The following is a 115,343-nucleotide window of genomic DNA, read 5'->3' as shown; positions in this document are numbered from 1 at the left end:
CCGGACGTACAACCGTTTGAGGGGTCGATTTGCAGTACGCCGCTTAATTTATATAAAATCCAATCGTTTAACATCGTAAAAGAATGAATATTGCTATAGACGTCTGGTTCATGTTTTTTAATCCAAAGTAGGCGAGGTAAAGCACCTAATGAAAAAGTTTGCCCAGATCTTGTATATAAATCTTCTTCCAGATGTGACCGAATTTCTTTTAGTTCACTAACTTCAGCAGATGCGCGCCCATCAACATTTGCACAAGCCCATATTTCTTGCCCACCTTTATCATATAAAACAAAACCTTCTCGCATACTAGTAGCGCTAATAGCTTGAATAGAAGAGGGAGAGACATTACTTCTTTGTAAAACTTCTTTCGTACATTGTTGTACAAGGTGCCAGTTTTCTTTTACATCAAAATTCATAGAGCCTGGATAACGAGGATCCGTTTTATGAACCCATTCTTTTTGACTGACCGCAATTTGATTACCTAGTAAATCAAAAAGAACAGCTCGAATGCTTCCTGTACCAGCATCGAAAGCTAATAAATGAGACATTAACACTCACCATCCTTTCGTAATAAGGAGAGGGCAGTTTCCTCATCGGTAATTAATGTATGAATAAATCTCCCCTTTAAAGCTCCGTAAATGGCGTCTATTTTTTCTGTACCACCAGCAACACCAACGACATGCTTCATTTTGCGAAGGATAGAGAGTGGCGTACCAATTAGGCGGTTGTGATGCGGAAGATGTAATAAATCACCATTCGTATTATAAAACTGTCCTAAAATATCACCAGCGCCGTGTTGGCTACGAATATATGTCATTTCACGTAGCGTTAATTTTTCTTCTTTTACAATCGTAGCGTCTTGAGATAATCCTCCAATACCAACAATAGCTGTATGAGCAAGTGAAGCGACATGAAGCATATCTTTGACACTCGGTTCTGATAGAATACTTTGTGCCATTTCGGTTGTAGATGCTAGAAACGGTGTAGGGATAATATGAAGATCGCCTTGCATGTAGTGTAAATAGTTTTGTTTTCTCGGGAGATAGTGATTTACTCCGCCTGTTAGCGTTACGATTGAAAGATTAATGGAAGTTTCAAAATGAATGTTTTCTAGCATTTTGCTAATTGTTTCACCCCATCCAATGCCGAGTAAATCGCCTTGTTGGAGCTGAGTTTCTAAATACTGTGCAGCAGCTTTTCCGAGAGAAGCGTGATAATTGTCTATTGGAGTAGGGATAATGAAAGCATCTTTTAAATGGAATTTTTTCATTAAGTCACGTTCAATACTTAAACAGTGAAAACCAGTCCCTTTTACGTGAAATGTAACGATACCTTCACTGCGCGCCTTATCTAATAACCGGACGACTTTATTTCTTGAAATATGAAGAAGTGAAGCGATCTCCTGTTGTGTTAATTGATCTTTATAATAGTACCAAGCTACTTTCGTTAATAAATTCTCTTCAAAGTTCAGCTGTGTCATACTCTTCATCCCTTTCAACAATTGACCACTGCTTAAACATATGTGCCGTATATTTTGTTTATTCCAGTTGAAACGATGAATAGTCTGGTGAAAAAAGTGTTCTAGATATGAAAAAAGGAATATACAATGCTACAAAACAAGTAGAACAAATAATCATTTTCTCAAAAATGTTCTGTATAAAGGCAGGTGACATCATGTGGAGAAAGTGCCCTTATTACAAGTAAAAAAAATGAGTAAGTCGTTTTCAAATCAACTTGTACTAAAAGAAGTGAATTTACAAGTAGAGTGTGGAGATATATACGCTTTAGTTGGGGGAAATGGTGCTGGAAAATCAACATTAATGAAAATATTAACGGGTTTATATTCGTATGATAGTGGAGAAATGTATGTAAAAGGAATGAGGAAACAGTTTTCAAATCCATCAGAAGCACACCGAAATAGTATGTATTTAATACCACAAGAACCGCTCATTTTCCCGCATATGACCATTGAAGAAAATATATGTATCGGACTAAAAGGAAAGAAAAAGGAATTAAAAGTAAAAATCAAGCAATTGATTAACAGTTTAGGATGGGGGATTGATCTTAAAGAACTAGGGGGATCACTATCCGTTGCGCAGCAACAATTAGTAGAAATCGTTAGGGGATTAATAAGAGAAGCCGAGATTCTGATTTTAGATGAGCCAACATCGACATTAACAACTCACGAAATGAAGAATCTTTTTGTGCTGATGAAAAGTTTGCAAGAAAAAGGAATTGGGATGATATATATTACGCATCGCTTTCCAGAAATCTTTGAAATTGCTAATAAAGTGGCGATATTACGAGATGGAATGATTGTAAGCCAAGGGGATGTATGTGACTATACATATGACATGTTGATGGAGGGATTATTGCCAAAAGGGTATAAACAAGAAGAGAAAAGAGAAATAGTGCGAAAGTCAAAAGAAACGAAAAAAATATTAGAAGTAACTGATGTAACGAGTCATGCATTCGAAAACATTTCATTCACTGTACATACTGGTGAGATTGTAGGTATTGCTGGCATTGTTGGATCAGGTAGAACTGAATTAGCAGAAGCGATTTTTGGATTGAAATCTATAAAATCAGGTTCTATTTTATTAGAAGGAAAATCAATTGATTCATACTCTTTGCATAAAAGACTAAGCGAAGGACTAGTTTATGTGCCAGAGGATAGAGCAAGAAATGGTATTTTTTCAATTGCATCGGTTAAAGAAAATATGACTGCAGCAAGTTTACATCAAAATAGTCGTTTTTTCATTAACCAAGAAAAAGAAAGCGCTTTAGTGAAGTCGTATATAGAACAGTTTCGAATTGTTGCACGAAGTATGGATGAAGTACTAGCATCTTTATCAGGAGGTAATCAGCAAAAAATCGTGCTTGCAAAATATCTTGCGTGTAATCCGAAAATTATTATTCTTGATGAACCGACTCGCGGAATTGATGCGAAAGCAAGGCTTGAAGTATATGAAACGATAGAAAAAATGAAAAGGGAAGGACTCGCAATATTATTAATCTCTTCAGATATTGAAGAAATTGTTCAATTAGTAAACCGTGTATATGTAATGCGAAATGGACAATTTGTTTCTCATCTGGAGAAAGAACAAATAAATGTAGAAGAAGTTACACGTCTAGCATATGGAGGTGTAACGGAATGAAACGTATGTATAAAATGCACGAAACCTCTATCATACTGTTATTACTAATTTACATTGCCATTGTCGGAATGATAAATCCAAGTTTCGTTCAGCTTAACTCGTTATCTTTAATGATGAAATCAAGCGTTATTTTAGTCGTGCTAGCAATTGGCCAATCGTTCGTCTTATTTACGAAAAATATAGACGTATCAGTTGGTTCAATTATGGGATTAAGCGCAGCGGTTTGCGGGATGTTGTTATCGGATGGATATAATGCATTCTTGTCTATTACAGCTGTTATTTTACTTGGAGCTATTATCGGGTTCGCAAACGGGATTGGCGTTGCAAAGTTTCGGGTACCAGCTATTATCATGACATTAGGTATGTTAGGGGTCATTAGAGGTGCGATGTTAATTTTCACAGGCGGAAAGTGGATTGAAGATATACCAAACGATTTTAAGCAACTGTCATCTATCGTCATACTTGGTTTGCCGATAATTGTATGGGTTGTTCTTATTATTTTACTACTACTATACTTTTTTTTAAGGAAAGTGCCATTCGGAAGATACTTTTATGCGGTAGGTGATAATGAAGATGGCGCGAGACTCATTGGTATACCTGTTAATAAAGTAAAAATATATGCGTTTATTATATCGGGTATAAGCGCTGCACTCGCTGGTTGCATATTTGTTATGAATATCGGGTTCGTTCCAAATCAAACAGGAACAGGGATAGAATTACAGGTTATCGCAGCAGCGGTACTTGGAGGAATTCATTTAAAAGGAGGAACGGGTTCTATAGTTGGAGCTGCATTAGGAGCTTTATTTTTAGAGGTGATAAGTAGTTCACTCGTCTTTTTAAAAATACCAGCATTTTGGAATAATGCTATTTCAGGTTTTTTATTATTACTAATCGTCATATTAGATAGTGTTATGAAAAAGTGGAAGGCAGAAAGGAGGATGAATCTATGAAGTATTTATACAGATGGGAAGGTGTTCTAATTGTATTACTTCTTATAGAATTCATTCTCTTTAGTTTTGTAAGTAGTGATTTCTTAAATATTAGTAATCTCCTTTTTAGTACAAATGATTTCCTATTTATAGCGATCGCGGCGATACCAATGACTTTCGTTATTGTAACAGGAGGAATTGACGTATCGGTTGGCTCAATAATGGGGCTTACTTCAATCTTGATCGGTGTGCTTTGGATGAACGGAATACCTATTTTGTTTGCTGTCATAATAGCCCTAATAATTAGTTGCTTAGCAGGAGCTTTAAACGGAATCATTATAAAAAGGACAGATGTAGAGCCACTTGTCGTTACACTCGGAACGATGTTTTTATACGGCGGAATTGCACTCGTTATTTCAGGAGGGGCAGGTACTTCTGGATATGAAGGGATAAGTGGTATACCTGAAGCATTTGTACAACTGGCAAATGGTAGTTTTATAGGGATACCGAATTTATTATGGATACTAATCGTATTAACAGTTTTATGTACTTTATTATTTCACCGAACTGTATATGGGCGCCACGTAAAATTAACAGGAGCGAACGAAAACGCAGCAAAATACACCGGGATCAAAACGAAAAAAGTAGTTATCATCGCTTACATACTTTCCGGATTAGGAGGTGGATTAGGTGGCACCTTCTTAACTGCATATTTCGGTTCCGCACGTGCAGATATGGGGAGTGAAACGATTTTACCAATTATTACAGCAGTCTTATTAGGCGGGACACTTATTACAGGGGGAAAAGGAAGCATTATCGGTACCGTACTGGCGAGTATTTTTATAGGGGTAATGCAGTATGGCTTGCAAATGACGGGTTTAACAAATGAACAATCCAACGTAGTAATTGGTATTATTCTTATTCTTTCAGTAATTATGAGACATTTCAAATTACATCAATTCACACCGTGGAAAAGAAAGAACTTGCATAAGGGGGAAATGTCATGAAGAGAAAACTAGGGATTGTATTCATTGTATGCATTTGTTTAATCGGTTTAATAGCTTGTTCTAGCCAAACGGCAGATAAGAAAAAAGCAGATGATGTGAAATTTGCATTCATTCCGAAACTAACTGGAGTTGGCTTCTTTACATCGGGCGGTGAAGGAGCAAAAGAGATGGGAGATAAGCTAGGCGTACAAGTGAAATATGATGGGCCGTCTGAAGCAAGCGTATCAGGCCAAGTGAAATATATAAACAATTTTATTAACCAAAACTATGATGCACTTATGGTCTCTTCTACTTCAGTAGATGGACTATCACAATCACTGCAACGTGCTAAGGAAAAAGGGATGACGGTGTTAACATGGGACTCAGATGTGAATCCGAAAGACCGTTCATTTTATATAAGCCAAGGTACACCAGACCAACTTGCTAATTTATTAATTGAAATGACTTCCAAACAAATTGGTGATAAAGGAAAAGTAGCATTCTTTTATTCTAGCCCGACTGTAACGGATCAAAACCAATGGGTAACGAAAGCGAAAGAAATTATTAAAAAGAAATATCCAAACTGGGAAATTGTAACGACGCAGTACGGTGAAAATAATGCGCAAAAATCTTTATCAGTAGGGGAAAACATATTAAAAACGTATCCTGATATTAATGCGGTTATTTGCCCAGATGCAACAGCACTTCCGGCAATGGCACAAGCAGCTGAAAACTTAAAAATGGATAAAAAAGTAGCCGTAACTGGCTTCTCTACACCAAACGTTATGCGTGATTACGTAAAACGAGGAACGGTACAACAATTTGGATTATAGGATGTAAAACAGCAAGGCGCACTCGCTACGTATGTTGCAAATGAAATCGTTGTAAAAGGGAAGAAGTTAAAAGTAGGGGATAGCTTTGAAGTAAAAGGAATCGGAACAGTGAAAGTAGAGCCAAATTCAATCCAAGGTTATGATTATGAAGCAGAAGGAAATGGAATTATTGTATTGCCAGAACGAGTTGTATTTACGAAAGAGAATATTGATAAATATAATTTTTAGTAACAAAAAAACGTCCGAATATATCGGACGTTTTTTAATTTCTTCTTTAATTATGAACCGTTTCTTTTTCATTTAATCCAAGCGTACGACCAGTAGAAGTGTGAAGGTCTTGGAACAATCTTGGATTTTCAGTTAGTGAAATGCCGTAAGAAGGGATCATTTCTTTTATTTTTCCTTCCCATTCTACCATACGGCTTGGGAAACATTTTTCTAATACTTCAAGCATGACGTGAACAGCAGTAGAAGCACCTGGTGAAGCGCCTAGTAATGCAGCGATTGAACCGTCAGCTGCACTTACAACTTCTGTACCGAATTGAAGTGTGCCTTTACCGCCAGCATCAGTGTCTTTAATTACTTGCACACGTTGCCCAGCAACTACAATATCCCAGTCATCACTTTTCGCGTTCGGAATGAATTCGCGTAATTCTTCCATACGTTTTTCGTGCGATAACATAACTTGCTGAATTAAGTATTTTGTTAGTCCCATTTCTTTTACACCAGCTGCTAACATCGTTAAGACGTTATTTGGTTTTACAGAGCCAATTAAGTCAAGGTTTGAGCCAGTTTTTAAGAACTTAGGAGAGAACCCTGCGAACGGTCCAAATAGTAAAGCTTTTTTATTGTCTATATATCTCGTATCAAGGTGAGGAACAGACATTGGCGGAGCGCCAACCTTAGCTTTACCGTATACTTTTGCATGATGTTGCTCTACAACTTTTTGGTTTTTACATACCATAAATAGTCCGCTTACTGGGAATCCACCGATATGTTTTGATTCAGGAATGCCAGTCTTTTGAAGTAGAGGTAGACTACCACCACCGCCGCCGATAAAGACGAATTTTGCAGTATGATGCTCAATTTTACCACTATTCATATCGTGTACTTTCACTTCCCACAAACCATTCTTCGTACGTTTAATATTTTCGACACTATGTTTGTAGTTTAGCTCGACATTTTTCGTTTGTAAGTAATCAAACAACATACGAGTTAATGCACCGAAGTTAACGTCTGTTCCAGAGTCAATCTTCGTTGCAGCCATTGGTTCGTTAGGTGTACGTCCTTCCATAATGAGTGGAAGCCATTTTTTTAATGTTTCAGGAGCATCGGAAAATTCCATTCCTTGAAACAGTGGATTTTTTGAAAGCGCTTCAAAACGGTTTTTTAGAAACTCAACATTTTTTTCGCCTTGTACTAAACTCATATGAGGTAGAGGCATAATAAAATCTTGTGGATTACGAATTAATTTGCTTTTTACAAGATATGCCCAAAATTGTCTTGAAAGCTGGAATTGCTCATTCACTTTTACAGCCTTACTAATATCTATAGATCCGTCAGATTTTTCGGAAGTATAGTTCAGTTCGCATAGCGCAGAATGCCCTGTACCTGCATTATTCCATTCATTAGAGCTTTCTTCCCCGGCACTTGCGAGTTTTTCAAAAACTTTAATTTCCCATTCAGGTGCTAATTCTTTTAGTAATGAGCCTAACGTTGCACTCATAATTCCTGCACCAATTAAGATAACGTCTGTTTTTTGCTGCATGTTGCTCATGATAATCTCTCCATCCCCTATATTGGCAAAAAAGAGTAGGTGTTTTTTTATCTAAGCCGTAAATTGAAAACACCGCCTAGGCCCCACCTAGGTGTATACCTTTTTTGTCTCAATTATATAACCATCTCATACTCTATTATAATAATTAATAGACTAAAATATCTAGTGTTATCTGATAATTTTAAACTATTTAACGTTTTATTCGCCAAAAATCTTATTTAACAAGCTCTTTTAAGGTGATAAATAGAAAAAAATCACAGTTCGAAATTATCTCGAAAAAGCTTACGTATCGTATAATGGGTAGAAAGGATACCTTATTATGGAATTTTATCCCCTAATAATAGTATGATTATTCTGTGAAATAAAAAGGAGTGATACCAATGCGTACACAAGAACAAATCGCAAACTTATTTTGAAATTTTTCAATAAAGGAATGTAAAGGGTCAAGTGACTTATATGAATACTTATCAATAAAAATTGCTGAAGATGAGGAAGTACTAACACTATCTTCCTATGCTCAAGCAGGTCAACCAGTCCCAAACTTACTATTAGGAGCCGTACATTATTTATTACTAACAGGGAAAGAACATCATGTAAAAACGTATTATAGTAGCTTAGTTGAAAATGCTAATACGGATTTAGATCAAGCTTTTGATCATTTTAAAGATTTCTGTAAAACGTACCGAGAAGAAATCATTACTTTGTTACAAACAAAACTTGTTCAAACGAATGAAGTAAGGCGATGTGCGTACTTATACCCAAGTTTCTGTTACATATTTAATAAAGTGAAAAAGCCATTAGCGTTAATTGAAATTGGGACAAGTTCTGGATTACAACTGTTCTGGGACCAATATAGCTATTCGTACGGAACAGATGAAACATACGGAAATATAAATTCAAATGTACATGTAACTTCTGAAATAAGAGGGGAAAATGCGCCTCATTTTCTAAAAGACAGTCCAACTGTCGTTGAAAGAATCGGACTAGACTTACATGTAAATGATTTACATAGTGATGAAGATTATTTATGGCCACGTGCACTCATTTGGCCAGAACATAAAGAAAGACTTGAAATGTTTGACCAAGCAGCATCTTTAGTGAAAAATGAATCTGTCCAATTGATAGAAGGAGACGGTGTGGAGCTATTGCCATCTATTATTGAACAAATAAGTGATGATGCTGTAATCTGTATTTTCCATACACACGTCGCAAATCAAATACCTGAACAAGTAAAACATAAATTAGAAAAACAAGTGCAAGAAATCGGCGCAAAACGTGATGTATTCCACCTTTATAACAACATGTGGGATCGTGACCTTCATATTGATTATTATATTAACGGTAACGAATATCGTGAAACGGTTGGGGAAACAGAAGGGCATGGGAGATGGTTTAGTTGGAAGCTTGGGAAGGAAACGTTTTGTTAAAGTGATTTTTTTTGTCTTCTTATCTCAAATATTCTCTTATATTCTTCTTCCTCAGAATAATCCTCAAATTCATCTTCATTTAATGGGTATCTTTTTTGAGGTTTATTAAATAAACACCATTTTGATTCGATATTAATATATAATTGTCCGTCATACTCAACAGGGTCGTGAAAGTTTGTGAAATGAATCTTTATAGCGCCTGGAGAAATTCCAAATTGTAATCCATCAACTTGTGATCCGATGAAGAGATTTTTTAACGCTTTTTCAGCGTGACATTTATCCTCTTTATTCATTTTTGAAATTCACCTCTTTTTTTAATATATATTATATTCTTATTGTAATAAATAAATTTTTATGTAAAATGAACTTTTTGCAGAAAACGGGCGAATATAGTGTGAAAGATTATGAGAGGAGAATGTAATTTTGGATGAAGTACAATTAAGAGAATGGCTGTATAAATGGTAGTATGTTCTCTAAAAAAGAGCTTGAGAAAGTTTTACTTTCGATGATTGAATAGGACGTAATATGTAAAGAGATGCTACTTTTAGTTTAAGAGTAGCATTTCTTATTTTGTTAAATATATGTACTAAAAATCTCCCCAGGCAATCCATCAATCTCACAAACTTTCTCAGATGTAAAACCGACATTTAGTAAAATTTTTCGAGAGGGGATGTTATTTGGATCGATAATTGCTTTTAGAACGATTACATCTGTCTGTTTCGCAATATGCATTAATTCTTTTGCGATTGGACTACCATATCTTTTTCCCCAGTGCTCTGGCAAAATCATATATCCAATTTCAGCTTCTTTAACATTATCCTGGTTTACCGTAACATGTCCAAGACCAATATATTCATTTGTAATAGAATCATATACTTTATAAGAGCCGAATAGTTGATGGGTTTCATTGCACTTTAACAGCTTTGTAAAGTCATTTTTTGCTTCATCTAACGGAATAGCGCGTTCGGTAATTTGCGCCATTACTTCTTCATTTGAAACGAGCTGGAAATATAAATTGAAATCTGTTGGTTCAAATTTATTAAAATATAGTTTCTTCATAATAACTCCTCCAAACTAATTTTTAATGTTCTTCAGAAAAGTTTAATGACACGTAAATCATAATTTCAATTATAAAAGATTATTAAAGGTAATTATTAATTTTTGGTTAGTAACGTACATACAATGTGTAATTAAGTGCGTGCACTATGGAGTGAATGCAGAAAAGGGTGAATGAAGCATATGAATCCATTTGAGCAAATGATGTACGTTGGTGTCATTATGTCTATTGTACTATCCGTAATGATTTTAGGATCTTTATATTATAATCCCCGTCTTTCTTTAACTGAATATCCGAAAGATATTCAAAAGGTAGTTTTTCCAAAATCGATTTATGAAAAGAAGCAAACAATCTACTTTAATATTGCATATAATGCTATTCTTTTCGGTACGCCTGTCGTTTCTACATATATACTACATAAACATGAAAAATTATTATATGTTGATGCCTATTTACATACTTTTGGTATTTTAATGATTTTCAATTTAGTAGATTTGTTTATAATTGATTGGCTAATCTTTTGCTGGATTACCCCGAGATTTGTTGTTATTCCTAGTACAGAAGGGATGAAGGGTTATAAAGATTATAAGTTTCATTTAAGAGGGGCTATAGTCGGAACAAAATTTTTAGCAATTGTAAGTTTATTTTTGGCGGGAATTGCGACAACTATTTAGTATGAAGAAGGGTATGAAGAGTTTATAAAAGATGAGGAGATTGATAATGTATAGAATTAGAATTGAGAATTTGATACTATTGAAGTAGGAAGTTTTAAAAACAGTATATTAAGCGGTATTAATATACTGTTGCAAATGTTTTGATACACTGTGGAATTTCCTGATTTTATGGAAATATTTCATAGAATACAAAAAACGTAATGGAGGCTAATATGAAAAAAGTAATTGGCGCAGCAACAGCAACTGTTTTGGGATTGGGGGCTTTTACCACAACGGCTATCGCAGAAACGATCGTAACAGCAGATGTACTCAACGTACGTGAAAAACCGACTACGGAATCAAAAGTTGTCGAAAAAGTAAAGGAGGGACAAGAGTTAAAAGTAATAAATACCGAAGATGGCTGGTCAAAAATTGATTTAAACGGTAAAGAGGTGTTTGTAAGTTCAGAGTTTACAAAAGATGTGTATCATGTAACAGCGAATTTGTTAAATGTCCGTTCTGATTCAAATACAGAATCAGAAATCCTTGGCAGATTGAAAAAAGATGATGTCATTGAATCAACGCATCAAGTGAAAGACGGATGGCTGCAATTTGAGTATAAAGGAAAAACAGCCTATATAAATGTTTCTTTCCTATCAAGTACAGCACCAGTTGAAAAAAAAGCTGAAGAGAAAATGAAGCAAGTAGCGAAAGTACAAAAAACGGTTAAAGCTAAAGAAGAAGTTAAAACACAAAAGATAGTAAAGCCTAAGGAAGAAGAGAAAGTACAAGAAGTAGTAAAGCCTAAGGAAGAAGAGAAAGTACAAGAAGTAGTAAAGCCTAAGGAAGAAGAGAAAGTACAAGAAGTAGTAAAGCCTAAGGAAGAAGTGAAAGTACAAGAAGTAGTAAAGCCTAAGGAAGAAGAGAAAGCCCAAGAAATAGCGAAGGCTAAAGAAGAAGAGAAAGCCCAAGAAATAGCGAAGGCTAAGGAAGAAGAGAAAGCCCAAGAAATAGCGAAGGCTAAGGAAGAAGAGAAAGCCCAAGAAATAGCGAAGGCTAAGGAAGAAGAGAAAGCCCAAGAAATAGCGAAGGCTAAAGAAGAAGAGAAAGCCCAAGAAATAGCGAAGGCTAAGGAAGAAGCAAAAGCCCAAGAAATAGCGAAGGCTAAGGAAGAAGAGAAAGCCCAAGAAATAGCGAAGGCTAAAGAAGAAGAGAAAGCCCAAGAAATAGCGAAGGCTAAGGAAGAAGAGAAAGCCCAAGAAATAGCGAAGGCTAAAGAAGAAGAGAAAGCCCAAGAGATAGCAAGGGCTAAGGAAGAGGCAAAAGCAAGAGAAATAGCCAAGGCTAAGGAAGAAGCGAAAGCAAGAGAAGTAGCAAAAGCAAAAGAAGAGTCTAAAAATAACACGCAGGCTGCTAAGCGTGAATTAACGGTAGTAGCGACTGCATATACTGCGGATCCAAGTGAAAATGGTACATATGGTGGACGCGTTTTAACTGCGATGGGGCATGATTTAACGGCTAATCCGAATATGAGAATTATCGCAGTAGATCCGAAAGTAATCCCATTAGGATCTAAAGTATGGGTAGAAGGTTATGGCGAAGCAATTGCTGGTGATACTGGAAGTGCTATTAAAGGAAATCGTATTGATGTTTTAATGGGTTCAAAAAGTAAAGCTATGAATTGGGGAAGACAAACTGTTAAAGTTAAAATTCTTTAATCGATATAGTTATCTAGATAGAAGTCAGTTCTCTTAATTGAGACTGGCTTTTATTTTTGTGAAAGTAAAATACAAAGTGCATAAAGAAAATAAGACTAACAGATTATGTTAGTCTTGTTTTTTGATTGCAACATCAGTAAGAATCGCATCAAATATATCTTTTTGCGTGAAGTTATCTGTAAAAATAGTTTCTCTAGTAACTTCAATTGTATCGTGCGGATTATACCATTTTTGTAGGGAATCCTCACCAAATTCATGCCGTTTGTCCCTTGTAGTATGTCGTCGAATCGTTTCTTTTAACGATAAATCAAAGTAATATGTATAGACGTTTCCTTCAAAAAAATGTATTAATTCTTTCAACATTTCACCGTATCTACGACTGTTTAAAATGCCTTCTAAAATAACAAATTCACATTTTCCTTTTCCGTATTTTGTAATTTCAAATAGTAAATCATGTGATAAATTACCCATCGTATCATGTAACCTAAGCATATCTCTACGTACAACATCTTGTGATACTAAAAGTGTACCTTTTCCGAAATGTTCTTGTAGTTGCTTTGCGATTGTTGTTTTACCACTTGCGGAGTTTCCTCTAAGAATGATTAATGTTGATTTAAGGATAGGATTAGACATAATGTATTCCCCCAGCACGAATGATTATATAGAAAATTTTAACAAATAAACCGTGAAAAGTGTATAATTAATAGGATGGAAGTAAAAAGGTGGGAGCTAGATGGAACATAAATTAAATAAGGCGCAGCCGATTTTGAAACGGACATGGTTTCGCTATCTAGGGGCATTTATTATTGTTCAATTGTTGTTTATTATTTGTGAGGTTACTGGATGGGCACCAAATTTTAAACCAAGTGGGGAATTTTTAAGTAGAATTTTACATTCCAAATTTTTTACGGAATGGTTCACTCCATATGAAATCCCTCATTTTAATTTGTTTACTGCTCTTTTTATGATTACATTGTTACCATACGTACTAATAGGTGCAATGAAAGATTTTAAAAAAAGAAAAAATATAAATAATTAAAAAGAGGTACTATATGCTATTTCAAAAAGATAATATATCGATTAGATACGTAATAGAAGAGGATGCACCAATCATTTCAAAATGGTTAACAGACCCAAAAGTTCTACAGTATTACGAAGGGCGAGATAATCCGCAATCTGTAGAAATGGTACTGGATCATTTTATACATAATCCAAATAGTCATGAAAAAAGATGCTTAATAGAGTTTGATGATATGCCAATCGGTTATATTCAAATGTATCCAGTTGATTCTGAGTGGAAAACATTATATGGCTATGAAGAATCACAAAATGTATGGGGAATGGATCAATTTATCGGAGAACCGAATTATTGGGGAAAAGGAATTGGAACGAAACTCGTTCAGGCAGCAATTACTTATATTATGGAGAACACGGGAGCAGAAGCAATCGCGATGGATCCGAAAGTAAATAATGGACGTGCGATAAAATGTTATGAAAAATGCGGCTTTAAAAAAGTGAAGATATTAAAGGAACATGAGCTGCATGAGGGGAAATTAGAAGATTGTTGGATGATAGAATACAAACAAAGGGAGCTGCGCGAAATGAAAAAAGCTTTAATAGTAATTGATGTGCAAGCAGGTATGTATACAGCAGGAATGCCAGTACATAATGGGGAAAAGTTTTTAGAAATATTGCAAGAGCTTATTGGGGAATGTCGTTCAAATGATATTCCAGTTATTTTTGTACAGCATAACGGGCCAAAAGATCATCCGTTAGAAAAAGGTACAGCTGGTTGGAAAGTGCATGAGGTAATTGCCCCGCAAGAAGGGGACAGTATCATTGAAAAGACGACGCCAGATTCATTCTATAAGACGAACTTAAATGAAGTATTACAAGAAAAAGGCATTGAACACGTTATTATTTCAGGAATGCAAACAGAGTACTGTGTGGATACGACAACGCGAAGAGCGTTTAGTGAAGGGTATAAAGTAACGTTAGTGAGTGATGCACATAGTACGTTTCATACAGACGTGTTACGTGCGGAAGACATTGTAAAGCATCATAATGTAGTGTTTGGAGCGTTTGCTAATGTTGTTGCGTTAAAAGATTTGAAAGTGACTGCCTCTAAATAAGAGGCAGTTTTTTATTATAAGAACGATATCTTGAAAACATCGTTCTTATAATTTCACGTACCATAATGAATACATAAAAAAGGAGCACCACATAATTAAAAAGGGCGCTCCTGCATCAAAATGTCATTTCTTCTTCTTATTCTTATCTTTATCCAATATATTCTGCTCTTCAGCAAATTCCGTACCATATGCAAAGCGGCGATTAATATGAATGTTATCATTTTGGTGCCTTGTGTGTGAGTTAGAAAAGCGATGAACGATTACTTCAGATAATGTAAAGACAGTAGCGGAAAGGAAACTACCCCATGCAATTTGCATGTAATTGTCTAATAAAATATTACCGAAAATCCATACGCTTAAATACGTTAGTAAGAAATCCGACATAATGGCACCGGTATTGCCTATTCGGTTTAATATGATTTTATCGACGAACATATAGGATACGATTGTAACAAAGAGACTAAATGAAATAATTTGGACGAACGTTGCAGGGAAAAATAAAGCGAGTCCGATACTAAATGCGATAATGCACGATATAAACTTAATAAGAACTACAGTAAAACCATTCAATATTTACACCTCCGATTTATACATAGTTTTACAATAAATTTAGGAGTTCATACATTGTAACAAATATATTTACATAAAACTTTTTCACGTTCGATTTTTGTCTAAATATTAAAAAAACAAAGAAAAAATGTTATAGTAAAATGAGAGTATATGACATTTTTAGGTAAGGGGGAATCCATGATGTGGATTACTTCAGAAGTAGAAATTCCAGAGGAGTTAATTGATCATCTTGAACAAGGAAAGTTAGTACTATTTGTTGGAGCGGGAGTTTCTATGAAAGGGAAATCAAACTTACCGAATTTTGATGATCTAGTTGATGAGATTGCGAAAACGTTATATGTAGAAACGCGTGAAATAACAGAACCTCATGATTATTATCTTGGTAAAATTGCGAAAACAAAAGATATACATCAAGTTGCAAGAGATTTAGTTCATATTGAAAAATCAAAGCCGAATCCGCTTCATTATGCGATTCCGAGATTGTTTCCTTTAGATACGGAAGTCCGCATTGTAACGACAAATTTTGATCGGCATTTTACAACTGCGATGAAAGAAATGAATAGAGAATTTAACGTATATTACGCACCTGCGTTACCTACAGGTAGAGCGTTTAAAGGACTCGCTTACATACATGGCAATATAGAACAAGAGAAAGAAGCATTAATATTAACAGATGGTGATTTTGGAAGGGCTTACTTGACGGAAGGATGGGCAAGAAGATTTTTAGTTGATTTATTCTCGAATTATACCGTTTTATTCGTTGGATATAGCCATAATGACCCAGTAATGAAATATTTAGCAACTGGTTTACCACCAAGTACAAGGCGTTATGCATTTGTTGCGCAAGGGGAAAATACGTACCATTGGGAGCATTTAGGAATACGGCCGATTGTATACCCGAATAAAGGTAATAATCATCAATCTCTTGTTAAAGCAGTGAAGCGATGGGCGGAATTAATGGGAGATAATTATATTACAAAACGAATGCGGATTCGTGACATAGTAACAGTTCCACCGTCAGTAGAGCAGGAACAATTATCATACATAAAACAATCCATAAAAAAAATTGAAACAGTCCGCTACTTTGTTGAATTTGCTCATGATTATGAATGGGTGGAATGGCTTGAAGCAGAAGGGAAATTACAAAATTTATTTTTAGTTACATCAAACGATAATGAGGTAGATGAATTACTTGCAGAATGGTTGGTGGAACAATTTCTTTTTAGTCATCAAAAAGAATTATTTCAATTAATTTTTAAAAATCATTCTAAACTATCACCGTTATTATGGAGAACAATTTGTAGCTACTTAAACGAAACGAAAATTAAAATGGACCCGTTGTTGTTTGCAAGATGGACACTTCTTTTACTAGAAACAGCTGAAAAAGATAGTAAATCAATTGAAAAAATTTCTTACTTACTCCAAAAATGTTCTTTTCCTGAGCATAAAGAGATTGCTTTATTATTACTAACGTTTATTTTGGATGGAAAGCTTAAGTTAAAGCGGGAGAGAAAATGGGGAAATGATACACAAGAATCAATAGAACTTGAGGAATCGAGTCGTTTACCAGTGTCTACATTTTCTTATGTGGAGCAAATTTGGAATGAGAAGATGAAACCTCATATTTCCTATTACGCCGTACCAATTATGACGATGGGAATAGAGAAGATGCGAATGTTATCACTACGACAAACGGCACTGAAAAAAAAGGATAAGGAAAATGTTGAAAAAGAGTTTCAGCAAAATGATCTTGCATTTTTAATTCAAATTGTAAAAGAGTGTTTAGCCTATTTGTGTGAAAATAATGAAAAAAAAGCAAATTATTATATTACAGAAATGATAGAAGCAAACAGCATGCTTCAGAACCGAATTGCAATTGATGCGATGAATAAAAATATATTCGTTAGTGCCGATGCCAAAATGAAATGGTTGTTACAGGAAGGACTTCTTTTAGATGTCACGTATAAACACGAAGTTTTTCAACTTATAAAAAATTATTTCGCACTCTCTTTAGAAAAAACAAAGGAAGAGGTTATTCAAATTGTATTGAAGGACCTTGCAGAGGAGAGAGCATTTGATGCTTGTTTAGTTTTAGATTTATTATTCACTTGTGATTCGAATAGTCCATCTACAGCAAAAGGTTATGAGTTAATGCAGCAAAAACATCCTCACTTTCATTCTGATCGATATAGTGTACAAAAGAAAGAGACGGTAGATCAAAGTATTACTTGTAATGTAACTGCTGATGGATTATTGCAGTTGAAAGACGATGAAATTATGAAGCAAGTTCGTCAATTTTCTCAAGATGGTGTTTTTGAACAACGCCATTTTTTAGAGATGTTATCGAAAGCATGTAAGTTGAATACAGAATGGAGTATTTCATTTGCCTATCAATTAGTTGGTATGCACGAAATAAGTAATGAAGTATGGTTTGTTTGTATTAGAGAGTGGCGAAATAACCGAGGATTGACAAATGAACAAATCCAAAAAGTAATTCCGCTATTACAGAAATTTGTTAGAAATACTGCTTTTCATTGGTTAATTAGTAGCTTTCTATATGAAATTAGTAATCGATTAGAAGAGTTAGAGGAAACTAGTATACGCAGTGTGAAACGTTTTGCTTTTTCGGTATTCCCTCAAGTAATGAAAAGTGATACAGATTTTAAGCTTGGAAAACAAGACTTTTACAATGAATCCATCCAGCATCCTGTTGGGAAAATGACAGCTGTATTATTAAAATTGTTATCATATGATCATTTATACGATCGTAATGTATATGAATATTTATTTTTATTTGAAGAACAAGTAAGAGTTAGTAAAGAACGGACAAATTTTATGTTAGCTCGTTTAGTAGCAGATATTACATTTCTTTATCATATTGAGAAGCAATGGTGCCGAAAATATTTGTTACCGTGCTTAGATTTAAAGAAAGAAAATGAGATTACGAAATATGCATGGGCAGGCTTATGTTACACGCAAATCAATTTACCTTTATTTACAGAAATGAAACGATTTATTAAGTATGCAGTAGAACATTTGGAAGTATTACATCCGCATACGAGGGAATCTTTCTTGAAATGGCTCAGTTTTGTATTTATTAAATGTGTACTGTATTGGGAGCAAAAAACAGATTGGTTATACCCGTTACTTATACAAGAAAATGAAGAAAATAAAATTAAATTTATGCAGTTTTTATGCTATTACGTAAAAACGCTAAGTGCAAAAGAACAACAAAAATTTTGGGCATCTTGGCTCAGTGTATTTTTGCGGGAGCGACCGAAAATGGGTGAAATCACAGCTAGAGAATATGTAATGCTTTTGCGTATTATTTTATTTATGGATGAAATAGTAGAAAGAGGATTATCTATAATAAAAACATTTTCAGATGTGCTTGGAAAAGGGAATCAAACGGAGTTAAAACAGTTGTTTAATGAAATACTTGAAAAGACAGAGAGTATAAAAATGTATAAAGAATTGTATGCAAATGTATTTTTCACTTTACTACAAACGCTTCAGGAAGCTGATTTACTTGAAACTGAAATTATTCAAATAAAAGAAATATTAATCCAGTATGGAGTAGAAAAATATGTATTAAATGCAATAGATAATGAGATAATTCGCATCGGAATTGTTATGGAGAATTTACAAGAAGAAATGTAGGACGGAAGTGGAATTTTAAAAAAAATATAAAAAGTTGTTGACAGTGTTTTGAAAAGCGTTCTATAATACGAATCATACTTATTCAATTTCAAAAACATTTGAATAAACAAAGTGCAATGAAGAGATCACAGTAGTGGTTAGTCTTACTGTAACAGAGAGCTGGTGGTTGGTGTGAACCAGTACAGGGATAATCATGAATTACAGTCTTGGAGCATCTTTTTCGTAGTAAAGATAGTATTGTCTTTATGAAGAAAAAGCGGTCAATTGATCGTTAACAGTGAAGAGAGGTAGACGGAAAGTTAGTCTACAACTAGGGTGGTACCGCGATAAATATCGTCCCTACTGATTTATTCAGTAGGGACTTTTTGTATATTAGTGGTCCAACTTGAAAATTAAATATATATGCGTTGAAAGGAAAAGCAGTAGTTGTTGTTTCCCTGTAACAGAGAGCTGGTGGTTGGTGTGAACCAGTACAAAAACAAGAGCGAATTACAGTCCTAGAGCATCTTTTTCGTAATAAAGATAGTATTGTCTTTATGAAGGGAAAGACGGTCAGATGATCGTTAACAATGAAGAGAGGTAGACGAAAGAAGTCTACAACTAGGGTGGTACCGCGATAAATATCGTCCCTACTGATTGGATCAGTAGGGATTTTTTGTACAAAAAAGTGGGTTTTTATCTAGTCGATAGTGTCCTTATAGTAAATATTCGTTTAAAATAAGAAGAGGTATCGATTCCACTTAAAATTTGTATAATTTATCAGTTCAGAAAATAGAGAATTTTTCATTCTCTTACTATACTTTTAAAACATTAGAGGAGGATTTCCAAATGGCAAATCATGAATTAGATCAATTACGTAAACAGGTAGATGAAATTAACTTACAACTATTACACCTTTTAAACAAACGTGGTGAAATCGTTCAAAAAATTGGGGAACAGAAGAAAGTACAAGGTACGAAACGTTTTGATCCAGTACGTGAGCGTGAAGTACTTGACATGATCGCAGAGCATAACGAAGGACCATTCGAAACGTCAACAGTTCAACACATTTTCAAAACAATCTTCAAAGCTAGCTTAGAATTACAAGAAGATGATAACCGTAAAGCATTACTAGTATCACGTAAAAAGAAACAAGAAAACACAATCGTTAATGTAAAAGGTGAATTGATTGGAAATGGAACACAAACGTTCATCATGGGACCTTGTGCGGTAGAAAGCTTAGAGCAAGTTCGCCAAGTAGGGCAAGCGATGAAAGACCAAGGTCTAAAATTAATGCGCGGTGGTGCTTTCAAACCGAGAACATCTCCATACGATTTCCAAGGTTTAGGAGTAGAAGGATTACAAATTTTACGCCAAGTAGCAGATGAGTTCGACTTAGCGATCATTAGTGAAATCTTAAATCCGAACGATGTTGAAATGGCGCTAGACTACGTTGATGTCATTCAAGTTGGCGCACGTAACATGCAAAACTTCGATTTATTACGAGCTGTAGGTAAAGTTAACAAACCAGTATTACTAAAACGTGGATTAGCAGCAACAATTGATGAGTTCATTAACGCAGCTGAGTACATCATTGCACAAGGTAACGACCAAATTATTCTATGTGAGCGTGGTATCCGCACATACGAAAGAGCGACACGTAACACATTAGACATTTCAGCAGTACCGATTTTAAAGAAAGAAACACATTTACCAGTAATCGTTGACGTAACGCATTCAACTGGACGCAGAGATTTATTATTACCAACAGCGAAAGCAGCACTTGCAATTGGCGCAGATGCGGTAATGGCTGAAGTACACCCAGACCCAGCGGTTGCATTATCAGATTCTGCACAACAAATGGATATTCCAGAATTCCATAGATTCATGGATGAGTTAAAAGGTTTCAAAAATAAATTATCTTAATTCCATATCATATATGCGCTGAAGAGGAAACAGTAGTGCTTATCTCACTGTTAAAGAGAGCTGATGGTCGGTGTGAATCAGTACAAAGATAAGCATGAATTACAGCCTTGGAGCATCTTTTCCGCCAACTTTTGGAGGGAAAGACGGTCAAACGATCGTTACAGAAGAAGAGAGGTAGACGATAGTTGTCTACAACTAGGGTGGTACCGCGATAAACATCGTCCCTACTGAGCGCTCAGTAGGGACTTTTTTGTACAAAAAAATAGTAAAGGGGCAAGAGAAATGAGATACATTACAGCTGGAGAATCACATGGACCGCAGTTAACAGTTATTTTAGAAGGTGTACCAGCAGGTTTAACATTAACAGCGGAACATATTAATAAAGAATTATTAAGAAGACAAAAAGGGCACGGACGCGGAAGACGCATGCAAATAGAAACTGATACAGTTGAAATTGTAAGTGGTGTTCGTCATGGGATGACACTTGGCTCACCAATAACGTTAATCGTTAAAAATGATGATTTCAAACATTGGACGAAAGTAATGGGTGCAGAGCCAATTTCGGAAAAAGAAAGTAAAGATATGAAACGTACAATTACAAAACCACGTCCAGGACATGCGGATTTAAACGGCGCAATTAAATATGGACATCGTGATATAAGAAACGTACTAGAGCGCTCATCTGCAAGAGAAACGACAGTTCGTGTAGCTGCTGGTGCAGTTGCGAAACAAATTTTGAAAGAATTAGGCGTAGAAATTGCAGGGCATGTTCTTGAAATTGGTGGGGTACAAGCGAAACGAATTTCAAACTTACCAATAGAAGAAATTCAAACGATTACTGAAAATTCACCAGTTCGATGTTTAGATAAAGAAGTAGAACAAGAGATGATGGATGCGATAGATAACGCTAAAAGTAGTGGGGATTCAATCGGTGGTATTGTTGAAGTCATTGCAGAAGGTATGCCAATTGGCGTTGGTAGTTACGTTCATTACGATCGTAAATTAGATGCAAAACTTGCTGGTGCAATTATGAGTATTAATGCATTTAAAGGTGCTGAAATTGGCGTTGGTTTTGAAGCAGCAAGACAGCCAGGAAGTAAAGTGCACGATGAAATATTATGGGATGAAGAAAATGGATACACGAGAAAAACGAATAATGCCGGTGGTTTAGAAGGCGGTATGACAACAGGAATGCCAATTGTCGTAAGAGGTGTTATGAAGCCAATACCTACATTATATAAACCGTTAGCAAGTGTTGACATTGATACGAAAGAAGCATTCCAAGCGAGTATTGAAAGATCTGATAGTTGTGCAGTACCAGCAGCAGGTGTAGTAGCTGAATCTGTTGTAGCATGGGAACTTGCACATGCACTAGTCGAACAATTCGGAAAAGATCGTATAGATTTAATTCAGCAAAACATTACGCAACATAACAAATACGCAAAAGAATTTTAATAAAAAGGTGGTTTTAACATGCAAGTAAAAGATCAGCTATCATCATTACAACCATATAAACCAGGTAAATCACCTGAACAAATGAAAGAAGTGTACGGAGATCATTCATTTGTGAAATTAGCATCAAATGAAAATCCGTTCGGCTGTTCACCACGTGTTTTAGATGAGTTGCAAAAATCGTGGTTGGAACATGCTTTATATCCTGACGGAGGTGCTACAACGCTCCGTCAAACAATTGCAGATAAGTTACATGTCCAAATGGAACAAATACTTTGCGGTAGTGGTTTAGACGAAGTCATTCAAATAATAAGCCGTGCAGTACTTAAAGCAGGAGATAACATCGTAACGGCTGGTGCAACATTCCCGCAGTACCGTCATCATGCAATTATTGAAGGTTGTGAAGTGAAAGAAATCCCTTTAAATAACGGTGTATACGATTTAGACGAAATTTCGTCAGCAATAAATAATAATACGAAAATCGTATGGATTTGTAATCCGAACAACCCGACAGGCACATATGTGAATGATCGAAATTTGACTCAATTTATTGAAGGTATTAGTGAAAATACGTTAATTGTCATTGATGAAGCGTACTATGAATACGTAACAGCAAAAGATTTCCCGGAGACATTACCGCTTTTAGAAAAACATAAAAATATTCTTGTACTTAGAACATTTTCTAAAGCGTACGGATTAGCTTCTTTCCGCGTTGGATATGCGATTGGACAAGAAGAGTTAATCGAGAAATTAAATGTCGTACGTTTGCCATTTAACGTATCTTCATTAGCGCAAAAAGCAGCGACGATTGCTTTTGGTGATAATGAGTTTATTGAAGAAATAGTTCGTGTGAATACAGAGGGATTACAAAAATACGAGAGCTTTTGTAAGGAAAATGAAATTCCATTTTATCCATCGCAAACCAATTTCATCTTCTTGCCAGTTGAGAATGCTGGAGAGATTTATGAAGCTTGTGCACACGCAGGGTTTATTATACGTCCGTTCCCGAATGGTGTCCGTATTACAGTCGGAACAAGGGAGCAAAATGAAGGAGTGATTTCAGTGTTAAAACAACACTTTGAAAATAAAAAAAGAAAGTCTCGAGATGAGGCAAATGCGTAAAAAGGTAGTATTAATTGGAACAGGTTTAATAGGAGGCTCTCTCGCATTAGCAATTAAGAAAGAGCACGATGTAACGATAACAGGTTATGATATATTTCAAGAACAAGTAGAGCGTGCAAAAGAATTACACGTAGTAGATGAAGTAGCAGTAGATTTACAGCATGCATGTGAAGAGGCACATTTAATTGTGTTTGCTTCTCCAGTTGAAGAAACGAAGAAGTTATTACACAAATTAGCGTCATTTCATTTACGGGAAGATGTTATTGTAACAGATGTTGGTAGTACAAAAGGGACGATCATGAATGAAGCGGAAGCTTTATTTTCAAAGGAAGTTTCTTTCATTGGTGGACATCCGATGGCAGGTTCTCATAAAACGGGAGTTGAAAGTGCAAAAGCACATTTATTTGAAAATGCATTTTATATTTTAACGCCGATGAATCATGTGCCAAATGAACATGTGGAAGAACTAAAGCGTTGGTTACAAGGAACAGGATCTCATTTTCTCGTTCTAAATACAGAGGAACATGATTATGTAACAGGGATCGTTAGTCATTTTCCGCATCTTATCGCAGCTGGATTAGTAAAGCAAGTGGAGAAACATGCAGGAGATAATCCGCTCATTCATCAACTAGCTGCGGGAGGGTTTAAAGACATTACACGTATCGCATCTAGTAGCCCAAAAATGTGGAGTGATATTGTTAAGCAAAATCGCGAGCATTTAATGGTATTATTAAAAGAGTGGATCTCTGAAATGGAAGATTTATATGATACAGTTTCTACTGGAGATGCAGGCGAGATTCAAACCTATTTTGCAGACGCGAAAGAATACCGTGACTCTTTACCAGTACGAAAGAGAGGGGCAATTCCTGCCTATCACGACTTATACGTCGATGTTTTAGATAAAGTAGGGGCATTGGCTCATATTACGAGTATTTTGGCACGCGAAGAAATTAGTATTACGAACTTGCAAATATTAGAAGCGCGTGAAGGGTTGCTTGGGGTATTACGTATTAGCTTCCAAAGAGAAGAAGATCGTATGAAAGCAAAGCTAGCGCTTGGAGAAGAAAAATACCAAACTTATGAAACAATTTAAATGAGAAGGTGAAAACATGAAGGAAAGAACAATAGAACCTGTTAATAACGGATTAAATGGTATTATTACAATTCCAGGAGATAAATCCATTTCACACCGCGCTGTCATGTTCGGCGCGATTGCAGAAGGAAAAACAACGATTAAAGGTTTCTTGCCCGGTGCAGACTGTTTAAGTACAATTTCTTGCTTTAAAGAAATGGGAGTAGAAATCGTGCAAAACGGTGATGAAGTCACTGTAGTTGGTAAAGGATTAGAAGGCTTACAAGAACCGAAAGCTGTATTAGATGTTGGTAATTCTGGTACAACAATACGTTTAATGTCAGGAATTTTGGCAAATACACCATTTTTCTCTTGCGTACAAGGTGATGCATCTATCGCAAAAAGACCGATGAAACGTGTTACAAATCCATTAAAACAAATGGGTGCAAACATTGATGGCCGCGAAGAAGGGACTTTTACACCGTTAACAATACGTGGTGGAGATTTAAAAGCAATTGAATACACTTCACCTGTAGCAAGTGCGCAAGTAAAGTCAGCTATTTTACTTGCAGGACTTCGAGCAGAAGGTGTAACAGCTGTTACAGAACCACATATTTCACGCGATCATACGGAAAGAATGCTTGAAGCCTTTGGAGTTAAAGTAATTCGTGAGGGAAAAACAGTGAAACTTGCAGGTGGACAAAAGTTAACAGCAACAGACGTTCAAGTGCCAGGTGACGTATCGTCAGCAGCATTCTTCTTAGTAGCGGGCGCAACCATTCCAAATAGTAAACTAGTATTACAAAATGTAGGGATGAATCCAACTCGTACAGGGATCATTGATGTTTTAGAGAAAATGGGTGCTACGTTCACTGTAGAGCCAATTAACGAAGGAGCATCAGAACCAGCTGCAAATATTACAATTGAAACATCTTCATTAAAAGGAATCGAAATTGGCGGAGATATTATCCCAAGATTAATCGATGAAATTCCTGTTATCGCCTTAGCAGCAACGCAAGCAGAAGGAATTACAGTAATTAAAGATGCGCACGAATTAAAAGTAAAAGAAACAAACCGTATCGATACAGTCGTTGCGGAGTTAACGAAACTAGGAGCTCGCATAGAAGCAACTGATGACGGCATGATTATTTACGGGAAATCAGCACTAAAAGGCAATACAGTAAATAGTTACGGTGATCACCGCATTGGAATGATGCTTGCAATTGCGGGCTGTCTAGCAGAAGGAAAAACAACAATTGAAGACGCAGAAGCAGTAGGCGTATCATATCCTACATTCTTCGAAGAACTTCGAAAGTTAGCAAAATAAAGTAATAAAAAGCAGATACCGGATGTATCTGCTTTTTATATTGGATTCGTGTCGTTAAGTCCATATAATTTCATTCACCGCACCAGAATATTGAGAATTATGGTACAATTCAAACAAGGAATGGAGGAGAAATAGATGAACGTTATACAATTAAAAGAAGATAGATTTAGAGAAGCATTACGCTTATCGGAATACGCTTTTCAATATAAAGTTGATGGGGAACGATTGCAGCAACAACTTACAAAGATGAAAGAAAGTCATGAAATATACGGTATTATGGAAGGTGAAGATGTAGCAGCAAAACTGCATCTTATTCCGTTTCATATATACATAGGCAAAGAGAAATTTAAAATGGGAGGCGTTGCAGGGGTAGCGACGTATCCAGAGTATAGAAGAAGCGGATATGTAAAAGAATTACTTCAACACTCACTTCAAACGATGAAAAATGACGGATATACAGTATCAATGCTACATCCATTTGCTGTTTCATTTTACCGTAAATACGGCTGGGAACTTTGTGCGAATCTCTTTGTATGTCATATGACAAAGAGTGATTTAGTTATGAAAAAACAAGTAAATGGTACTGTGAAACGTTTCAATAAAGAAAATCACCCAGAAGAGGTCGAAAAGATTTATGAAACATTTGCAGAACATTTTTCCGGTATGCTAGTTCGCGATGAAAAATGGTGGTTACAAGCTGTTTATGATGATTTAACATTAGCGATTTATTACGATAAAAATAAAACGGCAGCTGGCTACATGCTATATAAAATAGAAAACTATAAAATGACAGTAGAAGAATTTGTTCCACTGCATAATGAAGCGCGAAATGGTCTGTGGAACTTTATTTGTCAGCATGATTCTATGATTAAAGAACTTGAAATGACAGTAATTGAAAACGAACCGTTATTATATACACTGCAAGAGCCACGCGTGAAAGCAGAAATAAAGCCATATTTTATGGGCAGAATTGTAGATGTGGAGCAGTTCTTAAAACAATATGAGTTGAATTGGAACAATGCACAGCAAGAAGTGATTTTACATATTACAGATTCATTTGCACCGTGGAATAACGTTACAGTGAGGCTTGCAAATCATGAAATAACAATTATAGAAGAAGAAATAAAGGATAAAGGAATTAGTCTAGATATAAATGCATTATCTACAATAATGTTTGGATACAAACGTCCGTTACAACTTAATGAACTAGAATTAATTAGCGGAAGTGAAGAGGAAATACGAGCGTTTGAGAATATAGTTCCAGTACGTAAAGCATTTATTTATGATTTCTTTTAAGTTATAAATAGGAAATTGAGCTGTCCCAAATAAAATTTTGGGACGGCTTCAAATTACACTGTCAGTTTTTGTCGGTAAATCGATATATCTTGAAAATCGCTGATATAATTTTTTCACAAACAAGGGATTAAAAACCGAACCGATACTGGTCACGCACTTGACTTTTAATCCATGTAATTTATAATTAAAAACGGAATGAATTTTCATTCCTGAAAATAGAGGTGGAAAAAATGGCTAAAAACAAACAAGAGGATATTTTTGATGCTGCGATGAAACTTTTCGCAGAGCGTGGTTACGATGGTACGACAATTCCAATGATTGCTGAAAAGGCAAAAGTCGGTGCGGGTACTATTTATCGCTATTTTGAAAATAAAGAGGCACTTGTTAACTCATTATTTTCAAAAAGTATGTTAGAGCTTTCTGAAATGATAAAAACGGATTTTCCTGTTGAAGCAAATATTCGTGAACAGTTTAGTCATACGTACAACCGTTTATTTGAATTTGCGAGAAACAATGTGGATGCTTTTTTATTTACAAATTCTCACTGTGATAGTTATTTTCTTGATGAACAAAGTAAGAAAATATTTGAAGATTTTATAGGCTTCTTTATGAATATTATTGAAGATGGAATCGCAAAAGGTTTTCTTCGTCCATTGCCTCCAGTTGCTTTAATTATTATTGTATATCAACCGCTAGAAAAACTAACGAAGGTAATTGCAACAGGGCAATTAGAATACTCAAAAGAATTAGTAAAAGAATTGGAAGAAAGTTCTTGGAACGCTATTAGAATCATTTGATTCTATAGCTAATAAGTATAGGAATGAATATTCATTCCTGAATAGATTTAAAACATGAGAGTAGGAGAGGATATTTGTGTAACAACAGGAATGAACATTCATTCCGGAAAAGGTAGTTTAATAAAGTTTAAAAAATAATGTAATATAATGATAGGAATGAACGTTCATTCCGAAAAAAGTATTTTTAAAAGGATAGGAATGAATATTCATTCCCTTTTAATTTTCAAAATGGGAGATGATTAAAATGAGTAAGCTGAAAAATTGGAGAAGTTTATCTTTTCTATTATGGATAGTTATTACTATTGCAATGATCGTAACGATGCCTAATATGGATAAATTAGTGAAAGAAAAAGGGCACATTACGATTCCTAATACAGAACAAAGTAGTATTGCTGACAAGATGATAAAAGAGATGGATAAAGACGGGACTGAAAAGTATGAAATTATAGCTGTTTTTAATAGTGGAAGTAAAACAGCTTTAACAACTGAGCAAAAAGAGGAAATCGTAAAAACAATCCATGCTTTACAAAATGAAAAAGAGCAATTAGGAATTAAGGAAGTTGTTTCTCATTTAGATAATAAAGATTTGGAAAAACAGTTGATATCTAAAGACAATACGACCATTTTAACGCAAATCTCAGTAGATAAAAAAAATGGTGAAATATCAAAAGTTGCAAATGGGCTTCATAAAAAAGTGCAAACGAAAGGGGTAAAAACGTACTTAACAGGAAGTGATTTAATAGCTGGTGATTTTCTTACTTCCTCTCAAGAGGGAGTGAAGAAGACAGAAGTTATTTCTATCATTTTCATTCTAGTTGTATTAATCATTGTATTTCGTTCGCCAATTGTTCCGATTGTTTCCCTTCTTACTGTTGGTGTATCATATTTAGTTTCAATGGGGATTATTGCCCATTTAGTAGATCAATTTAATTTTCCGTTTTCTAACTTTACACAAGTGTTTGTAGTTGTTGTCCTGTTTGGGGTTGGAACAGACTATAACATTTTATTATATACAAGATTTAAAGAAGAATTAAGTAAACAAGAGAATTCATTTTTGGCTACGAAAGAAACGTTTAAATCAGCAGGGAAAACCGTTTTATATAGTGGGATAGCAGTACTAATTGGTTTTGCATCTCTTGCTTTAGCGAGTTTTAAATTATATCAATCTACTTCAGCGGTAGCAATTGGTGTCGCAGTATTATTACTCGTATTAACTACGTTAAATCCATTTTTTATGGTGCTTTTAGGAAAAGGAATGTTTTATCCAGTTAAAACATTTAAAGGTCATGAGGATAGTCGTTTATGGGGATTTCTTGCGAAAAACTCAGTAGTAAGACCATTCGCAGCTTTAATCATCGTATTTGTGATATCGATTCCTTTCGTAATGAAATACTCTAACACATTAAATTACAATGATTTATTTGAAGTAGATAATAAATATGAGTCGAAAATGGGGATTAACGTAATAGAAGAGCATTTTCCACCTGGTTTCTCTTCACCAAGTACGTTAGTCATTCAATCAGATAACAAGTTAGATGAGGCGAGTTCGCTGCAAACTTTAGATGAACTAACTGATAAGATTTTGAAAGTGAAAGGTGTTTCAGAAGTATATTCACCGACGCGTCCAACCGGTGAAAGGATAAAAGAACTATATATAAATAAACAAGCGGGAGAACTGAATACAGGTTTAGGAGATGCGAATGGTGGTATAAATGAAATTAATGATGGATTAACTACTGCAAAAGATAAAATGGGTAGTAAAGATTCAAATAGTCTTGCAAACGTTCAAAAATTAATTGATGGAACAACGGAAGCGAAAAATGGTGTAACAGCATTAGGAACAGCTTTAAATCAACTTTCAAGTGGTATAAACAACGGAGCACAAGGTGCGCAGCGAATTGAGAGTGGATTAACCTCAGTAAATGAAAATATAAATGTTCTATCTAATGCAACGTCACAACTTCATGCTGGTTATTCGCAGTTAGAAAAAGGTTTAAGTTCCTACGATCAATACTTCGGAAGTATTTCTCAAGCGATTGATGGGGCGAAAAAAGGCTATGAACAAATTGACATATTAATGACCAATTTCATTCAAACGAAACCAGAATTAGCAAATGATCCGAACATACTGCAAACGATAGGGATCGCTAAAGAGGCTCAAAAGCAATTAGGTGGGCTTTCAAATGAATTAAACCAATTAGCAACGCAACATAAAGCGGCGATGGGTTCATTTAAAGAAGCAAATCAATCGTTATCGAAAGTGGATAACGGCTTAAAAGAAATGAGCGATGGAGTTACTAAATTACAAAAAGGAGCAGCTGATCTTAAAAATGGATTAAATGAAGGTGCTTCAGGCTCAAAACAAATTGCGAACAAGTCATCTGAGTTACAAACCGGATTAACAAAAATAAATGATGGGCAAGGCCAGTTATTAACCGGGCTGAAAGACTTGCAAGAACAGATGGGACAATTACAATCAGGATTATCTAAAAGTACAGAAGGGCTTGAAAAGGTAAGTAACGGACTAGGAGATGCTCAAAAATATTTAGGAGAACTAAATGAATCAAAAAGCTCTGCGAAATTTTATATACCAAAAGAAGTTTTAGAGGGGGAAGATTTCCAAAAAGCATTGAATACGTACATGTCACAAGATAGAAAGACTGCTAAAATGATAATCATTTTAGACGTAAATCCGTATTCAAAAGAAGCAATGCCAATCATTGAAGAAATTAATAAAACGATAGACGGTACGTTAAATGGTACAGAATTAAAATCGGTGAAAAAAGCAATCGGCGGCACAACAGCTAGAAATGTTGATTTAAAAGAAGTAACAGGCCAAGATTTCTTACGTACAGCTACAATTATGTTAATTGGAATTGCGATTGTATTACTCATTATTACACGGTCATTTTTAAATGCAATCTTCATTATTGGATCTTTAATATTAGCTTATTTTGCATCACTTGGCATAAGTGAACAAATTAGTGCACACTTACTAAATGTAGAGTCATTAAGCTGGAATGTACCATTCTTTAGTTTTATTATGATTGTCGCTTTAGGTGTGGATTATAGCATTTTTGTAATGATGCGATACAATGAGCTAGAAGGGGACCCCGCAACGAAAATTGTAAATGCATCTCGTCACATAGGAGGAGTCGTATTATCAGCGGCACTTATTTTAGGTGGTACATTTGCTGCATTAATCCCTTCAGGTGTATTGACACTTATACAAGTAGCATCTGTTGTTGGTGTTGCACTGTTACTATTAGCTATCATTGTGATGCCAATATTGTTACCTGCATTAATAGGGTTAACGAGTAAAATGAAGCATTATACGAAGAAATTAAGTAAAAGAAAATAAAAGAATCCCCTTTTAAAAGGGGATTTTTCTTATTTAATAAACTTGTCCATCACGTCTATATATTTTGCAAATTCTTCATCTTTCATATCTCCATTCATTTGTAAAAGAAAATTGCCTTTTGCGTGTGTATGAGAGAATAACATAGGAGCAGAATTTCCTAATTCATCATAATATTTCTTAACTTTTTCTAGGTCTTCTTTCTTTTTATTCAAGGTAGAAAAGGGATGAATAGCAATCAACCGTTGCTATTCATCCATCTTCTACTATATAATAGCTATAGTCTACAATAATTGAGTCGTAATATGCGATTTTTTAAGACAATCGGTGAGAAAACGCTGAAATAAGCGGTATTAGTAGGAGGACACAAATGATTACAGTAAGTAACGTTAGTTTGCGTTTTGCGGATCGCAAATTATTTGAAGATGTTAACATAAAATTCACGCCAGGTAACTGCTACGGTTTAATCGGAGCAAACGGTGCGGGTAAATCAACATTTCTAAAGATTTTATCTGGTGAAATCGAACAATCAACAGGTGATATACATATTACGCCAGGTGAGCGTCTAGCAGTATTAAAACAGAATCACTTCGAATATGAAGAGTTCCCAGTATTAGAAACAGTAATTATGGGTCACACGCAACTTTACAAAGTAATGCAAGAGAAAAATGCCATTTACATGAAAGAAGACTTTAGTGATGAAGATGGTATGCGTGCTGCTGAACTTGAAGGTGAGTTCGCTGAGCTTAACGGTTGGGAAGCAGAATCAGAAGCTGCAATCCTTCTTAAAGGTTTAGGTATTGGTGAAGATGTTCATGATAAGAAATTGTCAGAATTAACTGGTGCAGAGAAAGTAAAAGTATTACTTGCTCAAGCATTATTTGGTAAACCTGACATTCTATTACTAGATGAGCCTACCAACCACTTGGACTTAAAAGCGATTCAATGGTTAGAAAACTTCTTAATGAACTTTGAAAATACAGTAATCGTTGTATCCCATGACCGTCACTTCTTAAATAAAGTTTGTACGCACATGGCTGATCTTGATTTCGGTAAAATTCAACTTTATGTTGGTAACTATGACTTCTGGTATGAGTCAAGCCAATTAGCTTTAAAATTAACACAAGATGCTAATAAGAAAAAAGAAGAGAAAGTAAAAGAGTTACAAAACTTCATTGCACGCTTTAGCTCAAACGCATCTAAAGCGAAACAAGCAACTTCTCGTAAAAAATTATTAGATAAAATTACATTAGATGATATTAGACCATCGTCACGTCGTTACCCATTTGTTGGCTTTACACCTGAGCGTGAAATAGGAAATGACTTATTAACTGTTGAAGGTCTTTCTAAAACAATTGATGGTGAAAAAGTGTTAGATAATGTGTACTTCACTTTAAATAAAGGTGATAAAGTTGCATTTATCGGTCGTAACGATATTGCGATGACAACATTATTTAAAATCCTTATGGGTGAAATGGAGCCAGATAGCGGTTCATTCAAATGGGGCGTTACAACATCTCAATCTTACTTCCCAAGAGATAACTCTAAATACTTTGAGAACAGTGACTCCAACTTAGTTGATTGGTTACGCCAATTCTCTCCACAAGATGAGTCAGAAAGCTTTTTACGTGGTTTCTTAGGCCGTATGTTATTCTCAGGTGAAGAAGTTAAGAAGAACGTTTCTGTATTATCTGGAGGCGAAAAAGTTCGTTGTATGCTATCTAAAATGATGTTAAGTGGTGCGAATGTAATCACACTTGATGATCCAACGAACCACTTAGACCTTGAGTCTATCACTGCATTAAACAACGGTTTAATCGCATTCAAAGGTACAATGTTATTCACATCTCATGACCATCAGTTCGTACAAACAATTGCAAACCGCATTATCGAAGTAACGCCAAACGGTGTAATTGATAAAGAGGCTACTTACGATGAGTTCTTAGAAAATGAAGAACTTCAAAAACAAGTAGATGCAATGTACAAAGGTCAATAATAAATGATGAAAAACCTCGCTCTCTTTATGAGAGCGAGGTTTTTTTATAATCATTGTTTTTATGAATTGTGAATAATTATACAGAAATAACTTTAGCGGTGGAAAGTTATTTTGATGTTGCATATAGAGAAATGGCTACAGCATGAATAAACTATGAAATTCATGAAGGGATGTAATATACACCAAAAAAACTAATGCTATCTATTGTTAAATTCATTATATTACATTAATGTTCCAGAACTGGAGACATATTTATTTGCGAAGCAGTGAATAAAAGTTTATAGTATGTGGTGTCATAATTAGTGGATGGGACATGGGAGAAAACAGAAAATGTTACAAATTTATTTTATTAAATAGAAACCAAGGTCAAAATGTCTAGAAAGAAATAGTTGAATAAATACTAGCTTCAAATTATAATTACTAATATTCTTCATTTAGTTAAACAAACAAAATCTATTTGAAGATAAAAATTGAATAGAGACAGACTTATAAAAAAATAAGCCTTGGATGATCAAAAGAGGTGGAGAGATGAAACAATTACTATTAAAGAGTAAGCGAGTGTTAAGCAATCACTTTGGATTTTTCGTGTTTGCCATTATTTTATTCTGGTTAAAAACATACGCAGCATATGTGACAGAATTTAATTTAGGGATATCCAACACAATCCAAAAGTTTTTACTGTTTTTCAACCCGTTAAGCTCAGCAGTTTTATTTTTAGGGCTCGCATTATTCGCAAAGGGGAAACGTGCTTACATTTGGTTAATTGTTATTAATTTGTTAATGTCTATACTGTTATACGCAAACGTAGTATATTATCGCTTTTTCAGTGACTTTATTACGTTCCCGACATTAACACAAACGAATAACTTTGGAGATTTAGGTGGTAGTATTTTTGCATTGCTACACGTCTATGATCCACTATATTTCTTAGATACAATCATTTTAATTGCTTTAGTCGCAACAAAATTTGCAAGTCCAAAACCAATTCGTGTTGCGAAACATAAATTATCACTAGTATTTGTAGCAGGTATTTTATTATTCAGCATTAATTTAGGTCTTGCAGAATCCGATCGTCCTGAATTATTAACAAGAACATTTGACCGTAATTATATTGTGAAATATTTAGGGGCATACAACTATACGATTTATGATGGCATTCAAAGTGCGAAAGCATCAACAGAACGAGCGTTAGCTGATGGAGATAATATGACAGAGGTTAGAAATTATCTTGCATCAACATATGCAAGTCCAAATCCTGAGTACTTTGGTAAAGGAAAAGGAATGAACGTAATTTATATTCATTTAGAATCATTCCAAAACTTTTTAATTGATTATAAATTAAATGGGCAAGAAGTTACACCGTTCTTAAACTCATTTACAAAAGATGCGAATACGTTATACTTTGATAACTTCTTCCATCAAACAGGACAAGGTAAAACATCTGATGCGGAGTTCATGTTAGAAAACTCAATGTTTGGATTACCACAAGGATCTGTTTTTACAAATAAAGCTCATAACACGTATCAATCAGCACCAGCTATTTTAGGTCAACAAGGATACACATCAGCTGTATTCCACGGTAATTACAAAACGTTCTGGAACCGTGACGATATTTATAAATCATTTGGTTTCAATAAATTCTTTGATGCGTCATACTATGATATGAATGAAAAAGATGTAGTAAACTATGGATTAAAAGATAAACCGTTCTTTAATGAATCAATTCCGTTATTACAAACATTGAAACAACCGTTCTATACGAAGTTCATTACGTTATCGAACCATTTCCCTTATCCAATTGATAAAGAGGAAGCGACGATTGAACCAGCTAAAACAGGTGACTCTTCAGTAGATACGTATTTCCAAACAGCGCGTTATTTAGATGAATCTGTAAAAGGATTCATGGATTACTTGAAACAATCTGGTTTATACGATAACTCAATTATCGTTATGTACGGTGACCATTACGGTATTTCAGATAATCATGGCGCAGCAATGTCTCAAATAATGGGTAAAGAAATGAACTCATTTGAAAATGCACAACTGCAACGTGTACCATTAATCATTCGTGTTCCAGGAATGAAGGGTGGCGTACAACATCAATACGGCGGAGAAATTGATGTTCTTCCGACACTATTACACTTACTAGGTACAGATACGAAAAATTATGTCCAGTTCGGATCAGATTTATTATCACCAGAGCATAAACAAGTCGTTCCATTCCGTAACGGTAACTTCGTAAGTCCAACAGTTACTGCACTGAATGGAAAATACTATGATACAGCTACTGGTGAATCTGTAGAATTAACAGACGAAATAAAACAAAATGAACAAATGGTTCAAAAATCACTGAAATACTCTGACCAAGTTGTTAACGGTGACTTATTACGATTCTATACACCGGAAGGATTTACACCGGTCGATCGTTCGAAGTACAACTATAACCATCGTGATAAAAATAAAACGAAGGTAAAGACGACTGAAGACGGAGAAATGAAATAAATATTAAAAAGCGCTACTCATTTGAGTAGCGCTTTTGTTTGTATATAGAACGTTGTCATTATATAGAAACATCTTTCTTTTTTTGTTTCATCTTTCCAAAGAATACTACACCGGCAATGATAATAATGATAAATGCCCATTTTATGAAAGGATTACTTTCGAAAAATCCAGCGAACCATTTTTCATCTACAATCATTTTCGCGGCAGTATAAGCTAAAACAGCTGCTCCAATTGTAATGATGACAGGGAATCGGTCCACCCATTTTAAAATTAATGTACTACCCCATACTACTACTGGAATGGACACTAATAGCCCGATGATGACTAAAGAAAAATTGCCATGCGCAGCTCCGGCAACAGCGAGAACATTATCAATTCCCATTAACGCATCAGCTATAATAATGGTTTTAATAGCAGACCAAAATCCTTCTTCTGCCTTAATGTCATGATCTTTGCCTTCAGCAATTAATTTGTAAGCGATCCATATAAGGAGTACACCACCAATTAGAAGTAGCCCTGGTATTTTTAACAACCAAACGACAACTAAAGTAGCGAGGGCTCTAATCGCGATTGCCCCGATAGTTCCCCATATAATAACTTTCTTTTGTTGATCTTTCGGTAATCGTCTTGCTGCTAATCCAATTACAATAGCATTATCACCGGCTAACACTAAATCAATTACAATGATGGCAAGTAAGGCTGACAAATATTCAGCTGAAAGAAAATCCATATACACATCACTCCTTAAGAGTAATATGTGCTAAAGTGTTGATAATATAAAAAATAGGATTGAATTTGTATATTCAATCTATAATTTCTTACTGTATTTTGATATATGTTTTAATTTCGTACTAGTCGTTTTTAGAATAACATGTGATGTTACTAAATTAATGTGATTTATATTTTCTATTGATATAAAGGAAGAGGGGGAAATCGAATATACGAGAAGAAATTTCAAAAACGATAAAAAAAGACTCAATAACCTACTAGAGGAAATAGAGTCTTTTTCATTACATACGATTATCGTGCCAGAAGTTTAATGGGAAGTGTTCGTTCTCACTATAACTTTCTAATTCATATCCTTTTTCTTTCAGCCCTTTAATAATTCCTGGTACTGCTTTAACGGATTGTGGATGAATATCGTGCATTAGAATTACTTCTGTTGGCTTGTTAGCTCCATTTACAACGTTTTGTACAATTTTAGCTGATGCAGCATCAACAGGCATTTTGCTGTATGTCCAGTCTAAAGAATCAATTGTCCAATCCCAAACTTTCAACCCATTTTCAACAACTTTGTTACGAAGAGCTTCATTTAATCCTGGCATTGAGCCGTAAGATGGACGAGTTAATACTGGTGATTTACCTAGAACACCAGCGATTAAGCCTTGATCTTCCTTCATTTCATCTACATAACGACCTTCTGTGTAAAGTTTCTTGTAGTTATGAGTCATACTATGCATCCCAACATAGTGGCCTTCAGCATCTTCACGTTTTACAAGGTCAGGGAAAGCTTTTACGTTTGAACCAATTAGGAAAAATGTTGCTTTTGCATTTTCTTTCTTTAACATATCTAAAAGCTCAGCTGTGTATTTTCCAGGACCATCATCAAATGTTAAGTAAGCTACTTTTCTAACTTGCCCATTATATTGTTTTGGAGCTTCTTTCGGTGCAAGAGATGATTGAATTTCACTTACAAGTTGAACAGATTTTGCTTCATCCTCTGTGCTTGCTAGAGCAATATGTGCTGATCCTAAAGCCGCTTCGTATGTAAATAATACCCCCGCGCAAATCAACATAGCCCTTTTTACTAAAGTTGTCATTCGAATTCCATTGTGCATAATTTTCCTTCTCTCTATAAAAGTTCTACTCTACTATATTAGCAATTATAGGGAGGTAATTGCAAAAAAACTTTTTTACAAGTGCAAAAAAGTTTGTTCGAAAATATGCAAGATTTTAAAGGGATGTCATTTTGAAAGAAACGTCACAAATAATTGGATAATTTTAATTATGAGTTGGAAACAATACAAGGGATATTAATTTTAGGAGGTGCTTTAATTGAATTATAAAAAAATGCTTTCAATATTTATGACAAGCATATTTACAGTAGGATTATTAATTGGCTGTAATCCAGCTCCAAAAGACGAAAAGGAGCCAGATCCAACGGAGGAACCTTCTGAACAAAGACAGGAGGAAAAAAATGAAAAACAAGATCCTGCTAAAGAAAAAAATAATGAGTTAAACAAAAAGGATGAACAAGAACCAGATCCAACAGAAGAGCCATCTGAGGAACAAAAGAAGAAAAAAGAAAATGAGTAGGTCTAGATTAATGAAATATGTAACGTGATTTTGTAACAAAGAATACTTTCTAAAACATACAACCACTTTCCTTACTTTATAAAAAAAGTGGTTGTATAAAATTGCATATGCATTTAAATATTTCATGGATTTAAATTTTGTCTTAAGGCTACTTTTTAATACATGTAGTTTGTGATGTTTATTTCCCCTAAAATGAAGCTTGAAATCAATATTCATTTATCTTTACAAACTCTTCAATCATCAAATTAAATTCACCCGATAGTTTTATCAACAAACTTTATGTTGCTACTGCTTTCTGTATTACATCCTTCGTACAGTATAATTACAATTTTTATTATACTCTCTCCTTAATTTAAATCTACTATCCCCCTGATGTGTATTAGTAAGTATTATAGTGATAAAGTTGTAACAAAATCTTTCAATTGCTTCATTTATTTTATGAAGATGTGCTCTTTCTTTTAACGATTAAAGGGTTAAGTATATTAGGAAGTTTTAATATATTAAAAACTCTATTTTCTTCGAAGCAGCAAATAAAAAATTTAAGAAATTAGACTAAAGTGTTAAAAGGAAGGGGGCTAATCATACTTTCGTATTACTTCATTTTCATTCCAATTATTGATTCGAATATTTTTGTTTTCTATTAAAATATTGGTATAAGAACAATTAAATTTAAAAAGGGAGTGGGAATATGGTTAATTATATTTGCACTACATGTGGAGTACAGTATCCCGAAAATAAAGAAGCACCTTCCCGTTGTAATATTTGCAATGAGGAAAGGCAATATGTGAATCCAATTGGGCAGTCATGGACAACATTAGAAACTATGCAAAATAGCAATTTATACAAAAATGAAATAATAAAAGAAGAAAGTGGTTTGTATAGCATTACTACAAAACCTAAATTTGCAATTGGACAAACAGCATTTTTAATACAAAGTAAAACTCTACATGTTATGTGGGATTGCATTAGCTATTTAGATCATAAAACGATCAAGAGTATATATGATTTAGGTGGTATTCAAGCAATAGCACTTTCTCATCCACATTATTACTCTACACAAGTAAAATGGGCGGAAACATTCAATGTACCTATCTATATTCATGAAGATGATAAAGAGTGGGTAGTTCGCCCGAGTAAACAAATTAAATTTTGGTCTGGGGAACATTTGATATTATCGGAAGAACTTACATTGCATCGTTTAGGAGGCCATTTTAAGGGCGGGACTGTTATGCATTGGAAAGAAGGTAACGAAGGGAAAGGAATTTTGTTATCAGGTGATATTATACAAGTAGTTTCCGATCAAAAATGGGTAAGTTTTATGTATAGTTATCCAAATCTCATCCCATTACCAGCGAATAAAGTTAGAGATATGGCAGAGAAAGTAAAAGATATCCAGTTTAGTCGACTATATAATGCATTTCATGGTGTGGTGGAAGATGCGAATAAGGCTGTACAAAGATCTGCTGATCGGTATATAAAGGCCCTGCAAGGAGAACTTTTTCATACGTAATAAAATATAAGGAAGAACTATTTATTTCATCTCAATATTTATATAACTACTTTTATATGAATTTAATACTAAAGTCCTACTATTTATAAACTAATAGGTCTTTCAACTTAGGTAGTTCTCACACTAATGAGGGATATGAAAGGAAATATATGTAACTTATAATAATTACTATAAAGCTTTGGAAAATGAAAAGGAGGAGATTTGCATGAAGAATTGGGTTCAATTTAGAATTGCAAGACCAACAGATAAATTTGAAGAAGTTATAGGTTTTTATGAGACAGGGTTAGGGTTAAAGCGTATAGGAGAATTTCACAATCATGAAGGATATGATGGGGTTATGTTTGGAGTACCGGATGCCGAGTATCATTTAGAGTTTACAACGCACGTTAATGGAAGTCCATGTCCGGCACCGACAAAAGATAATTTATTAGTATTTTATATGCCAAATAAAGATGAAATTGAAAAAATAGTGAATCGATTAAGTAATATGGGCTATCATGAGGTGGAACCAGAAAATCCGTATTGGATAGAGAAAGGGACCACAATAGAGGATCCAGATGGTTGGAGAATTGTGCTTATGAACGCATTTGAATAAAGAAGCTCTTTTCGTATGTAATGGAGTGTAACAAAATGATTTAGTCATAAATCCCTACAGCATTTGTAGGGATTTTTATATAAAAAGATTTAGCCAAGAGAGTTATGAAAATGTAGAAAGTATTTTAGCTAAAAATAAATATGATTTATGTAGGAGGAATAGAAGTATGACATTAAAGCATTTTAATGAGTTCGCTAAAAATGTTGGGAATACACCTCTCATTAAATTAGAATGCGAAGAAACGAAGGATCTTTCTGTTTATGCTAAATGTGAATGGCACAACCCTACAGGATCGATTAAGGATAGAGCCGCACTTGGAATGATTAATAAATATTTACAAGAAGCGGACAAAAAACAACCTATTTTAGAGTATAGCGGTGGAAGCTTAGCGAGATCAATTGGCTATATTTGTTATTGTTTAGGAGTTCAATGCACGTTAGTTTTAAGTTCTGGAACTTGTAAATCACTACTAAATGAACTTAAACATTATGGAGCTAATGTGATTTTAGTTGATAAATGTATGGGTTTTTATGCAGTAATTGAAAAGACAATTGAGATTAGCAAACAAAAACCAGAGTTATACTTTTTATTCCAACATTATAATAATGCAAATCTATTAAGTCATATAGAAGGAACAGGACGAGAAATTATTACACAAATGAATGGAAAGCCAATACACGCATGGGTAGCATCTGCTGGTACTGGTGGAACTCTAATGGGGGTCTATAAAGTAGTAAAGAATTATACAAAAAAAGCTGAGCTACATTTAGTAATGCCTGCTGAATTGCCTTATGGTTCCGAACAACCACCAAATGATTTAAAGAAATATGCAGGATCAGGTGGATTCGGCCTAGGAAGGAAACAACATTTCATAGAACAGGAAGACAATTTGATAGAAAAACAATGGACATATTCATATGAAGAAACCTTGTATGAAATGGCACGTTTTTATAATGAAACTGGTATGAAAATAGGAACGTCTGCGGCAGCGAATTTATTAGCTGCTAAACAAATTGGAAAAGAAAAAGGTGCGAATTTTAATGTAGTTACAGTTTTTCCGGACGCCGGGTCTATAGAAGAGTGGTCAGATGTAAAGAGCTTACAACAAATATAGAGAAAATCAGACCAATAAAAGTTCTATCATATTCTATTTCTTACAATATGAGAAATTGAAGAAATGAAAACCTGTATATGTAAAATGTACAGGTTTTTCGTGGTTGTTTTAGTTATATATAGCAACTATAAAATTTCACATACCGTATTTAAAAAATACATATAGGAAAACCAAAAAGTAATGTAGAATATATCGTACATATATATATGAAGTCAACATAAAAGATAAAGAGGTGGGCATATGTTACTTGAAGAAGTAATGCAACTACTAGAGGAATATGGAACAGAACAAAATCGTAAAACGTATAAAAACCACGGAGCGAAAGAACCACTATTCGGAGTTAGTTTTGCTAATTTAAAATTGTTAAAAAAGAAGATAAAAAAAGATCATGATTTAGCAATTTCATTATGGAAAACAAAAAATATGGATGCAATGACTTTAGCAACAATGATTTTAGATCCAAAGAAAGTTACGACAGAACAGCTTAATAAATGGGTACAGGAAGTTGATTATTATTGTTTAATGGACGTTTTGATGACGGCTATTTGTACGTCGCCAATCGCGATAGAAAGAATGGAAGAATGGACAAAGTCTGATGATGAATGGATTGGAAGAGCTGGCTGGTCTTTATTAGCAAATATAGCGATTAAAAATAAAACGTTACATGATGATTTCTTCTCTCCGTATTTAGAAGAGGTTAAAACAAATATACATAATGAAAAAAATAGAAAAAAAGAAGCGATGAATAGTGCTTTAATCGCGATAGGAATTCGTAATGAAGACTTAGAGGGAAAGGCGATTGTAATTGCACGTGAAATTGGAAAAGTACAAGTTGATCACGGGGCAACATCATGCAAAACACCAGACGCAGAGCCGTATATAAAAAAAGCGAGAGAAAGAGCTGAAAAAAAGAAAGTGAAATAAGAAAAGGGGAACGGTTATGAAACCAATGGAAGCGGCACAAAGCATAATTACATCACAATTTCCGAATTGTGATGTAGCTTTACTGGGAGGAAGCGTTGTACGAGGAGAAGCGACAAAAACATCTGATCTGGACATTGTTATAGTTGATCAAAATTTAACGTCTTGTTATAGAGAATCTTTCTATAGTAATGGATGGCCTGTTGAAGTCTTTGTACATAATTTTGAAACGTGTAAAACCTTTTTTAAAATGGATTGTGACCGAGGGAGACCTTCGTTACCACAATTAGTTTCAGAGGGTATTGTATTGAAAGGGGAAAATGAAATTGTTGAGAAATTAAAAAGTGAAGCAAATGATTTACTAAATAAAGGGCCAGCTAAATGGACGGAAGAAATGATGAAGCAGAAACGGTATTTTATTACGGATACTTCGGACGATTTTATTGGTGCATCAAAAAGAGAAGAAGAATTGTTTATCGCGAATTTATTAGCTGATTTATTACATGAATATGTATTAAAAGTAAATGGTAAATGGCTTGGAAATTCAAAATGGTTTATAAGGGTACTTAGAAAATATGATGAACAATATGCAGACCAATTTGTAGCGGCGTTCGATCATTTTTATACAACGGGAGAGAAAAGAAAATTAATTACTTTTGTAGAAAAAACGCTAGAACAGTACGGAGGAAGAATGTTTGAAGGGTTTTCTATAGGAAAATAAAAAGGGGATAACGCAATGAATGTACCATACGTTCAATTAAGAGAACTGACACTAGATGATGTAGAAGAGCGATATCAATGGTCATTAGATAAAGAAGTGACAAATCATTTAGTTGTACCAGATCAATATCCACCGTTCACTCGTGATGATACGAAAAAGTGGATTGAAGCATGTATAAATCGAAAAAATGGTTATGAACAAAGAGCTATAGTAACAGAGAACGGCATACATATTGGATGGGTAGACCTTAAAAACTTTGATAAAACAAATAAAAATGCAGAACTGGGAATCGCGATTGGTGATAAAGAGTATTGGGGTAAAGGATATGGATTAGCAGGTTTATATAGTATGTTACATCTAGCATTCATTGAATTTGAATTAGAGAAAGTTTGGCTACGTGTAGATGAAGATAATTTTCAAGCTAGAAAGAGTTATGAAAAGGCTGGTTTTATTTGTGAAGGATTAATGAGAAATGATCGATTACGTCAAGGGAAGTTCATTCATCGTTATCGTTATAGTATGTTAAGAGAAGAATACGAATCTTTAAATGGTAGCTTATAAAAATATTATGTTAACTAAAAGGGGCTGGAGAAATATGATTCGATTACTTACGAAAGAAGATGCGAAAAAATATTGGGATTTACGTTTACAAGCATTACAAATAAATCCAGAGGCATTTGTAACAACTTATGAAGAGGCGATTCGTCAGGAAAATCCTATTAAACGAGTGGAAAGTAATTTAACAGCTACTACTAGCTGTACATTTGGTGCTTTTAATGAGGATTATCAATTAGTTGGAGTTGTCACTTTACTAACAGAAGAGAAAGAGGCGTATAAACATAAAGGTCATATCGTTGCGATGTATGTAGATGCTGACAATCGAAGAAGTGGTTTTGCACGTGAGTTAATACGTAAGGCAATTGAAAGAGCAAGAGAACTGAACTTGGAACAATTAACATTAGGTGTTGTGTCCACAAACGAACCAGCAAAAAAATTGTATGAATTAATGGGCTTTAAAACGTATGGGATTGAAAAGAGAGCTATAAAAATGAATGGTGTGTATAGTGATGATGAACATATGGTGTTGTTCTTTTAATGGGGGGAGTTTAGTATGAAAGATCTCCATTTAGAAAAAAATATGAACCCGCAAGTAGCGATTTTGTATGCGACGGTTACTGATACATTTAAACGATTGCAAAAGTTAGTAGAAGGTACTGATGTGAAAGAACTGTCCTTCAAAGGGTCAGAAAATAATGAAAATAGTATTGGGCAACTACTTCAGCATTTAGCAATAGTCGATTTACACTGGGTGTACCGTTTAAAAGGAGAGGAAGTTCCACCGAAACTTGAAAATAAATATGGACCAATGTTGAATGAAATGGGAGGATTGCCTAGTTTAAGAAAGTATAAATTACAAGAATTAATGCAAGACTATGAAGCGGTGCAACATATGTTTTATGAGGAGTGTATGGAACTAACAGAAAATGATTTAACAAGGGAAGTTTTTTATGAGAAGGGAGAAACTGCGACTATAAGGTGGGGAATATGGCATATAGCCGATCATAATCGGTACCATCAAGCTCATATTAGTCAGTTAAGAAAACTATATAGAGCTAGAATAGATGCGAGATGAAGATTTCGAATTTTAATTATATTTAATTTGTTGTATAGTATAAGAAGAAACTAAACAAGGGGTTTTATAATGAAAGCTATTGCAGTAGGGATATTGGCATCATTTTTCTTTGCCTTTACCTTTGTTTTAAACCGGGCGATGGACTTAGAAGGTGGAAGCTGGATTTGGAGTGCTTCATTACGGTACTACTTTATGGTTCCAATGCTTTTACTTATTGTCATGTATAGAGGGAACTTAAAGCAACTCTTTCAATATATGAAAAATAATCCGAAAGAATGGTTAGTGTGGAGTATCGTTGGGTTTGGTCTCTTCTATGCACCACTTAGTTTTGCCGGAGCTTTTGGACCTGGTTGGCTTGTTGCATCAACATGGCAAATTACGATTGTCGCAGGAATTTTGTTAACACCATTTTTTGCAGCAGATCCATTACATAAAAAACTTCCAATGAAGGAATTAGTTATGTCTGGGGTTATTTTATGCGGTGTTGTACTCATGCAAGTAGAACATGCTTCTTCATTAGGAATTCGAGAAACTGTTTTATGTGTAGTTTCTGTACTTATTGCAGCGTTTGCGTATCCTCTTGGAAATCGAAAAATGATGCAAGTTTGTAAAGGCGAATTAGATGTATTCCAGCGAGTTCTTGGTATGACATTAGCAAGTTTACCATTTTGGTTTTTACTATCAGGTTATGAAGTATCAACAGGCGGATTACCGTCAAGTGGCCAAGTTTTCCAATGTTTTATTGTAGCAGTTAGTTCTGGTTTAATCGCGACAGTACTATTCTTCTTTGCGACAGATCTTGTAAAAGATGATCCACAAAAACTAGCAACAGTCGAAGCAACACAGTCCGGTGAAGTTTTATTTGCGCTAGTAGGAGAGCTCATCTTGCTATCTGCGCCAATTCCGTCATCTTTATCTTGGATCGGAATGAGTCTTGTTATTGTCGGAATGATACTACATAGTTATGTAGCGGTCGTTGTGAAAAAAGAAGAAAAAATAACGGCGTAATGAGACTAGCTCTTTATACAAAGAGCTAGTCTTTTTTCATGGAAAGGGATGTAGAAATGAATTTGCAACGCGTGGAACAAATTGAGAAAAATCCAATTTTAAATGTGTTACAGTATGCAGTCGGGCCAAGCGAAACTAGCTTAAAGAAAGCAGTTTTATATTATGAAAGTAGTAAAGGGACTTTGTACAGATATGAAGAAAAGGCTTGTATAGGTATTGAAATAATCGGAGCAAATAAAGCGAGAATATGTCACATAGCAGTCGCTCCACAATATCGTAATAAAGGAATTGCGTTGCAAATGATAAAAGAAGTAGTAAAAATGCTTCAATTAACTTATATAGAAGCAGAGACAGACAATGAGGCAGTAGAATTTTATAAAAAAATTGGTTTTCAGGTTAAAAGTTTAGGAGAAAGATATCCGGGGATTGAAAGATTTCATTTGTATTTTAAAAATAAAACATATTAAAATCATCTTAGAATATAATATCCGGAATAGGATTTGAAGAAATAGTTCGTTTTATATGTATCCTGCTATTTGTGGACAGTAAAACTCCCACCTCAAAATTCGGCTGGAGTAAGGAAGCTAGGTGGAAGCCCTGAAGCCAGTAAACGCCAATTGGTACGGGGATAATAATCAGTGCGTGGATGAACAAAAGCTCCACTGATTAAAGTTTCACTTTATTTTTTCTAATTTTAATAGCAACTAGTTATTAGTTTTTGACAAAAATGTAAAAAAGGTTAGTTGGTGCTAAGGAAGGAAGTAAAATATGAGTAAATCAATAAATAATGGCGCAATTGAGAAGAAGCGTGCAGTCTCATTAGATTTAGCAAGAGGTACTATGTTACTATTAATCGTACTTGCCCATGCACCGCTTTACTTGTATGCTGCAGATCCTGGAATTATGCATAGGGTGGAAAGCGGAAGTTTCTTTGATCAAATTGTAAACTTTTTTGGTATATTCATAATTGATAACCGTGCTAGAGCGATGTTTGCCGTATTATTAGGCTACGGTTTGGTTCTAGCACTTGAAGGGCAAATATCAAAAGGGAAAAATGAAAATCATGCTGTGAAAATTGTAAGAAGACGCTCTTTGTATTTAATACTGTTTGGGGTTGTGTTAGCAGTCTTAATTGGAGGGCAAGATATTCTTATGGCCTATGGCGTAGCGGGGCTTCTTGTTAGCCCGCTATTAAAGTGTAAAATGAAAACATTAATTCGAACATTTACGATTATCACTATATTGTATATCATTTTTATTCCAATAATATGGGGATTTAATATGCAAGCAATAGGTGATTACGGTTTTTCACCAGATGTTTCAGCAAAAGACACGTATCTAAGTACTATAATGTTACGATTACTTTTCTTTCCTGTTATACCTGTTCTCATCCATTTTATGTTCCCAATTCTTCCTTCGGTAATTCTTGGTTTGTGGATTGCTAGATATCAGTTATTAATAAAACCAGAGCAACATTTGAAAAAATTATATTATATAACAATTATAGGATTAGCAATTTCCTTAATAGGTGCTTTGCCTCTATCTTTTATAGGGACTATATGGTATCCAAGTGTATTTACAGCTGGAATGATAAATGGAATCCATATTTTAACTGGAATTGTTGGAGGATTAGCATATGCAACGGGTTTCGGTATAATAGGGAGTAGATTAAAAAATCTAGGGTACTTTAGCCGTTCATTAATTGCTCTAGGAAAGCGTTCATTAACATTTTTTGTTTTGAATGAGGCACTGCTTGTTATACTTTTATCACCTGTAGCATTTGATTTAGGAGGGCATGTAAGTAACGCTTTTGCTGCATTGATAGCTATAAGTATTTGGATATTGTCTGTCCTATTAGCTACAATAATGGAAAAAAACAATCTGAATGGACCATTAGAGATTTTATTGAGACGTTTAATATATAAAAATAAAATAATTGAAAGACGACCTGGGTATTAGGTCGTCTTTCAATTTATTTTAATCTATAAACAAAATTATAATCTAATGTTAGTTTGTTTTTATTTATGGAATAAAAAGCATAAAATATGCAAATGTGCATATAGGCTTTAGTTTGAAAAAATTAACAGATACATTATATAATAAAGGTATCTGGAAAAATATAGATAAAAGAAATTAGGTGTATAACACATGAGAATGGATAAGAGTAAATTTATAAAAATTGCTACTTCAATTGGGGTGTCATCATTTTTATTAACTGGGTGTGGTGATTATGAAGAAGAAACTGCACAGAAAGAAAGTACCGCTGTTAAAACAGATGGTGCAAAGCAAGGCAATGAACAAGAAGCTTTACATTGTGATGATAAAACTCCTACCAATGAAAATGTAGAAAATGATGAGTTATGCAAGGAAATTAATCCATCGTTTTCATCGTATAATGAAAACTCACATTTACCGATACTGCCATTCGTAGCAGGATATTTATTAGCAAGCAGAACTTCAAATATGAATTATACAGCAAAACCCAATGTAATGAAGAAACCGTATGCAAATAATATTATTCCATATCGTGAAAAAGACCAAAGTAGAACTGGTGGCAGCGGTGGTGGAGGATACTACGGTGGAACTAACAGTAACAACAATAATTCTTCCAATAAAGTAGATTTAAACAAACAACAGCCGAGTACATCAAATAAAGTGACGCCAGATACAAATACGCCGAAATCATCTACTACTCAAACGCCGAAAGTGAATTCTGGTTCAAGTGGAATTGGAAACGCAAAAGCGCCAGCCGGATCATAATACGAAAGGATAATAGGATCATGTATACAGAACAAGAGCAGAAAGAGTATATGAAAGTATGGTTTTCACTTGCGGAAGAGGTTGGTCGAAATGGATTTACGTGGCCGAGTCTTTTAGAGAAGGAAGAATGGAATCAATATATGGCAACAAGTATGTATCGTATGCCAGTAAAAACTTATACTGCTATTTCAAAAGCGACAGAGGAAATTATGTACGTGTTATATAGAACGTATCAATATATTGTAAATACGACAGAAGATTTTCAAAAACTAGGATTTCCAGTTGAAACGTGGGAAATTGCGAGAATGAAACATACTGGATTGTTTTCATATTTTACAAGGTTTGATTTTATCGTAAATGGTGAAGATATTAAATTAATAGAAGTAAATTGTGATACACCAACAGGTTATTTAGAGCCGTCTGTCGCGAATGAAGTGTTGTGCCGTTATCACGATGTGAACCATCCGAATCATATAGAAGAGCATATTGTACAGGCGTGGGAACAAATTAAACATGACTATAATATAAGTCCTATAGAGACGATATATTTTACTAGTTATGATTGGCACGATGAAGATCATCAAACAGTTCAATTTTTAAGAAGCTATTGCTTAGATCAATCAACGGACTATTTAGGTATACAAGATATCGTCGTTGCAGATGATGGTATATATACGCCGAATGGTGAACGAATTCATTATTTATATAGATTATATCCAATTGAATATTTAGTTTCAGATACTGATAAAAATGGGAAAAGAATTGGACTTCAATTTTTAAATCATATAGCGCAAGGAAGAGTGAAAATCATTAATCCACCTGCTGCTTTCCTTATGCAAAATAAAAGTGTACTCGCATTAATTTGGCAACTGTTCGAAGAGGGAGTTTTTTTTGAGAAAGAAGAGCGAGAAATCATTCAGAACTACTTCTTACCAACATATTTTACAAATAAACCGTTTATAGAAAGAAATGAATCATATGTTTCTAAACCTTTATACGGCCGTGAAGGCGGAGGGGTATCTATATACGAAAATGACGAACTATTAGCTGAAGATAAAACGGAGTATTACTTTGAACAACGAAAAATATATCAGCAATACATAGAAATGCCTGACTATACAATTGACACATGGGATGGTCCGTATACTGGTAAACTATTAATTGGCTCACACTGTATTAGTGGGAGAGCCGCTGGGTTATTTTTACGTGTAGGCGAGAAAATTACGGGAAACTTATCGATGTTTACTGGGGTTACAATTGAAGGATAAGAAATATATGAAAAAAAGCATTAATGGTAGAGCACTTTGAAATTAAAAGTGCTCTTTTTATTTTGAAAAAATATTATTAAAGATCGTTGATATATATAAATTAAAGCGGGACGAATTATATAAATATTAGTATAATTCGATAGTGGTATATTTAATGCGAGATGCTATGATATTTAATTTTTTTGAAATGGGGAAAAGCATATGAAGAGTGATCATATTTCAAAAACTACTTCACTTAGTACACAAGTATTAAATCAAGGGGAGGTACTTGCTGCATTAGAACGTTCACTAGCTATGATTGAGTTTGATCCCTATGGAAAAGTAATATGGGCAAATCATAATTTTGCATATGCAATGGGCTATGAAGTGGATGAACTATTAAACAGTCATCATCGTCAGTTTTGTACTTCACAGTTTGCTCAAAGTCCAGAATATGATATCTTTTGGAGAAATTTTCGGAATGGAGTCTCATTTCAAAGGAAAATACAGAGAATTACTAAACAAGGGAAAATTATATGGCTAGAAGCGACATATACCCCTGTTGTAGATAAGAATGGAAAAATTCAAGCGGTTATTAAAGTCGCTACAGATATTACTGCGCGTGAGAATGGGACGGCTAAGGTAACATTTGAATTGCAAGAGATGGCGGAAAATCTAAAGGAACGTGCGCAAGAAGGGATTAAGCGTAGTCATATTGTTTCCGCGGCTATTAAACAAATAGTCGAACAAACTAATGACAATATGAAGTTATTACAAGAGCTTAACGTACAAACTAATATGATACGCGACATGGTGAAAACGATTAATGAAATTGCCACACAAACTAATTTATTGGCCTTAAATGCTGGAATTCAGGCCGCCCATGCAGGTACCTATGGTAGTGGTTTTAATGTTGTTGCAAATGAAGTTCGTAATTTAGCAAATAAAGTTAAAGCCGTAACGAAAGATGTACACTTTAATGTAGAGAATATAACCAAACAGGTACAAAAGATTAGTGCAGGGACCCTTCAATCAGAAAAGAGAGTTACTGAAAGTTACTCATGTATAGAACAAGCAGTTCATGAATTCAATGGTATTGGTGAAGCGGCCCAGAGACTTGATACACAGGCAAAAACTATAGTAGAGCAACTACAAGGGCAAAAATAAGTTCAAATGTTCCTGAAGTTCGAGATTTAAATACATAAATTGAAAACTTTTTATAAGAAACACATTTTAAAATTAAATATGCCATTTTTCGGTTGGAATGGGGCGTCGTTCTCTTATAAAAAAAGAATCACTAACATAATATGTGATTCTTTTTTTCGGTGTTATATTTGTAATTGATTTGAAAAATATTTTTGTTTATTGATAAAAACTACATGTTTGTAAGAAATGTTAAACGTCCTTGCTATATATATTAAAAAACAATTTGTTTTTATAGTTCGCTATTTTATAAATATGAAAAATGATTAAGTTAAAAATTAAGAAAAATATGATAATATATGTATGTATTAGTTTTAAAAAATGGGGGAACAATCGTGAAAATGAATGACATAGTGGCAAGTACACAATTGCCAAATACAATCAAAACAATTACAAATGATTTAAGAGAATTAGGGTTAGAAAAAGGAATGACGGTTATTGTGCATTCTTCGCTAAGTTCTATTGGCTGGGTATCTGGCGGAGCAGTTGCGGTAGTAGAGGCGTTAATGAAAGTTATTACGGAAGAGGGAACAATTATTATGCCAACACAATCTTCGGATTTATCTGATCCGAAACATTGGTCAAGACCACCTGTACCTGAAGAATGGTGGCAAATCATTCGAGATAACGTCCCGGCGTTTGAACCACATATAACACCAACAAGGGCAATGGGAAAAGTAGTTGAATGTTTTCGTACATATCCGGATGTAGTACGCAGCAACCATCCATTAGGAAGTTTTGCTGCATGGGGAAAACATGCAGAAGAAATAACGATGAATCAGTCGCTATCAATGAGTTTAGGAGAGGAATCTCCATTAAGAAAAATATATGATTTAGACGGATACATATTATTAATTGGTGTTGGATATGATTCCAATACGTCTGTACATTTATCTGAAGTACGTACTGGTGCATGTGAGTTAATAAAAGTAGGCGCACCTATTTTAGAAAATGGTGAAAGAGTATGGAAAGAGTTTGTTGATATGGATTACGATTCTGATAAGTTTGTAGAAATCGGTGTAGAGTTTGAGCGAAAAGGAACAGTAACAAATGGAAAAATAGGAAATGCAACGTGCCGTCTTATGAAGCAACGAGATATCGTTGACTTTGGAACAGAATGGTTTCGTAAGAAAAATCAGTAAGGGATGGTTACAATGAAGGGGAAAAAGGTATTAATTACGAGTGGTGGTTGTTTAGAGAAATGGGACCAAGTACGTGGGCATACGAATATGGCAAAAGGTACAATTGGAAGAATAATCGCGGAAGAGCTTATAAGTAAAGGAGCACATGTTATATATTTACACGGTTATTTCGCTGAGAAACCGAACGATGTAAATAATCAATTAGAATTACACCCGTTTGAAGGAATTGTTGATTTGCAAGATAAAATGAAAAGTATCATTACGCATGAAAAGGTCGATGCGGTCATTATGGCAGCGGCTGGATCAGATTGGGTTGTAGACAAAATTTGTGATCAAGATGGTAATGTTCTTGATATGAATGGGAAAATCTCAAGTGATATAGCGCCAATTATTCATTTTCAAAAGGCTCCAAAAATATTAAAGCAAATAAAAGAGTGGGATCCAGAAACCGTACTCGTTGGCTTTAAACTTGAAAGTGATGTAAATGAAGAAGAATTGTTTGAAAGAACGAAAAATAGAATGAAAGAATCTAAGGCAAATGTAATGATTGCAAATTCACCGCATTCTTTATATTCACGCGGAGCGGTGCACTACGTAATTGGACAGGACGGTAAAGGAAAGTTATGTAATGGGAAAGATGAAACGGCGAAAGAAATTGTCAAAAGGTTAGAAGTACTATGTAATCACATTATTGCTTTATAATTTTAAGTATTTGGATAAGAGTGAATCCGCATAGTATATATAGGTAAGCGAAACTTTAATTTATGGGAATTTTACTTTTACACAAATGTTAACCATTCAAGATGGATACATAAAATAATTGGTGAGGAGTGGATTCTATGGAACATTTATTAAAGCAAGCGATTAAACTAAGAAATGAAAAGAAATATGCGCAATCTAGAGAGATACTTATGGGGTTAACCAATTTTACGCGAGACGCAGAAGTGCTTTTTCAATGTGCCTGGATACATGATGTAATGGGGCTTGAAACAGAGGCTGTGCCGTATTATGAACAGGCAATTGCAAATGGTCTTGATGGGGAGTCGCTTTGCGGTGCATTTATCGGTCTTGGCAGTACATATCGTTGTATAGGTGAGTATGACAAAGCAATTACTGTTTTAGAAACAGGTTTGCAGCAGTTTCCAGATAATGATGTGATGAAAGTATTTTTGTCATTAGCGAAATATAACGTAAACGATCATGAATCCGCTATGAAATTATTACTTGAAACAGTCGTAAAAGTAGAAGAAGTTAAAGAATTTGAACGTGCTATTTCATTTTATAAAGACCATTTAAATGAGGTTTTTAAATAGAGGAGTGAAAGTATGAGTGTCGCACTTTCGCGAAGGCGAAAAGGTATCTGGATTGGACTCGTATCTTTAATCTTGTTATCAAACTATTTATTGTATGCTCTTCCGATTGTACCAGCTACTCCGAAAGAAGTTGTTCTTGGATCATTATTAGATTGCATGTTTGTAATTCCAGTCATTACGTATTTCTTTATTATTCGAAAAAGATACTCGTTAACTTATATATTTCCTGTTGTAATAGCTGGTTATATATTTGCAAGATTTATTATTCCAAGCGACTATTTACAAGCTTTTTCATACGTTTCTTATAGTATAGTTGCAGGAGAAATTGCTTTTGTATGTTTAGAGTTATTCCTTCTATATAAAATTGTTAGAAAGCTTCCTAACATAATAAAAAAATATAAAGAATATAAAAGTCAGTATTCTTCATTTTCTTATGCAATTGATGCTGCGTTTGACGCCACTATGAAAAGAAATAAATTAATAGATATCATTGTAACAGAGTGTAAGCTAATTTATTATGCATTTTTATCGTGGCGTGAAAAAGTACCAGAAGGTGAATACGTATACTCATATCACAAAAAGACTGGTGCAATAGGTGTATATATTATGATCATCCATGCGACCTTAATAGAAAGTATCGGTTTTCATTATTTGTTTCATCAATGGAATCCAGTTGTAGCATGGGTGTTACTTATTTTAAATGTATATGCAATGTTTTATTTTTTAGCTGAAATTCAAGCAATGCGTAAAAATCCAATTATTGTTACGGAAGAACAGGTAATTATTCAAATTGGATTAGGGAAGAAAATCATTATACCGTTTACACAAATTGATAAGATTACGTTTTATAAAGGGGAACTTTTAAAAAAAGAGAAAGAGGTTCTTGACGCAACGGTGATGGAATTTATAAAGGAACCTCCAATATTTGAAATAATACTCAAAGAGCCAATGAAAGCACAATTATTATATGGATTTTCTAAAACAGTAAGTCGTGTTTACTTAAATGTTGATGAGGAACGAAAATTTTATGATGTGATGGTGGAGAAATTGAACCATGAATAATGCTACTAATTTTTATCGTGCGCTTGGTGTGTATGGTATTTGTATCGAAAATAATAATATATTAGTAATTGATAAATCAAAAGGTCCATATAAGAACAGATATGATCTACCTGGTGGGAGCTTTAATGAAGAGGAGTCGTTGTTATCGGCACTCCATAGGGAATGTAAAGAAGAAACTGGATTAGAAGTAAAGGTTATAAAGCAAGTAGGTACGGTTGATTTTCAATACCCTTCAAAGTTTAAAGATTATACACATGTACACCATATTGCAGTTTTGTATGATGTTGAAAAGAGTGCAGGGAAAATCATAGTACCAAAACAATTTGAAGGTCAAGATTCTTTAGGAGCGAGATGGGTTTCTATAGAAAGCATTACAGAAGACAATTCATCTCCACTTGTATGTAGTGCAGTGAAGTGGTTGAAAACGAATGAGCTTCCATTAGAAGTGAAAAAATATGAAACATGGACAGTGAAAAACTCCTTCTAAAATAAGAGGGAGTTTTTATTGTGTATTTGGAGACCAAACACTTCTTTATCACTATATAAATGGATATAATTAAGATTAGAAATAGCATAAGGGGAAACAAAGAATGAATAAATTACTAACACCAAAAAGTAAAATTATAGAAAGAAAAATTCGGTATGACTCGACCGTAGTAGATCACACTTGCTTATTACTTGAAAAGCAGTTGCAAAGTATCGTGTTATTTCATGAGGTTCAGTATTCATTTACAATGACTGCACATCGTGCGAGTTTAACAATCCCAAAAGGAAGTTACACCATTGCATACTACTGGGAAAATCGTCTGTACAATTTATACATATGGAGAGATAAAAATGGAATGTATTTAGGCTCTTATTTTAATGTTGTAAAAAATACGCAAATAACAGACGAATTAGTGTCATTTGAAGACTTAATTATTGATATATTGGTACTTCCAAGTGGAGAATATTTTATTTTAGATGAGGATGAGTTACCTGAGCCTTTAGAGGGTTTTGAGGGGGGGGATGTGAATGAAGCTCTTAATGTATTAGAGGAAATAATTCAAAAGACGCTTCCTCAAATGATTGTAGAGACAGAAATGGTGTGGTTAAACTAAAGCGATTTGAAAAGAAAATATGTGTTTAATGAAATTGAGTAGTCTTAAGTTATATGATCTAACTTTTTGATAAGTCTAAGGTTAGATGTATATTTCTTGAGATTACTCTTTTTTTGTGGAAACTAATATTGACTGAATATAGTTCAGTCGTTTATGATTGAATCAGATTCAGTCGAAGGTAAAACATAGTAGGAGATGACCTATGAAAAGAATATCAAAAGAACCAGATGTTAGAAGGCAAGAGTTGATGGATATTGGTTTTGAACTATATATGAAAAATGGTATGAAAGGATTTAGCATAAAAGATGTTGTGAATCATGCAGGTGTAGCAACGGGCTTATTTTATTATTACTTCAAGTCTAAAGAGAATTTTGTTGATGAAGTATTAAATGATTTTATTGTGAAAAATATGGAGTTAATTGAAGAAATACTTATTTCTAATGAACGGTCTGTCATGCAAAAGCTGAAAGATTCTCTAAATATATTTTGGACATTTATCGAAAAATTAGCACCCTATAAAAATGTGAGTTCGTTTCAGACGGAACAACATTTTCAACTGGAACAGAAATTATTTACGCGAATGCAGCCATTAATTCGACAAGTAATCGAAGAAGGGGTGAAAACTGGGATTTTTAATACTAATAACTCATTATTAGCATCAGGATTTATTTTATACGGTCTTAGCAGTATTGCTCATTCAGAGGTGAATTTGAATCTAGACACGAAGCAAGAAATGATTAATTTAGTATTAAATACAATACGATACGATACGATCAAATCGAAGGAGAATGTATATGAAAATTATTATTGATGGAAACAATATTTCGAATGAACAACTTACAAAGTGGAAAAGAGAACGTATTAAAAAAGTTTTAAATACATTAGGACATAAAGAACCGGAATTAAATGATACAGACGTTATGAAAAAAAAACTAACGGAACTAAAGTTAAATCATTCATACAATGAAATGTATGATAAGTTGAAAATTAAACTGAAATTAAGTGAAATGGGTATGCGTATTTGTACTGTTTTATCTGGTGATAGACGAAAATTTTCAAAAACAAGTATCTATTTAGATGGGATTACAGCAGAAGAAGCGATAAATGGAATTGATAGTTTTATGCTTGAACAATCAGATGAAAATGATCAAGTGAATTTATCAGCCTGTCCAGATCACTACGTACTAAGACCCTTTGGGGAAAATGAATTAGAGGTTATCGAAACTACTGGTAATTCTCCATTTCCAGTTCAATTTTTTATTGTTTTTGGTGACGAAACGGGATTGAAGACACCTCGAGATAAGTCTTATCAATACCAATCAACAGGTGTTGCACGTATGAAAGACGGTACTACTATTGGTGGAGTTCGACATCAATTCAAAGATACAGATACTGGTATAGAAGTAAGTCTAGTTGTAGAGTTTCCGGCACTTTGTCCTAATAGCCTTATTAAATCGCATCAAATGCATTTGGCATGTGAGTTTTCTTATTGGTTACAGTGGATTAAGAACCATAAAAAATAATTTTTAAATAAATAACAATAAGGATGTTCAAACGAATCATATGTATTTTTAAACAAAACCCAGTTGACTTATCGGAAATATTTGTATAATATGTACTTAATTCTATTACGTATTGCTGATTGGAGAAACCAAAGGCATTTTATCTATTGATAAAATGCCTTTGGTTTTTTTATTGCATAAATACTGAATCTGTTCATTTAGATGAATCATTTCAAGGAGGCGAAGAAGTGACTGTTTCAATTGATGGAGTATCAAAATATTTTTCGAAACAAAATGCTACGGTTCAAGTATTAGAGAATATTAATTTTCAATTAGAGAAAGGGGATTTTGTTACAGTAATTGGTCCGAGTGGTTGCGGAAAAAGTACACTATTAAAAATTATTGCAGGTTTAGACAGCGATTTTGAAGGAGAAATCATTATTGACGGGGAGCGTATAACAAAACCGAGTAAGAAGCAAGGATTTATATTTCAAGAGCATCGATTGTTTCCATGGCTAACAGTGGAAGAAAATATTGCAGCTGATTTGTCATTAAAAGATAAGTATGTGAAGGATAAGGTAAAGGAATGGGTTGAAATTGTTCGATTAGACGGTTTTGAAAAATCATATCCGAAAGAAATATCAGGCGGGATGTCACAACGTGTTGCGATTGCAAGAGCGTTGTTAAGGGATCCCAATGTATTATTGCTTGATGAACCATTTGGAGCACTGGATGCATTTACCCGAAGTCATTTGCAAGAAGTACTGCTCAACATTTGGGAACAAAAAAAGACGACAATGATATTCGTTACACATGATATAGACGAAGCAATATATCTTTCGAACCGAATTGTCATCATGAGTGCAAAGCCTGGAAAAATACATAAAGTGATTGAAAATAATTTATCTTATCCGCGTAGTAAAACTTCGGAGTCATTCCAAGAAATTCGAAAGAAAGTATTACAGCAGTTTGAACACGGGGGATTAATTCAAACAAGTATATAGGGAAAGAGTGAGTATATGTATAAAAAAATTAAAGTTCTTTCTTTTGCAGTAGCTATTTCTTTATTTTTATTTGGATGTGAAAAAAGCACAGCAAGTAGTAAGAAGGAAGATGTAACAGTACAAATTGGTATACAGCAAGGATTAAGCCCGCTATTATTAGCACAGAAAAAAGGATGGTTTGAAGAGGAGTTTAAAAAAGAAGGGGTTAAGGTGAAATGGACAGAGTTTCAAAGCGGACCTCCTTATTTTGAAGCGATTGCATCAAATCGATTAGACTTTGGTGAAGTGGGAAACTCCCCAGTTATTTCAGCACAAGCAGCAGGTATTGAATTTACCGAAATTGCTAATACAAGTTATGCGAGAAAAGGAACAGGGATTCTTGTACAAAAAGATAGTAAGATTACGAGTGTAAAAGATTTAAAAGGTAAAAAAATTGCGGTAGCAAAAGGGAGTAGCGCGTTTAATTTATTGTATCGAGCCTTAGAAAAAGAAGGTATCAATGCGAAAGATGTAAATGTTATTCAGTTACAACCAGATGAAGCACAGCCGGCATTTGAATCCGGATCAGTAGATGTATGGGCGATATGGGATCCATTCATCTCGCTACATACGTTAAATAAAGAGGCAAAAGTTATTGCAGATGGTGAACTATTAAATGTTTCTTCTCCAGAATTTTTAATTGCGAGAACAAAATTTGCGAAGGAGCACCCAGAATTAGTTGAGAAATTCCTTAAAGTTTATGAAAAAGCACGTGTATGGCAAGAGTCAAACTTAGATGAAGCGATAAAAATATATACTTCTGCAAAGAAAATAGATGCCGAAATTGTAAAAGAAGTGTTTAATCACGACAAACCAATTTTAGTTCCAGTAACGAAAGAAATAATAGCGGAACAGCAAAAGACAGCGGATTTTCAATATAAGCTAGGCTCTATAAAGAAAGAAATTAAGACAGATAAAGTAGTAGACAATTCTTTCGTAGAAAAAGCATTAAAGGCGAAATGAAAAGAGGTTTTGTAAATTGGAGAATACGAAAGCTGTTATGAAACCAACGGGTATAACGATTGGCAAAAATAATGTAAAGAAAGTGCGAAAGACGAATGTAAAAGTGCTAGTAAGAGCGATTACTATACCGATTATCGTATTAATTATTTGGCAGTTAGCCGGCGTATTCGATTTAGTTTCTAAAACAGTTTTACCAACACCATTAGATATATTACTAGCTTTTCAAGAACTTATAAAAACAGGAGAGTTATTCGGTCATTTAAGTTTCAGTGTATTCAGGGCTGCGGCTGGTTTCTTTATCGGCGGGAGTTTAGGAATTATTTTAGGAACGATTGTTGGATTTTCAACGAGAAGTGAGCAATATTTAGATCCATCTGTACAAATGTTAAGAACTGTACCTCATTTAGCTGTTGCACCGCTTTTCGTATTATGGTTCGGTTTCGGAGAAACATCGAAAGTATTATTAATTGCGGACGGTGCATTTTTTCCTTTATACGTAAACGCGTTTTTAGGGATACGAGGTGTAGATTCAAAACTATTCGATGTTGCGAGAGTGTTAGAGTTTAGTAAAAGAAAATTAATTACAAAATTAATTTTACCTGCCGCATTGCCAAATCTATTACTGGGAGCAAGGTTATCTTTAGGAGTTGCATGGGTGAGTTTAGTAGTAGCAGAACTTATGGGGTCTACAGAAGGTATCGGCTATATGATTATGGATGCAAGGCAATTTTCAAATACAGATATCGTATTTGTCGGCATTATTATTTTTGCATTCGTTGGAAAGTTTTCTGATTCACTCGTACGTTTACTAGAAGTGAAGTTTTTAAGATGGCGAGATAATTTTAAAGGAGAGACAGGGAATTAACATATAAAGTGAAACTTTAATCAGTGGGGAGGGTCAATCCCCCACCTAACTTCTTTGCTTTCGCTGAATTTTAAGGTGGGGATCTTACTGCCCGCAAATAGCGGGGTAAATTATTAGGGGTAATTTATATAGAGTATGTTAGTATGCGTTTCAAAATAAATAAGGGGTGTGTAAAGGTATGGAATTATTATGGTTTATTCCGGCTTATGGAGATGGTCGATATTTAGGAACGACAAAAAGAGGAAGAGCAGCTGAGTATGGTTATTATAAACAAGTTGCAGCTGCAGCTGATTATTTAGGATATTCGGGTGTATTACTTCCAACTGGTCAAGGGTGTGAAGATCCATGGGTATTAGCATCGGCACTTGCAGCTGAGACAGAGAAATTAAAATTTTTAGTAGCAGTTAGACCAGGACTAATGTCACCGACAGTTGCAGCGAGGATGGCATCTACATTTGATAGAATTTCAGATGGGAGGTTACTTATTAATGTAGTAGCTGGAGGAGATCCTGTTGAATTGCATGGCGATGGATTATATCTTGAACATGATGAAAGATATGAAGCAGCGGATGAATTTTTAAAAGTTTGGAAGTCAGTATTACAAGGTGAAACAATCTCTTTAGAAGGAAAACATATTAAAGTTACGGAGAGTAAAGTTGTATTTCCTCCGGTTCAAACACCGTATCCACCAATTTATTTTGGCGGATCGTCCGCTGCAGGTAAAGAAGTTGCAGCTGAACATAGTGATGTATATTTAACGTGGGGCGAGCCACCAGAGCAAGTGAAAGAGAAAATAGATGAAGTAAAAAAACTTGCGGAAGAGAAGGGGCGTAACGTAAAATTTGGTATTAGACTACACGTAATTGTAAGAGAGACAGAAGAAGAAGCATGGGAAGAAGCTGAAAGGTTAATTCAATATGTAGATAATGAAACAATTGAGCTCGCTCAAAAAACATTTGCAAGATATGATTCAGTCGGACAAAAACGAATGACACACTTAAATAAAGGTACGAGAGAGTCGTTAGAGATAAGTCCTAACTTATGGGCTGGAATTGGGCTTGTAAGAGGTGGTGCGGGTACTGCGCTTGTTGGAGATCCGCATACAGTAGCAGAAAGAATAAAAGAATATGAAGCGTTAGGAATTGATACGTTTGTATTATCAGGATACCCCCATTTAGAAGAGGCATATGAAGTGGCAGAACTGTTATTTCCTTTATTGAAAGACGAGAAGAAACAAGAAAATAAAATTGTTGGGGAAATGATCGCTGATGCATATGCATTAAAAAAATAGTGAGAAATAAAATGAAACTTTAATCCTTTGGGTGAATTGTCCCAAAGGATTATTAGTTGAACCAATCGGGCATTTGCAGGCAGTTTCACCTATGTTTTGCTACATTTTGTTTATTGCCTGTTAATACGGGATAAAAAACTCGCAAGTATTTCACTTGCGGGTTTTCATCGTAAACTATTAGAAAATATGGTAAAATTAAATAGTAACTTAAGGTACGGTTGGTTGTTCAATTATCACTTCTCCGAATAGGAGGGGGGTGATAATACGTGAGTGAAATAGCGTTGTTACTGCAGGGTGGACTGTTTCTCGTTGCATTGTTAACGTTCGTCGTCGTTTTAATAGACAAGCTCAAAAAATAACAACCCACCTATGCCAATAGAATGTGGGTTGTTTTGTTTGTAAGAAACAAATAGGATAAATGAACAATCCAATCTGCTAAGTTACGTGGACTAGTGTGTAGCCGCACACTGGTCTTTTTTATTTATTTACAATTAATAATTGGTTTATGTGATTGTATTGTTCTTTTCATACTTATTATAACACAGTGTCTTTTCGTCAAGAAAGGAGACCGTATGTTCTGATTTCGATTAAATAGAAGGTTTTTTTTCTTTAAATAGCCCATCCATATACTGTTTTAAAGTTTGGATATAAAATTCCTGTCTATTTACATCATTTACGCCGACAATTGGAGATGAAAGTTCATATCTCTTTTCTGATAAGTGAACGACAACGTCAAATATATCAAATAGACGAATGAAACAGAACAGGCCATCTTTATCACTTAATAAAATAAAGTAATGGTTCTCGCTATTTGTATTTAATGTATTCCATAAAGAACTTTTACTTAAATCGCGAACTATACTTTTTTCTTTTAATTCCATAAAATCGGCATTTGATAGAATGTTAGAAATATCAATCGCATCTGGATCTTCAAAATAGCCATCAACAGCTTGTACAGCGAAAGTATAAGCCATTTTTAATACACTCATTTTGTATTTACGGTTATCTAAAAGTAATTCACGTTGAATAGAGCTAGCTACTTTCGTTACACGTTCTTCTTTCCAAATTTCATTATGTAGTGAAATATCGTGCTTTTTACATAGTTTCATAATTAATGTATTGGAATAAAGTATTTCATCACTTACTTCAACAACATCTGTCTCAGCAGCCGCAAGTTCCTCACCATGTTCATTCGTATAGAGCGGGGAATCAATTTGTTTTTTCATTTGTTCAATCTTAAATTGACTTAATTTATGCCGAATTAAGGGACGATCAATATTTGTTGTCATTTGTTCATGGCAAGTATCACAAATTGAGTTTGTGAAATAATATCCACATAATATTTCGGGGATGACATATTGTTCACTAAGTTCTTTCGTATCTTTTCTGCATATGATGCATTGTGTCATTTTTATCACCTTTACCTGCAAATTTGTATGTAATCTCATTGTAGTGTATTTATTGGTATTTTGGAATATTGTAAAGGAAAATATTATGTGAAATTCTTGCTTATTTTGGTACAATGAAGAGAAGTGCTAGTTTAAAGGAGGACGTTTTTTTGAAATCGAAAGTGCACTTTTGGACATTAGAAGTGCTAATGGTTGTAGCGATCATATTTATTTGCACAAAAATATCGTTTCTATTTCAACCGATTGGTATCTTCATATCTACGTTGTTTTTCCCAATCTTAATCGCGTTATTTTTATACTTCATATTTAACCCATTGTTAGTCTTTTTGGAGAATAAAAAAGTACCTAGAAATTTAGCGATTTTACTGTTATATCTTTTTATTATAACATTAACTGCAGTTGGAGTTGGGGTAGTTGTTCCAACGATCTCACAACAGTTAATGGATTTAGTAAAAAATATGCCAGGTTATATTAAAGAGGGAAAACTATACATACAAGATTTATCCCATCACAGATTATTTGAATGGTTATCTACACAAAACTACGTTTCCATTGAAACAATTGAGAAAAACGCGATTGAATACTTAAAGGATATACCAAACACGATTACGTCGAGTGCAACGGCTTTATTTGGTATTATCACAAACGTTGCATTAGTTATCTTCACAGTACCGTTTATTTTATTTTATATGTTTAAAGATGGACATGCGTTTCCAGGGAAAGCAGTTAGTCTATTACCTGTGTCTTACCGTGAAGAAGGACTTCGTATCATTAAGGAAACGAACGAAACATTATCTGCGTATATTCAAGGGCAAGCGCTCGTTTGTATATTTGTAGGTGCTTTTACTTTTATCGGTTATTTAATTATCGATTTACCGTACGCTTTCGTTTTAGGAATTATAGCAGCATTTACAAATATCATTCCTAATTTAGGTCCATTTATTGGTGCAGCACCAGCTGTTATTGTAGGTCTGTTCGTATCTCCGATGCAAGCGTTGTACGTAATTATTATCGTAACAATTGTACAACAGTTTGAAAGTAACATCATTTCACCGCGTATTATGAGTTCAAAATTAAATATCCACCCGTTAACAATTATTATTTTAATTTTAGGGGTAGGTAACTTTGCGGGAATTATCGGAATGATTTTAGCAGTGCCAGTTTATGCAGTAACGAAAACAGTTGTTTCGAACTTAGTGAGATTGTTTAAGACGAAACGAAATAATCGGAAATAGTATAAATTGAGAAAGATACACCGCTTTTTAAGTGGTGTATCTTTTGTTTATTACTCAACATTAAAAGTGTACGGGTGTAATTTTATTATATATTTATTACACATCAAATATAACGATATACTTGTGTGATAGTATGTCTATAAAACTATGTGGAATCCCTCTGAACTATCCAAATCATTTCTTTAGAACGTGCTATCAACATCATAATCGACTCCTTTCAATTTTTATATTTTAAAGATTTATAGGTGAGAGTAGTATTTGCTTCTACGATCTCGAATTTCGTCTATAACCTGTTTATATTGTTGTTCTTGTTTTAATTCCGCATCAGAATAGTTTTTTTTCTGAATTGTAATTGTTAAAAAGAAAAGGTGAAACTTCATGATACATTCCTCCTTTCGAAAGGAATTATAGATGGCTACAGTAGTGACTTTGACGTTCTTTTACATCCTCCATAGCTTTATTAATTTGATGGTCATGCAATATCTCACTGTCTGAGAACTTAGTTTTTTGAATGGTGATCGTTAAAAAGAATACTTTAAATTTCATATGTTTTTTCCCCTTTAAAAGTTATTTAGAAAAGGCGGCTGTAATAAGAAGCTTGACGCTCTTTCACTTCGCCCATAATAGTTTGAATGTGTTGCTCACGCAAAATTTCTTGCTGTGAAAGCTTACGCTTTTGAATGGTAATCGTTAAAAAGAATGCTTTAAATTTCATTAGGATATTGCTCCTTTAAAAGTTATTTAGAAAAGACGGCTGTAATAAGAAGCTTGACGCTCTTTCACTTCACCCATAATAGTTTGAATGTGTTGCTCACGCAAAATCTCACTTTGAGAAAGCTTACGTTTTTGAATGGTGATTGTTAAAAAGAATGCTTTGAATTTCATTAGGATATTGCTCCTTTAAAAGTTATTTAGAAAAGACGGCTGTAATAAGAAGCTTGGTGCTCTTTCACTTCGTCCATAATAGTTTGAATGTGTTGCTCACGCAAAATCTCACTTTGAGAAAGCTTACGTTTTTGAATGGTGATTGTTAAAAAGAATGCTTTAAATTTCATGAAGGTATTGCTCCTTAAAAATATATTTTTAATACATTTGCGTATAGTATGAACTTTTAATGTCAGTCATTTTATCAGTCAGTTGCTTTAATTGTTGTTTACGAATGATTTCATCTTCAGATAAAGTCTTTTTCTGAAGTACAGTTGTAAAAAAGAAAATATGAAAAGCCATAAATGAATTCCTCCTCTCGAAAAGGAATTACAGGTGATCACAATAAAGCGCTTGGCGCTCCTTAACATCATTCATAGCTTTTTCAATTTGCTCGTTATGAAAAATTTCATCTTTGGAAATTGTATTTCTTTGAATCGTAATACTTAAAAACAATACGCTAATAGTCATCGAATGTTGCTCCTTTCTTTAAAAAATAATATAAGAGGCTAAAAAATCGCACAAAAAAGCCACAGGAAGATATAGTTCTCCTACGGCTGGGCGTCAAAAAGCCACAGGAAAGTATACGACCTCCTGTGGCGAATTTATGAATTAATAGAAATAAAGTGCGATTTTCAATTCTCCATTAGGGTGGTCGAATTCATATTTAATTGTCCGAAAAACAAAGGTGCAGTTAACGCTAAAGTTAAAGCATGTAATTGTAATTTCATCATTTCCTTCGACCTCCTTTTAGAATTTTTTCTTACGTTAGTAAGTATATACAATTAATGGATAATTGTAAACATAAAAATCGAAAATTTTTAATTTTGATTAAAATGCGTATATTTTAAAGGGTTTTGAGAAGAAGTATTGTAATGAACGAAATATCGATAATAATGGGGGATGCTAAATGAAATATATGCATCGTAATGTGGTTGTTATGCTAACAATTTTTTTAATTATTTCTGCTTGTTCTAGCGGAGAAAGAATAAAAGAAATATCTGATATTGAACCTGGTGCTTTTAAGAAATATGCTGGGACATATGTTTGATAATAACTCAGATGTGGTTGCAATTCTTAATCATTTACCTGGTGGTGAAACATTTCAAAGTATAAGTTTAGAGAATGAAAGTATAAAGGTAAACTATGGTGCAAGAGGGATTGGAGCCCTTACAGAAGATATGGTTGAGACATATTGGTTTGATGGTAAGGATACGATGGAGAAGAATTTTCTCTTTAACGTTATTTATCTAGCGATTTTAGTACCAAATGCAAAAGGTTAGGAGAACACTCAGTTAAACAGTTTATTGTACAACTATTATTGTATGTTACAATAGCAACTTTCTTTCAAGTAGCAGTAGTGATTAAGAAACGTTTTAAGTGGATTGGTCTTATGATAGGCGGAACATTTTTTATATCATTGAATAGTGTGCTTTATGCAGACGTAGGAATACAGGATTTAAATTCTACATCTAATCTATCTTTAATAGATATCCCATACTTTATTGTCATTTCAATTATATTAACTATCGTCTATATCGTGACTAGCGGTATATTTATTCAAAAAGTATCATTTGAGCAAACAATTTAAAGTGTAATTAAGTAAATATTTTGGGAGAGTAGGAAAAACAAATGAGAGATACATCTTCACTCGTTACAGTCTATTTATGCATTGCACTACTAATACTCTGGCGTCGTTATCGTTCTATGTATAAGCCAATAAAGGGCAGTGGGATACGTATTTTGTGGCCATTACTATTTTTAACACCTGGTGTTTTATGGTTTTTTGGTCCCGTACATCCAGCTATTTTACAAGGTATAATAGCAGCATTCATTGGGGTTCTTTTCGCCGTACCACTTATAGTTTTAACAAATTATGAGCGAAGAGATGATGGGAATATTTATACGAAAAAAAGTGCAGCCTTTTTAATTACTTTTATTGCACTTGTCGTTTTAAGATACGGTTCAAGACAATATATTGTTGACTTAGATCAACAAACGATTGGTTTATTATTTTATGTTATTGCAGTATCGTATATTATCCCTTGGAGAATAGCTAGTTATATAAAGTTTAGGAAAGTTTGGCGGGAAAATAGTAATCATGCTTTATAAGAAAAAACTTTTCTTTTGAGAAGTTTTTTCTTTTTATATGTAATTGAAATCATTTGTTGAAGTGCAAGCTACCATACAATATGATGAATATAAAAAAGAGAAAGTAGGGGATATAAAAATGCGTACAATTTTACTTTTTCTAAACGACATGTCTATTAATGAAATAGAGGACATTAGGAAACAACATGATCCTTTATTCGGTTTAATCCCACCGCATATTACAATTGTATTCCCATTTGAAAGCTCGACTTCAAATGATGAGCTGAAATTACATATTTTAAAATTATCAAAAGGGATACAGGAGATAGAAATTGAATTTGCGAATCAAATTACGAGTGAAGGGGAATATTTATTTTTACGAGTTGAAAAGGGGCAAAAACAAATAGAAGAACTTCATGATATGCTGTATACAGGCGCTTTATTACAATTTTTGAAAGAAGATATTTCGTACATACCGCATGTAACAGTCGGGAGAAAAGAAAGTACTGAGTTAGCTGCTGAAGTAGCTAAGGAAATTAAGAGTTTCCCTGAAAAGTTACAATGTGTAATTGATAGAATTAGTGTAGAGCGAATTGGAGAAAACGGGAAATCAATTATTGAATTTGAAGTACCGTTGCAAAAAAGCTGACAAAAGTCAGCTTTTTTTATTCGTAACATGAAGTAAAGCACCAATCGCACCGCTATTACCACCATCTCGTAAAAAGATTGGTGTTTTATTTTGATATTTTGTGTAGTTACTAATAATATTTTGAAGGTGTACGTTATTACATAGAGTGGAACCAATATAAATAATATGGTCAATGTTTTTTGTTTCGGCGAATTGAAGGCTTAATGCAGTAACGACTTCACCTACAAGCCCTTGCACAGTTGCTAGTATATCAGCACTACTAAAATTTGAATCTGTTTTGGTAGCTTTTCCGAAATTGCTTGCAGTTAAGCTATTATCAATAGGAGAGAGAATGCCACCATAAATATCTCCAACCGTAATATCTAGTTCTTTTCTAGAACCTACTTTTGTTAAAGGAATCACATCTTCAAAATAGTCTATATTTGTTAACAATTTTGAAAGCCCCATAATAGTACCACCGCCAACACCGGTTCCACCAGCGCGAATATATTGGTCATTATAAACGTAATGAATGGAAGTACCTGTACCGATATTTGTTAATATAAAGTTATTTATATCATATTTTTCTTTTTTTAATATGTATTGGACACCTATTAGAGTAGCTTCAAATTCGTTTCGTTCTACTATTTTATATGAGTGTGAAAGTAGTTGCTGTAATTGTTTTGCTTTACCACCTGTTATACATATTTGTTTTATACGAGTGTTTTTCTTAAGCCAATCTATTATTTTATCTTGTTCATTTGAATAAAATTTTTCAAAAGCTAATTGCTTTTGTTCGTTCAAATAAGCAATTTTCGTTAATGTTCCTCCGGCATCGATACCGATAGTACTTTCCATTTTCATGCCCCTAACCAAGTAATTTATTTACTCTGTTCATATTAGTGAAACGAATTTGTAGGAGTGAGATATCCCGACGAATTACATCATCTCTATTCTGCTTGATATATTAATAGTTTTTCTATAGTTACAATCGGCCGATCGTTAACAGTTGCAGTACCTTTACCGAGAATAAAACCTCGTCGATTACGAGTTAGCTCATAATGTAAATCAAGCTTATCACCGGGAAATGCGTTTCCATGGAATTCAACCCCATCTAATGAGGAGAGGAAGCCTAGCCCTTCAGAGTCACTTGTATGTACAAATGCACTAAGCTGAGCAAGTGCTTCTACAATTAACATATGAGGCATATGTTTTTGATTATCATTTATAAACCATTCATTATTTGAAATGAGTTTATATCCCGTAACGGATTGACTATGGATTATATTTGTTACTTTATCAATCATTAAAAAAGGATAACGATGAGGAAGAGTGTCTTTAATATGCATATGAAAGTACCTCCAATAAATAATACCCCTGCTATAGTTAAGCAGGGGAGTTATCATTAATTTTTAACTAATTCATTTACTTTTTCAAGAGAAAAAATACCGCTATTTCTAATGTTTTCAACAACTTGTTGTAACACTTCTTTATCTTGAACAAGTGCAATACGTACAAAGCCTTCTCCATGAGGTCCAAATGCATGACCTGGTGTAACAACGACATTCGCACGATCCATTAATGCATAAGCGAAATCTATAGAAGTCCAGCCTTTCGGAATTTCGGCCCAGACGAACATACTACCAGCTGGTTTATCAACATTCCAACCAAATGTTCGGAATCCATCAACTAAAGTATCTCTACGTTCTTGATAAATACCGCGATTTTTCTCACAAAACGCAGCGCCATTTCTTAGTGCCGCTGATGCCGCTTTTTGAATTGGTAAAAACACACCATAATCTGTATTTGATTTAAATTGAGTAAGTGCACGAACAATTTCTTCGTTTCCAATCATATATCCAATACGGCTACCTGCTAAACTATAACTTTTTGATAAAGAGTTGATTTCTACTCCAACTTCTTTAGCACCAGGTACAGAGAGGAGGCTAATTGGTTTATTGCCATCAAAATAAAATTCAGCATAAGCAAAATCATGGACAACAATAATGTTATGCTTTTTCGCAAATGCGATTACCTCTTTAAAGAAATCTGCATGAGCCATTGCTGGAACTGGATTCCCTGGGAAGTTTAAAATCATCATCTTTGCTTGATCAGCAATATCTTCGGGGATAGCTGCTAAATTAGGTAAGAATTCATTTTCTTTCTTTAATGGCATGTAGTAAGATGTTGCACCAGCCATTTGAATTCCAGTTTCATAAGCTGTATATCCTGGATCCGGAACTAATATAATATCTCCCGGATTTGCATAAACCATAGGTAAGTGAACGAGTCCGTCCTGTGAACCCATTAATAATAAAACTTCTTTATTGGCATTTAATTTAACGTTATGAGTGTTGTTGTAATATTCAGTTACAGCTTCGTGAAATTCTTGAATACCACTTAATGTGTATCCGTAGCTTTCTTTTTTACTTGCTGTATGTACCATTTCTTCTCTTACGAAGTCAGCAGGCGGCATATCAGGATTCCCGATACTTAAATCAATCATTTTGTGACCTGCTGCAATTTTTTCTTTTTTATAAGCCCCTAATTCACTAAATATAGAAGATTGGAATGCTTTCATTCTAGTTGCTAACGTGTAAGTCATCAAAACCCCTCCTAAAAACAGTGTTTTCTTTCTGCGTTTTTAATTATTCTGAAAACACATGTTTACATTTTATCATTTTTTTATGAAAATTAAAACGATTGACAAATTTAGAGGGAGGATTAGTCTTTTTTGAAAGGGCGTTGTAAATAAGGATTGGTTAACTGAATTGTTTATTATATATTTCTATACGGTTTAGGATGTTTTATAGTTTTTATTAAGTATATCCCGCATATTTTGGATGAAAAAGAACATGAAAACGAGGCCTAATATACCACTAAGCCAATAGTATGAATTTCCTGTCGAGAATCTTTCATAAAATGAAAGTGCACTCCATAGGATTAGGATAATGGAACAGATTGTTGATACAATTAATGAACTTAAACTTCTCAAAAAAAGCACCTCGCATTAAAATATTGTTATTATATAATACTACATTTAAATTTAAAGATTTAAAAGAGGGAAATGTTTTTGGGGAGGTTTTGTAAATTAAAAATAACGCAGAAAATATTTTCTGCGTCTTATATGAAGTGTAATCATTTCTTTTTATATGTACATAACTTTTCCACTGCATAAAAGTATACATTTAATTTGCCATCGACAACTTTTAAAGTTTGATCCGATGTAAATGAGTTACCATAATCAATGTGATATACATTAGAATTCTTTACAAATGAGCCTTTGTATAAATCTTCTTTTTCCTTTGATGTTTGCATCTCAACTAAATATTGAACAATTTTTTCTTTCTTTTCTTCTTTTACAACTGTTTCAAATTTATAAGATGCAGGGCAAAGACCATTTTTGTTGTCAACGACTTCCCAAGAACCGTATATATCATTATTGCTACATCCGCTAAGTAGAACGATGAATATTGGAATAATTAATAGAATCTTTTTCATTTTGTACTCCTTTCTTTTCATTTTCAATAAACGTGCGAATACGATACAAATATTGTAATAAATAAAGTTTAAATTTTTATAAAGAATTATTTAATTTCACATAAAAATTTTGGGAGAATTGAAAAAGCATGAATCTAGTATAAAGTCAGATTCATGCAGAGTACTATAGCCTATGTTATGTCTCTTTTGAGGAAAAATAATGAGGAAAGTAGGATCATTATTCCATTTAAAATATATATAATTGCAACAATGAAGGCTAGCCCACCTGCGCCAAATCCAGCTTTATCAAATATAGAAGCGAATGCTAAGGTAGCAAAAAAAACAATAGGAGTTATCAGTAAAAATATGAAACCTGCGATAATTCTTCTTTTAAAGTTATGTCCAGATAAGGAAATAGCTAAAAAGTTTATGATGCTAAACAGAGCTAATACAAAAATAAAGATACTAAATAACTGCATAACATCAGACAATTTCGCACCTCCTGTATATATCATGTTAGTATACTGTATTCGAAAGCGAAAGAGGGTACTCCTTTAAATAATTACAATAAACGTAATAAATAAGGCTTTATATAACAAAGACGCATGGATTAATCAAATATGATCCATGCGTCTTTGTTTATGTTATAAATTCGCAGATTGCGAAGGTTGTTTTTCATATTGTTTCTGTTTAGATAATGAAATGAAAATAATTAATAATGAAATCACACCGAAAATGAGAACCATATATTGCAATCCAATCGTATCTAAGAAGAAGCCTGTGCCGAGTAAGACAATTTGGAACATAACTCTCTCAAACATATTACGGAATGAGAAGAGACGACCATGATAGCTTTTTTCCACTTTCGTTTGGAAAATTGTCGACATAATAGGGAAGAAGCAACCAACACTAAAACCAAATAAACCAAATGATGTAAGAGACATCCATTTTATATCGCTAAAGAACAAGGAAAGATGTGCAAAAGCGGTACAAACAGCGAAGAAATATAATAATTTTTCAGGTTTGAAATGGTCAGATAAACGTTTAATAACGAAGGCCCCTAACATAAATGCTACACCTTCAATGGTATATATAAAGCCTTTAATCGTTGGATCATGTTGCATTTCACTAATGTTGATTACCATTAAATTAAATCCGGCTATAAATAATAGAGGGATAATACTTAATATAAGTGCTGTAAAAGCAATAGGAATTCCTTTTAAAATACGAAAGACTTCCATAAAGCTATTATCTTTCGCAGCTTGTTTACTTGGTGTTGTTGATTTCTTATCTTCGAATTGTAGGAAGAAAGTTGAGAGGAATAATAAAGCGTATGCTGCCATTGAGAAGGCATACATATACTGTAAACTCATTACAACTAAAAGAATTCCACCTAGTGAAGTACCTGCAATACGAGCGATTGTACCTACATTCATATGTACACCGTTCATCTGTAATAACTCATGCTCACGTACGATGAGTGGAATTACAGATTGTAATGCAGGGAAGTAAAATGCTGCAGAAATTTGAAGAGCAACCATAAATGCAATCATAAAGGCAATACTTTCAAATTGGATAGCGAAAAACATAAAAATAACACTAATAACGCGACCGAACCCAGCATAAAGAAGAACTTTTTTCTTTTCATATTGATCGATAATACGACCGGCCATAGGACCAACTAGTACACCAGCTAATAGTCCGATGAATAATATAACTGATTTCATGAAATCAGAAGGGACATATTTTTGCATAAATTCAAGGTTGCCAAGAATACCAAGCCATAGCCCTAGACCAGCAATAAACTCCCCAATTAACACAATCCAAACATTTTTATTACGCCACATAATGTAAAACCTCTCCGTCTTTTAAAATGAAAAACTCGTATATAAAACCTCCTTATTTTATGTATAATTTATAACGAACTTTTTTAGAGTCAGAGTCTATATTACGTGTTTCATGAGTGGATTTCAATCTTTTTGATTTGTCAAAAATTTGATGTGTTAATAGATGAAACAAGTAAGTCAAAATGCATACAACCAATGATTACATATTCATTGAAATTAAGGATAAATAAAATAAAAGCATCAAGAAAATATCACAATTAAATGATATTTTTCTTGATGCTTTTAATACATCAGGCTGAATATTCTTCTTTACGTACTTCGAAAAATTCATTACGACGTAAGTAATTATAAACTTTCTCGGAAACCTTTTCTTCTTCAGACATTAAGAAACGATGATCAAAAGCATAGAATGATTGACCTTTAATTAATTTTACGTAGTATATTTTACACGCCTCCTCTAGCATAATTGGAACTTAATTGATATTATGATGGCCTATATGCTTGTTAATCATACTTGGAGTTTCAAAGGATAGGAACTAAACAAATTACAAAACATTACAAAATTGTAATGTTTTTGTCACGTTTTCCGATAGTTAAAAATAACCAATCTCTTCTATACTACAAATAAGTTACATAAAATAAGGGGGTAAAAAGATGGATGAAGTAATTGGAGAAGTTGTAGCAGGTATTTGTGAATTTGTAGTTGAAGTAACGGCAGATGCTATTGGGAATTTAGTTTCCGGGAATGATGAGGAAAAAGAAACATTATAATAGTTTGTAAAAGTATACAGATGATCCAAATATAAAGGTTGATTTCTAAAAGGGAGTCAGCTTTTTTATTTTTTACATTATATTAATTTTATTTGAATATTCATTTGTTATTATGTTTGTGAAACTCATAAAGGAGGTGAATAAATAAAGATGTCGAATTTAGGATCTGATTTATCTAATTCTTGTTTAATTATGGCGAATGTAGACGAAAGGGAATATCATTTTATTATACGTGAACATCCGATTTTAGGGAAAATTATATCGCTACTTGAAAATGGAAAAGAATATGGTTTAATAGATAAACAAATCGCTAATAAAGATAATTTTATTAAATCGGAGCTTATTAAATTAGATTATTTTAACATAGATGTTCTACAGCATACACCTGGATGGATATGGATTGGTATGGATCAATTTGGTTTACATGCTCGTGAGGCTACTTATAACGAAGTAGACGTTATTATGAAGTTGAAAGAGGATTTATATTATATAGATGTATATGAAAAAGTAAAAATGTAATAAATATTTAGTCAGGTTAGGGGACAAGTTCCCGTAGCCTTTTTTGTTTAGTAATAAAACGTAACATTAATATTATATCGATGATAGGACAGCATGATAAGAAGTAAGCTGAAAAGAGGATTTGAAAATACATAAAGAGAACTTTAATTATTACATGAATCTTATATGTAAGTAACAATAGAAAGAAGATGATAAAATGAGTAAAGAAGAGCTTGTAAAACAACAGTTTGGTAATAATGCGGAAAAGTATGTAAAAAGTAAAATTCATGCAAAAGGACCGGATTTACAATATGTAGTTCAACAAGTAGAGTCTCGTCATAATAATCGTCTTCTTGATATTGCTACTGGCGGTGGACATGTTGCGAATGTATTAGCTCCATTGTTTAAAGAAGTAGTTGCCTTAGACTTAACAGAAAAAATGTTAGAGAATGCAAAAAACTTTATTATAAGTAATGGATATGAAAATGTATCTTTTGTCGCTGGAAACGCTGAAAGTTTACCGTTTGCCGATAGTTCTTTTGATACGATTACATGCCGAATTGCAGCACATCATTTTACGAATCCAGCTCAGTTTATTTATGAAGTAAATCGTACGTTAGAACATAATGGATTGTTTATTTTGATAGATAATGTTTCACCGGAAAATAATGAATTTGATACATTTTATAATTTTATAGAAAAAAAGCGAGATCCGAGTCATGAACGAGCGCTGAAAAAAACAGAATGGATTACCATGTTAGAAAAAAACGGTTTGCAAATGCAATCATGCCTTACTTTTGACAAGAAATTTGAATTTGACTGGTGGTGCGATATGATGAATGTACCTTTGCAGAAACGTATGAAATTAACAGAATGTATGATGAAAACACCAGTTGAAATGCAAGAATTCTTTAATATTCAAATTGAAAATAATAAAATAAATTCGTTTTATACTGAAATGGCATTGTTTGTATGCAAAAAAAGCGCGACATTAAAAAGATAAATTTCTTGCAGTCTTTTCAAAGTACGTTATACTTAGTACAGAGAAAATGAGAATTGAGGAAATATAATAATGATTCGCGTACGTATTGAAGGAACTGAAGAAGAAATGCTTGAATTTATGGAGAAAATTCCAGATATTCCTGGATTTGAAAAAACACATATGAGAGAACCGAGAAAAGGAAATAATCCAAAATACGATTCAAGTAAAAATGTACTAGCATATTTATCTTATAAAAAGATTGAAGTCGCCAATAAATAGGTGGCTTTTTTAGTTTGTACCGTTTCACAGCCTTGTCTTTTTCACATAATAATAGTAGTAGACTATGCTGAAGAGGGGTGAGGATAGTTAATAAGAAAATCATCTTTTTTGGAGACTTTGGTATTGACGATGCTGTGGCGTTAATTTATGCAAATAAAACATGTAAATTAGATATTATAGGTATTGTTGCTGAATATGGGAATGTATCGCGAGAGATTGTAACGGAAAATGTGTATTTTTTAGAAAGATACTATGCTACAGAAGTAAAAATCATTGAGGGTGCAGCAAGACCGATGACAGCAGAAGAACCTTTATTCTTTCCTGAAATTCATGGAGATCACGGTTTAGGTCCAATTATTCCACCTGATATGAGGATTTGTAAACGGGAAAATTTTTGTGAATTAATTAAATTAATTGAGCCTTGTCCAGAAGATATCATTATTGTAGCGACAGGACGATTAACAACATTGGCAACGTTATTTTTATTATATCCAAATGTCATGGATAAGGTATGTTCGTATTATATTATGGGTGGTGCTTTTTTATTTCCTGGTAACGTTAATCCTGTATCAGAAGCGAATTTTTATGGAGATCCAATCGCCGCAAATATTGTTATGAAGTACGCAAAGAATGCGACTATTTATCCGTTAAATGTAACACAAGACGCTCTAATTACTCCTGAAATGTTGGATATGATTAATAAAGAAGGAACAGGGCAGGCAAAACTCATTAAACCAATGATCGATTTTTATTATGAGAACTTTTATAAAAAAGAATACCCGGGTATTGCTGGAAGTCCAATTCACGATTTACTTCCGTTCATTTCTTTTATAAATGATGATATTTTTGAATATAAAAAATCTGCAGTTTGGATTAGTACGACAAATGACGTAACAAGAGGACAAAGTGTGGCAGACTTTAGAAAAATAGCTGAGCCGACAACGTTTGATAATAGGCCTATCCAAAAAATTGCAGTTGGTTTTAACTATCTGGCTTTTAAAGAAGAATTTATGCGAACGATATTAAAGCCTGATTGTCCTTAATATGTGGAACTGTATAAATTGTCAGTTCAAAAAAGATCGTTCACTGTTTTGAACTAACTTAGTGGTTAAGCTGTATGAATAACTTATGGAAAATGTAACATAACTAATGGTAAGCAATTGTTTCTAATTATATTTTGATTGGTGAAATATAAAGGAGGTTATCATATGATTTGGTCTTTAATCGTTGGTGGTTTATTAGGATGGTTTGCAAGCTTAATTACTGGAAGAGACGTACCAGGTGGTGTAATTGGTAATATTATTGCTGGTATTATCGGTTCTTGGGTTGGTACGAAATTACTTGGTAGTTTTGGCCCTGTAATAGGCGGGTTTGCAATTATTCCAGCTTTAATCGGTGCGATTATTTTAATTTTCATCGTAAGCTTTTTATTACGAGCAATGCGGAAATGAATGTACGGACTGTTTACATTTGTAAGCAGTCCTTTTTATATGTTATGCTAGTATTATACAATCAGGAGGTGTCAGCATTGAAAACATTTACAGTAAATTTCCATCAAGAAGATAATGCTAAAGCGACAACAGTACATAAATTAAGTGAAGAGGACTTCAATAAAGCAACAGAAAAAGGCACTCGTCATCTATTTGATTTAGATACAAACGTTGGATTCTTCGTATTCTTTGATGCAGAAGATGCAGAAGGTAATGATCAATACTTAATGTTACAATACGAAGGGGATCATGAAGAGCCAACTGCGTGCTACGGATTTGATTTAAAATTATACTATCAATTTTTAGCACTATACTTAAATGATCTTGAATTCCACGGTGAAACAGATGAGGAAGAGGAAGAGTATGGCCCAATTCATCATTTAGCTCACTTACTTTATCATATTGTTGAAGATGGTAAATCAATCGAAGTGTAAAAATACATATGTAAAGCTGTCCTTTTTGGGCAGCTTTTTTTATTATTATAATAAATGTTATGATTTGCATAATGGTAAATGGATTTCTGATGGTGATAAATGGTTTGATTAAACAGAAAAAGCAACAAAGAAGACTCATCTTTCTTTGTTGCTTTTTCTACGTTTCAGGAAGGATTGCAGTGTAAATGGCGAGAAGGGATATATAAGGAGATGGAAAAAATGATAAATAATACAATTCCAAGTTTTTTAAAATTATGGGAAAGTAACGATGTAGAATTAGCAGTCCTCAACCAATACTTTACTTCGTATCCAGAGATATTTGAAGAATACTTTAAGTATCATTGTCCACATACGAGAGAACGAGTTTCTAATGCCATTAAACAATATCCCGCAAAAATAGAAGAAATTCGTATCATTGCAGAAACATTACCGACTATTATTCAAGAAATAACGAATGAATATCATTATAAATATAACTTTGATGTAAATATGAATTTTCATCTATTTGTTGGAGCTTTTGGCTCTAATGCATTTGTAGAAAGGGAAATTATTGGAGACATATTTTTTGCGGCAGAAAAATTATCTCCAGATGTAAATCACCTTCGTGTTATTGTCGCTCACGAAATAGGACATATATATCATAATGTTATGTTACACAATGATGGAATGGATTGGGGGAAAGCCGATTGGACTGACGGATCAGTTAATTTGTATCGTGAAGGTGTTGCAACATATTTATCAAAGCAAATTATGAGAGGTTTAAATGAATCAGTGTACTACTCATATAACAATGATGGCGAACGTTGGTTACAATGCTATATAGAAAATGAAGAACAAATAAAGAATCGTTTTTTGGAAGATTATATAGAAGGATGGACGTTTGAAAAAGAGAAAGAGTGGTTTCGGTTATCTGGAGGACAGTATTTTGGATACAACCGACTCGGTTATTTTTTAGGAACAGCTTTTGTAGAATATGTTGTACAAGTATTGGGAGAGAGTGAAGCATTTACTTTTTGGAACAAACACAATTTGAAAAGCGGTGTCATGGATTGGTTATCGAAAGGAATAAGATTATAATAGGGGGGCTGAAATGTATGAAAGTGTATGTAAAGATAGCTATGTTATTTCTCGCTTTTACATGCATATTTGCATTAGTAGCATGTAAAGGGACAGACGAAAAAAAGGAAACAAACCCAACCTCGGAAAATAGTAAAAACGAACAAAATAATTCTTCTGAAGAAAAGAAAGAGCCTGAAGTAAAATCAAATAATGAAGGATCAGAAAAAACAAAGACAGATTCAAGCACGAAAGATACAGTTATAAATCAAAAATCAATTAACCACATTAAAGATTTGTTTGAACTAGCGAAAGAAGGAAAAGTACCTAATGTTCCGTTCGCAGCACATACAGGTGATATTGAAGAAATAGAAAAAGATTGGGGTAAAGCAGATAAAACGGAACAAGCAGGCAACGGAATGTACGCTACCTTTACAAATAAAAATGTTTCCTTCGGTTTTAATAAAGGATCACAAGTTTTTGATGTACGCTCCTATCATGCAGAGCTAAAATTAATTACATTACAAGAAATAGAGAAAGCATTAGGAAAACCAGCTTCAGTTAAAGTAAATGGGGAAGATAAAATATACGTATATAAAGTAAACAATCAGTTTGAGTTAAAATTCATTATTCCAAAATCGACTGGTAAGGTAAATCATATTTCGGTATTTTCACCAGAAGATAGTATTAATAAAATGGCAGGGTAATAAAAAAGGGTGTCACAAAAGTCTCGAGACTTTTGTGAAATCCTTCTTTTTATAAAGAAAGCATCCTATAAAATATGAGGGGTATGCTCCGAAACGTCTTTATTTATTTTATTACGTTCTACATTATGAATAAACAGTGCTTGAATAATCCCTCCCATTATTAAGAAACAAGCGCAAATATAAAATAGCATGCTACCGTTTAGTTTACTTAATAAAACCGCACCAAGTACAGGACCGCACGTACGAGATATATCCCAATGTAACCCGTAAATTGAAAAATACAATCCATGCTTATCTGTAGGAGCGATTTCTGAAACGAATCGAAGTAAATGGTTTAAGGCAATACTTTCCCCAATGACTAAAAAAAGTAAAGTGAAGAATAGTGACGTGATTGTTGCTGAAATCCCGTAGCCAATTGCAGCTATTGTATAGCAGGTATAAGAAATAAGAATAATTTTCGCCATAGAAAATCGTTCAGACCATTTCACAAGGAAAACTTGCAGGAAGATTTCCATTATAGCCTTGCATGTTGAAATAAAAGCGAGCATGAATACGAAATCTGGAAATATATCTTTAGCGAAAATGCGATAATTTGTCTCAGTTTGAGCATAAAAAAAGCTAATAGGGAGTGTAGTAATCATAAGTCCTAAAACGGCGTAATGCTTGCTTACAAATTGTTTTGAAGATGATACTTCAACTTTTTGCTTTGGCTTTATAAATACTGGAGCGGTTTCTGGAAGCTGCGTCCATACAACTACTGCATATACCATAAGTGTAATGCTTTGCATTATAAATAAATATTCAGGGTGAGTACGATAAAAGATAGCACCAATTATTGGACCGATTACGGAACCAATTGCAGCCATCGTATGCAAAAGAGCAAAAATTTCTGCTTGTTGTTTTTGTGTTGATAAATCAGCAATTTGTGCACGTTGAGCGGGAATATATAGGGAACGGCCAACCCCATTTATGACGTAAAGCAAAGCAAATATAAAAACAGATTGAGCAAAGATGAAGCTACCGATTGCAACGCCTTGTAGCAATAAGCCGAGTAACATAATTTTCTTTCGCCCATATTTATCAGTAATTCCCCCAGCAATAAGTGTAAATACAATGTCTGATAGTGGTTGTAGTCCAAAGATGAGCATAGTTATTATTATATTACCGTTTAACATTTTATTAACGTAAATAATCATAATAAGAGCTAACATGGATTCGGTTGTTCGGGTTAATAATTCGCCGCACAGTCTTATAATAATTGGTTTATTATAACGTAGTAAGAGATTGTTCAATATTAATTCCTCCTTTCTATATTGAAATGATAAGATGAAAGGAGAAGTGGAAAAAGGGTAGAAACAAAAGGGGTTATTTTTCACCTTTTAGGGGGATTATGATGTTTATTTTAGATCAGTATATTGCACTATGGTGTACCTATGGTAAAGGGAGACAAGAAGGAGAACAATTAGAAGTAACCGTACAAATGATAGCAGAAACATTATTTTGTACGGAGCGTAATAGTAAATTAATAATAAAAAAATTAGAAGAGTTAAATTGGATCGCTTGGTTTCCAGGGCGCGGAAGAGGGAATCGTTCTAAATTAATATTTCAAAAGCAACCGATGACATTGATTTTAGACAGAGGAAAAGAACTAACGAAAAAAGGGGATGTGAAAAGTGGAATCTCATTTGTGGAACGCTACAGCTCACAATTTCCATCAGTAAAGAAAGAATATGAAGCTTGGGTAGATTCAATATTTGGTCATAAAATAGAAAGGACACCTGAAGGAAGAAAAGATGTACTTCGGTTGCAAGTACAAATGAATCTAGACATCGCTTTAGATCCGGTATACGCTACGATGCGCTCAGAATGTCATATGGTTAAACATATTTTTGATACACTCGTATATGTGAATGAGGAAACAAATTGTATAGAGCCAAGACTTGCTTTTCACTGGCAATATAATGACGCTGAAAAGGTTTGGACATTTTATTTAAGAAAAGGCGTTCATCTTCATAATAGAAAACGACTTACCGCACATGATGTTATACATTCATTAAATCGATTTATGAAAGCGGAAAACAACCCACACGCATGGATGTTGCAACATGTTAAAAATGTCCGTGCAGTGGATGAATTTGTTGTTGAAATTCAATTACATACGGAAAATAGGATGTTTTTACATATGCTAAGTGCAGAACAGTGTTCTATCGTACATGAAGATGAAGCAGGAAACTTTATTGGTACAGGACCTTTTATATTACGTGAGAAAAATGCACAATTATTTGTATTAGAAGTGCATGATTTATATTATCGTGAAAGACCTTTTCTTGACCGAATTGAACTAATGAATGTAAAGAAAAATGTAAATACGTATGACGTGTTAGTAAAGGCGCAATATAAAGATAAAGAAAAGCCTAATAAAGAGTTGTCTCGGCTTGAATCGAACGTGACATATGTAACGTGCAATCTTGTAAAAGAAGGACCAATGCAAGATGAGCTGTTTCGAAAGGCACTACATAAAATCATTCATGGCGATAGAATTGTTCAAGAACTCGGCGGAGAACGTGGAGAAGTGGCAAAGAAACTAATATTGGCAAATGAAAGAAAAGTAGAGATTAAGGAAGAGATAGAATGCTTAGTGAAAAGGAGTATGTATCATCATGAAGTGCTACAACTCTACACATTTACAGGACAAGATCACGTAGAAGATGCACAATGGATACAGAAAGAGTGTGCGAAGTACGGGATTCGTGTAGAAAATAATTTTCTTGAAGTTGAAGAGTTATTGGAAATCAGTACGATACAAAAGGCTGATATGATGCATGATAGTGCAACAATTAGCGAACGAATAGAAGATAGTCTGCTATATATGTTTCTTACAAAAAATAGTTTTATTCATGGGCAAAGCAGCATGGACTTTCATAAAAAGTTCTCCCCTTATTTTAAAGAAGAACATTTAGAGAATAGAGTTACATTGTTACGCAATATTGAGGACACTTTGTTGCGTCACATTCATATTATTCCTTTATATCGTAACAAACAACAAGTAACTTCTCACGAAAAAGTACAAAATATAATGATTAATTCACAAGGGTGGATTGATTTTTATGAAATATGGTTTACATGCTGATATATAAGGGTTTTTACGCATTTTATAGGATGCGTGAGAACCTTATTTTTTTGTGTGAAAGAGGGTTGTTTTACACATTGTTACGCTACTTATGATAAAAGTCTATTTACAACGTAACAGTGTTATGTTACGTTGTTATCAGGAAGGAGTGTTATACAGTTGAGTACAGATTTAATTTCAAAAAAAGATTTATTAGAACTAACTGGTATTTCATACGGACAGTTATATAGGTGGAAAAGAAAAAATTTAATACCGGAAGATTGGTTTGTACGAAAATCAACATTCACGGGTCAAGAGACATTTTTTCCGAAAGAAAAGATATTAGAGCGTATTGATAAAATCCAAACGATGAAAGAAGATTTATCACTTGATGAACTAGCAAATATGTTTTCACCGAGTGTAAGAGAAATTCTTTTAACAAAAGAAGACGTCTTACGTAAAGGAATTGCATCAGAGCCAGTTTTACAATTCTTCATAGAACAAACGAATAAAACAACAGAGTTTCAATTTGTAAATATTCTTTATGTGTATATGTTAGAAGAATTACTACAATCGGGAGAGATTAGTTTAGAAGAAGGAAAAATGGTCTTGCAAGTTTTACGTGAAAATTATGAGGCGATTAAGCATAAAACTTGTGACTTAATCATCGTCCGAAAGTTAGGGATTTCTACATGTTTCTTAGTTTCAAACGTGGACGATTTAATTTTTGAAAAAGGTACCAAAATAGTTTTACGCGAAGCGATTATGAAATATACCGAAGCATTAAAAACGAAACTGTTGTAGTGGAGGAGAAAGTATGCGTACAGATAATTTGATTATAAATGGTTACGGTTCATCGAATGGCGGCGAGTTTCTTAAAGTGCAATTAAATGGAAAAGGTACTGTTAATGGAAATGTTGAATGTGATCAATTTGAATGTAACGGTTACGGTGCTGTTACTGGAAATTTGAAAAGTAGCAATGCAAGAATTAGTGGATCGGGTAAAGTCGATGGTACAGTTATTGCGGAAACGATGAGAATTGATGGAAAAGCAACAATTACGCAAGATGTGAAGGCGAACAGTTTAAAAATTGCAGGAAAAGGTACGATAGGTGGAAATGTAACTGGTGAAGAATTTAAAATCAACGGTCAAGCAACGATTGATGGTAATTGTGAAGTGGATACTTTTTCTTCAGAAGGACAATTTACAATTGGTGGATTATTAAGCGCCGATGAAATAAATATTAATATTCACGGTACATGTCGAGCGAAAGAAATTGGTGGTCAAACGATTAAAGTAAAACATAGACTAAGTACTTTTAGTAGACTGTTTAAATCGGTATTTGGTATGCAATTAGAGGCTGAACTATTAGAAGGTGACAATATCGATATTGATTATGCTCACATAAAAACGGTAAGAGGAAACAATGTTACAGTAGGAGCGAACTGTGAGATTGAATTGATTGAATATACTGGTGTTCTTACTGTTGATAAAAACGCAAATGTAAAAGAAATGAAGCAGGTTTAATGGGAGGGAGAAAATAATATGGAACATCAACATAGTCTTACTGTCAATGGTTCTGGTAGTTCAGCAGGCGGGGATTATAACAAAGTGAAGATTCGCGGTGAAGGAACGATTTCTAATGATATGAGCTGTAATGAATTTAAAACGTACGGAACGAGTGAAGTGCGCGGTAATATGAAAGTGAAAAATTATGTCGTGTATGGAGATAGTGAAGTACAAGGAAATGTAACTGCTGAATATGTAAAAGTATACGGAAATACACAAATGAATAGTGATGCCCATATTGAAAAAACGAAAGTAAGAGGTATGATAGAAGTTAAAGGGAAGTTTACTGGTGATTTCGTAGATGTGAAAGGCGCTTTAAATGTGAAAGGAGATATTGAAGTTGAAGAACTATCACTAACTGGTGGCCTTGAAAGTGATGGATTACTTAATGCTGAAAATATTGATATTTCACTTCGTTATGAAGGAAGTAAAGTAAGAGAGATTGGTGGTAAGAAGATTACCGTTCATAAAAAAGCGAGATTTATTCCATTTACAAGTCATGCTGGAAGCCTCCAAACGTCTATCATTGAAGGAGATGAAATTTATTTAGAGCATACGATTGCTGAAGTTGTAAGAGGAAACAACGTTACCATTGGTCCAGGATGTGAAATTAGTGTTGTAGAATATTATACTAGTTTTAACCAAAAAGGTAATGCAGTCGTAAAAGAACATAAACAAATATAAGTAGTACGAGGGAGAGCAAGGTTATGGTTGAGAAGAATAATAAGCTCGGCTTTGTTGTGGCGGGCTTATTGCTAAGTATTTTAATGGCATCAATGGACAATACCATTGTCGTAACAGCGATGGGAACGATTGTTGGTGACTTAGGAGGCCTTGAAAATTTTGTATGGGTCGTTTCTGCCTATATGGTCGCAGAAATGGCAGGTATGCCGATATTCGGAAAACTATCAGATATGTATGGTAGAAAGAGATTCTTTATTTTCGGTTTAATCGTCTTTATGATTGGTTCGGCACTTTGTGGTACTGCTGAAAATATTACACAGTTAGGTATTTATCGTGCCATTCAAGGTATTGGCGGCGGGGCATTAGTGCCGATCGCGTTTACAATCGTTTTTGATATTTTCCCTCCTGAAAAGCGCGGGAAAATGGGTGGATTATTCGGAGCAGTATTTGGTTTATCAAGTATTTTTGGTCCGTTGCTTGGTGCGTATATTACAGATTACATAAGCTGGCACTGGGTATTTTACATTAACTTACCGCTTGGCGTTTTAGCACTTATTTTTATTACATTCTTTTATAAAGAATCACGAGTTCATAGAAAGCAAAAAATTGATTGGTTTGGCGCAATTACTTTAGTTGGTGCAGTAGTTTCGCTAATGTTTGCTTTAGAACTAGGTGGACAAAAGTATGATTGGGATTCTAACTTTATTTTAAGTTTATTTGGCGGATTCGCTATTTTAATTATTGCATTTATTTTTATTGAACGTAAAGTAGAAGAACCGATCATTTCATTTGAAATGTTTAAACAACGTTTATTCGGAATGAGTACCATTATTGCATTATGTTACGGTGCTGCGTTCATGTCAGCAACTGTATACATACCGTTATTCATTCAAGGTGTATACGGTGGTAGCGCAACAAACTCAGGATTATTACTTTTACCGATGATGTTAGGATCAGTCGTAACAGCTCAATTAGGTGGATTTTTAACGACGAAGCTTAGCTACCGAAACATTATGATTATTTCTGCTGTTATTATGCTAATTGGACTATTCTTATTAAGCACATTAACGCCAGAAACAAGTCGTATATTATTAACGGTTTATATGATTATTATTGGATTTGGAGTAGGTTTCTCATTCTCTGTACTAAGTATGGCAGCTATTCACAACTTCGGTATGGAGCAGCGTGGTTCTGCAACTTCAACGAGTAATTTCATTCGTTCACTAGGAATGACACTTGGTATTACAATCTTCGGAATGATTCAAAGAACAGGTTTCCAAGATCAATTAGAAGAAGCTTTTAAAGGTATGAGCGGAGGAATGAATACAAACGCTTTAGGAGATTCAAGAGCTATTCTATCAGAATCGGCAAGATCTCAAATCCCGCCGCAAATATTAGATAAAATTATTGATGCTCTTTCTAGCTCCATCGTTCAAACATTTATGTGGGCATTGGTACCAGCAGGTCTAGCATTCATATTTATTTTCTTTATGGGAAATGAGCGTATGGTAATTAAGAAAAAACATACGAATAAAAAGAGTGAAACATCAAAAGCGTAATGAAAAAGCTCCTTTCCAATTGGAAAGGAGCTTTTTCGTATGTACGGATTTAGATTAGCCTTCGATAATTTCGTATTCTTCGTCTGCTAATAATAAAATTTGTGTCTTCTTACCTTTGTTTTGAACTTCGATTACATCGTATGCACCTAAGTCTCTTAGTTTGTTTTGAGAAGCGTTAACCATAACTTCCATAGAATCAATTAAGATATCTTCTTCAATGTATGATTCAGGCAATGCCATATCTTCTGTTTCTAATACACATGCATATAGATTTTGTAAGTTTTCAGCAGTTGGGTTTTGTTCCTCAACATCAATGATGTTCTTTACTGCATCCATATTTTCTTCTTTTGCTTGGTATACTTTAATTTTAGCCATTGTTTTATTCTCCTTTATAACGTAATCGTAGAGGCTACACCTTATTATAACGTTTTTTTCATGAAAGATGAAATTGTTATATGTATTTATAGGGAAATTTATGTGTTATTACTCATTATTGGCGTAATTTCATTATTAATGTGATAAGTAAGTACCTATATTCCTGAGTTAAAGTTATATTGTCCAAGCTTTTTTATGCTCCGTTCATATTATATGTATTAGATAAAACATATAGGAAAGGGATGGAGTGTAAGTGGGTTGTGAGCCGAAACGAAATTATCAATGCTGCCAAAATAGTATTTGTGAATTTTTGCGAAGTCTAGAGCCTTTTACAAAAGTTGAGAGTATTGTAATCGCCGGAAACGAAATTGTTGTATCTTATTTTCTTTCATTTAATAAGAGGAATGGTATCGTATCCTTCGTACAAGAGGACAATGAGGTTATTTTTGTAGATTGCTCTAGGATTGATGCAATTCGAATAGGAAAAGTTTGTAGTTGTAAAACGAAAGTTAAATTTATTGAAGAGGATTTTAGTTTACTTGGAAATGTTTGTCCGCAATGTTTAACAGAGGGTAGTACACTCTTTTTTGACTTTTACAATCCAGAATTGAATTTATCACTACAAGCAAAAACAATTGATGCACCTAGTTGTACTGAATTTATAGATGAGATGGGGAATGTCGTAAAGCAAATTACTATAATAGGTGAAGCGATTGTTTCTAAAGATTTTGTTCAAGTGCCAGAACTATTAAACTTTCAATTAGTTTTATCTGATACGGCTACGAATCCTTTAAAGTTTGGAATACTGTTCATTAATTTCCCTGATCTTACGTTTATTATTCTTTTCGCATCGAGTGGGTACCTCAATATTTCGAATTGTTTGAAAATCGAGAGTGGAACTGGTAATGCTGAAATAGAAGAGATGAAAAAGATGGTGACGAATGACAATAATACGTACAAGTCAGTTGTTAAATTGACTAAAGTATATAAGATTGGAGGAACAGAATCATATATTTATAAGAATGAGTTATAACATACGTATTTAAATGAACCCTCAAACGAGTATTGAGGGGTATTACATAATAAAAGATGATAATCGGTTACATGTAGATTGCAAATTATTATTAAGTATATTTACTGTTAACCTTTATACAGGACAGTCGCTTACTATTCATTAGATGTTATAATAATTTTATATTTACGAATATTTTACGATTATATATAGTTTAATAAACTTTTGTTTATATATGAAAAGTAGAGTTAAACTGATTCCAAAGAAAGCGGGAATGTACATGATATATGAAGCGAGTATACATACGAGAGAAAAATTAGTTACTATGTTCGAGGATTTCAATAACGTTGTTTTACTTTCTTATTTACAAGGACATATGGGTACTGCTTGGGTAAATAATCTTGAAAATCCAACAGTAGCGCAAGTTACGGTAGGGATCTTTACATTTTACGCTGGTGATTCGAATGCGAAAGAAACTGAAGAATTAGTACGTAACATTCCTGATAGAATGTTAGTAATCGTAAATAGTGAAGAGTGGAAAAAGCGTTTAGAAACATGTTACGAAAGAAAAATAGATAAGTTTTTACGCTATAAGTTCAAACGGAATGCGGAAGTTTTTAATCATTCAAAATTACAATCTTTTATATCAGCGCTTCCAAAAGGATACGAGTTACGAAAAATAGATGAACATATCGTAAATATTCCCACATTACATAAGGTCTCTGAAGATTTTACAAGTCAATTTCAAACGGTGGAAGATTATATAAACCGAGGTATAGGTTATAGCGTTTTATATAAAGATGAAGTTGTATGTGGTGCATCATCGTATAGTATTTATGATAATGGCATTGAAATTGAAGTGGCGACTGATCACAATCATAGAAGAAAAGGGTTGGCGACTATAGTTAGTGCAGCGCTAATCTTGGACTGTCTAGAAAAAAGAATATATCCAAATTGGGATGCAGCGAATACTACGTCTGCTAAACTAGCAGAAAAGCTAGGATATGTTTTTGATAAGGCGTATGATGCTTATTTTGTGGATAATAGGTAAATGAATGAATTTGTACAATTGTACAACAGAAAAAGTCTAGAAAATCCTATAAAATTCGTGTTAATTACTCTTTTTTTTAATTACAAATTGGGTATAAAAATCGACTTGAAAAAGTCGGTTTTTATTTTTTAACAATAAGGTGCATCCAATATTAATTTGCTGTTGCATAGATATTATGGAATGAAGAAATTAACAAAATTAATTTTATTTGTCTTAATAAATTTAAGAATAGATTTTTGAAAGTTTCTTCGAAAATATGGATATCCTTTTTACTATTGAACTTAATCAACATATTATGGTGTTTTTCCGCGATAATAGTTAAGAATTTTTTTAATAGGTAAATATTCATAAAAACTAATTATATTAAACTGTGTGTATTTGACTATTAAAGATAGAATACAATCTTTATTTGCAAATGATAAAAGTGACTATGATACAAACCCACGCATTAATAGAAAAAATACATATACAGTAAAGAGAGTTAAAAAACTCTAATTTTTTTATAAAGGAGATTATAAAATATGAGCGAACAATGCCCAATTAATGTACCATGTCAGGTAGATGGACAAACTCAAACGCCATTAAGTGATGCAGCTGCAACACCAATTCTTACTCCAGGAACACCGATTGTAAAAATACCAGTTGTATTAGCAGAAAGAACAATTCAAATTGTTGTAGAATCTGATATTTCATTAGATCCTCCAGCAACTGAGATTAAACGTGTGTTAAAAAATGTATTTTTAACACAATGTAAGTTAGTTCCTGTAGCATTTACTCCAGTACCAGGTACAAATTACCGCCGAGTTACAAGAGCAAAATTATTTGTACAAGGATATATTCGTAAAAATATTGAATATGCAAATGATGAGTGTAATGGAGTGCTATATGATCGTATTGCAAATGTTCCATTTTCTGGTTTTGCAGATTTAACAGCAGCTGATTTTCTATCACAAGCTGTAGTAGCTTCTTCCTCAGATACTACATCTCACTTTATTAATCCTAAAAATGGTGATTTACCACGTTTAGACAAATACTTCTTCGAAAATACAGTTTTTTATAATGAACAACCATATTGTGAATTAGTAAGCGCACAATTTTTCGAATTAGACTTTTCACCTTGTCCAACAGAATTAAACGAGCCATTTGGAACTCTTCGTGAAAAAATTGTACTAGATCTTACTTTAAAAGTTTTACAAGTACAACAAGTACAAGTATAAGACTAAAAAAGCATTGTCTTTAATAAAAAGACAATGTCTTTTTTATTATTATAAAACATATATAATGATGAAAATGAATACGTGTAAAATAACATATTTTCCTGAATTTTATTAGATGGGGGGATGGTGATGAATAAGCCATGGATTGGTAAGGTGCTATGGGATGAAATTCACAAGTATAAAGATCTGAATAAACAAGATAATTCACGAGAAAGAATAGTAAAGAAAGAAGAGGAAGTATCTGAAGTAAAGAAAGAAGAAGAAGTATCTGAAGTAAAGAAAGAGGAGGAAGTATCTGAAGTAAAGAAAGAGGAGGAAGTATCTGAAGTAAAGAAAGAGGAGGAAGTATCTGAAGTAAAGAAAGAAGAAGAAGTATCTGAAGTAAAGAAAGAAAATGCAACATCTGAATCACAATTAGAATCTTCAGTGCGTTCAATGGTAGTGAAAACACCATTTTCTATTATTTCTGAAGTGTCAAGTTTTAAAATATTTCCAAAAATAAACATAAAAAATCAAGAAGCGTTTGTTTTTCAAAATGAAAAAGATGTAGGTAGGCGTGAATTAGATTCTAAGTTATTAACTACAGTACAACAGTATCATTCGGAGGCTTATTGTGAAATAGTTTCTTTTAATCTTCATGAAAAGAGAGTGCTTATGGAATTATATAATAAAAAAGTTATAGGGAATATTGAAGAGAAAAAGGTAGAGACATCTTCATGGACCCCAATACATAGCATAGTATTAGAGGGTGAAAATGAAGGAGAAATAAATAATGTTATAACAGCCAAGCTACCAATAGAAATAGGAAAATATAAAGGTGAAATTATTTTACGAGAAAAAGTTGTATTTAAAGAAAAAGTCATAGGAATAAAAGAGGTGGAACAGGAGATTGTTTTGACAAAAACTGAATTCTTAGTGCCAAAAGTAATAAAAAATGGACAAAATACATTTACAGTTGAAAAAGGGAGCTTATTTGTAGAAGGCTATATTTATCAATGTATTGAATACATATCAGAACAAAGTACATTTCATAATAATGTGTATCAATTAATGCAAAATATTGTACTGGAATTAGTCGTTCAAGTAATACAAGAACAGGAAGTACAAGTACGAATGAAATAAAAATGAATATATTCTCTAAATGCTACAAATGGTTTTTCCTCAATAAATTCAGTGTAATATTTATGAATACTAATTTTTGCTAACGGGGATAGTTACTTTATTATATGAATCTATTTAGGTCTATGAAAAAATAAGTGCTAACATGTTTGATAACAAACTTACTAACACTTATTAAAAACAGACATAAAATTTGGATTATATGTGGTTTGATTTAAGTATTTAATAAAAAACATTGATAATTACTTGTTATAAACTGATGTGTAATATAAAGTGTATTCACTTCTTTTTTTACAGGACTCACAATTTAAATAGTAATACATGTTTATCATAATTTTCTAAACACCAATTATATTTTTTTAGAATAATTGGATGGACGATTTCTTTCGTTGTATCAACATCAGTAAAGCCGTATGTTTTATAAAAACTCTCGAGTTCTTCAAAAGGAAGACAATATACGTTTTGTATTTCTAATGTTTTCGCAGTTTGTATTAAGAATGACACGAGCTTCTTAGCTAATTGTAGACCTCTAAATTTAGGAAGAATAAAAATCCCGCCCATTTCTATAGTATCTTCATCTATTTGGACTAATCGACCCACACCTGCATACTCGTTGTTGTATGTAATAATTGCAACTTTATCACTTTTTAAATCACTTCGTACAAATCCTATTGAATCATATTGATTATTAATCCATTCTAAATCGTTAGATGTGGCCAATTGAATACTCATATACATCCTCCTTCGGAATATTAGCGCTATCTTCATTATATAAAACATAAGATGCTATATCAAAAGAACCTTGATATAGCACATTTGTTTAAGTTATTAGTTGAAGGTATGGGTTTGCTGGTATTGAAATGATGGCTTCACCAAACAGAGGATAATAATCTTGTGAATTTAGTGTTACATAGTCAAAATGAAAATTAGTTTATGCGTATAGAGATCATAGAGTTATTTTAATTAGCAGCTACTGTATTAATTGAAACTATTAAGGAAATGTGGTAATTGCCAGCCTGAGTGATACAAATCGTATTAAGATTTAGTCAAAAACTCCTCTTGAAATAGGGGGAAAGGAAGAGGGATTTAAATATAAGAGCACTTCGAAAAGTGCCCTTCAGTAATGACTACTCATTCTAAAAAGAAAGGATGCAATATATCATATGAAGTTAAGTGTATTTAATTATGGACCCTTTATATAAAAGTTTTATTTTATTCCAAATAAATAGGCGGTTGTTTCCGCAACCTCTTTTCAGTAAAACAAAGCACTACTTTATTGGATTTAGCTTTTAAATTTTAAACAGTATAAATTTGAAAAGATTATCCTAAATTAAATAATTTAAATGCAATTATGTAAAATTCCCATAAAATTATTTGTGTTATAGAAAAAATAACAATAAAAAAATGGTTAAAATGGAATGATTTTTAATAACAGTTCAAGTTTTGAAGAATAGTGCATACAATATAAAGTCTTTTCCTTTCTTCATTTAAGTTTTACGTATATAATTTAAAAGTACTATTTTTATTTTATATTTTTTATATTTATAACAGAATAGAGGTTTAAAAATGGGTGTTAAAATCATTACGGATAGTGCGGCGGATTTACCGGTAGAATTGCTGCAAGCATATGATATTGATTTAATTCCACTCCGTGTTTATGATGAAGCAGAAACAGAGTATTTAGATGGAGTTACATTAGAGTCAGTTACATTATTGCAAAACATGAGAGAAGGCGCTGTTTATAGAACGTCATTGCCTTCACTTGAAACTTTCCAAGAAAAATTTATTTCTTATGCAAAAGAAGGTAATCCTTGTATATATTTAGCTTTTTCATCTGAACTGTCTGGTACATATCAATCGTCAGTTGTTATTAAAGAAGAAGTGAAAGAAACATATGCTGATTTAGATTTAGAAATTATTGATACGAAATGTGCTTCGCTTGGTCAAGGGCTTGTCGTATTAGAAGCTGCTAAAATGGCGAAAGACGGCGCATCCAAAGAAGATATTTTAAAACGTGTTGATTTTCTAATGAACCATATAGAACATATCTTCACAGTAGCTGACTTACAGTACTTAGTGAGAGGTGGGCGTTTAAGTAAAGTAGCTGGTTTTATCGGTGGTTTACTAAACATTAAACCGATCTTAAACGTGCAAGAAGGAAAACTTGTACCACTTGAAAAGGTAAGAGGGAAAAAGAAAGTACTAAGCCGAATTGTAGATATTATGGAAGAGCGCGGAAAAGACCTTAAAGGTCAAACAATCGCTATGACTCACGGTGATGACTTAGAAACAGCTGAAGCATTAAAAGCATTAATTACTGAAAGATTTGGCTGTGAAGTATTTATAATAAATACAATTGGAGCAGCAATTGGTGCGCATACAGGACCTGGTGCATTAACATTGTTCTTCTTAAATGAGGTAGAGTAAAGGATTGATCTTTTGATCAATCCTTTTTCTTATTAATCAGTAATAATCGGTCGATATGGTATCGGTGAAGATAAAATCATCGAAGTTTTGACTGTTCCAAATGGTATAACGAAATCAATTAATTCCTCTAATTCCTTCATAGAGTGAACCGCTACTTTTAAGTAATAGCTACTTTCACCTGTTACTCGATGACATTCGAGTATTCTATATTCTTCGTAGATTTTCTCCTCAAATTTTTTACAAGGAATCTTTAGATTTTCAATTCTTAAAAATGCTTGAATTGATTTTCCAACTGCATCTAATGATATCCGTGCGGTATATTTTTCAATTATTCTAGTATCTTGTAATCTCTTTAGTCTTTCGGTAACACTAGGGCGGCTGAGGTGTAAGTGTTCGGTCATTTCTGTAATTGTCATTCTGGCATCTTCTTGTAGTAATAGCGTTATTTTCTTATCAATTTCATCCATGAATTATGCTCCTTTGCAAAATTGAAAGTAAATTTCTTAAACAAATACATAATATAAAGCCTTATGTAAAAATACATACAATTTTGTATATTGAATAGACTGATAACTTTCTATAATTAAAATATAAATGGAGGTGCTTGTAATGTCTAATCATTTTGACGAAACAATTTCTATTAAAAGGGGAACAGTCTTATATGTCGGAGCAGTTTTAGGATCGGGAATCCTTATATTACCTGGTATGACCGCGAGTGTAGCAGAAGGGAATGCGATTGTTTCTTGGCTTGTTATGATATTACTTAGTATTCCACTTGCATTTACGTTCGCTTTTTTATCGATTGAGTACTCAAGTGCAGGTGGAATTGCCACGTTTGCAGAAAAAGCTTTCGGTAAAAATATAGGTGCTATTATAGGATGGTGTTTTTTTATTGCGGGTAGTGTTGGTCAAATCGTAGTCTCAATGACTGGTGGAATGTATATAGTGAGAGTGTTTGCTTTATCACCATATTTCTCTTACGTTATAGCGCTTATTATTTTAAGTATTTCAATTGGTTTTAATTTATACGGGTTAAAAATGAGTGGTTGGTTTCAAGTGTGTATTGGTGTATTAACTTTCTTTATTTTAATTGTAACGATTATTAGCTCACTACCTTATATTGAAATGAAAAATATAAATGTATATATTTATATGCAAAAAATAAATTCGATTTTAGATGCATCTTTATTAATTTTTTGGTCTTTTTTCGGCTGGGAAGCCATTGCAAGTTTGGCTCCAGAATTTAAAACACCTAGAAAAAGAAATATTATTTTATCTACGGGATTTGCGATCGTTATTATTGGAGTTTTATATATTGGTATTGCATTATCAGTAATTGGAACGAAATCTTATCATATAAATACTGATAATACGACAGCTCTCGTGCTTGTAATCAAGCAAACATTAGGCGGCCAATTTTCATGGATAATTGGATTTGTAGCTTTTATCATTTGTTTAGGGACGACAAATGCATTTATCGCAAGTATGGGGCGCCTAGGTTATTCACTAGGAAAAGAAGAAGTTGCACCGCGTTATTTAGCACATATTAATAAAAAAAGAGAAACACCAACAAATGCAGTAAAAGTTGTAGGTTGTATTGCAATAATAGGTTTGTTAATAAGTTTCGTTTTCCATATTAGTATAGATAAAATTGTTTTAATACCGAATTCGTTAGGGATTGTTACATACATAGTAGGTACTGCTTCTGGAATGAAATTAATAAAGAATAGGTTAGGTAAAATTTTTTCTATAGTAGCTTTTACATGTTGTATAGTAGTTTATCCTTTTATTGGAGGAGTAATACTGATTCCAGTAGCCGTAGCATTCATATGTTTATGTTATGTGAGTTTCAGTAGCAGAAGAAAAGAATATAAATAAGAATGTGTTTGTATAAATCGAAATATTTAAAGATATTAAAATTTTTACATTTCGTTTATAATTGTGTGGGGAGAAACATCTGTAACTATTTGTAAAAATAGGAGGCGGCTATAAAAGTGAATGAAATTGCTAAGTGGGATTTAGATCGATTGTATCCGATTGAGGATATTTTAACTCCAATATTGGGGCTGAAAGAACAATATTATGCGACAAAAGATGTAGCGATTCTTTCAAAACTTATACAAGCTATTGAAAAAGCAGAATACTTTTTGTATTGCCGATCAGCTGAAGAAAGTGTTTCATCTGATCTTACCATATTGACTGCTACAGTAAAAAATCTGAAAAGAGAAGTGCAGCAAGTAATACAAAAAAGTGAAGTGGAAACTTCCGATAATATTAATACTAGGTTAATAAAAGATGAACTTAACGCATGGGAAAATATGTACATACAATTAAGGAATAAAATAGAAATAGAGCACGATAATAAGCAATTATCATTTGGCCAAGCAAATAATATTGAAATGAATAGTGATAATGAAAAGGAAAGATTAGAAGTATTCGAGTTATTAACAAGTGCCTTACATAAGGAAAAAGAAATCTTCGCTACTGTCTTAAATCAAATAGGGAGATTACGCAATACAAAGAGTAATGAATTAGAAGATAGAGTGATTTTAACTCAATCTCTACATGCGAATGGTATTTCTGAAACTGTATTATTACAAATGTGGAATGCGACAGAAGAAAATCTTGATACATTAGTAAGTGCTTTAAACGTGTATAAGAAGGGGGAATCTTCAATTACATGGCATGAACTTATGACAGTAAAGGAAAATAATGAGGTTAATATCCCTTTTTCAGTAGCACTTCAAAGCATATACGATGCGTTTGAAAATATAGATAAAGAATTAGCAGAATTTGCACGGAATGCAATAGAGAATGGATGGGTAGATGCGGAACCGAGAGAGAATAAACCACCAGGTGGCTTTTGTGCTCCTTTCTTCGGTGAAAAAGAATCACGGATCTCTATGCGTTATGACGGAAGTATTGATAGTGTAAGAGTACTTGCACACGAACTAGGACATGCTTGGCACTTTTATAATATGAGTTTTGAGCAATCCTCTTCTTTTTTAGATGATTATTTGCCAATGAGTACGGCTGAATCGGCGTCTATATTCTTTGAAACCGTGCTTATAAACTATCTAATTCAAACAACAGATAGTATAGATATGAAAAAGTCATTGCTTAGTTGGAAAATAAGAAACTGTTGTAATTATGTAATGGCAATTCGAGCATCATTTGAATTTGAGAAGAATTTTTATGAAAAATGTAAAGAAGGTCCTTTAAGTGCTGATGAAATCGAGAGATTATCTATAGCAGCGCAAGAAAAAGCATACGGGAATGCATTATCAGAATATCAGCCGTTTGTTTGGATGAAATATGTTCAATTTTATATTGTAGATGTTCCTTTTTATAATTATCCATACACATTTGGGTATTTAGCTAGTTTTAGTTTATTAGAAATAGCTCAAGAAAGTAAAAGTACTTTTCATTCGAAATATAAAGAGTTTTTACGAGAAACAGGAAAAGCTCCAGTGGAAGAGCTTATGAAAAAACATTTTGAAATAGATATAACAGGTTATGCGTTCTGGGATAAAGCTTTTAGACAAATTTCTAAAGATATTGATGAATATTTGAGGCTTATTTAGAGTGAAAAAGGGGACAAGATACATGAACAGAATCGGCATTATCGGAGCAATGCAAATTGAAATAGACTTACTTTTAGAAAAACTAGCTATACAAGAGGAACAGACGATTGCGGGAATGCCTTTTTACATTGGCGAATTCATGGGAACTGAAGTGATTATTACAAGATGTGGTGTAGGAAAAGTAAATGCAGCCGCATGTACGCAAACATTAATTCATAAATTTCATGTAGATGCTATTATCAATACGGGTATTGCTGGCGGATTACACCCTGGTGTAAAAGTTGGTGATGTAGTTATTTCAACGAATGTTACCCATCATGATGTAAGTAAAACTCAAATGAAAAACTTATTCCCGTTCCAAGAAGAATTTAATGCAAGTAAGGAATTAATAGAGTTAGCACGTACAGCATGCAATAGTAGTAGTTTACATATAGAGGTTCATGAAGGAAGAATTGTCAGCGGTGAATGTTTTGTTGAAGATTCAAAACTAAAAGCGAAATTAATAGACGAATATGCGCCGCATTGTACAGAAATGGAAGGTGCAGCAATTGGACATGTTGCTTACATAAATGAAGTACCGTTTCTCGTTATAAGATGTATTTCTGACAGTGCAGACGATGAAGCGCAAGTTTCCTATGATGACTTCGCGAAAACTGCCGCAAATTATTGTTCAGAAATTATCGTGGAGATGCTGAAAAATATATCGAGTAATACTTATAGTTCAAAAGGAGAGAATGACATGTTACAAGCATTAATTTTTGATATGGACGGAACGTTATTTCAGACAGATAAAATTTTAGAATTATCGTTAGATGATACATTTGATCACTTAAGATCATTACAGTTATGGGATACGGTAACACCTATTGAAAAATATCGTGAAATTATGGGTGTGCCATTACCGAAAGTTTGGGAAGCTTTATTACCGCATCATTCTCTTAAAGTAAGAGAACAAACAGATGCATATTTTTTAGAAAGACTAATTGAAAACATTAAGAGTGGAAAAGGTGCTTTATATCCGAACGTAAAAGAAGTTTTTACATACATAAAAGAAAATAATTGTTCAATATATATTGCTAGTAATGGTTTAACTGAATATTTACGAGCAATCGTATCTTATTATTCTTTAGACCAGTGGGTTACTGAAACGTTTAGTATTGAACAAATAAACTCACTTAATAAAAGTGACTTAGTAAAAAGTATTTTGAACAAATATGAGATAAAAGAAGCAGCGGTAGTTGGGGACCGTTTATCTGATATAAACGCAGCTAAAGATAATGGCTTGATTGCGATTGGATGTAATTTTGATTTTGCACAAGAAGATGAACTTGCGCAGGCGGATTTAGTAATAGATGATTTAATGGAGCTAAAGGGGATATTGCCTACTGTGCAGAGATTATAAAGTCATTTAAAAAATCATATAATATTTTAAAAATCCTTCTTCCACGAACGGAGTAGAATCATTTGTGATAAATTAGTAATAGTTTGATTTTTTTAAAAACTGAGTAGAGGATTATTAAGTGTGTGCAGTTTTTTGCCAATTCCTATATATCTTATTCCACGGAGGAAATATGCTGAAAGATAATTTTAACATTAGTAATATTCCCGCGGTTTTGTGGGGAGATAAAAGTGAAAGAGTTTTTATTGCAGTACATGGAAATATATCAAATAAGGAAGATGCAGTTATTCAAATATTAGCTGAAGAAGCTAATCAAAAAGGTTATCAAGTATTAAGCTTTGATTTACCTGAGCATGGAGACAGAAAAAATGATAATACTCCTTGCAAAGTACAGTTTTGTGTTAGTGAATTATCTATAATTATGAATTACGCAAAAGAACATTGGAAAGAAGTAAGCGTGTTTGCATGTAGTATAGGAGCTTATTTTAGCCTTTTAGCTTATCAAAATGATGTGATAGAAAAGGCATTATTTTTATCACCAGTAGTTAATATGGAACGAATTATCGAAAATATGATGAAATGGTTTAATGTAACACCAGAGCTTTTGCAAAAAGAAATGACTATAGAGACACCGATTGGTCAAAAGTTATATTGGGATTATTTATGTTATGTAAAAGAACATCCTATTAATACATGGAATACAGATACATATATTATGTACGGATCCAAGGATGAACTGTGCGAATTTGAAACTATTAACTATTTTACAAAAAAACATCGTTGTAAATTAGAAGTCATGGAGACAGGTGAACATTATTTTCATACTGAAGAACAGTTCAAGATATTTGAACAGTGGTTACACAAACATATCGATTAACAAATTATAATTTATCATGAACCTGTTAGAGAAGAATAGTGAATATATAAACTAATATTATATTTGAGAGACATTATAAATGTAAAAGTATTCACTTAAACAAACAATTGCCTTAGTTCAATAAGAATTAAACAACTTTATTAATGATTTTTTGAGTACAAATATCTTTATATGTATAGAAATTAAATAACTTTAAAGAGCTTTACCACACACTAGAGTGTAGCAAGGCTCTTATATTTTCATAATAAAATAAAACAACTATATTATCGATTTACATCTGAAGTGAAGAATACGCATGTTACGAATTGAATAAAGTAACAACCATAAAAATGCTCAGAATAAATGATTCTTGAGCATTTTTATGTATTTTCAAATTAAGGGGGAAATCACTTGAAAGATATACATATTCAACAAATAGAAGATTTAATGATATACGAACACGATTACCTTGTTCAAGAAAGCAAAGACGAAGGGTTTTATTTCCTAATAAAACTAATAAGTGAATATGAAAATAAAATAAACACATTTAATAAAAATGGTGAATGCTTATTTGGGATTTTTCAAGGGGAAAAGTTAATTGGAATAGGAGGGCTAAATGAGGATCCATATACAGAAAACAATAAGATTGGTAGGGTAAGGAGATTTTATATTTCAAAGGACTATCGTCGTGTAGGGCTAGGGAACTTGTTATTAAACCGGCTATTATCTCATTCGGAAAAGTATTTTAAAGTGGTTGTTTTACATACAGATACAAAGCAAGGCGATGCGTTTTATACTGTAAATGGATTTGTGAAGGGGGAAGTATATAAAGGATTTAGTCACTATAAAGTATTATATTAGTAAAAAAGAGACCCCAGCTTCGAAAAATAAGCTTATGAAGTCTCTTTTTGCTAATCAATTATGTTTTAACATTCATTTGTTTCAATAGTAATACAGGATCACCTTTCACATAATAAAAATGCGGGTTGTTTTCATCATCGTAAAGCATAATATAAGGCTTTTGATTAAGCGGTAGAAGAATTAGTACTTCATCAATTGTTGTATGTAACCATTGATTTGTAATAGAAACTGGTTTAGATAAAGGGATCTTTATCATGTGACCATCTTTTGGAACGACGTTTAAGTTTTTGAACGGGCCAGTAATGGATTTAGCATATTGAACAGCTTCTTTTTGGATAGCTGGATCTAAAGATTGTTTTTGAACGACCATTTCTTTTTGACAATCAAACACTTCAATTTGTTGATTTGTATTTGCGAACACATTTGTTGATAATAAGAAACAAAGAAGAGTAATGAACCCGATTTTTTTAATCATAGTACAACACCTCGTCTTTACTATACCCTTAAAAAGTTTAAATATTTTTCTGTCACATTTATGTAACAAAGAAGTTATATAATACAATTGGTTTTTGTTTAAAAGCAATGGAGGATAATGTATGAAAGTATTAATAGCAGATGATGAACAAGATATGTTAAGGATTTTAAAAGCTTATTTCGAGAAAGAAGGCTTCGAAGTTTTATTAGCGAAAGATGGAGAAGAAGCACTTCAAATATTTTATGATGAAAAAATTGATTTAGCTGTTTTAGACTGGATGATGCCGAAACATAGTGGTATTACTGTTTGTCAGGAAATAAAAAAGAACTCAAGCGTTAAAGTATTAATGCTTACGGCGAAAAGTGAAAGCGAAGACGAATTAGCGGCGCTTCAAAGTGGTGCAGATGAGTACGTAAAAAAACCATTTCATCCAGGCGTATTAATAACTAGGGCGAAAAAGCTTATACAGCATAATGATGTCATTCAAGTTCAAGATTTGAAAATAGATTTCACTAAAAATAAAGTTTATAAAAATGACAAAGAGTTAGATATTACAAAAACAGAGCTAGAATTAATAAAATGTTTTTTAAATCATAAAGGCATGATTTTAACTCGTAAAAAATTGTTAGATATCGTATGGGGATTTGACTATTTTGGAGAAGAGCGAACTGTTGATACACATGTAAGAAGATTACGTAAAAAAGTAGGAGAAAATATTATAAAGACGCATCGTGGTTTAGGATATAGTTTGGAGGAGCAGAGTGAATAAACTTGGAAAAAAGCTATTTCTCAGCATTTCTTTAACTGTTATTCTTATTTTTACAATCTCTTTATTATTAATTAACTATCTTTTACCGAAATATAATATTTACAAAACGCGAGAAAGTTTAGAAGGTATTACAGCACAAATACAGTCCATACCGAGCAAACAACTGGATGAAGCAATTACTAGTATTGAAAATAAAGGAAATGTTACGATTGCGTATACATTGATTAACAATTCGGAAGATCAAATTAATGATGAGTTACGTATGCAACTTACAAGGAAAAGGGTTGCCCTTAATAAACTTTGGATTACAAAAGAAGAAGTAATGAAAGTAAAGAACTTCGGGCAAGCGAATAAAATATATGATCAAGAAAAGATTAAATCTAGTTTTTTTGTGAAATACATTGCGAAAGACGATATGTTAATTTTGGTAGGAGTTTCGATCGCAAATTCTAATGAAGTAATAAAAACGTTAAATTCATTTTATTTTTATATTTTTGGCATTACGATTTTTCTCATTATCGTACTTGTATGGATACTTTCAACAACAATCACCAGACCATTGAAAGAATTAAGTAATGTTGCAGAAGATATTTCAAATTTGAAATTTGAACGAGCGAAAGTGAAAACAAATGATGAAATAGGGGACTTAGCTAATAGTATTAATATTATGAGTGAGAAACTACATGAAGCGCATGAAGATTTAACAGATCGAAATGAACATTTAAAACGATTTATGGGTGATGTGACGCATGAATTAAAAACTCCAATCGCATTAGTGAAAGCATATTCTATGGGAATAAAAGATGGTTTAGATGATGGTACATACATAGATACAATCATAAAACAAACTGATCACATCTCAAACCTAATTGAAGAGTTATTACGATTTTCTAAACTAGAAAGAGATGTTTTAGAAAAAGAAGAATTCGATATTAAATCACTAGTACAAAGTATATTAGATAAGCATAAGATTGAACTGGAATCGAAAGAAATTAATTTGCATGTGAACTATAATGTTGGCGATGCAGTTGTTTATGCTGATGTAAATAAAATGAGAATGGTGTTTCAAAATTTAATATCTAATGCGATAAAATATACAGCAAATCAAAATATAAAAATTACTTTAGAAAATCGAAATGAAAATATATATTTTCAAATTCAAAATGGTATGAACACTGAGCAAATGAAAGATATCGATAAAATTTGGGAACCTTTTTACGTCTTAGAATCTTCTCGCAGTAAAGACCATTCAGGTACAGGATTAGGTTTAGCGATCGTAAAAAGCATTTTAGAAAGACATGGTTTTGACTATGGAGTATCTACTATAGATGGAGAAATACGATTTTATATTGATATGAAGAATGTTTAATTCAATACTATTAGAAGCATCGTCTATTATTAGGCGATGTTTTTTATTGATTATATGAGAGCAGTAAATCATAAAATATAAACTCGAAAGCTCGTTTGAAGAGTGTTATACAAATTTTTCAAGTTGTTGCATAAAATATAAACTGAATTTTCTGTAATTTTAGTGTATAGTAAAAGGAGAAATATATGGGGAGGGAAGGGTATGGGGAAAAAGAAAATAGCAGCACTATCAGCAATATTATCTTTATCAATTACGTCAGGAGTTTCTAGTATGACTGCGTATGCAGACAGTAAAGAAACAAACTACATAAATGAGAATGATGTGAAGTTAAATGGAAATGTTTCAGAAGCGGTACGTTCAAACACGAAGATAGAATTAGAAAATGGAATGACAAAACCGATTTATTCGCTTGATGAAGCAATTATTGAAAATTTATTTGTAGAAACAGAAGTTGATAGTGATCGAGATGGAAAAAAGGATCGTGTATCAGTAAAAGTTATGCGTCCAAAAACTGATTCGAATGTGAAAGTTCCCGTTATTTATGAAATGAGTCCATATCGATCTGGCTTAAAAGATGTTCCTGTATATAATGTAGATGAAGAATTGTATGCGTATGAAGGGAAACCGTATGGAGCTGTTAATCTTGGTTCATACGGAAATTATTATGTGCCAAGAGGCTATGCAGTCATTTTAGGTGAAAGTATTGGAACTGGTAAATCAGATGGATGTCCGACTACTGGGGATGAGCAAGAAATATTAGGGACGAAATCGGTCATTGATTGGGCGAATGGACGTGCGAAAGCGTATACAGAAAATGGTGAGGAAGTTAAGGCTGATTGGTCTACAGGAAATGTAGGTATGACAGGAGTTTCTTATAATGGTACGTTACCGAATGCTGTAGCGACGACTGGTGTTGAAGGTTTAAAAACAATTATTCCAATCGCAGCGATTAGTAGTTGGTATGATTATTATCGTGCAAACGGTGCAGTCATTGCGCCAGGTGGATACCAAGGAGAAGATACTGATAATATGGCAGAAGCAGTTCTAACAAGAGAAAATCCTGAAGTTTGCGGACAAGTAATAAAAGAGTTAACAGCTGGACAAGACCGAAAAACTGGTAATTATAATGATTTTTGGGATAAACGTAATTATGTAAAAGATGCTAAAAATGTAAAAGCAAGCGTATTTGTTGTTCATGGTTTAAATGATTGGAATGTAAAGACGAAGCAGTTCGCGCAATGGTGGGATGCACTTGGAGAAAATAATGTTCCTCGTAAAATGTGGTTACATCAGGGTGGACATGGTGGAACATCAACGAATGACTGGCAAAGAACACAAAATAAATGGCTCGATTATTGGTTGTATGGAATTGAAAATGGAATTATGAATGAACCAATGGTTGATGTTCAACGTGAAAATAAAACTTGGGATAAAATAAAAAATTGGCCGGATCCAGCAGCTGTACCGTCAAAAGTTCGTATGTATTTAAGTAACAAAGCAGTTAATTTGCCATTAAGTATGGGCTCTGCAAATAAAGTTTTCTCATTCGTAGATGATGCAAAAATGAAATCAAATCAATTAATAGCAAACCCAGAATTAGAAGTAGCCAATCGATTAGTGTATACAATGCCTGTACTTCAAAAAGATACGCGTATAAGCGGTACACCAAAGATTTCAATTAGAGGAAATATTGATCGATCTGTATCAAATTTAACTGCTTTACTTGTTGATTATGGTGGAGCAAAGCCGGAAATTGTAACGAGAGGCTGGATGGATCCACAAAACTTAAAGAGTATAGAAAATTCAACAGCGATTCAACCGGGCAAAGATTATACATTTACATGGGATATGCAGCCTGATGATTATGTATTTAAAGCGGGGCATCAAATAGGGGTCATTTTAATCGCTAGTGACTATGATTATACAATTAGACCGAAAGCGGGCACGAAGCTTACAGTAAAATTAAGTGAAGTAACATTGCCGATTGTGAAATAAATAGTTATGAATAAAGAGCTTACTGCATAGTAAGCTCTTTAAACTTTGAAATGGGGAGTTTATTATGAATTTTTATTAGTAGATACAAAAATGCTTACAACAAATAAAAAAATTGCATTCATGATCAATAGACCACTAAAGGTAAGCCCAGCAAAACCTCCAGCGAATCCATCTCCTACTTTTTCACCAATTACGTGCAAAGTGGCGAAGAAAACAACGGGAGAAGAAAGTATGAAAATACCACTGGCTATTTTCCATATTCGTTGATATTTCTTTGCTATAAAGAAAATCAGTGTATTAAAAGTGATAAGAAGAAAAATAAATCCAATTAATGAATTCATCATATCCTCCTTTCAATATAATTCTGAATTTTCATATGTTCATTTTGAATGGAATATTATACAATATAATTATATTGTATGGAAAGCGAGTGATATATTATGACAGTCAGCTCTTTCGAATTTTTATTAAAAATAAAGGTGCAGGAAGATTAATTGAGTTAAAATCTTCCGTACGTATAAAACGGAGGAGAAAATAAATGTTTAGTTTTTATAGTACACTTTGCACGGAACTTTATGATTACACAAAGCCTGTCGGGTATTCTTTAAATGGTGATATTGAGTATTACGAAGAACGTTTAAAAAATGGTAGAGGAAGAATTCTCGAAGCGGCAGTCGGATCAGGGCGTGTTATCATCCCACTTCTTGAAGCTGGTTTTAAAGTGGATGGGATTGACTATTCACCTGAAATGCTAGAATCGTGCCGTATACGATGTAATGAGAGAGGCTTACATCCTCATTTGTATGAAGGAAGTTTACAACAATTTTCACTGCCGCATAAATATGAGGCAATTATCATTCCTACTGGATCCTTTTGTTTAATTGAAAATCGTGCGGATTCTATAAACGCATTGAAATGTTTTTATGAACACCTTAATCCAGGCGGGCGTTTAATCGTAGATATTATGCTTCCGCATGACTGGAAGACTGGAGAGATTCATACATCGACCTTTTCTTTGCCAAGCGGAGACGGAATTACATTAGAAAATAAATCAATTGAAATAGATTGGTTGAACCAAGTTACTCTATCATATTTAAAATATGAAAAATGGAGTAAGGGACAGTTAGTACAATCAGAACTGCAACGCTTTGCGGTGCGCTGGTATGGAATAGACGAGTTTAAACTTCTGTTAGAAAGTATAGGTTTCTCTAACATTACTTGCTCGGCTGACTATGTTTATGAAAATGAACCGTCAAATGCAAATCAAATGTTTACTTTTGAAGCTATGCGAAATGAAAAATAAAGAATTATTTATGAAAATAAGGCAATCGATACTGTATCGATTGCCTTATTTCAATTGTATATTACTTACATGTTATTACGTTTTCATTGTCCAAGCATTTTTCTACTACCTACATATACTATTTATATTAAAGACAGTTACTATTTTAAATAGAATCGTTATTTTTTGTAAATGATATTTTGGAGAATTAGGGGGATAAATTTTGGGAAACGAAGCACAAGATAGAGTTGAAAATCAAGTGTATTCCAATCGTGTATTAAGATCAGAATTTGATGCGAATTGGGAAACGTGTATATCAAAAAGTGGTTATGTAATTTATGTAGCAACAAGTAACAATGCTGAAGTAATAGTACTTCTTGCAGATGGTTCAAGTAAATTACTGATTTTTGAAAAAGGCGGTAAAGTAGTAGTAGGTGGCGGTGGTACAAGTCATTACAGTAAGCCGCATATTGCAAGAAATATTTAAGGTAGAACATGATAATTGAGAAGAAGCTGGAAAACGGTTAGTCATTCATGTTTAGAGCATAATAGACTAACCGTTTTTTATTTATTTAAATCAATTTAGAATAGGTTAATTTAATACAAATACATCTGTATGACCAGCAAAAATTAGGAGGAAATTGTACGGATAAGAATTCGAAATATAATGTAAGTTTGGAAGAAATATATAAGAAATTTTAAAAAGTATTTCCTATTTCGGGAAATGCTTTTTCTATGTTATAGTATAATAGTGTTTCGAAATGATGTTATTTTAATATACTTCAAATCTTGTTGTGTATTATTTTTATATTAAATTAGTTGTGCAAGTATTTTTTTATATAAGGAGTAACAATTAGAGAAATGAAAAATATAGACTTTATACTAGAAAGTGATGAGGCATTAAAACCGTCTGAACGATTAGTACTATTATTATTAGAGAAGCATAGAATGTTATATACGAACGATCTATTGGCATTATCTAATTTATCATATAAAACATTAACAGATTCATTAACGGCCCTTGTTTTAAAATCATATGTGTTAAAGGAAACTGGTAAGGGAAGAAGACAGAATTGTTATAGATTGGTATGATAAGACTGCTGATTTTAGAGGGTCCATATTGATTTTTTTCAAATGTAAGGAGAAATTATATTTTTACTTTCAAATGAAAAACGAACCGCGATACGTACTTAAATATTTGTATTTCATTTTTGTTAATGTTAATTTCATAATTATCGAAAATAGAAAAATAAAATAAACTGCATAAAAAAGAAATAAAAAAACAATCCGTTTTTAAAATGGATTGTTTTTTATTGGAATAATATTATTTGATATGTTGAAAGTATGAATGATTATTCTACTTCACTTGTATACTTTTCAGGTAATAATTCCATTACGTTACATTTTACAAGTTCACCATTATAAGAAAGTATAACGTTCGTATTTTTTCCGTAATCACTTATTAATTCTCGACACATACCACATGGAGCAACAACCCAACATTTTTCTATGTCTTTATGAGGGTGCGGGTGAGCAACTGCTACAATGGTATCAAATTCATAATCGCCTTCTGAAATAGATTTTCCAATCGCCATTGCTTCACCACATACTGTTATCCTTCCAACATTCGCTTCAACATGCACTGCTGCATAAATATTACCTGTTTTAGTTCTTACAGCTGAACCGATATGATGACGGCCATATTTATATTTTTTTTCAATTACTTTTTTAGCAGCTGTAATTAAATCATAGTCTTCATTATTTAAATGCATTACTTGTAACATATCATATGTTATCCTCCGTATTAAACATGATCATAGTTATTTTGACAGGAAATTTTAACATTTAAAACAAAAGATGGGAATTAGATAGATAATATTATTATGTAAACTTTAGTTTTAACAGGAAAATATCATAATCAATAGAACATATAGAAGAAGGGATACTTAAATATTTTGAAAGATGGGGGAACAGCATTTCATATTGCATTAGCAAAAGGACATGATCACCTTTTACATTATTTAAAACAGGAAGTGAACGTATGATAAATAAATGGAGTGTAGGCATATTTTTATTTAACGAGGTAGAAGTGTTAGACTTTGCTGGGCCATTTGAAGTTTTTTCTGTAACCGAAGCGGATGAAGAAAAACCATTTACTGTCTATACAGTTAGCCAAAATGGAGAAATGATTACAGCAAGAAACGGATTAAAGGTACTGCCGGATTATAGTATTGAAGATTTACCATCAGTTGATATTTTAATCATTCCAGGTGGTAAAGGAGTTCGGGAAAATGAAGTGAAAAATGATATTATAATAAATTGGGTCCGTCAGCAAATGAAAGAAGTAAAGCTAATGACTTCAGTTTGTACGGGTGCGCTATTACTTGCGAAAGCCGGTTTACTGGAAGGCTTAAAAGCAACAACGCATTGGGCTAGTATTCAAACCTTCAAAAAAGATTTTCCGAATGTAGAAGTAATGGAGAATGTGAAATTTGTAGATGAAGGACACATTATTACATCTGCAGGTATTTCAGCTGGTATTAACATGTCATTTCATATCGTGAAAAATTTGTTAGGTGAGGAGAATGCTGAGAATACGGCAAAAAGCATGGAATATGAAATTGAATTGTAAAATAAAAAAGCCCAATTGGGGCTTTTTTATTTAGTAAAGTTTCTTAACAGGTGATCTATGCTCAAAGTCTTAGTTCTAAAACAGTAATTCCAGTTTTATCGAATATACGATAATTTATCTTTTCCCTCCTTGTAAGCATGTTATAACAAGGAGAAATTTTGTGTGTGAAAAAACTCTTCTACAATAGTAGAAAAAGAATAACAGAAACTACTATTTTATGGCAGCATACATAAAAAAATGCAATGTAAATATGGAAATGTCGTCGAATGCTATCTTTAATTGGTTAATTTGTGAGATATTTTTGTGAAGGAGCTTATTTTATAAGAATAGAATTAAAGTTAGTAAGGGATTATGCCGAGGGTAGTGAAAATATATGTGTTAGGGGGATTTCATAATGAGGAAACTCAAGCGAATAAATGTTCCTAATATAGAAGAGCAACTATCACAGCCTAATGAGAAGCGAGCAATTAATAAGAAAAAACTAAGACGATTTATATTCATGTTTATATTTATTGTGGCGGCTACTTTGTACCTTCAATTTATTTTAACGAAACAACAAGAAATAATCGTAGAAAAAAAAGATACAATAACGAATCAAAAAAAACAATTGGTTTCTTTAAAGAAAAATCAGGCTTCTTTAAAGACTAACATAGAAAATTTAACAGACGATGAGGAAGAAATTTTGAAGTTTGCGAGAAAAGAATATCAGTTTTCTAAGTCAAATGAAACTATATTTGTGTTGCCGAAGTAGTGTAATAGAACAGTTAGCGATAGCTAACTGTTTTTTCATGTATGAATGGCATGGTACAAGAAACAATCACATATTGTAAACATGAAGAGTTTGAGCTGTTTTTATAGTTATGGAATATATACCGAAATAAATGTTGTTAAAATTCTGTTAATTATATTATAATACAAGGTAAGCGGATACATTTTTTAATCAACGTTGAGTTTATCACTCATGCGACTATTAAGAAAACCGTTATCCCGTATTAGAAAGGAAGATAGCTGTGTACGCTTCAAATACAATTTATGTCGTAGGGGATGCGAAAGCACCTCAAAATAATCCCATTACCGAAAAGTTTAAAAGCTATTTTGTAGCGTTTGTACTTGTTAAGGAGACTAGGGAAATTGTAGATGCAGATTGCTCAGCGACAATTGCATTAACATCTCAATTCGTTAAATATTTGTTTCTACATAAAAATATTAATGACCCACTATTAGTAACAGAAATAAAAAATAGATACTTCGGTTCGTCTCAAAAAGCACTACTTGTAGCGTTAAAAGATGCGCGGAAAAAATATAATCAAATCGCTGCTTTGTCTACACATTCCTAGACAAAATCCAGCCGTAAGAATCTTCTTATGGCTGGATTTTTTTATTTCACATTAACCTCCTACATGAAAAGCAAGCAAAGGAGGAGATGAATTGTACGTAAAAACATAATTTATTTTTAAATAGTAAGGTTCCACTTTGTTAGACAACGAAAGGATGAACAATATGAAAATCACTGATGTAAAAGTAAATCGTAGACGTGTTAATCTTCACACACCGTTTAAAACAGCGCTTCGTACCGTAACTGAAATAGAAAGTTTAGATGTATATATTCATACTGATGAAGGAATTGTTGGCAAGGGGGCTGCAACCGCAACACCCGTTATTACAGGTGATTTCGCTAACGGGATTGAAGAAGCAATAATTGGGCCGATGCGTTCCTGTTTAATTGGTCAAGATATCATTCAATTTCAGCAGTTACTACAGCACATTCAGATGAGTTGTATTGGAAACCCAAGTGCGAAAGCGGCGGTAGATATTGCTTTATATGATGTGTATTGTCAACACCAAAACGTTCCACTTTACGCATTATTAGGCGGGAAGAAAGATATTCATACAGATATTACGGTGAGTGTAGATGAGCCTTTTATTATGGCGAAAGAGGCAAAGCAACATGTAGAAAAAGGATTTCAAATTTTAAAAATTAAAGTGGGAAAATCTGCTCCTTTAGACTTAGAACGTATTGAAGCGATTCGAAATAGCGTACCAAAAAATACGACGTTACGATTAGATGCAAATCAAGGGTGGAATCCAAAAGAAGCGGTTACGATCATTAAAGAGATGGAAAATCGCAATTTAAATATTGAATTTATTGAACAACCTGTTCATGCGAAAGATTGGGATGGATTAAAGTACGTCAAAGATCATGTGCAAACGCCCATTATGGCAGATGAAAGCATATTTTCAGCGAGTGATGCATTGAAAATTGTTCAAGGAGGATATGCAGACTTAATCAATATTAAATTAATGAAATGTGGTGGTATACGTGAAGCGTGGCGTATTGCCGATATTGCTGAAACAGCTGGTGTGAAATGTATGGTCGGAAGTATGATGGAATCCTCACTTTCTGTTAGTGCTGTAGCCCATTTAGCTGCTGCACATCCTAATATTCATTACTTCGATTTGGATGCACCACTTTGGTTAATGGAAGAACCGGAAGGAATGACTTATGCGGGATCAAAGGTAAACCTTCAATCAACAGTGAATAGTAAATCTTAGGAGAAGAGACAAGTAAACTATCTTTTAAGGGGGATATGTATGAAAAAAGTAGGAACTGCATTTTTAACAACTTTATTTATATTTTCATCGTTTACATCAGTACATGCTGAAGAAAAGAAAGATAGTAAGGCGTTTATCGATGTATCTGCCGCAACACTTTGGACTGCACCTGATTCATTACGACCAATTGATGCACCGAGTGCTACAAATCCAGTTGATTTGTGGAAGTGGACGAAATCGATGACGCTTGATGAGAAACTTTGGTTAACAAATGCAAATAAATTAGAAACGCAAGCGCTATTAGGTCAAGAAGTAACGGTTGTTGATAAAAAAGGGGACTGGGTGAAAGTGCTAGTTCACGGTCAGCCAACACCGCGAAATGAAGAAGGCTACCCAGGGTGGATGCTTGAAAAACAGTTAACATATAATCAAGAATTTGCAGATAAAACAAATGAACCTTTCGTATTAGTAACGAAACCGACAGCCATTTTATATATAAATCCTTCTGAAAAACATAAATCGCTTGAAGTGAGTTATAATACGCGACTGCCGCTACTTAGTGAAGATACGATTTCATATCGCGTGTTGTTACCAAACGGACAGAAAGCTTGGCTACGAAAAAATGATGGAACGGTTTACCGTTCTCAAAATGATATTCCAACTCCGGCGGCCGATGATTTAATAAACACAGGGAAAATGTTTTTAGGATTACCGTATATATGGGCTGGTACAAGTGGTTTCGGATTTGATTGCTCTGGATTTACACATACGATTTATAAATCGCACGGTATTACAATTCCGCGAGATTCAGGTCCGCAATCGAGAAATGGAGTTGCAGTTGATAAAGAACATTTACAAAAAGGAGATTTAATCTTCTTTGCACATGATCAAGGAAAAGGCAGTGTTCATCATGTGGGGATGTATATTGGTGACGGAAATATGATTCACTCGCCGAGAGCTGAAAGATCAGTAGAGATTATACCGCTTAATACACCAGGATATATAGAAGAATACGCTGGTGCTCGTCGTTACTTACCATAAAAAGTAGAGGGGGTTTTCAAATGAAAAAAGTTGTTCGTTACTCATTAGTTAGTACTTTATTAGCCTCTTCATTTTTAGTTGGCTGCGCAAAAGAAAAAACAACGACAAAGCCGAAAGATGAGAAAAAAGTATTACAGTTATTAGAAACAGGTGAAATTCTGTCTTTACATTCAGGGAAAGTAACAGATGCGGTATCGTTTAACGTTTTAAATAACGTAATGGAAGGATTATTCCGTTTATCGAAAAATGATGAAGTGATTGAAGCTGGAGCACAAAAATATGAAGTGAGTCAAGATGGGAAAACATATACATTCCACTTACGTGATGCGAAATGGTCTAACGGAGATCCAGTAACAGCACAAGATTACGTATACGCTTGGAAGCAGCTTATTAATCCAGATACAGCTTCTCAATATGCATACATTGCGTACGATGTGAAAAATGCGGAGAAAATAAATAAAAAACAACTAGGGTTAGAGGAATTAGGAGTAAAAGCAAAGGATGATAAAACGTTCGTTGTAGAGTTAGAACATCCTGTACCGTATTTTACAAAACTACTTATTTTACCGTCCTTCTATCCAATTAACGAAAAATATGCGAAAGAACAAGGTGATAAATACGGATTAGAAGCAAATAAAGCGGTATATAACGGGCCATTTACATTATCGGAGTGGAAGCATGAAGCGAGTTTTACAATGAAGAAAAACGATAAGTATTGGGATAAAAAAGAAGTGAAGCTAGATGAAATAAACTATCAAATTGTAAAGGAAATTTCAACTGCGGTAAATTTATATGAAACAGATAAAGTGGATAGAGCTGTCATTTCTACAGAATTCGTCGATAAATATAAAAATAATAAAGAGCTAAAACAATATACAGATCCGGTTATGTACTTCTTCCGATTCAATGAAAATGTACCTATTCTTAAAAATAAAAACGCAAGGCTTGCGCTAAGTACAGTGTTTGATAAGAAAGGACTTGCGAATTCATTTTTAAATGATGGTTCGGTTGCTGCTAACTATTACGTACCAAAAGGATTTTTAAAAGGTCCAGATAAAAAAGATTTTAGAAGTACAGCAGGTGAGTTTAATAAAACTGATGTAAAACAGGCGAAAGAATATTGGGAAAAGGCGAAGCAAGAGACTGGTACAAATGAAGTGACGCTTGAGTTATTAAACTATGACTTAGAAAACTTCAAAAAAGTAGGAGAATACATTAAAGAAGAGCTAGAGAAAAACTTACCAGGCTTAAAGGTAAATGTAAAATTACAACCACATACGCAAAAACTGGCGTTAGAGAAGAAGAAGGAATATGAAATGTCATTATCACGCTGGTTACCAGATTATCCAGATCCAATGACTTATTTAGAAGTATTCCTTTCTGGAAGCAGTGTGAACAATACAGAATATGCAAACCCAGATTACGATGCGTTAATTAAGAAGATTAAAACAGAATTAGGTAATGATGAAAAAGCTCGTTGGAAAGCAATGCAAGATGCTGAGAAAATATTACTCGATGATGCAGTAATTGCACCGGTATTCCAGCGCGGATTATCATACTTACAAAAGCCGCATGTGAAAGATTTATATGTACATCAATTCGGTCCAGCTACAAGTTTAAAATGGGCAGATGTGCAGAAATAAAATTATGGAGAAACAGACTTCACGTATGTGATTGTCTGTTTTTTTGTACAGTTTCAAATGTATAGACATTTTATATATTTTTTCATGTCTTAAAAATAAAATTATTAGTAAAATTTCAGTGTGAAATTCATGTAGAATCTTGTATAATTAACGTGTTTCTATGGAAACATTTTCTTGTGCTATTTATATAGGACTTAATAGAACAAGGAAAGAAATACATACATGTATATAATAGATAAATAGAATGGAACATGTAAAGAGAAAAAGGAGAGAAATGATGGCGTGTCAAAAACAAGGGTTACAATTTAATAGCGATAGAAAGAGGAAGAGACGATGAAAATGAAGCATGCTTTTGGTCCCATAATTTTAGCGTGTGTGCTTTTTTTCATTATCATACTCATTCCATCGAGAAGTTTAGTATCACTTATTAGTGATAAAAAGGTAGAAGATGCGGCAACTTCCTTACAAAAAGAAAAATTGCAAAGTGTTTTCTTGCAGCAAAAAATGTTAGAGAATTCGCAGTATTTACCGATGTATGGTTCATCTGAATTTTTACGAATGGATGCATATCATCCGTCTAATTACTTTAAAGTAAATCCCGCAGGTTTTACACCATATTTAATGGGAATTGGCGGTACGCAAAGTTTAGCTCATATATTGAATATGACGTCTACGATGGATGGATTAGAAGGTAAAAAAGTAGTCTTTGTTTTATCGCCACAATGGTTTACAAAGACAGGGGTATCACAGGGGGATTTCACTAACAATTTCTCTAAACAACAAGCATATCATTTTATTTTTAATGATGAAATAAATACTGAAATGAAGAAGCAAATTGCGAAACGACTATTAGACTATAAAGTTGTTCAAAAAGATGATATATTAAAAAATTCATTAGAAGGTATTGTATATAATGATACGAAACATAACATAAAAGCAGGTTTAGTCAAACCGCTTGCTTATATGCATCGAAATATTTTAGATCATAGAGATGTATTTAACTCTTTATTTAAGATTGAACCGATGAAAGAAAAAACAAATATAGGACTACGTTCAATTTCTTGGGTAGATGCACGTAAACATGCGGAGGAAGAAGGGAAATTGGAATCTACTACAAACACATTCGGAATTGAAAATCCGTATTACTATAAACATAATTTGAAGAAAAAATTAAAAGGTTTAAAAAACTTTAGAGCAAATGAATCATATGAAGAATCACCAGAATATGATGACTTACAAATTGTTTTAAATATATTTAAAGAGAAAAATGTTAAGCCACTATTCATTTCTGTACCTGTAAATGGACCGTGGTATGATTACGCTGGTTTCCCTAAAGAACGCCGCGAAGTGTATTATAAAAAAGTTCGGGAACAAGTTGAGAAAGCAGGATACCCAGTAGTTGATTTTTCTGGCCATGAATATGATAAGTATTTCTTAAAAGATACAATTCATTTAGGTTGGAAAGGCTGGATTTACTTTGATGAAGCAGTGCATAACTTTTATACTGAAAAATAAGTGTGGAGAAAAAGGAACGGCTATAAGCTGTTCCTTTTTTTAGTACAGAGGATTTTGATGTGGGCAATTCGGAAAGGCATGTATATCTTGAATTTGTCTAAAATCATAATGCTTCATTGCGAATTGAGCTTGATAAAGGTATTCATACACATATAATTGACCATCATGTGCTGAACATAATACACCAGAAGTTCCTTGCCCATTTATGAAAGAAATACCGATAGGGCGTCCGATTAAGTATTGTATTTTTTGTTGCCAATGCATAGGGAAATCACTCCTTTTTGAGATAATATACGAAATGGACGAGTGAATTGTTGCTTATCCATGTAAATGTTAAACTGAGGGGTTTTCTTGTGATTTCTCAAGATTAGTCAATTTA

At 33.5% G+C, this 115,343-nt stretch carries 117 protein-coding genes, 7 pseudogenes and 3 other annotated features (1 of these 127 only partly in view); of the genes and pseudogenes, 91 read left to right on the top strand and 33 right to left on the bottom strand.

What is annotated here, in order from left to right:
- Both lsrK and NHG49_RS15260 read right to left on the bottom strand, forming a co-directional pair.
- On the bottom strand, positions 1-548 hold the beginning of the coding sequence (gene lsrK / locus NHG49_RS15265) for an autoinducer-2 kinase (protein ID WP_258126206.1). Its footprint begins 1,015 nt before the window's first position; 548 of the gene's 1,563 nt are visible here — the first part of the coding sequence; the start codon lies at positions 546-548; its stop codon lies off the left edge, out of view.
- On the bottom strand, positions 548-1,480 hold the full coding sequence (locus NHG49_RS15260) for a sugar-binding transcriptional regulator (protein ID WP_098102484.1): 933 nt from the start codon (positions 1,478-1,480) through the stop codon (positions 548-550). The genes lsrK and NHG49_RS15260 overlap by 1 nt, the downstream gene beginning before the upstream one ends.
- A gap of 196 nt (positions 1,481-1,676) precedes the next feature.
- Between NHG49_RS15260 and NHG49_RS15255 the strand changes: the two genes are divergently transcribed.
- The 4 genes and pseudogenes from NHG49_RS15255 to lsrB all read left to right on the top strand — a co-directional run bounded on the left by NHG49_RS15255 (position 1,677) and on the right by lsrB (position 6,134).
- Entirely contained in the window at positions 1,677-3,158 is a 1,482-nt protein-coding gene (locus NHG49_RS15255) for a sugar ABC transporter ATP-binding protein (protein ID WP_258126205.1), read from the top strand.
- Positions 3,155-4,108 carry an ABC transporter permease subunit gene (locus NHG49_RS15250; RefSeq protein ID WP_258126204.1) on the top strand — a complete coding sequence of 318 codons (954 nt, stop codon included), beginning with the start codon at positions 3,155-3,157 and terminating at the stop codon, positions 4,106-4,108. Before NHG49_RS15255 ends, NHG49_RS15250 begins: the two co-directional genes overlap by 4 nt.
- Positions 4,105-5,094, top strand: a complete 990-nt coding sequence (locus NHG49_RS15245; RefSeq protein WP_064475618.1) for an ABC transporter permease — start codon at positions 4,105-4,107, stop codon at positions 5,092-5,094. The genes NHG49_RS15250 and NHG49_RS15245 overlap by 4 nt, the downstream gene beginning before the upstream one ends.
- Positions 5,091-6,134: pseudogene (gene lsrB / locus NHG49_RS15240) on the top strand (autoinducer 2 ABC transporter substrate-binding protein LsrB). The gene NHG49_RS15245 and the pseudogene lsrB overlap by 4 nt, the downstream one beginning before the upstream one ends.
- Positions 6,135-6,180: 46 nt before the next feature.
- On the opposite strand, the gene NHG49_RS15235 reads toward lsrB, so the two are convergent.
- Positions 6,181-7,683 carry a malate:quinone oxidoreductase gene (locus tag NHG49_RS15235; RefSeq protein ID WP_064475616.1) on the bottom strand — a complete coding sequence of 501 codons (1,503 nt, stop codon included), beginning with the start codon at positions 7,681-7,683 and terminating at the stop codon, positions 6,181-6,183.
- A gap of 425 nt (positions 7,684-8,108) precedes the next feature.
- Here NHG49_RS15235 and NHG49_RS15230 point away from each other — a divergent pair, with 425 nt between their 5' ends.
- Complete coding sequence (locus NHG49_RS15230; RefSeq protein ID WP_255449884.1) at positions 8,109-9,110, top strand: DUF2332 domain-containing protein; 1,002 nt, start codon at positions 8,109-8,111, stop codon at positions 9,108-9,110.
- Positions 9,111-9,118: 8 nt separating this feature from the next.
- Here the strand turns inward: NHG49_RS15230 and NHG49_RS15225 are convergent.
- Together NHG49_RS15225 and NHG49_RS15220 are read right to left on the bottom strand one after the other, a co-directional pair.
- Positions 9,119-9,403: pseudogene (locus tag NHG49_RS15225) on the bottom strand (hypothetical protein); the annotation flags it as partial.
- Between the two features lie 280 nt (positions 9,404-9,683).
- Entirely contained in the window at positions 9,684-10,169 is a 486-nt protein-coding gene (locus NHG49_RS15220) for a GNAT family N-acetyltransferase (RefSeq protein ID WP_258126203.1), read from the bottom strand.
- A 180-nt stretch (positions 10,170-10,349) separates the two neighbouring features.
- Here NHG49_RS15220 and NHG49_RS15215 point away from each other — a divergent pair, with 180 nt between their 5' ends.
- Both NHG49_RS15215 and entB read left to right on the top strand, forming a co-directional pair.
- Positions 10,350-10,841, top strand: a complete 492-nt coding sequence (locus NHG49_RS15215) for a hypothetical protein (protein ID WP_001067769.1) — start codon at positions 10,350-10,352, stop codon at positions 10,839-10,841.
- A gap of 212 nt (positions 10,842-11,053) precedes the next feature.
- On the top strand, positions 11,054-12,538 hold the full coding sequence (gene entB, locus NHG49_RS15210; RefSeq protein ID WP_258126202.1) for a cell wall-binding protein EntB: 1,485 nt from the start codon (positions 11,054-11,056) through the stop codon (positions 12,536-12,538).
- 108 nt (positions 12,539-12,646) lie between these two features.
- Here entB and NHG49_RS15205 read toward each other — a convergent pair whose 3' ends face one another.
- Positions 12,647-13,171 (bottom strand): kinase, encoded by a 525-nt coding sequence (locus tag NHG49_RS15205; protein WP_258126201.1) that lies wholly within the window; start codon positions 13,169-13,171, stop codon positions 12,647-12,649.
- Positions 13,172-13,271: 100 nt separating this feature from the next.
- On the opposite strand from NHG49_RS15205, the gene NHG49_RS15200 reads away from it, so the two are divergent.
- The 3 genes and pseudogenes from NHG49_RS15200 to NHG49_RS15190 all read left to right on the top strand — a co-directional run bounded on the left by NHG49_RS15200 (position 13,272) and on the right by NHG49_RS15190 (position 14,670).
- Entirely contained in the window at positions 13,272-13,577 is a 306-nt protein-coding gene (locus NHG49_RS15200; RefSeq protein ID WP_098101506.1) for a YfzA family protein, read from the top strand.
- Between the two features lie 13 nt (positions 13,578-13,590).
- Positions 13,591-14,124: pseudogene (locus NHG49_RS15195) on the top strand (GNAT family N-acetyltransferase); the annotation flags it as partial.
- Between the two features lie 15 nt (positions 14,125-14,139).
- Entirely contained in the window at positions 14,140-14,670 is a 531-nt protein-coding gene (locus NHG49_RS15190) for a cysteine hydrolase family protein (RefSeq protein ID WP_064475973.1), read from the top strand.
- A gap of 123 nt (positions 14,671-14,793) precedes the next feature.
- Here NHG49_RS15190 and NHG49_RS15185 read toward each other — a convergent pair whose 3' ends face one another.
- Positions 14,794-15,240: a YndM family protein gene (locus tag NHG49_RS15185; RefSeq protein WP_064475611.1), complete on the bottom strand. Its 447-nt coding sequence runs from the start codon at positions 15,238-15,240 to the stop codon at positions 14,794-14,796.
- A 180-nt stretch (positions 15,241-15,420) separates the two neighbouring features.
- Here NHG49_RS15185 and NHG49_RS15180 point away from each other — a divergent pair, with 180 nt between their 5' ends.
- The 9 genes from NHG49_RS15180 (at position 15,421) to NHG49_RS15140 (ending at position 31,232) form a co-directional block, all read left to right on the top strand.
- Positions 15,421-18,900, top strand: a complete 3,480-nt coding sequence (locus tag NHG49_RS15180) for a DUF4020 domain-containing protein (RefSeq protein WP_181004175.1) — start codon at positions 15,421-15,423, stop codon at positions 18,898-18,900.
- Between the two features lie 107 nt (positions 18,901-19,007).
- Positions 19,008-19,244: a binding site (T-box leader), on the top strand.
- A 54-nt stretch (positions 19,245-19,298) separates the two neighbouring features.
- Positions 19,299-19,534 (top strand) — a binding site (T-box leader).
- A gap of 194 nt (positions 19,535-19,728) precedes the next feature.
- Positions 19,729-20,805, top strand: coding sequence for a bifunctional 3-deoxy-7-phosphoheptulonate synthase/chorismate mutase (locus tag NHG49_RS15175; protein ID WP_258126200.1), 1,077 nt, complete (start codon positions 19,729-19,731; stop codon positions 20,803-20,805).
- A gap of 9 nt (positions 20,806-20,814) precedes the next feature.
- Positions 20,815-21,034 (top strand) — a binding site (T-box leader).
- Between the two features lie 53 nt (positions 21,035-21,087).
- The gene (gene aroC, locus NHG49_RS15170) at positions 21,088-22,260 is read left to right on the top strand and encodes a chorismate synthase (protein ID WP_258126199.1); all 1,173 of its coding nucleotides are present in this window, start codon (positions 21,088-21,090) and stop codon (positions 22,258-22,260) included.
- A gap of 18 nt (positions 22,261-22,278) precedes the next feature.
- A complete protein-coding gene (hisC, locus tag NHG49_RS15165) occupies positions 22,279-23,379 on the top strand; it encodes a histidinol-phosphate transaminase (RefSeq protein WP_222659866.1) in 1,101 nt (366 codons plus the stop codon).
- Positions 23,372-24,472, top strand: a complete 1,101-nt coding sequence (tyrA, locus tag NHG49_RS15160) for a prephenate dehydrogenase (RefSeq protein ID WP_001228147.1) — start codon at positions 23,372-23,374, stop codon at positions 24,470-24,472. Before hisC ends, tyrA begins: the two co-directional genes overlap by 8 nt.
- A 16-nt stretch (positions 24,473-24,488) precedes the next feature.
- Complete coding sequence (gene aroA, locus NHG49_RS15155; RefSeq protein ID WP_258126197.1) at positions 24,489-25,778, top strand: 3-phosphoshikimate 1-carboxyvinyltransferase; 1,290 nt, start codon at positions 24,489-24,491, stop codon at positions 25,776-25,778.
- Between the two features lie 135 nt (positions 25,779-25,913).
- The gene (locus NHG49_RS15150) at positions 25,914-27,074 is read left to right on the top strand and encodes a GNAT family N-acetyltransferase (protein ID WP_064475606.1); all 1,161 of its coding nucleotides are present in this window, start codon (positions 25,914-25,916) and stop codon (positions 27,072-27,074) included.
- Between the two features lie 230 nt (positions 27,075-27,304).
- On the top strand, positions 27,305-27,871 hold the full coding sequence (locus NHG49_RS15145; protein ID WP_001107298.1) for a TetR/AcrR family transcriptional regulator: 567 nt from the start codon (positions 27,305-27,307) through the stop codon (positions 27,869-27,871).
- Between the two features lie 244 nt (positions 27,872-28,115).
- Complete coding sequence (locus NHG49_RS15140; RefSeq protein WP_258126196.1) at positions 28,116-31,232, top strand: MMPL family transporter; 3,117 nt, start codon at positions 28,116-28,118, stop codon at positions 31,230-31,232.
- 29 nt (positions 31,233-31,261) lie between these two features.
- Here the strand turns inward: NHG49_RS15140 and NHG49_RS15135 are convergent.
- Positions 31,262-31,435, bottom strand: a pseudogene (locus NHG49_RS15135) (stress protein); the annotation flags it as partial.
- 164 nt (positions 31,436-31,599) lie between these two features.
- Between NHG49_RS15135 and NHG49_RS15130 the strand changes: the two are divergent.
- Together NHG49_RS15130 and ltaS are read left to right on the top strand one after the other, a co-directional pair.
- Positions 31,600-33,225 carry an ABC-F family ATP-binding cassette domain-containing protein gene (locus tag NHG49_RS15130; protein WP_000633871.1) on the top strand — a complete coding sequence of 542 codons (1,626 nt, stop codon included), beginning with the start codon at positions 31,600-31,602 and terminating at the stop codon, positions 33,223-33,225.
- A gap of 528 nt (positions 33,226-33,753) precedes the next feature.
- Positions 33,754-35,727, top strand: coding sequence for a lipoteichoic acid synthase (gene ltaS, locus NHG49_RS15125; RefSeq protein ID WP_064475603.1), 1,974 nt, complete (start codon positions 33,754-33,756; stop codon positions 35,725-35,727).
- 58 nt (positions 35,728-35,785) lie between these two features.
- Here the strand turns inward: ltaS and NHG49_RS15120 are convergent, their stop codons facing one another.
- Complete coding sequence (locus NHG49_RS15120) at positions 35,786-36,457, bottom strand: TerC family protein (protein ID WP_064475602.1); 672 nt, start codon at positions 36,455-36,457, stop codon at positions 35,786-35,788.
- Between the two features lie 280 nt (positions 36,458-36,737).
- Complete coding sequence (locus NHG49_RS15115; RefSeq protein ID WP_064475601.1) at positions 36,738-37,565, bottom strand: peptidoglycan-N-acetylglucosamine deacetylase; 828 nt, start codon at positions 37,563-37,565, stop codon at positions 36,738-36,740.
- A gap of 217 nt (positions 37,566-37,782) precedes the next feature.
- Here NHG49_RS15115 and NHG49_RS15110 point away from each other — a divergent pair, with 217 nt between their 5' ends.
- The 28 genes from NHG49_RS15110 (at position 37,783) to NHG49_RS14975 (ending at position 61,395) form a co-directional block, all read left to right on the top strand.
- On the top strand, positions 37,783-38,043 hold the full coding sequence (locus tag NHG49_RS15110; RefSeq protein WP_001106983.1) for a hypothetical protein: 261 nt from the start codon (positions 37,783-37,785) through the stop codon (positions 38,041-38,043).
- Between the two features lie 688 nt (positions 38,044-38,731).
- Entirely contained in the window at positions 38,732-39,553 is an 822-nt protein-coding gene (locus NHG49_RS15105) for an MBL fold metallo-hydrolase (RefSeq protein ID WP_149173529.1), read from the top strand.
- 205 nt (positions 39,554-39,758) lie between these two features.
- A complete protein-coding gene (locus NHG49_RS15100) occupies positions 39,759-40,148 on the top strand; it encodes a VOC family protein (protein ID WP_064475599.1) in 390 nt (129 codons plus the stop codon).
- Between the two features lie 166 nt (positions 40,149-40,314).
- Entirely contained in the window at positions 40,315-41,262 is a 948-nt protein-coding gene (locus tag NHG49_RS15095; RefSeq protein WP_098111963.1) for a PLP-dependent cysteine synthase family protein, read from the top strand.
- Between the two features lie 240 nt (positions 41,263-41,502).
- On the top strand, positions 41,503-42,186 hold the full coding sequence (locus NHG49_RS15090; RefSeq protein ID WP_098111962.1) for a DNA alkylation repair protein: 684 nt from the start codon (positions 41,503-41,505) through the stop codon (positions 42,184-42,186).
- A gap of 16 nt (positions 42,187-42,202) precedes the next feature.
- On the top strand, positions 42,203-42,904 hold the full coding sequence (locus NHG49_RS15085; protein ID WP_258126195.1) for a nucleotidyltransferase domain-containing protein: 702 nt from the start codon (positions 42,203-42,205) through the stop codon (positions 42,902-42,904).
- A 15-nt stretch (positions 42,905-42,919) separates the two neighbouring features.
- Positions 42,920-43,465, top strand: coding sequence for a GNAT family N-acetyltransferase (locus NHG49_RS15080; RefSeq protein ID WP_064475595.1), 546 nt, complete (start codon positions 42,920-42,922; stop codon positions 43,463-43,465).
- Positions 43,466-43,499: 34 nt separating this feature from the next.
- Positions 43,500-44,000: a GNAT family N-acetyltransferase gene (locus NHG49_RS15075; protein ID WP_064475594.1), complete on the top strand. Its 501-nt coding sequence runs from the start codon at positions 43,500-43,502 to the stop codon at positions 43,998-44,000.
- 15 nt (positions 44,001-44,015) lie between these two features.
- Positions 44,016-44,537 (top strand): DinB family protein, encoded by a 522-nt coding sequence (locus tag NHG49_RS15070; protein WP_149173530.1) that lies wholly within the window; start codon positions 44,016-44,018, stop codon positions 44,535-44,537.
- A gap of 69 nt (positions 44,538-44,606) precedes the next feature.
- On the top strand, positions 44,607-45,545 hold the full coding sequence (locus NHG49_RS15065) for a DMT family transporter (protein ID WP_088046647.1): 939 nt from the start codon (positions 44,607-44,609) through the stop codon (positions 45,543-45,545).
- A 56-nt stretch (positions 45,546-45,601) separates the two neighbouring features.
- The gene (locus NHG49_RS15060; protein ID WP_098111960.1) at positions 45,602-46,012 is read left to right on the top strand and encodes a GNAT family N-acetyltransferase; all 411 of its coding nucleotides are present in this window, start codon (positions 45,602-45,604) and stop codon (positions 46,010-46,012) included.
- A gap of 301 nt (positions 46,013-46,313) precedes the next feature.
- A complete protein-coding gene (locus NHG49_RS15055) occupies positions 46,314-47,504 on the top strand; it encodes a DUF418 domain-containing protein (RefSeq protein WP_149173531.1) in 1,191 nt (396 codons plus the stop codon).
- 189 nt (positions 47,505-47,693) lie between these two features.
- Positions 47,694-48,305, top strand: coding sequence for a hypothetical protein (locus NHG49_RS15050; protein WP_064475589.1), 612 nt, complete (start codon positions 47,694-47,696; stop codon positions 48,303-48,305).
- Between the two features lie 20 nt (positions 48,306-48,325).
- The gene (locus NHG49_RS15045; protein WP_064475588.1) at positions 48,326-49,573 is read left to right on the top strand and encodes a glutathionylspermidine synthase family protein; all 1,248 of its coding nucleotides are present in this window, start codon (positions 48,326-48,328) and stop codon (positions 49,571-49,573) included.
- A 201-nt stretch (positions 49,574-49,774) separates the two neighbouring features.
- Positions 49,775-50,719 carry a methyl-accepting chemotaxis protein gene (locus tag NHG49_RS15040; protein ID WP_064475587.1) on the top strand — a complete coding sequence of 315 codons (945 nt, stop codon included), beginning with the start codon at positions 49,775-49,777 and terminating at the stop codon, positions 50,717-50,719.
- Between the two features lie 377 nt (positions 50,720-51,096).
- The gene (aacC, locus tag NHG49_RS15035; RefSeq protein ID WP_141669125.1) at positions 51,097-51,897 is read left to right on the top strand and encodes a BA2930 family N-acetyltransferase; all 801 of its coding nucleotides are present in this window, start codon (positions 51,097-51,099) and stop codon (positions 51,895-51,897) included.
- 12 nt (positions 51,898-51,909) lie between these two features.
- A complete protein-coding gene (locus NHG49_RS15030) occupies positions 51,910-52,599 on the top strand; it encodes a phosphopantothenoylcysteine decarboxylase domain-containing protein (RefSeq protein ID WP_064475585.1) in 690 nt (229 codons plus the stop codon).
- Positions 52,600-52,736: 137 nt separating this feature from the next.
- Positions 52,737-53,210: a tetratricopeptide repeat protein gene (locus NHG49_RS15025; protein WP_064475584.1), complete on the top strand. Its 474-nt coding sequence runs from the start codon at positions 52,737-52,739 to the stop codon at positions 53,208-53,210.
- A gap of 12 nt (positions 53,211-53,222) precedes the next feature.
- Positions 53,223-54,272, top strand: a complete 1,050-nt coding sequence (locus tag NHG49_RS15020; RefSeq protein ID WP_064475583.1) for a hypothetical protein — start codon at positions 53,223-53,225, stop codon at positions 54,270-54,272.
- Positions 54,265-54,759, top strand: a complete 495-nt coding sequence (locus NHG49_RS15015; protein ID WP_001057918.1) for an NUDIX hydrolase — start codon at positions 54,265-54,267, stop codon at positions 54,757-54,759. Before NHG49_RS15020 ends, NHG49_RS15015 begins: the two co-directional genes overlap by 8 nt.
- 103 nt (positions 54,760-54,862) lie before the next feature.
- A complete protein-coding gene (locus tag NHG49_RS15010) occupies positions 54,863-55,372 on the top strand; it encodes a ribonuclease FAU-1 family protein (protein WP_098111719.1) in 510 nt (169 codons plus the stop codon).
- A 202-nt stretch (positions 55,373-55,574) separates the two neighbouring features.
- Positions 55,575-56,183 (top strand): TetR/AcrR family transcriptional regulator, encoded by a 609-nt coding sequence (locus tag NHG49_RS15005; RefSeq protein WP_149173532.1) that lies wholly within the window; start codon positions 55,575-55,577, stop codon positions 56,181-56,183.
- Entirely contained in the window at positions 56,167-56,895 is a 729-nt protein-coding gene (locus tag NHG49_RS15000; protein WP_064475581.1) for a hypothetical protein, read from the top strand. The genes NHG49_RS15005 and NHG49_RS15000 overlap by 17 nt, the downstream gene beginning before the upstream one ends.
- Positions 56,896-57,122: 227 nt before the next feature.
- Complete coding sequence (locus tag NHG49_RS14995; RefSeq protein WP_064475580.1) at positions 57,123-57,878, top strand: ABC transporter ATP-binding protein; 756 nt, start codon at positions 57,123-57,125, stop codon at positions 57,876-57,878.
- Between the two features lie 15 nt (positions 57,879-57,893).
- Entirely contained in the window at positions 57,894-58,880 is a 987-nt protein-coding gene (locus NHG49_RS14990; protein ID WP_149173533.1) for an aliphatic sulfonate ABC transporter substrate-binding protein, read from the top strand.
- Positions 58,881-58,896: 16 nt separating this feature from the next.
- Positions 58,897-59,745 (top strand): ABC transporter permease, encoded by an 849-nt coding sequence (locus NHG49_RS14985; RefSeq protein WP_064475578.1) that lies wholly within the window; start codon positions 58,897-58,899, stop codon positions 59,743-59,745.
- Between the two features lie 178 nt (positions 59,746-59,923).
- On the top strand, positions 59,924-61,036 hold the full coding sequence (gene ssuD / locus NHG49_RS14980) for an FMNH2-dependent alkanesulfonate monooxygenase (protein WP_149173534.1): 1,113 nt from the start codon (positions 59,924-59,926) through the stop codon (positions 61,034-61,036).
- Positions 61,037-61,302: 266 nt separating this feature from the next.
- On the top strand, positions 61,303-61,395 hold the full coding sequence (locus tag NHG49_RS14975; protein ID WP_001289320.1) for a putative holin-like toxin: 93 nt from the start codon (positions 61,303-61,305) through the stop codon (positions 61,393-61,395).
- Positions 61,396-61,623: 228 nt separating this feature from the next.
- Here NHG49_RS14975 and NHG49_RS14970 read toward each other — a convergent pair whose 3' ends face one another.
- Complete coding sequence (locus NHG49_RS14970) at positions 61,624-62,445, bottom strand: HNH endonuclease (protein WP_064475576.1); 822 nt, start codon at positions 62,443-62,445, stop codon at positions 61,624-61,626.
- Positions 62,446-62,594: 149 nt separating this feature from the next.
- Between NHG49_RS14970 and NHG49_RS14965 the strand changes: the two genes are divergently transcribed.
- Positions 62,595-63,680, top strand: a complete 1,086-nt coding sequence (locus tag NHG49_RS14965) for an AI-2E family transporter (protein WP_064475575.1) — start codon at positions 62,595-62,597, stop codon at positions 63,678-63,680.
- Between the two features lie 239 nt (positions 63,681-63,919).
- Here the strand turns inward: NHG49_RS14965 and NHG49_RS14960 are convergent, their stop codons facing one another.
- From NHG49_RS14960 to NHG49_RS14930, 7 genes are read right to left on the bottom strand one after another with little or no spacing between them, the layout of a single operon-like run.
- A complete protein-coding gene (locus tag NHG49_RS14960) occupies positions 63,920-64,060 on the bottom strand; it encodes a YrzI family small protein (protein ID WP_064473550.1) in 141 nt (46 codons plus the stop codon).
- A gap of 25 nt (positions 64,061-64,085) precedes the next feature.
- A complete protein-coding gene (locus NHG49_RS14955; protein ID WP_000669812.1) occupies positions 64,086-64,226 on the bottom strand; it encodes a YrzI family small protein in 141 nt (46 codons plus the stop codon).
- A 25-nt stretch (positions 64,227-64,251) separates the two neighbouring features.
- Positions 64,252-64,395, bottom strand: a complete 144-nt coding sequence (locus tag NHG49_RS14950; protein ID WP_000668981.1) for a YrzI family small protein — start codon at positions 64,393-64,395, stop codon at positions 64,252-64,254.
- Between the two features lie 26 nt (positions 64,396-64,421).
- Positions 64,422-64,565 (bottom strand): YrzI family small protein, encoded by a 144-nt coding sequence (locus NHG49_RS14945; protein WP_098111721.1) that lies wholly within the window; start codon positions 64,563-64,565, stop codon positions 64,422-64,424.
- Between the two features lie 26 nt (positions 64,566-64,591).
- Positions 64,592-64,735, bottom strand: a complete 144-nt coding sequence (locus tag NHG49_RS14940; RefSeq protein WP_017560126.1) for a YrzI family small protein — start codon at positions 64,733-64,735, stop codon at positions 64,592-64,594.
- A 28-nt stretch (positions 64,736-64,763) separates the two neighbouring features.
- A complete protein-coding gene (locus NHG49_RS14935) occupies positions 64,764-64,907 on the bottom strand; it encodes a YrzI family small protein (protein WP_064475571.1) in 144 nt (47 codons plus the stop codon).
- A gap of 27 nt (positions 64,908-64,934) precedes the next feature.
- Positions 64,935-65,075, bottom strand: a complete 141-nt coding sequence (locus tag NHG49_RS14930; RefSeq protein ID WP_000156189.1) for a YrzI family small protein — start codon at positions 65,073-65,075, stop codon at positions 64,935-64,937.
- A 439-nt stretch (positions 65,076-65,514) separates the two neighbouring features.
- Between NHG49_RS14930 and NHG49_RS14925 the strand changes: the two are divergent.
- The 4 genes and pseudogenes from NHG49_RS14925 to NHG49_RS14910 all read left to right on the top strand — a co-directional run.
- A pseudogene (locus NHG49_RS14925) lies at positions 65,515-65,884 on the top strand (DUF4825 domain-containing protein); the annotation flags it as partial.
- A pseudogene (locus tag NHG49_RS14920) lies at positions 65,884-66,195 on the top strand (DUF4052 family protein); the annotation flags it as partial. The pseudogenes NHG49_RS14925 and NHG49_RS14920, both read left to right, overlap by 1 nt.
- A gap of 41 nt (positions 66,196-66,236) precedes the next feature.
- Complete coding sequence (locus tag NHG49_RS14915; RefSeq protein ID WP_242290110.1) at positions 66,237-66,716, top strand: CcdC family protein; 480 nt, start codon at positions 66,237-66,239, stop codon at positions 66,714-66,716.
- 118 nt (positions 66,717-66,834) lie between these two features.
- A complete protein-coding gene (locus NHG49_RS14910; RefSeq protein WP_076539234.1) occupies positions 66,835-67,344 on the top strand; it encodes a 2'-5' RNA ligase family protein in 510 nt (169 codons plus the stop codon).
- Between the two features lie 6 nt (positions 67,345-67,350).
- On the opposite strand, the gene coaW is transcribed toward NHG49_RS14910, so the two are convergent.
- The 7 genes from coaW to NHG49_RS14870 all read right to left on the bottom strand — a co-directional run bounded on the left by coaW (position 67,351) and on the right by NHG49_RS14870 (position 73,093).
- Positions 67,351-68,181, bottom strand: a complete 831-nt coding sequence (coaW, locus tag NHG49_RS14905) for a type II pantothenate kinase (protein WP_242290109.1) — start codon at positions 68,179-68,181, stop codon at positions 67,351-67,353.
- A 92-nt stretch (positions 68,182-68,273) separates the two neighbouring features.
- Complete coding sequence (locus tag NHG49_RS14900; RefSeq protein ID WP_242290108.1) at positions 68,274-68,672, bottom strand: 3-hydroxyacyl-ACP dehydratase FabZ family protein; 399 nt, start codon at positions 68,670-68,672, stop codon at positions 68,274-68,276.
- Between the two features lie 56 nt (positions 68,673-68,728).
- Positions 68,729-69,928 carry an LL-diaminopimelate aminotransferase gene (locus NHG49_RS14895; protein WP_258126191.1) on the bottom strand — a complete coding sequence of 400 codons (1,200 nt, stop codon included), beginning with the start codon at positions 69,926-69,928 and terminating at the stop codon, positions 68,729-68,731.
- Positions 69,929-70,461: 533 nt separating this feature from the next.
- Positions 70,462-70,824, bottom strand: coding sequence for a hypothetical protein (locus tag NHG49_RS14885; RefSeq protein ID WP_064475563.1), 363 nt, complete (start codon positions 70,822-70,824; stop codon positions 70,462-70,464).
- Positions 70,825-70,994: 170 nt separating this feature from the next.
- Complete coding sequence (locus tag NHG49_RS14880) at positions 70,995-71,282, bottom strand: hypothetical protein (protein WP_370458089.1); 288 nt, start codon at positions 71,280-71,282, stop codon at positions 70,995-70,997.
- Between the two features lie 165 nt (positions 71,283-71,447).
- Positions 71,448-72,650, bottom strand: coding sequence for an MFS transporter (locus tag NHG49_RS14875; protein ID WP_000269247.1), 1,203 nt, complete (start codon positions 72,648-72,650; stop codon positions 71,448-71,450).
- Between the two features lie 290 nt (positions 72,651-72,940).
- Positions 72,941-73,093, bottom strand: coding sequence for a YqbF domain-containing protein (locus NHG49_RS14870; RefSeq protein WP_071723536.1), 153 nt, complete (start codon positions 73,091-73,093; stop codon positions 72,941-72,943).
- A 478-nt stretch (positions 73,094-73,571) separates the two neighbouring features.
- Between NHG49_RS14870 and NHG49_RS14865 the strand changes: the two genes are divergently transcribed.
- The 8 genes from NHG49_RS14865 (at position 73,572) to NHG49_RS14830 (ending at position 78,867) form a co-directional block, all read left to right on the top strand.
- The gene (locus NHG49_RS14865) at positions 73,572-73,940 is read left to right on the top strand and encodes a hypothetical protein (protein ID WP_098103617.1); all 369 of its coding nucleotides are present in this window, start codon (positions 73,572-73,574) and stop codon (positions 73,938-73,940) included.
- 196 nt (positions 73,941-74,136) lie between these two features.
- Positions 74,137-74,922 carry a class I SAM-dependent methyltransferase gene (locus tag NHG49_RS14860; protein ID WP_064475560.1) on the top strand — a complete coding sequence of 262 codons (786 nt, stop codon included), beginning with the start codon at positions 74,137-74,139 and terminating at the stop codon, positions 74,920-74,922.
- Positions 74,923-74,991: 69 nt separating this feature from the next.
- Positions 74,992-75,180 (top strand): DUF3970 family protein, encoded by a 189-nt coding sequence (locus NHG49_RS14855; RefSeq protein ID WP_064475559.1) that lies wholly within the window; start codon positions 74,992-74,994, stop codon positions 75,178-75,180.
- Between the two features lie 77 nt (positions 75,181-75,257).
- Complete coding sequence (locus tag NHG49_RS14850) at positions 75,258-76,223, top strand: nucleoside hydrolase (RefSeq protein ID WP_258126187.1); 966 nt, start codon at positions 75,258-75,260, stop codon at positions 76,221-76,223.
- Positions 76,224-76,388: 165 nt separating this feature from the next.
- Positions 76,389-76,631 carry a GlsB/YeaQ/YmgE family stress response membrane protein gene (locus tag NHG49_RS14845; protein ID WP_064475557.1) on the top strand — a complete coding sequence of 81 codons (243 nt, stop codon included), beginning with the start codon at positions 76,389-76,391 and terminating at the stop codon, positions 76,629-76,631.
- 77 nt (positions 76,632-76,708) lie between these two features.
- Entirely contained in the window at positions 76,709-77,104 is a 396-nt protein-coding gene (locus NHG49_RS14840) for a hypothetical protein (RefSeq protein WP_000847586.1), read from the top strand.
- Between the two features lie 219 nt (positions 77,105-77,323).
- Positions 77,324-78,181 (top strand): gluzincin family metallopeptidase, encoded by an 858-nt coding sequence (locus NHG49_RS14835; RefSeq protein ID WP_064475556.1) that lies wholly within the window; start codon positions 77,324-77,326, stop codon positions 78,179-78,181.
- 17 nt (positions 78,182-78,198) lie between these two features.
- A complete protein-coding gene (locus tag NHG49_RS14830) occupies positions 78,199-78,867 on the top strand; it encodes a YjgB family protein (RefSeq protein WP_064475555.1) in 669 nt (222 codons plus the stop codon).
- Between the two features lie 65 nt (positions 78,868-78,932).
- Here NHG49_RS14830 and NHG49_RS14825 read toward each other — a convergent pair whose 3' ends face one another.
- The gene (locus tag NHG49_RS14825) at positions 78,933-80,159 is read right to left on the bottom strand and encodes an MDR family MFS transporter (RefSeq protein ID WP_258126185.1); all 1,227 of its coding nucleotides are present in this window, start codon (positions 80,157-80,159) and stop codon (positions 78,933-78,935) included.
- A 101-nt stretch (positions 80,160-80,260) separates the two neighbouring features.
- Between NHG49_RS14825 and NHG49_RS14820 the strand changes: the two genes are divergently transcribed.
- The 5 genes from NHG49_RS14820 to NHG49_RS14800 all read left to right on the top strand — a co-directional run bounded on the left by NHG49_RS14820 (position 80,261) and on the right by NHG49_RS14800 (position 85,789).
- Positions 80,261-81,997 carry an ABC transporter substrate-binding protein gene (locus tag NHG49_RS14820; protein ID WP_258126183.1) on the top strand — a complete coding sequence of 579 codons (1,737 nt, stop codon included), beginning with the start codon at positions 80,261-80,263 and terminating at the stop codon, positions 81,995-81,997.
- A gap of 159 nt (positions 81,998-82,156) precedes the next feature.
- Positions 82,157-82,780 (top strand): YhbD family protein, encoded by a 624-nt coding sequence (locus NHG49_RS14815; RefSeq protein ID WP_149173538.1) that lies wholly within the window; start codon positions 82,157-82,159, stop codon positions 82,778-82,780.
- 13 nt (positions 82,781-82,793) lie between these two features.
- Positions 82,794-83,504 carry a bactofilin family protein gene (locus NHG49_RS14810; protein WP_098103612.1) on the top strand — a complete coding sequence of 237 codons (711 nt, stop codon included), beginning with the start codon at positions 82,794-82,796 and terminating at the stop codon, positions 83,502-83,504.
- 18 nt (positions 83,505-83,522) lie between these two features.
- Positions 83,523-84,230 carry a cytoplasmic protein gene (locus tag NHG49_RS14805; RefSeq protein WP_098103611.1) on the top strand — a complete coding sequence of 236 codons (708 nt, stop codon included), beginning with the start codon at positions 83,523-83,525 and terminating at the stop codon, positions 84,228-84,230.
- Positions 84,231-84,253: 23 nt separating this feature from the next.
- Positions 84,254-85,789 (top strand): MDR family MFS transporter, encoded by a 1,536-nt coding sequence (locus tag NHG49_RS14800; protein ID WP_258126180.1) that lies wholly within the window; start codon positions 84,254-84,256, stop codon positions 85,787-85,789.
- Positions 85,790-85,843: 54 nt separating this feature from the next.
- Here the strand turns inward: NHG49_RS14800 and NHG49_RS14795 are convergent, their stop codons facing one another.
- The gene (locus NHG49_RS14795; RefSeq protein ID WP_001062728.1) at positions 85,844-86,164 is read right to left on the bottom strand and encodes a hypothetical protein; all 321 of its coding nucleotides are present in this window, start codon (positions 86,162-86,164) and stop codon (positions 85,844-85,846) included.
- Positions 86,165-86,417: 253 nt separating this feature from the next.
- On the opposite strand from NHG49_RS14795, the gene NHG49_RS14790 reads away from it, so the two are divergent.
- The 4 genes from NHG49_RS14790 (at position 86,418) to NHG49_RS14775 (ending at position 90,566) form a co-directional block, all read left to right on the top strand.
- A complete protein-coding gene (locus tag NHG49_RS14790) occupies positions 86,418-87,197 on the top strand; it encodes a BC_2878 family exosporium-associated protein (RefSeq protein WP_064475551.1) in 780 nt (259 codons plus the stop codon).
- Between the two features lie 259 nt (positions 87,198-87,456).
- On the top strand, positions 87,457-88,227 hold the full coding sequence (locus NHG49_RS14785; RefSeq protein WP_000638757.1) for a GNAT family N-acetyltransferase: 771 nt from the start codon (positions 87,457-87,459) through the stop codon (positions 88,225-88,227).
- A gap of 521 nt (positions 88,228-88,748) precedes the next feature.
- Positions 88,749-89,444 carry a CsxC family protein gene (locus NHG49_RS14780; protein WP_002013348.1) on the top strand — a complete coding sequence of 232 codons (696 nt, stop codon included), beginning with the start codon at positions 88,749-88,751 and terminating at the stop codon, positions 89,442-89,444.
- A gap of 123 nt (positions 89,445-89,567) precedes the next feature.
- A complete protein-coding gene (locus tag NHG49_RS14775) occupies positions 89,568-90,566 on the top strand; it encodes a BC_2427 family protein (protein ID WP_472926284.1) in 999 nt (332 codons plus the stop codon).
- 297 nt (positions 90,567-90,863) lie between these two features.
- On the opposite strand, the gene NHG49_RS14770 is transcribed toward NHG49_RS14775, so the two are convergent.
- Entirely contained in the window at positions 90,864-91,295 is a 432-nt protein-coding gene (locus NHG49_RS14770) for a GNAT family N-acetyltransferase (RefSeq protein ID WP_076538304.1), read from the bottom strand.
- 834 nt (positions 91,296-92,129) lie between these two features.
- On the opposite strand from NHG49_RS14770, the gene NHG49_RS14765 reads away from it, so the two are divergent.
- Entirely contained in the window at positions 92,130-92,990 is an 861-nt protein-coding gene (locus NHG49_RS14765; protein WP_149173540.1) for a DegV family protein, read from the top strand.
- Positions 92,991-93,022: 32 nt separating this feature from the next.
- On the opposite strand, the gene NHG49_RS14760 is transcribed toward NHG49_RS14765, so the two are convergent.
- Entirely contained in the window at positions 93,023-93,457 is a 435-nt protein-coding gene (locus NHG49_RS14760; protein WP_098111695.1) for an Lrp/AsnC family transcriptional regulator, read from the bottom strand.
- 142 nt (positions 93,458-93,599) lie between these two features.
- On the opposite strand from NHG49_RS14760, the gene NHG49_RS14755 reads away from it, so the two are divergent.
- The 5 genes from NHG49_RS14755 (at position 93,600) to NHG49_RS14735 (ending at position 99,690) form a co-directional block, all read left to right on the top strand.
- Positions 93,600-94,868, top strand: a complete 1,269-nt coding sequence (locus NHG49_RS14755) for an APC family permease (RefSeq protein WP_103655043.1) — start codon at positions 93,600-93,602, stop codon at positions 94,866-94,868.
- A gap of 116 nt (positions 94,869-94,984) precedes the next feature.
- The gene (locus NHG49_RS14750; protein ID WP_064475547.1) at positions 94,985-96,574 is read left to right on the top strand and encodes a M3 family metallopeptidase; all 1,590 of its coding nucleotides are present in this window, start codon (positions 94,985-94,987) and stop codon (positions 96,572-96,574) included.
- A 22-nt stretch (positions 96,575-96,596) separates the two neighbouring features.
- Positions 96,597-97,976: a 5'-methylthioadenosine/adenosylhomocysteine nucleosidase gene (locus NHG49_RS14745; RefSeq protein ID WP_064475546.1), complete on the top strand. Its 1,380-nt coding sequence runs from the start codon at positions 96,597-96,599 to the stop codon at positions 97,974-97,976.
- Between the two features lie 169 nt (positions 97,977-98,145).
- Complete coding sequence (locus NHG49_RS14740) at positions 98,146-98,850, top strand: alpha/beta hydrolase (protein ID WP_154131823.1); 705 nt, start codon at positions 98,146-98,148, stop codon at positions 98,848-98,850.
- A 390-nt stretch (positions 98,851-99,240) separates the two neighbouring features.
- On the top strand, positions 99,241-99,690 hold the full coding sequence (locus NHG49_RS14735; protein WP_064475545.1) for a GNAT family N-acetyltransferase: 450 nt from the start codon (positions 99,241-99,243) through the stop codon (positions 99,688-99,690).
- A gap of 58 nt (positions 99,691-99,748) precedes the next feature.
- Here the strand turns inward: NHG49_RS14735 and NHG49_RS14730 are convergent, their stop codons facing one another.
- Complete coding sequence (locus NHG49_RS14730; protein WP_064475544.1) at positions 99,749-100,165, bottom strand: hypothetical protein; 417 nt, start codon at positions 100,163-100,165, stop codon at positions 99,749-99,751.
- A 121-nt stretch (positions 100,166-100,286) separates the two neighbouring features.
- Here NHG49_RS14730 and NHG49_RS14725 point away from each other — a divergent pair, with 121 nt between their 5' ends.
- The 3 genes from NHG49_RS14725 (at position 100,287) to NHG49_RS14715 (ending at position 104,298) form a co-directional block, all read left to right on the top strand.
- On the top strand, positions 100,287-100,934 hold the full coding sequence (locus NHG49_RS14725) for a response regulator transcription factor (protein WP_098102871.1): 648 nt from the start codon (positions 100,287-100,289) through the stop codon (positions 100,932-100,934).
- Positions 100,927-102,303 carry a sensor histidine kinase gene (locus NHG49_RS14720; protein ID WP_098102870.1) on the top strand — a complete coding sequence of 459 codons (1,377 nt, stop codon included), beginning with the start codon at positions 100,927-100,929 and terminating at the stop codon, positions 102,301-102,303. Before NHG49_RS14725 ends, NHG49_RS14720 begins: the two co-directional genes overlap by 8 nt.
- A gap of 201 nt (positions 102,304-102,504) precedes the next feature.
- Positions 102,505-104,298, top strand: a complete 1,794-nt coding sequence (locus NHG49_RS14715) for a Xaa-Pro dipeptidyl-peptidase (RefSeq protein ID WP_154131985.1) — start codon at positions 102,505-102,507, stop codon at positions 104,296-104,298.
- Between the two features lie 62 nt (positions 104,299-104,360).
- Here the strand turns inward: NHG49_RS14715 and NHG49_RS14710 are convergent, their stop codons facing one another.
- Positions 104,361-104,642: a hypothetical protein gene (locus NHG49_RS14710; protein WP_098102868.1), complete on the bottom strand. Its 282-nt coding sequence runs from the start codon at positions 104,640-104,642 to the stop codon at positions 104,361-104,363.
- A 194-nt stretch (positions 104,643-104,836) separates the two neighbouring features.
- On the opposite strand from NHG49_RS14710, the gene NHG49_RS14705 reads away from it, so the two are divergent.
- From NHG49_RS14705 to NHG49_RS14695, 3 genes are all read left to right on the top strand, one after another.
- A complete protein-coding gene (locus tag NHG49_RS14705; protein ID WP_064475539.1) occupies positions 104,837-105,601 on the top strand; it encodes a class I SAM-dependent methyltransferase in 765 nt (254 codons plus the stop codon).
- Positions 105,602-105,803: 202 nt separating this feature from the next.
- The gene (locus NHG49_RS14700; RefSeq protein ID WP_064475538.1) at positions 105,804-106,067 is read left to right on the top strand and encodes a hypothetical protein; all 264 of its coding nucleotides are present in this window, start codon (positions 105,804-105,806) and stop codon (positions 106,065-106,067) included.
- A 374-nt stretch (positions 106,068-106,441) separates the two neighbouring features.
- Complete coding sequence (locus NHG49_RS14695; protein ID WP_000789031.1) at positions 106,442-106,672, top strand: hypothetical protein; 231 nt, start codon at positions 106,442-106,444, stop codon at positions 106,670-106,672.
- A gap of 260 nt (positions 106,673-106,932) precedes the next feature.
- Here NHG49_RS14695 and NHG49_RS14690 read toward each other — a convergent pair whose 3' ends face one another.
- Entirely contained in the window at positions 106,933-107,364 is a 432-nt protein-coding gene (locus tag NHG49_RS14690; protein ID WP_064475537.1) for a cytidine deaminase, read from the bottom strand.
- A 174-nt stretch (positions 107,365-107,538) separates the two neighbouring features.
- Here NHG49_RS14690 and NHG49_RS14685 point away from each other — a divergent pair.
- The 8 genes and pseudogenes from NHG49_RS14685 to dltD all read left to right on the top strand — a co-directional run.
- Positions 107,539-107,625, top strand: a pseudogene (locus NHG49_RS14685) (ankyrin repeat domain-containing protein); the annotation flags it as partial.
- Positions 107,622-108,212 (top strand): DJ-1/PfpI family protein, encoded by a 591-nt coding sequence (locus NHG49_RS14680; RefSeq protein WP_098112140.1) that lies wholly within the window; start codon positions 107,622-107,624, stop codon positions 108,210-108,212. The pseudogene NHG49_RS14685 and the gene NHG49_RS14680, both read left to right, overlap by 4 nt.
- 394 nt (positions 108,213-108,606) lie before the next feature.
- Positions 108,607-108,963 (top strand): FtsB family cell division protein, encoded by a 357-nt coding sequence (locus NHG49_RS14675; RefSeq protein ID WP_064475535.1) that lies wholly within the window; start codon positions 108,607-108,609, stop codon positions 108,961-108,963.
- Positions 108,964-109,222: 259 nt separating this feature from the next.
- A complete protein-coding gene (locus tag NHG49_RS14670) occupies positions 109,223-109,549 on the top strand; it encodes a DUF3870 domain-containing protein (RefSeq protein ID WP_258126179.1) in 327 nt (108 codons plus the stop codon).
- A gap of 154 nt (positions 109,550-109,703) precedes the next feature.
- Positions 109,704-110,765 (top strand): dipeptide epimerase, encoded by a 1,062-nt coding sequence (locus tag NHG49_RS14665; RefSeq protein ID WP_142315085.1) that lies wholly within the window; start codon positions 109,704-109,706, stop codon positions 110,763-110,765.
- Positions 110,766-110,804: 39 nt separating this feature from the next.
- Positions 110,805-111,806: a C40 family peptidase gene (locus NHG49_RS14660; RefSeq protein ID WP_149173543.1), complete on the top strand. Its 1,002-nt coding sequence runs from the start codon at positions 110,805-110,807 to the stop codon at positions 111,804-111,806.
- 20 nt (positions 111,807-111,826) lie between these two features.
- The gene (locus tag NHG49_RS14655) at positions 111,827-113,449 is read left to right on the top strand and encodes a peptide ABC transporter substrate-binding protein (RefSeq protein WP_064475531.1); all 1,623 of its coding nucleotides are present in this window, start codon (positions 111,827-111,829) and stop codon (positions 113,447-113,449) included.
- A 333-nt stretch (positions 113,450-113,782) separates the two neighbouring features.
- Positions 113,783-114,964, top strand: coding sequence for a D-alanyl-lipoteichoic acid biosynthesis protein DltD (dltD, locus tag NHG49_RS14650; protein ID WP_098103140.1), 1,182 nt, complete (start codon positions 113,783-113,785; stop codon positions 114,962-114,964).
- 39 nt (positions 114,965-115,003) lie between these two features.
- Here dltD and NHG49_RS14645 read toward each other — a convergent pair whose 3' ends face one another.
- Positions 115,004-115,228, bottom strand: a complete 225-nt coding sequence (locus NHG49_RS14645) for a hypothetical protein (protein WP_000558703.1) — start codon at positions 115,226-115,228, stop codon at positions 115,004-115,006.
- Between the last annotated feature and the right edge of the window lie 115 nt (positions 115,229-115,343).

Source organism: Bacillus sp. IBL03825 (genome assembly GCF_024712505.1).
GTDB classification, from domain to species: Bacteria; Bacillota; Bacilli; order Bacillales; family Bacillaceae_G; genus Bacillus_A; species Bacillus_A wiedmannii.
Note: the sequence above shows the minus strand (reverse complement) of the source record. Positions and strands in the feature narration are given on the sequence as shown.

Bases quoted from the DNA above. Each gene is read 5' to 3' on its own strand.
- NHG49_RS14660 (WP_149173543.1), top strand. From the start codon at position 110,805: ATGAAAAAAGTAGGAACTGCATTTTTAACAACTTTATTTATATTTTCA.
- NHG49_RS15200 (WP_098101506.1), top strand. From the start codon at position 13,272: ATGGAACATAAATTAAATAAGGCGCAGCCGATTTTGAAACGGACATGG.
- NHG49_RS14645 (WP_000558703.1), bottom strand. From the start codon at position 115,228: ATGCATTGGCAACAAAAAATACAATACTTAATCGGACGCCCTATCGGT.
- NHG49_RS15025 (WP_064475584.1), top strand. From the start codon at position 52,737: ATGGAACATTTATTAAAGCAAGCGATTAAACTAAGAAATGAAAAGAAA.
- NHG49_RS14740 (WP_154131823.1), top strand. From the start codon at position 98,146: ATGCTGAAAGATAATTTTAACATTAGTAATATTCCCGCGGTTTTGTGG.
- NHG49_RS15205 (WP_258126201.1), bottom strand. From the start codon at position 13,171: ATGTCTAATCCTATCCTTAAATCAACATTAATCATTCTTAGAGGAAAC.
- NHG49_RS15030 (WP_064475585.1), top strand. From the start codon at position 51,910: ATGAAGGGGAAAAAGGTATTAATTACGAGTGGTGGTTGTTTAGAGAAA.
- aroC (WP_258126199.1), top strand. From the start codon at position 21,088: ATGAGATACATTACAGCTGGAGAATCACATGGACCGCAGTTAACAGTT.
- NHG49_RS15075 (WP_064475594.1), top strand. From the start codon at position 43,500: ATGATTCGATTACTTACGAAAGAAGATGCGAAAAAATATTGGGATTTA.
- NHG49_RS15000 (WP_064475581.1), top strand. From the start codon at position 56,167: ATGAAAATTATTATTGATGGAAACAATATTTCGAATGAACAACTTACA.
- aacC (WP_141669125.1), top strand. From the start codon at position 51,097: ATGAATGACATAGTGGCAAGTACACAATTGCCAAATACAATCAAAACA.
- NHG49_RS14795 (WP_001062728.1), bottom strand. From the start codon at position 86,164: ATGGCTAAAATTAAAGTATACCAAGCAAAAGAAGAAAATATGGATGCA.
- aroA (WP_258126197.1), top strand. From the start codon at position 24,489: ATGAAGGAAAGAACAATAGAACCTGTTAATAACGGATTAAATGGTATT.
- NHG49_RS15015 (WP_001057918.1), top strand. From the start codon at position 54,265: ATGAATAATGCTACTAATTTTTATCGTGCGCTTGGTGTGTATGGTATT.
- NHG49_RS14690 (WP_064475537.1), bottom strand. From the start codon at position 107,364: ATGTTACAAGTAATGCATTTAAATAATGAAGACTATGATTTAATTACA.
- NHG49_RS14665 (WP_142315085.1), top strand. From the start codon at position 109,704: ATGAACAATATGAAAATCACTGATGTAAAAGTAAATCGTAGACGTGTT.
- NHG49_RS14900 (WP_242290108.1), bottom strand. From the start codon at position 68,672: ATGCATATTAAAGACACTCTTCCTCATCGTTATCCTTTTTTAATGATT.
- NHG49_RS15220 (WP_258126203.1), bottom strand. From the start codon at position 10,169: ATGAAGAAACTATATTTTAATAAATTTGAACCAACAGATTTCAATTTA.
- NHG49_RS15175 (WP_258126200.1), top strand. From the start codon at position 19,729: ATGGCAAATCATGAATTAGATCAATTACGTAAACAGGTAGATGAAATT.
- NHG49_RS15045 (WP_064475588.1), top strand. From the start codon at position 48,326: ATGTATACAGAACAAGAGCAGAAAGAGTATATGAAAGTATGGTTTTCA.
- NHG49_RS14695 (WP_000789031.1), top strand. From the start codon at position 106,442: ATGAAAAATATAGACTTTATACTAGAAAGTGATGAGGCATTAAAACCG.
- NHG49_RS15145 (WP_001107298.1), top strand. From the start codon at position 27,305: ATGGCTAAAAACAAACAAGAGGATATTTTTGATGCTGCGATGAAACTT.
- ssuD (WP_149173534.1), top strand. From the start codon at position 59,924: ATGGAATTATTATGGTTTATTCCGGCTTATGGAGATGGTCGATATTTA.
- NHG49_RS15245 (WP_064475618.1), top strand. From the start codon at position 4,105: ATGAAGTATTTATACAGATGGGAAGGTGTTCTAATTGTATTACTTCTT.
- NHG49_RS15090 (WP_098111962.1), top strand. From the start codon at position 41,503: ATGTTACTTGAAGAAGTAATGCAACTACTAGAGGAATATGGAACAGAA.
- NHG49_RS14990 (WP_149173533.1), top strand. From the start codon at position 57,894: ATGTATAAAAAAATTAAAGTTCTTTCTTTTGCAGTAGCTATTTCTTTA.
- NHG49_RS14745 (WP_064475546.1), top strand. From the start codon at position 96,597: ATGAACAGAATCGGCATTATCGGAGCAATGCAAATTGAAATAGACTTA.
- NHG49_RS14675 (WP_064475535.1), top strand. From the start codon at position 108,607: ATGAGGAAACTCAAGCGAATAAATGTTCCTAATATAGAAGAGCAACTA.
- NHG49_RS14945 (WP_098111721.1), bottom strand. From the start codon at position 64,565: ATGAAATTCAAAGCATTCTTTTTAACAATCACCATTCAAAAACGTAAG.
- NHG49_RS15050 (WP_064475589.1), top strand. From the start codon at position 47,694: ATGAGAATGGATAAGAGTAAATTTATAAAAATTGCTACTTCAATTGGG.
- NHG49_RS15005 (WP_149173532.1), top strand. From the start codon at position 55,575: ATGAAAAGAATATCAAAAGAACCAGATGTTAGAAGGCAAGAGTTGATG.
- NHG49_RS14955 (WP_000669812.1), bottom strand. From the start codon at position 64,226: ATGAAATTTAAAGTATTCTTTTTAACGATCACCATTCAAAAAACTAAG.
- NHG49_RS15055 (WP_149173531.1), top strand. From the start codon at position 46,314: ATGAGTAAATCAATAAATAATGGCGCAATTGAGAAGAAGCGTGCAGTC.
- NHG49_RS15130 (WP_000633871.1), top strand. From the start codon at position 31,600: ATGATTACAGTAAGTAACGTTAGTTTGCGTTTTGCGGATCGCAAATTA.
- NHG49_RS15065 (WP_088046647.1), top strand. From the start codon at position 44,607: ATGAAAGCTATTGCAGTAGGGATATTGGCATCATTTTTCTTTGCCTTT.
- NHG49_RS14960 (WP_064473550.1), bottom strand. From the start codon at position 64,060: ATGAAGTTTCACCTTTTCTTTTTAACAATTACAATTCAGAAAAAAAAC.
- NHG49_RS15100 (WP_064475599.1), top strand. From the start codon at position 39,759: ATGAAGAATTGGGTTCAATTTAGAATTGCAAGACCAACAGATAAATTT.
- NHG49_RS14930 (WP_000156189.1), bottom strand. From the start codon at position 65,075: ATGACTATTAGCGTATTGTTTTTAAGTATTACGATTCAAAGAAATACA.
- NHG49_RS14835 (WP_064475556.1), top strand. From the start codon at position 77,324: ATGATAAATAATACAATTCCAAGTTTTTTAAAATTATGGGAAAGTAAC.
- NHG49_RS14805 (WP_098103611.1), top strand. From the start codon at position 83,523: ATGGAACATCAACATAGTCTTACTGTCAATGGTTCTGGTAGTTCAGCA.
- ltaS (WP_064475603.1), top strand. From the start codon at position 33,754: ATGAAACAATTACTATTAAAGAGTAAGCGAGTGTTAAGCAATCACTTT.
- hisC (WP_222659866.1), top strand. From the start codon at position 22,279: ATGCAAGTAAAAGATCAGCTATCATCATTACAACCATATAAACCAGGT.
- NHG49_RS14755 (WP_103655043.1), top strand. From the start codon at position 93,600: ATGTCTAATCATTTTGACGAAACAATTTCTATTAAAAGGGGAACAGTC.
- NHG49_RS14725 (WP_098102871.1), top strand. From the start codon at position 100,287: ATGAAAGTATTAATAGCAGATGATGAACAAGATATGTTAAGGATTTTA.
- NHG49_RS14940 (WP_017560126.1), bottom strand. From the start codon at position 64,735: ATGAAATTTAAAGCATTCTTTTTAACAATCACCATTCAAAAACGTAAG.
- NHG49_RS14970 (WP_064475576.1), bottom strand. From the start codon at position 62,445: ATGACACAATGCATCATATGCAGAAAAGATACGAAAGAACTTAGTGAA.
- NHG49_RS14910 (WP_076539234.1), top strand. From the start codon at position 66,835: ATGCGTACAATTTTACTTTTTCTAAACGACATGTCTATTAATGAAATA.
- NHG49_RS14860 (WP_064475560.1), top strand. From the start codon at position 74,137: ATGAGTAAAGAAGAGCTTGTAAAACAACAGTTTGGTAATAATGCGGAA.
- NHG49_RS15215 (WP_001067769.1), top strand. From the start codon at position 10,350: ATGAATCCATTTGAGCAAATGATGTACGTTGGTGTCATTATGTCTATT.
- NHG49_RS15040 (WP_064475587.1), top strand. From the start codon at position 49,775: ATGAAGAGTGATCATATTTCAAAAACTACTTCACTTAGTACACAAGTA.
- NHG49_RS15180 (WP_181004175.1), top strand. From the start codon at position 15,421: ATGTGGATTACTTCAGAAGTAGAAATTCCAGAGGAGTTAATTGATCAT.
- NHG49_RS14765 (WP_149173540.1), top strand. From the start codon at position 92,130: ATGGGTGTTAAAATCATTACGGATAGTGCGGCGGATTTACCGGTAGAA.
- NHG49_RS15080 (WP_064475595.1), top strand. From the start codon at position 42,920: ATGAATGTACCATACGTTCAATTAAGAGAACTGACACTAGATGATGTA.
- NHG49_RS14855 (WP_064475559.1), top strand. From the start codon at position 74,992: ATGATTCGCGTACGTATTGAAGGAACTGAAGAAGAAATGCTTGAATTT.
- NHG49_RS15250 (WP_258126204.1), top strand. From the start codon at position 3,155: ATGAAACGTATGTATAAAATGCACGAAACCTCTATCATACTGTTATTA.
- NHG49_RS14830 (WP_064475555.1), top strand. From the start codon at position 78,199: ATGAAAGTGTATGTAAAGATAGCTATGTTATTTCTCGCTTTTACATGC.
- NHG49_RS14915 (WP_242290110.1), top strand. From the start codon at position 66,237: ATGAGAGATACATCTTCACTCGTTACAGTCTATTTATGCATTGCACTA.
- NHG49_RS15235 (WP_064475616.1), bottom strand. From the start codon at position 7,683: ATGAGCAACATGCAGCAAAAAACAGACGTTATCTTAATTGGTGCAGGA.
- NHG49_RS14810 (WP_098103612.1), top strand. From the start codon at position 82,794: ATGCGTACAGATAATTTGATTATAAATGGTTACGGTTCATCGAATGGC.
- entB (WP_258126202.1), top strand. From the start codon at position 11,054: ATGAAAAAAGTAATTGGCGCAGCAACAGCAACTGTTTTGGGATTGGGG.
- NHG49_RS15260 (WP_098102484.1), bottom strand. From the start codon at position 1,480: ATGACACAGCTGAACTTTGAAGAGAATTTATTAACGAAAGTAGCTTGG.
- NHG49_RS14770 (WP_076538304.1), bottom strand. From the start codon at position 91,295: ATGAGTATTCAATTGGCCACATCTAACGATTTAGAATGGATTAATAAT.
- NHG49_RS14760 (WP_098111695.1), bottom strand. From the start codon at position 93,457: ATGGATGAAATTGATAAGAAAATAACGCTATTACTACAAGAAGATGCC.
- NHG49_RS14845 (WP_064475557.1), top strand. From the start codon at position 76,389: ATGATTTGGTCTTTAATCGTTGGTGGTTTATTAGGATGGTTTGCAAGC.
- NHG49_RS15120 (WP_064475602.1), bottom strand. From the start codon at position 36,457: ATGGATTTTCTTTCAGCTGAATATTTGTCAGCCTTACTTGCCATCATT.
- NHG49_RS14775 (WP_472926284.1), top strand. From the start codon at position 89,568: ATGGTGATGAATAAGCCATGGATTGGTAAGGTGCTATGGGATGAAATT.
- NHG49_RS15070 (WP_149173530.1), top strand. From the start codon at position 44,016: ATGAAAGATCTCCATTTAGAAAAAAATATGAACCCGCAAGTAGCGATT.
- NHG49_RS14880 (WP_370458089.1), bottom strand. From the start codon at position 71,282: ATGCAGTTATTTAGTATCTTTATTTTTGTATTAGCTCTGTTTAGCATC.
- NHG49_RS15085 (WP_258126195.1), top strand. From the start codon at position 42,203: ATGAAACCAATGGAAGCGGCACAAAGCATAATTACATCACAATTTCCG.
- dltD (WP_098103140.1), top strand. From the start codon at position 113,783: ATGAAAATGAAGCATGCTTTTGGTCCCATAATTTTAGCGTGTGTGCTT.
- NHG49_RS14715 (WP_154131985.1), top strand. From the start codon at position 102,505: ATGGGGAAAAAGAAAATAGCAGCACTATCAGCAATATTATCTTTATCA.
- NHG49_RS14895 (WP_258126191.1), bottom strand. From the start codon at position 69,928: ATGACTTACACGTTAGCAACTAGAATGAAAGCATTCCAATCTTCTATA.
- NHG49_RS14800 (WP_258126180.1), top strand. From the start codon at position 84,254: ATGGTTGAGAAGAATAATAAGCTCGGCTTTGTTGTGGCGGGCTTATTG.
- coaW (WP_242290109.1), bottom strand. From the start codon at position 68,181: ATGGAAAGTACTATCGGTATCGATGCCGGAGGAACATTAACGAAAATT.
- NHG49_RS14820 (WP_258126183.1), top strand. From the start codon at position 80,261: ATGTTTATTTTAGATCAGTATATTGCACTATGGTGTACCTATGGTAAA.
- NHG49_RS15140 (WP_258126196.1), top strand. From the start codon at position 28,116: ATGAGTAAGCTGAAAAATTGGAGAAGTTTATCTTTTCTATTATGGATA.
- NHG49_RS14875 (WP_000269247.1), bottom strand. From the start codon at position 72,650: ATGTGGCGTAATAAAAATGTTTGGATTGTGTTAATTGGGGAGTTTATT.
- NHG49_RS14705 (WP_064475539.1), top strand. From the start codon at position 104,837: ATGTTTAGTTTTTATAGTACACTTTGCACGGAACTTTATGATTACACA.
- NHG49_RS14780 (WP_002013348.1), top strand. From the start codon at position 88,749: ATGAGCGAACAATGCCCAATTAATGTACCATGTCAGGTAGATGGACAA.
- NHG49_RS14680 (WP_098112140.1), top strand. From the start codon at position 107,622: ATGATAAATAAATGGAGTGTAGGCATATTTTTATTTAACGAGGTAGAA.
- tyrA (WP_001228147.1), top strand. From the start codon at position 23,372: ATGCGTAAAAAGGTAGTATTAATTGGAACAGGTTTAATAGGAGGCTCT.
- NHG49_RS14655 (WP_064475531.1), top strand. From the start codon at position 111,827: ATGAAAAAAGTTGTTCGTTACTCATTAGTTAGTACTTTATTAGCCTCT.
- NHG49_RS14885 (WP_064475563.1), bottom strand. From the start codon at position 70,824: ATGAAAAAGATTCTATTAATTATTCCAATATTCATCGTTCTACTTAGC.
- NHG49_RS15020 (WP_064475583.1), top strand. From the start codon at position 53,223: ATGAGTGTCGCACTTTCGCGAAGGCGAAAAGGTATCTGGATTGGACTC.
- NHG49_RS15010 (WP_098111719.1), top strand. From the start codon at position 54,863: ATGAATAAATTACTAACACCAAAAAGTAAAATTATAGAAAGAAAAATT.
- NHG49_RS14935 (WP_064475571.1), bottom strand. From the start codon at position 64,907: ATGGCTTTTCATATTTTCTTTTTTACAACTGTACTTCAGAAAAAGACT.
- NHG49_RS14865 (WP_098103617.1), top strand. From the start codon at position 73,572: ATGTCGAATTTAGGATCTGATTTATCTAATTCTTGTTTAATTATGGCG.
- NHG49_RS14785 (WP_000638757.1), top strand. From the start codon at position 87,457: ATGATATATGAAGCGAGTATACATACGAGAGAAAAATTAGTTACTATG.
- NHG49_RS15060 (WP_098111960.1), top strand. From the start codon at position 45,602: ATGAATTTGCAACGCGTGGAACAAATTGAGAAAAATCCAATTTTAAAT.
- NHG49_RS15190 (WP_064475973.1), top strand. From the start codon at position 14,140: ATGAAAAAAGCTTTAATAGTAATTGATGTGCAAGCAGGTATGTATACA.
- NHG49_RS15115 (WP_064475601.1), bottom strand. From the start codon at position 37,565: ATGCACAATGGAATTCGAATGACAACTTTAGTAAAAAGGGCTATGTTG.
- NHG49_RS14950 (WP_000668981.1), bottom strand. From the start codon at position 64,395: ATGAAATTTAAAGCATTCTTTTTAACGATTACCATTCAAAAGCGTAAG.
- NHG49_RS15150 (WP_064475606.1), top strand. From the start codon at position 25,914: ATGAACGTTATACAATTAAAAGAAGATAGATTTAGAGAAGCATTACGC.
- NHG49_RS15095 (WP_098111963.1), top strand. From the start codon at position 40,315: ATGACATTAAAGCATTTTAATGAGTTCGCTAAAAATGTTGGGAATACA.
- NHG49_RS15105 (WP_149173529.1), top strand. From the start codon at position 38,732: ATGGTTAATTATATTTGCACTACATGTGGAGTACAGTATCCCGAAAAT.
- NHG49_RS14730 (WP_064475544.1), bottom strand. From the start codon at position 100,165: ATGATTAAAAAAATCGGGTTCATTACTCTTCTTTGTTTCTTATTATCA.
- NHG49_RS14710 (WP_098102868.1), bottom strand. From the start codon at position 104,642: ATGATGAATTCATTAATTGGATTTATTTTTCTTCTTATCACTTTTAAT.